The following is a 105,801-nucleotide window of genomic DNA, read 5'->3' on the forward strand; positions in this document are numbered from 1 at the left end:
CCCGCAGGGGTCTGCGGGCGGGCGGCGGCCCGAGGGGGTGCGGCGTCCGGCGTCAGCCGGTGGCCGTGCAGGTCAGGGTGGGCAGGGCGTTGGCGCCGGTGTAGTTGGCGCCGAAGCCGAAGCTCGTGCTGGCACCGGCTCCGACCGTGCCGTTGTAGGACAGGTTGGTGACGGTCACGGCCTGGCCGGACTGGCTGAGCTGGCCGTTCCACAGGTTGGTGATCTGCTGGTTGCCGCCGAAGTTCCAGGTGACCTTCCAGGTCTTGATCGCCGCGTTGCCGGCGGTCACCGTGACGTCGGCGTTGAAGCCGGCGCCCCAGTCGTTGCTGACCTTGTAGGTGGCGGTGCAGCCCGCTCCGGTGCCGCCGGACGCCTGGGTGGTGGCCACCAGGGCCGCGGAGGCCGCGGAGACGTTGCCCGCCGCGTCGCGCGCCTTGACGGTGTACGAGTACGCGGTGGACGCCTGCAGCCCGGTGTCGGTGTACGAGGTGCCGGAGGTGGAGCCGACCAGGGTGCCGCCGCGGTACACGTCGTAGCCGGTGACGCCGACGTTGTCGGTGGACGCGGTCCAGGTCAGGGCGACGCTGCCGGCGGTGGTGGTCGCCGAGAGGCCGGTGGGCGCGGACGGCGGGGTGGTGTCGCCGGTGCCGCCGCCGGTGGAGGTGGTGACGCTCAGCGCCGCGGAGGCCGCGGAGACGTTGCCCGCCGCGTCGCGCGCCTTGACGGTGTACGAGTACGCGGTGTTGGCGGTCAGGCCGGTGTCGGTGTACGAGAGGTTGCTGGTGGAGCCGACCAGGGTGCCGCCGCGGTACACGTCGTAGCCGGTGACGCCGACGTTGTCGGTGGACGCGGTCCACGACAGCGTGACGCTGCTGGCGGTCTTGGTCGCCGAGAGGCCGGTGGGCGCGGTCGGCGCGGTGGCGTCGCCGGTGGACGATCCGAGCGCCGGGTAGGCGTTCTTCAGCAGCTCCTGGAACTGCGCGGAGAACCAGTGGCCGGCCAGCGGGGCGTTGGGCAGCGCGCCCGACATGTTGTTGTTGTTGCGCGCGTTGCCGGTGTACGTCGGGTCGCACATCCGGTCGAAGCCCTTGCCCTCGTTGTTGTCGACGGCCTGGCTCGCGCCGTCGGACTCGCCCGGGGGCTTCACCCACACGTACGCGGCGATGCCGTCCTCGGGGGCGGCCTTCGGGCGCTCGCCGAGGCCCGCACCGGACTGGTTGCACCAGTTGCCGGTCTGGAAGCGCCGGTCGATGCGGCCGCCGTCCACGTACGCGTCCACCGAGGTCTTCGGGCCCGGGCCGGTCGGACGGTTGGCGCCGCCCCAGCCGTTGCGGGAGGTGTCGATCAGCATGCCGATGTTGGAGTTGAACCCGGACGCGATCGCCTTGGTCCGCCACGCCTTGGCGAAGGACGCCTCGTCGACGTAGTTGTTCCAGTCCACCCACTTGCTCTGGCGGACCGTGGTGCCGTTCACCGAGTCGCCGACGGTGAAGTTCGGCTCGTGCAGCGCGCCGTAGTTGGCGGTGTTGACGACGAAGCCCTGGACGTTGGCGAGCGTCGAGCCGGACGCCGTGGCGGCCTGCTTGATGGTGTCGATGGTCGGCTGCAGGTTGGAGTCCCAGCCGAGCCAGCCGTGGTGACCGGCGTCCACGTAGTTGTAGACGTTGGGGATCGCGCCCAGCTTGGCCAGCGCGTAGCCCACGCCGTTGATGTAGTTGCCGTTGGCCTTCATGACGTCGCACGCGGGGGTGGCGGTGGCGGTGCCGCCCGCGTTGGTCACCAGGTTCGGCAGCGAGTCGAGCTCGATCGTGGTGACGATCCGCAGGTTCGCGTAGGCCGGGTCGGCCAGGATCGCCGCGATCGGGTCGATGAACTCGCTCTTGTAGCGCGGCAGGTCGGTGGGGCCGAGCTCGCCGTTCGAGGCCAGGGCGGCGCAGTCGCGGCCCGGCAGGTCGTAGATGACGACCTGGAACACGTACGGCTTGCCGGCGGCCTGCTGCACCGCGGCGTTCAGGTGGTCGCGCAGTCCCATGCCGCCGTTGACGCCGTTGATGGCGGCGATCCGGTCCAGCCAGAGGAAGGTGGGCTGGTTGGAGACCGCCGAACCGCCCGGCTCGGCGGCGGCGTTCGCGGACCACTCGGGGTTCACGTAGACCCCGGCGCCGACAAAGGGGTTGTCCACGCGGGTGGCCGCCTGGGCGGCGGTCGTCGACATGGCAATGGGAAGCACGGTCGCGGCGCTGAGCACCGCGGCCGCCGCTGCCGTCCGGAGACGACGCGTCAGATTTGCCGACACGGTAAGGGAGTCCTTTCGGGTGGGGGACGGACTCGATGGAAGCAACTCCCAACTAATGGGAGCGCTCCCATACTTGGCCCCGGCAGAGGCGAACTCGGCCTGGGAACAACCGATATGAAGCCATGACCTCGCAGTGCCGTCAAGAAGTTGCGCAGAAACCGTGGGAGCGCTCCCGCCGAAGTGGTGGAACCTCCGTGCCCGGCACGGCCGTTCACCCCTGCTGGCACCCGGCACGACACCGCACCGGCCCCACCCCGCCCGTCGCCCGGGAGCGGACCGGGCGCCCCCGCGAAACTTTCACGGCGCCACCGGGGCGGCGGCGCGGAGCGCGTCCGGGCCCGCGGGGCGGGCGGTGCCGCACGCGTCGCGGACCTGGCGTGACGGGGCGCCGTGGCACGCTGGGAGCGACCCGGATTCCGAGGAGGAACGCGTGCCCGCCCGACCGAAGTTCGACGACGACCAGCGCCGCGCCCGCCTGGCCCTGCGGCACCGCCTCGCCCCCGGCGCCCGGGCCGACCGGGCCGAGCAGGTGGTGGACGACCTGGTGGCCGTGCACGCCACCGACCCGGCCACGGTGTTCCTCGCCGTCTCGGCCCGGCTCGCCACCCCCGGCACCGCCGACACCGAGCGGGCCCTGTACCGGGACTGCTCGATCCTGCGCCGGCACGGCATGCGCAGCACCCTGTTCGCGATCCCGGCCGCACTCGCCCCCGCCCTGTACGCCTCCACCACCGCCAAGGCCGTGGCCCGCGAACGCGCCCGCCTGCTCAAGGACTTCGCCGCCTCCGGCCGCGACGCCGGATGGACCGCGCGGGTGGAGGCCGCCGTCCGCGCCGCGCTCGCCGACTCACCCGTCGAACTGACGGGCAGTCAACTGGGCGAGCTGGTACCGCAACTGCGCGAGACGATCGTCTACGGGGCGGGCACCTCGTACCAGACGGAGCAGTCGATCAGCATGCGCCTGCTGCGCCTGCTCGGCATGGAGGGCAGCATCGTCCGCCGCCGTCCGGTGGGCGGCTGGACCAGCAGCCAGCACCGCTGGGCCCTCGGCCCGGCCGCCCCCGAGCAGCCCTCCGCTGCCGAACGGGCCGACGCGCAGCGCGAGTTGGCCCAGCGCTGGCTGGCCCGCTACGGCCCCGCCACCGAGGACGACCTGGTGTGGTGGACCGGCTGGGGCCTGCGCGAGGTCCGGGCGGCACTGGCCGGCTGCGCCGCCGTCGAGGTCGAACTCGCGGACGGCGGAACGGGATTCGTGCTCCCCGACGATCTCGAACCGGTCGCCGCGCCGGCCCCGTGGGCCGCGCTGCTGCCGGCCCTGGACCCGAGCGCGATGGGCGGCAGGCACCGCGACTGGTACCTCTCCCCCGACCACCGCCCGCAACTCCTCGACCGCTCCGGCAACCTCGGTCCGACCGTCTGGTGGAGCGGCCGCATCATCGGCGCCTGGGCGCAACGCCCCGACGGCGACGTCGTCTTCCAGCTCCTGGAGGACGCCGGCCGCGAGGCCCACGACGCCGTCGCCGCCGAGGCCGCCGCCCTTCGCAGCACCCTCGGCGACGCCCGCGTCACCCCCCGGTTCCGCACGCCGCTGGAGCGCCGCCTCACCGCCTGAGCGCGCCTTCGCGCCGTCGCCTCCCGGTGCTTGACCGTCAGCGGACGGCGAGCTTCTCGATCGCCCGCAGGACCGTGGCGGGCGAGCGCAGCGGCGGCAGGTGGTCGACGCCGGTGAGCCGGACCAGTTCGCAGCCGAGACGGGCGGCGGTCCGCTCGGCGCAGTCGATCGCCGGGCGGCGGTCGAGGTCGCCGATCAGGACCGTGGCGGGGATGCCGGCCAGCTCGCCGAGGCGGTCGAAGACCGGCGGGTCGGGCTGCTGGTGGATGTCCTCGTCGGGCCAGGCCCGGGCGGCGGACCGCAGTTGGGCGACGGCCGCCGCGTCCGAACCGGCTGCCGCCCACTCGCGCAGGCCGAAGGCGGTCAGCCCGTCCAGGTCTCCGCCCGCCACCAGCCGGTCGTACTCGGCGTCGGCCTCCGGCTCGGCCGGCCACGGGTAGCCGGGCACCCCCGGGCACAGCAGCACCAGCGACGCCGCCCGCTCGGGCTGCCGGCGCGCGAGCCCGAGCGCCGTCCCGCCGCCCATGCTGCAGCCGACCAGGTGGACCCGGTCGAGCCCGAAGCGGTCCAGCACCGCGTACAGGTCGGCGAGGTTCGAGTAGGCCGCGGTCGGCCGGGGCGAGCGCCCGTAGCCGCGCACGTCGTAACGGATCACCCGGTAGCGCCCGGTGAGTTCGGGCAGCAGCCCGTCCCAGATCCGCGAGTCGCCCACCCCCGGGTGCAGCAGCACCAGCGGCGGCCCGTCACCGCCGCTGTCGGCCGCCCACACGTCCCCGTCGCCCACCCGGATCAACCCGTCCCATGTCATGCCAGTCATTCTCCGAGGCGCCCCGCCCGCCCGCTCGGAATTTCGGCCCGACGGACCCGTCCTGAGCGGCCACCGCCCTGCCGCACGGCTCCCCGCTCCCGTCCCCCGCGCACGCTGCAGCGGCTGCCGCTACGTCACCTGCTCGGCCTCGCGTGCCGCCACCGCGTCACGATGGCGGACCGGCTACTGCGGCGGCTGCTCCTCCCCGGCGCGGGCGGCAGCGATCAACTCCTCGCCGCTCCAGGCAAGTCGGCCGGAGCGGAGATCGGCGAGGACGGACTCCAGCCAGTCGCCCTCGGCTGCGGCGACGGCGCGGGTGTACTCGGTCTCCAGCATGGCGACCCGGGGGACGCCGAGCGCCGCCGTGTCGGCGAGCGCGCGCTCCTGGGCGGCCTGGCCGGCGCGGACCGCGGCGAGGCGGGCGGTGAGGGCCTGCTCGATCTCGTCCGGCGCGAGCAGCATCAGGTTGGAGAGGGCGACCGGGAACTCGGGGAACTCGAGCTTGGGCTCGCGCAGCATCTCCAGCAGCCAGGTCCGCGCGGTCGCACGGCCGGCGTCGGTGACCTCGTAGACGGTGCGCTCCGGGTACTGCTGGTCGCGCCCGGTCTCGCGCACGGCGATCAGCCCGGCCCCGAGCAGCCGGTCGATCGCGCGGTAGAGGCCGGTGCGCTGCCCGACGTTGACCACCTGGTCCTTGCCCCACTCCTTGAGCAGCCGCTGCATCCCGTACGGGTGCAGCGGCTTGAAGTGCAGCAGCGACAGCACGGTGAGCTGGATCGGCGAGCTCTTGGGGGCGCTACTCATGATCCGGATACTACTCCCAGCGGAACTAGTTGCAGTGGAACTAGTTCCGATGCAACTATGGAAGGGCCGGCAGGGAGTCGGCACCGACGGACGGCGCTTCCCGTCCGAACCCGAAGGAGCGCGAGGACATGGCAAGGAAGATCACCACCGCCCTGGTCGTCGGCGGCGGCGTGGCCGGCCCGGTCACCGCGATGGCCCTCCAGCAGGCGGGCATCGAGGCCACCGTGTACGAGGCCTACGACGGCACCGCCGAGGGCGTCGGCGCCGCACTCGGCCTCGCGCCCAACGGGCTCGCCGCACTGGACGCGATCGGCCTCGGCGACCGGATCCGACGGCTCGGCGACCCGATGACGGCGATCCTGCTGCAGAGCTGGAACGGCCGGCGACTCGCCGAGATCGGCAGCCCGGACACCCTGGAGCCGACCCGGCTGGTCCTGCGCAGCGACCTCTACCGGGCGCTCTACGACGAGGCCCGCCACCGGGGCATCCGGATCGAGCACGCCAAGCGGCTGACCGGAGTCGAGGAGGGCGAGGACGCCGTCACCGCGGAGTTCGCCGACGGCACCACCGCCACCGGCGAGTTGCTGGTCGGCGCGGACGGGATCCGCTCCACCGTGCGCACGCTGATCGACCCGGCCGCCCCGCGCCCGCGCTACGCCGGGCTCCAGGGCTTCGGCGCCGTCAGCACCGAGGCCGGCCTGGTGCCGGACACCGGCGGGAAGATGGTCATGACCTTCGGCAAGCGGGCCTTCTTCGGACTGCAGGTGATCGGCGGCAAGGCCGTCTGGTTCGTCAACCTGCCGCACCCGGAGCCGTTGACGCAGGCCGAGGCGGTCTCCCGCGGCCCCGAGCGGTGGCTCGACGTGCTGGCCGAGGCCTGCGCCGACGACCGCACCCCCGCGCCGGACCTGATCCGGCGCACCGATCCGGCCGAACTGCTGGTGACCGGTCCGATGGAGAGCATGCCCCGGGTGCCGCACTGGAGCCGCGGCCGGATGGTCCTGACCGGGGACGCGGCCCACGCCCCGTCCTCCAGCTCCGGCCAGGGCGCTGCACTGGCGATCGAGAGCTCGGTGGAACTCGCCCGCTGCCTACGGGACTTGCCCCTCCCCCGGGCACTCGCCCGGTACGAGGAGCTGCGCCGCCCGCGGGTGGAACAGATCATCAAGCAGACCGAGCGCACCAACAGCACCAAGGCGGCCGGTCCGGTCGGGCGGGTGCTGCGCGACGCGCTGATGCCGCTCGGCATGAGGCTGGTGAACCAGGAGAAGCTCTCCCGCCCGCTCCGGCACCGGATCGACTGGGCCGCGCCGGCCGCCTGACGGCCCGTCATGGCTCGCCGGCCGCCTGACGGTCCGTCATGACGCTCCGGCCCGCCGACGGTCCATCACTGACCCGGATCGGCCACTGCCGGTCGCGGCGATCAGCGAACGGCCGCTCCGCGACCGGGGTCAGAAACGGAAGCCGATGACGCCGTGGCCGGGGCGTTCCGCAGCCGCCTTCATCCAGCCGAGGGCCTGGAACACCGCATCGACGAGGGACTGGTCCCCGAGCGGGGGAAGCGGGATCCGGCCGGCTTCCACGGCTTCCATCGTGTCGCCGAACTGGCGCAGGCCGAGGGCGACTTGATCAGGGGTCCAGCTGCCGCAGCCGGGCGTGCAGCTGGGCGGAACGGGGGCCGGGGCCGCGCCGTGGGCGAAGTCGGTGACGCTCACGGCGGTGACGCCGAGGTCGGTGAGGCCGCGGTCGACGACGGAGAGCCAGTCGCCCCGGTGCGGGGTGAAGGAGTCGTTCGGAAGGAAGCGCCCGGTGAACTCGCACAGCCGCTCGTACGCGTAGCCGTACTGGAAGACGTACTGCTCGGGGGCGGTGAACGGCCCGCCGTGGACCACGGCGCGCAGAGCCTCGTAGGCGCTGGGAGCGCCGTCCGCGATCTCGTCCTCGAAGTACTCGTCCGCCTCCGCGAGCCGGTCGGCGAACTCGGCGCGAAGGGTCTCCAGGAACCGGTCGTCGCCGGAGCCGACCAGGGCCCGGGTGGCCGCGACGTCGAGCAGGTAGACGTGCAGGGAGGAACTCATGGCCATGAAACCTACCGGCGGGCCCATTGCGCCGGGGAGCCGGGGCGCCGCCATTCTGGCGGCCGGTCACCGCTGCACCGTCGGGGGCCCCACGGTCCGGACACCGGCGACCTCCGGTGGGAGGTCCGCACCGACGAACGGCCTTGAATCGCAGACTGCGTGCGACCCGCGCACCGTCAAGTCGGCCGTGCCGCTCCCTTTCTGACGGCTCGTCGGCTGGCTCGGTTCTCCTTCGCGCTTGTGGTCGGCGCTCGCAGCCCTTCGGGCGTTGACGCCGAGGGAGCTCCCGCATCGGCTGTTCAATCCCTTGCCCTCCTAGGATCCCTAGGCTATATCTTAGGACTCCTAGGAGGGCATGTGGCGCAGGGCGTTCTGACGGCGGAGCGGGTGACGATCGCAGGTGCCGAACCGGCGGACGAGGTCGGGTTCGACCGGGTGACCGTGGCGCGGGCGGCGCGCCGCCTCGGCGTGACGGATGCGAGCCGCTACCCGCACGTCCGCAGCCTGGAGGACCTGCGCGGACTGATCGCGCTCCTGGCGGCGGACGAGAAGACCGTCCGCCTCGCGGAGCAGACCGCCGGGCAGGCGGGCAGAGACGCGCTGGCTGCGTCTGCGAACGCCTGGCGGGAAGCGGTTCGTCGCCCTGGAAGCCGCGGAGGGTTCGCCCAGCCGTGCTTGCCGGAGCTGTCCCGGACCCGCGCCCTCGACGCCCTGCGCTCCCTCCTGGAGCACTGGCCCCCGTCCCGAGAAGGAGAACCCGCATGACCACCCCGAGCACCGGCAGGCTGCGCGTGAACGGCGCGACCCTGCACTACGAAGTGCGCGGCCGGGGCCCGCTCCTGCTGCTGATCCCCGGCGGGACGGGCGGCGCGGCCGCCTTCGACGACATCGCCGACGACCTGGCCGCCGAATACACCGTCGCGACCTACGACCCGCGCGGCATGTCCAGAAGTACACTGGACGACCCCGAGGCCGAGCAGCTGGTGGCCGAACACGCCGACGACGCTTTCCGGTTGCTGGAGCTGCTGTCGCCCGGTGAGCCCGCCCGGGTCTTCGGCGCCAGTTCGGGCGCGATCGCCGCCGTGCACCTGCTCACCGCCCACCCCGGCCACGTCGAGCGCGTCGTCGCGCACGAGCCGCCGATGGTGGGGGTCCTTCCGGATGCCGCCGAACACCGCGCGGTGATCGCCCGCGTGCAGGACACGTTCCGCACCCAGGGGCTCATGCCGGCGATGGCGGTGTTCGCGGCGGCGCTGAAGAGGGAGGGCGAAACCACCGAGCCGGCGGTCGAGTTGAAGCTTCCGCCGCAGGCAGCGGCGCGGGCCGAGCGGACGATGGCCGACCTTCCGTACTTCGTCGGCCGCATCGTGCCCAGCTTCATGGCCTACACCCCGGACCTTCACCGGCTGGAGGCGCTGTCGGACCGGCTCGTGCTCGCCTGCGGCCGGGACTCGCGGGGCGAGCTGCCCTACCGTCCGGCCGCCTTCCTGGCCGAGCGTCTCGGCACGGAACTCGTGCACTTCCCCGGCGGCCACATCGGCCTGACCACGCACCCCGCCGAGTTCGGCGAACTTCTTCGGAAGACCCTCCGGACCCGGCCCTGAAGCCCCACTCCTCCCGGCCGGCCCATACCCACCGACCGTCAGGCCAACGGGCCGTCGACGTGCCGATCACCACCGCTCCTCCGCCCGCCTCCCGGAACACCCGACGAGGCGGTAGGAGGAGCAGTGGGCAGGGGCCGGGACACGCTCGTGGCCGTACGCGCCGCCGTGGCGGGGGTCCTGACCGCCGCCGACACCCGCCGGCGCGCGGCAACGGCCCCTGGCCGACCGCGAGTCCTCCGGCCCCCGCCCGAGTCAGCTCCGGACAGGTCGCCGAGGCCAGGGCCGTGTTCTGCCGACCGCCCGCCTCTGTCGTGCGTGGTCCATCCAGCAGAGCAGCGAGAGAGAGCGCCGTCCAGACGCGCTGCGGCAGTCACCCGGCCGCGGCCCCGGATCGGTCCCCGGCGTTGCACGTCAGCCACGGGCCCGGCCGCGACTGCGTGTTGGCCCGCCGGCCGCCTACGACCTCCACCCCGCCCGGCGTTTCCGCCGCTGCGGGCCGAGCCCCGGCGCCGTCCCCTCCACCGGGGAAGAACCCGTCGTCCGACCGGGGCGCAGAGCTTCCGCTTAGCGTGGGGGGCAGGCGGCTGCGGAGGGAGTGTGGAGGGTGATGGGCGAGGGGTTCACCCGCGCAGGCACGGGGAGTGAGAAATGGGCGCGGGCGGGGGTGGGCCGGATCGCGCTCGGGATCGCGGACATGGACCTTCCGGGGCCCGCCGCGGTCGGGGCGGCGCTGCGGGTGCGGGCGGGGCATCCGGCGTTCGGGTACCCGGTGGCGGAGGCCGCCGACCGGGCGTTGGTGGCCCGCTGGTACCGGCGGCGGCACGGGGTGGAGGTGCCGCCGGAGTGGGTGATGCTGTTGCCGTTCGCACCGGGGACGGCCGTGCGGCTGCTGCTGGAGGCGGCGCGCCCACTGTCCGGTCCGGCGGTCTGCGTGACACCGGAGTGGGACGGGTTCGCCCGCTACTGCCGGGCCGCGGGTGTGCCCCTGCGCGAGGTGCCACTGCGGCACGTGCCCGCCGGAGCACCCGCCCCCGCCACCGGTCGAACCCGGGGGGAAAGCGCTTTCCCGTCCTCCCCGGGCCACCCCGCCAGCCCGGCCCACACCCCACCGGAAAGCCCTTTCCCACCGCCCGCGCGGCAGACCGCTCGCCGCCGGGAGCTGGACCGGGAGCACGCCCGGACCTGGCCCCGCTCCCACCCGGAGGGCGCTTTCCGCCTCCCCGTGGAGGAGATCGCCGCCGCCCGCCCCGGAATGGTGCTGCTGAGCAGTCCGAACAATCCCACGGGCCGGATCTGGCCGGCCGCGGACATTCGGGCGCTGGCCGCTGCGGCGGCGCCGGGGCTGCTGGTCTCGGACGAGGTGCACGGCGATCTGCGGCACCCGGACGCGGGGGTGCCGCACCCGGTCGCGGTGGCGGTGACGGACGGCGCGCCGAACGTGGTGACGCTGAACTCGGTCGGCAAGACGTTCAACGTGTCGGGGGTGCCGAGCTGCCTCGCGCTGGTGCCGGATCCGGCGCTGCGGGCGAGGTTGGCGGAGGTGATGGCGGGGTTCGGGCTGTGGGAGGGCGGCCTGCTGGGCGCCCTGGTGCAGCGGGCGGCGCTGGCGGAGGGCGAGGCCTGGCTGGCCGGGCTGCTGGAGCACCTGGTGGCGGCGCGGGAGTTGGCGACGGCGGCGCTGGGCGGTGCGGTGCTGGCCCGCCCGCAGGCGTCGTTCCTGCTCTGGCTGGACGGGTCGGGTCTGGGCACCCGCGAGGAGGTGCTCACGCAGCGTCAGGTGGAGCTGGCGGACGGGGCGGGTTTCGGTCCGGCCGGATCCGGCTGCCTGCGGCTGAATTTCGCCCTGCCGCTGGACCGGCTGCGACTCGCGCTCACCCGCTTGACCTGCGGGTCGGTGGGTTGAGCGGCGTCGAGGTTTGCCCGGGGGCAGACTGAGCAGGAACAACCGGGCCCTTATCGCGCACCGAGGGATGGTGAGTCCGGTGACATCCGTACGCCCACCGCAGGCCGGCCTGCCGGCCGATTCGACACAGAGCGTGACCCCGCCGACGGAGTTGACCGAGGCTTCGGCCGAACGACACCTGGGCGCCATCTGCTTCAAGATCGGGCCCCCCGCTCTGGTCGGGGTGGAGGCGGAGTGGTTCGTCCATGACGGCCGATGTCCCGCCGACCCGGTGGATCCCGCCCGGGTGGCGGCCGCGCTGGCGGTGCTGCCCGTGTCGGCCGACGGCCCGGTGTTCCCGGCGGGCTCGCGGCTGACGTACGAACCCGGCGGGCAGGTCGAGCTGAGCTCCCCGCCCGCCGCCGATCCGGCCGCCTGCGCGGCTGGGCTGAGCGCCGACCAGGCGGTGCTGCGGGCGGCGCTGGCCGCCGAAGGGCTGCGGCTGACCGGCAGCGGCACCGATCCGCTGGACCGCGAGCGCCGGATGCAGGCCACCCATCCGCGGTACCGGGCGATGGAACGTTACTTCGGCCGCGGCGGCCCGTGGGGCCGGATCATGATGACGGGAACCGCCTCCGTGCAGGTGTGCGTGGACGCGGGCACCGAGCAGAGCTACGTGGACCGCTGGCGGCTGGCCCACCTGCTCGGGCCGGTGCTGGTCGGCGCGTTCGCCAACTCGCCGCTGCTGGAGGGCCGTCCGACGGGCTGGAAGTCGACGAGGCAGCTGGTCTGGTCGCGGATGGACCCGTCCCGCACGCTGGCTCCGCCGCCGCTGGCCGATCCGCGCGAGGCGTGGACCCGGTACGTGCTGGACGCCACGGTGCTGTGCGTGCGCCGCCCGGAGGGTCTGCCGTGGGACGCGCCGGCGGGGCTGTCGTTCCGCGACTGGCTGCGCGGCGGCGGTGAGCGGGGCGCCGTACTGGCCGACCTGGACTACCACCGCACCACGCTGTTCCCGCCGGTCCGCCCGCGCGGCCACCTGGAGCTGCGGATGATCGACGCCCAGCCGGGCGAGGGGTGGCGGGTGCCGCTGGCGCTGGTCTCCGCGCTGATGGACGACCCGTCGGCCGCCGAGGAGGCCCGGGCCGCGCTGGAGCGCCTCGGCCATGCCGGTTCCCGCGCGCCCCGGTCGGGCCTGTGGCGGCGCGCGGCCGCGCTCGGCATGGCGGACCCGGAGCTGCGCAGGGCCGCGCTGGCCTGTTTCTCGGCCGCCGAGCGGGCGCTCGCCCGCCGGGACGGCGTGCTGCGGCCGGCGCTGGTGGAGTTCGCCGAACGCTACCCGGCCCGGGGCCGCTGCCCCGCCGACGACCAGTTGGCCGCGCTGCGCACCGGCGCGGGCCCGGCCCTGCAGGAGGACGCACCGTGCTGATCACCGAGGACGACGCCCGCACCGCCCCGTTCGACGACCGCGGCGGCCTCCTGCCGGCCGAGCCGCCCGCCGATCCGCTCGGCCGCCCGACGACCCGCCCGGAGGAGGACGTCCCGTGCTGAACGCCGACCGCACCGATCCCGCGGTGCTGCGGGAGCTGATCGCGACCGAGCTGCTGGCCGCCCGGGAGCGCACGGGGCAGCTCACTGGGGCCGTGGACGACGCCGATCTGGTCGCGCAGCATTCGCCGTTGATGTCGCCGCTGGTCTGGGACCTGGCGCACATCGGCAACCAGGAGGAGCTGTGGCTGCTGCGCAACGTCGGCGGCCGCGACCCGATGCATCCGGAGATCGACCCGCTGTACGACGCGTTCGAGCACCCGCGGGCGGAGCGCCCGAGGCTCCCGCTGCTGCCGCCGGACGAGGCCCGGGCGTACGCGTACGAGGTGCGCGGGCGGGTGCTGGACCTGTTGGCCGCCTCGCCGCTGGAGGGGGCGCCGCTGCTGGACGCCGGGTTCGCGTTCGGGATGATCGCGCAGCACGAGCAGCAGCACGACGAGACGATGCTGATCACCCATCAGCTGCGGCAGGGCCCGGCCGTGCTGGACGCGCCGCCGCCGCCCGCGGCGGGCGGCCCGGTGGCGCCCGAAGTGCTGGTTCCCGCCGGGCCGTTCACCATGGGCACGGACACCGAGCCGTGGGCGCTGGACAACGAGCGGCCCGCCCACTCGGTGGATCTGCCGGCGTTCTGGCTGGACACGGTGCCGGTCTCCAACGCCGCGTACCAGGAGTTCATCGCCGACGGCGGCTACCGCGACCCGCGCTGGTGGACGCCGGCCGGCTGGGAGCACCGGACGGCCGCGGGCCTGACCGCGCCGCTGTTCTGGACCCGGGAGGGCGGCCAGTGGCTGCGCCGCCGGTTCGGGCAGGTGGAGCCGGTGCCGCCGGACGAGCCCGTGCTGCACGTCAGTTGGTACGAGGCGGACGCGTACGCCCGGTGGGCGGGCCGGCGGCTGCCGACCGAGGCGGAGTGGGAGAAGGCGGCCCGGCACGACCCGGTCTCGGGCCGCTCCCGGCGCTTCCCGTGGGGCGACGAGCCGCCCGGCCCGGAGCACGCCAACCTCGGCCAGCGGCACCTGCGCCCGGCCCCGGTCGGCGCCTACCCGGCGGGCGAGTCGCCGTGCGGGGCACGGCAGTTGATCGGTGACGTGTGGGAGTGGACGAGCAGCGACTTCACCGGCTACCCGGGGTTCCGGGCGTGGCCGTACCGGGAGTACTCGGAGGTGTTCTTCGGGCCCGAGTACAAGGTGCTGCGGGGCGGCTCGTTCGCGGTCGCGCCGGTCGCCTGCCGGGGCACGTTCCGCAACTGGGACTATCCGGTCCGGCGGCAGATCTTCTCCGGCTTCCGGACCGCGAGGGATGTCGGGGTCGATGCCTGATGTGTCGTCACTTCGCTTATCTGGGGCGGCCGGTGGCGCTGCGGTCGGTGCTGCTCGATCCGCCGTTCGGGCCGCTGCGGCAGTCCTGGGCACCCCGACTGCAGCGCCACGGCACCGTCAACGTGGACGGCTACGGGGTGGGTTGGTACGCGGAGGGCGACGAGCGGCCGGCCCGCTACCGGCGGGAGGGGCCGATCTGGGCGGACGGCGACCTGGTGGACCTGGCCCGGGTGGTGCGGTCGCACGCGGTGCTGGGCGCGGTCCGCTCGGCGACTCCGGGCTGTGCGCCCGGTTCGCAGGCGGTCGCGCCGTTCGGCGCCGGGCGCTGGCTGTTCAGCCACAACGGGGCGCTGCCGGGCTGGCCGCGCGCCTTCGAGCCGCTGGCCGAACTGCTGCCGGTGTCGGAACTGTTGGAGATCGAGTCGCGCACCGATTCGGCGCTGCTGTGGGCGGTGGTGCTGAACCGGCTGCGGGCGGGCGTCGAGCTGGGCGCGGCGCTGTCCGAAGTGTGCCTGCTGGCCGCCGGCCTGGCCGATGCCCGGTTGAACCTGCTGGTGACCGACGGCAGTTCGCTGGCGGCGACGGCCTGGGGCGACACGCTGTTCCAGCGGCGGGACGCGGACGGTTCGCTGCTGGTGGCGTCCGAGCCGTTCGACGACGGGCCGGACTGGTCCGAAGTCCCCGACCGCACCCTGCTGGTGGCCGACGCGGCCGGCAGCACGCTGACCCCGCTGGCCCCGATCGGGCCGCGCACCCGAGAGGACGCAAAGCAGTGACCGGATACCGGCTGACCCGCCTGCTGCCCGCCGACCACCTGCACCACGCGCTGCGCGCCGATGCGCGCTCGGGTCTGGGCGGCCAGCCGAAACGGCTGCCGCCGAAGTGGTTCTACGACGCCCGGGGCTCCGAGCTGTTCGAGGAGATCACCCGGCTGCCCGAGTACTACCCGACCCGGGCGGAGCGGGAGATCCTGACGGCGCGGGCCGGGGAGATCGCGGCCGCGACCGGGGCGCGCACGCTCGTCGAGCTCGGCTCGGGCTCCTCGGAGAAGACCCGGCTGCTGCTGGACGCGCTGCGCGATCAGGGCACCCTGGAGCGGTACGTGCCGGTGGACGTCAGCGAGAGCGCGCTGGAGTCGGCGGGGCGGGCGCTGATCGCCGAGTACCCGGGGCTGGAGGTCTCGGCGGTGCTGTCGGACTTCACCGCCGGGCTGGGGCTGCCGGAGGGCGGCGGGCCGCGGCTGGTGGCGTTCCTCGGCGGCACGCTGGGCAACCTGCTGCCGGCCGAGCGGGCCGCGTTCCTGTCCGGGCTGCGCGCCCAACTGCTGCCGGGGGACGCGCTGTTGCTGGGCACGGACCTGGTGAAGGACCCGGAGGTGCTGGTCGCGGCGTACGACGACGCGGCGGGGGTGACGGCCGCGTTCAACCGGAACGTGCTGTCGGTGCTGAACCGGGAGTTGGACGCGGACTTCGACCCGGGGCAGTTCGCGCACGTCGCGCTCTGGGACGCGGAGCAGGAGTGGATCGAGATGCGGCTGCGTTCGCTGCGGCCGCAGAGCGTGAAGGTCGCCGAGCTGGGTCTCGCGGTGCACTTCGAGGAGGGCGAGGAGCTGTACACGGAGGTGTCGGCGAAGTTCCGGCGGGAGCGGGTGGAGCGTGAACTGTTCGCCGCGGGGCTGCGGTTGACCGACTGGTGGACGGACGAGGAGGGCCGGTTCGGGCTGTCGCTGTCCCGGCCGATGGCGGACGCGTCGGACTGACCGGGAGCGACGGAGCCGCCCGCCGGCGGTAATTCGCTGGCGGGCGGCCCTTCGGGTCCGGACAATGCCCGGGTGCAGAACACTGAACAGCGGACGGCGACCGTCCTGATCGCTCGGCAGGGTGAACTCCTCGGCGCGGTGGGGCCTTTCACGGCCTCCTCGCCGTACTGGGCGCAGGTCGGGGAGGTGGTGCGGGCGGCGTCCGAGGCGGCCGGGGTGCCGGTGGCGCTGTTGCGGATGCTGTCCGTGACCGGCGGGGAGACCGGCAGTTGCGGGGACGTGGTGTACCTGGCGGAGGCGCTGGAGCGTCCCGCCGAACTGCCGGCCGCCGTGCCGGGCGCGCCGGCCGTGCCGCGGGACGGGCACCCGCTGCGGCTGCCGTGGGCGTCGGCCGACGGGCTGCGGGCGGAATGGGCCTGGGCGGACGGCGAGTTGGCGGCGCTCGGGCGGCCGCGGAGCGGTCCGGTGGAGCAGGTGCGCAGTTGGAACCTGTCGGCGCTGTCCCGGTTCCCGACCGCTTCGGGCCCCGTCTGGTTGAAGAGCACCCCGCCGTTCGCGGTGGCGGAGGCCGAGGTGATCGCCCGGGTCGGGGAGGCCGATCCGGGGCTGGTGCCGCGGGTGCTGGCGGCGGACGGGCGACGGATGCTGCTGGACGACGTGCCGGGCGTGGACTGCTGGGGCCTGCCGGAGGACGGGATGCTGGGCGTCCTCGACCGGTGGGCGGCGGTGCAGGCGGCGACCGCCGCGGACGGGCCGGGCGGGTTGACGGACCGTTCGCCGGCGGCGCTGGCCTCGCTGTTCCCGGAGCTGGTGGAGCGGCTGCGGCCGGAGCTGACCGCCGAGGAGTACGGGCGGGCGCTGTCGCTGGCCGGCCGGCTGCCCGAGCTGGCCGGCGAACTCGCCGACTGCGGGCTGCCGTTGACGCTGGTGCACGGCGACTTCCACCCGGGCAACTGGCGCTGGGACGGGGAGCGCGCCGTGGTGCTGGACTTCTCCGACGCGGTGTGGAGCCACCCGGCCCTGGACGGTCTGCGTCCGGCCCCGTTCCTCTCGCCCGAGCGCGGTGCCGAGGTCCGCGCCCGCTGGGCCGCGGCCTGGCAGGCGCTCGTCCCGGGCTGCGACCCGCTGCGGGCGCTGCAGCCCGCCGCGCCGCTGATGCACGTTCACTTCGCGGTGCGCTACCAGGAGTTCCTGGACGGCATCGAGCCCAGCGAGCGGCCGTACCACGCGGGCGATCCGGTGGCCGAGCTGCGGCGGGCGCTGCGGAAGGCCGACCCGGAGTCGTGAGCGGCCCCGGAACGGGCCGGGAGCTGTACCACGCGCTGATGGCGGCGGGCGCGGCCGGGCGGGAGCTGGAGGCGTGGGCGGCGCGGGAGCTGCCCGCCTACCCGGTCCAGCTGGCCCCGGCGTCCTCGTACCGCGCGTTCACGGGCCTCTCGGCGGTCGAGCAGGACGCGCTGGAGACCGAGTTGTACGCGCTGAGCCGGGTGGCGGACGTGCTGTGCCTGGAGTTCCAGCCACCGTACGGCGGCGGGCCGGTGCGGGACGGGACGCGGATGGGGGTGGGGCGGGAGGAGTACCTCGGGTTCTTCGCCCGGCTGGGGATGGCGGAGGTCGGCGCGGGCGGGGGTTTCGACCCGTTCCTGCACGAGATCGCCGAGCTGGTTCCTGCGGAGGATCCCGACGCGCCGATCGAGCTGCTGGACGTCCTGTGGCCGGGACTGCTCCTCGGTGAGCTGCTGTTCACTCGCGCGGGTGTGCGGGTGCGGGCGGGCGCCCGGGTGGCGGAGCCGGGCTGGGCGGACCGTTCGCCGATGTACTGGGCGTTCCGGCGGCGCGGCCGCCGGCCGGTCGACCTGTCCCACGGCTGGGGCTCCAACTCGCAGTGGCGCACCGGCCACCGGATGGACTTCCGGACCGCTGACGGCGACCGGTGGAACGTGGTCCGGCACGCCGAGCGGGTGTCGGACCACTGTGCCGGTCACCACCGGCTGACGCCCGCGGAGGCCGATGAGCTCGTGCGGCACCGCTGCCTGCTGCGCCGCCCGGTGGGTCGACCGGAGCTGATCGCGGATTCCCGGGTCGCGGCGGACCTGTGGCCGTACCGGTGGTCGCTGCCGGAGCCCGCGGCGTGCGCACCGGGGTGCGGCGGCCACGGCGCGCCCGCGGACGGCTGACGCCCGGGCAGGTCTCGGGCGCTCCCTGGATGACGTCGGGTCAGGGAGCGTCCGGCAGGTCGTGGGAGAAGACGGCGATGCCGACGCCGACGACCGCGAAGAGCAGGCCGACGACGGCGAAGACCGCGAGGACCCCGATCACCAGCGCGAGGACGATGCGGCGGGCCGGGCCCTCGGGCACGACGGGGAGCGCCCCGCCGGGGTTCTCGGGGAGGTAGCGGACGGTGACGCGGTCGCCGACGACCCGTGGCACTCCGCTGGGGTCGCCGACGCGGACGTCCTCGCCGTCGGCGGTGCGGAAGCCGAGGACGACGTGGCGTCGGCTGCCGACGGTGACCGAGTGGGCGCGGTCCTCGTGGTGGTGATGGTGGGTCACGTGGGCTTCCAGCACCTCCGCCTCGGCGAGCAGGCCGGTGGTGCGGACGCGGTTGCGGCGCGAGTTCCAGCGGAGCAGCAGCACGATCGGCGTGGTGCCCAGTGCCGCGACCAGCAGGCCGACGAGCGCGAAGACGATGCCGAAGGCCGTGCCGAAAGTCTGTCCTGCGTTCATCCGTCCCCCGGTGGTGTTGCAGTGCGCCGCATTGCAGGGCCTGCCGCTCGCAGTGTGTGACGGTCGGTCAGAACCAGGCTTCCGGGTCGGTCGGTCCGGTCGGCAGTCTCGGCCGTCTCGGCCGGCCGGGCAGTCTCGGCGGGTCGGCGCGCAGGGCCAGCAGGCCGACGACGGTGGCCGCGCAGCCGGCTCCGGCGAAGAGGACCGGGAGGACGAGCGAGGACCGGCGGAGCTGCTCCGGGAGCAGGGCGTGGCCGGGGCGGACCAGCGCGGTGACGGTGTCGCCGGGCGCCAGCCCGTCGGGGGCGGTGCGGAGGTCGTCCAGTGGGACGGCGTCCGGGGCGGCGAGGGTGATGACGGTGGCCGTCTCCCTCGCGTCGTACTCGGCGGTCAGGACGGTGGCCCGGACGCGGGGGGCGTCCGCGAAGTCGCGGCGGGCCTGGATGTTCGGCAGGACGACGAGGATCGCGGCGAGCACGAGCAGCGGCCCGATCAGGGCGAGGAGCTTCTCGCTCAAGGCCGTCATGGCGTCTTCCCTCCCGGGCGTTGCGTCTCCCCGTCGGATGTCGATCATGGCAGAGGGGGCGCGGGCGGTGAAGGGCGGCCCGTCCGGGGCTCTCCAGGAACGCCCGCGCCGGTGCTGCGCTTCGGGCGGGTGCGCAGCGCGGTCAGGCGGCGCGGGCGTTGCGGAGTCTCTGCCAGCGGGACTTGTGGAAGATCGGGTCGACGGCGAGGACGAGGAGGGCGTGCATGGGGTGTTCGGTGTGGCGCGGGCGGAAGAGGCCGACCAGGTCGTCGAGGTAGGACTCGCCGCGGCGGTGGATCTCCCGGTCGGCGACGACCGCCTCCCCGGCGGCGGTGAGCAGGTCGCCGCACCAGAAGAGGAGTTCGGGGCGGGCGGTGACGACGGCCGTGCCGGCGTGTTCGGTGAAGCGCGCGGGGTGGTGTTCGGCGAGGCGGTGGACCGCGTCGGGGCGGTGGCGGGGGCGGGGTGCGGGGGCGGTGACGGTGAGGGGGGTGGCGGTGCGGCGCATCCGGCGGCGGAGGGCGGGCCAGTCGGAGGGGCGCAGGCCGGTGTCCTCGCGGGCGATCAGCAGCGGGAGGGACGGGCTGTCGAACCGGCGGGAGGAGCGCTCCGGATCGTCCGGCGGGGACGGCACGTGCACGGCGGTGTGCGGGCCGGCCGCGGCGATCCGGAACAGTGCGCCGAGGCGGAGCAGGTCCGCGCGGGGCCCGGTGAGGAAGCCGACCTGGGGCGCGGGCGGGTGGAGGTGGGTGTTGCGGAGCATGGCGCCGCTGCTCAGCACCCGGCGGAGCCGCAGCCCGTGGTCGGCGACCCGGTGGTTCGTCAGCCGCAGTCGCATCCGTCCGTCGTTCTCCCCCATCCGGCAAGTACAGCACGCACGGAGCGGGACGCGAACCGGTTTTCGCGGCCGCCCGCGGGGCCTGACGGCGGGTCAGTCGGCCGGCCGGAGGCGCTGGTGGCGGAGGTCGAGGCCGTCGAGGAGGGCTTCGAGGCCGGTTTCGAAGGCGCCTTCGTCGACGGTGCGGCGGTGTTCGGCGAGGCGGTGGGCGTCGGCGAGGCGGGGGTAGTCGGCGGTGTAGAGGGCCGCGTCCTCGGGGAAGCCGGCGGCGAAGGAGCCGAGGGCGGAGCCCGTGATGAAGTAGCGCATCAGGGCGCCGATGCGGGTGGCCTGGCCGCGGGGCCAGCCGGCGTCGACCAGGCAGCCGAAGACGGCGTCGGCCAGGCGCAGGGCGTTGGGGCGGCGGCCGGGGCCCTGGGCGAGGACGGGGACGACGTGGGGGTGGGCGGCGAGGGCGGCGCGGTAGGAGCGGGCCCAGTCGCGCAGGGCGGTGCGCCAGTCGTCCGGCGCGTCGAACATGGTGAGGTCGACCTCGCCCATCACACTGTCGACCACGGCGTCCAGGAGTTCGTCCTTGGTGGCGAAGTGGTTGTAGAGGGACGGGCCGCTGACGGAGAGTTCGGCGGCCAGGCGGCGGGTGGAGAGGGCGGGCAGGCCCTCGGCGTCGACCAGGGCGAGTGCGGCGGCGACGATCCGGTCCCGGCTGAGCAGGGGGGTGCGCGGTCGGGCGATCTCCGCCTCCTCGGGTCGCGGCCGGTGGAACGGCCCATTGTCGCAGGTGCCCCCTTCCGTGCGGGGCGGGGGCGGGCTACAGTCGCCGTAAAACTTGCACCGCTAGTTTAACCGGTATCGCCGAGTCGAGGGGTCGCCGCGTGGACCTGGAGCTGACCGAGGAGCAGGCCGCCGTCCGGGAGTTGGCGGCGGAGTTCACCGACCGGGAGATCGTGCCGTTCGCCGCCGACTGGGACCGTGCGGAGTCGATCGACCTGGGCATCGTCAAGAAGCTCGGCGACCTGGGCTTCCTCGGCCTGACGCTGCCGGAGGAGTACGGCGGCAGCGGCGGCGACCACCTGGCGTACTGCCTGGTGCTGGAGGAGCTGGGACGCGGCGACTCCTCGGTGCGCGGGGTGGTGTCGGTCTCGCTCGGCCTGGTCGGGAAGTCGATCAACGCCTTCGGCACCGAGGAGCAGAAGCGCCGGTGGCTGCCGCGGCTGTGCTCGGGCGAGGCGCTGGCGTGCTTCGCGCTCACCGAGCCCGGCACCGGCTCGGACGCGGCGAACCTGACCACCCGGGCCGTCCGGGACGGCGACGACTGGCTGATCTCCGGCGCGAAGATGTTCATCACCAACGGGACGTGGGCCGACGTGGCGCTGGTGTTCGCCCGCACCGGCGGGCCCGGGCACCGGGGGGTGAGCGCATTCCTGGTGCCCACGGACGCCCCCGGATTCACCCGCACCCTCGTGCACGGCAAGCTCGGCCTGCGCGGCCAGGCGACGGCCGAGATGTCCCTCGACGCCGTGCGGGTGCCGGACAGCGCCCTGCTCGGCGAGGAGGGCAGGGGCTTCACGGTGGCGATGGCCGCGCTCGCCAAGGGCCGGATGTCGGTGGCGGCGGGCTGCGTCGGCATCGCCCGGGCCTGCCTGGAGGCGGCGGTGCGCTACGCCGGGGAGCGCGAGCAGTTCGGCAAGCCGATCGCGCACCACCAGCTGGTGCAGGAGCTGCTGGCCGACATCGCGGTGGACGTGGACGCGGCCCGGCTGCTGACCTGGCGGGTGGCCGACCTGATCGACCGTCGGCTGCCGTTCGCCACGGAGTCGTCGGTGGCGAAGCTGTTCGCCTCCGAGGCCGCGGTGCGCTCCGCGAACAACGCGCTGCAGGTGTTCGGCGGGTACGGCTTCATCGACGAGTACCCGGTCGGCAAGTACCTGCGCGACGCCCGCGTGATGACGCTGTACGAGGGCACCAGCCAGATCCACAAGCTGCTCATCGGGCGTTCCCTCACCGGGGTCAACGCCTTCTGATCGCGGGCCCGGTGCGTCACGAGCGCCCGGGCCGACCGACCGTCACGAACAGGAGCTCGACGAAGTGCTTCCGGTCTACATCGCCGCCGCCCGCCGCACCCCGATCGGCAGGCTGCGCGGCGCGCTGTCCGCCGTCCGGCCCGACGACCTGTCGGCGGCCGTGCTGCGCGGCCTGCTCGACGGGGTGCCGGGCCTGGACCCGGCGCGGATCGACGACGTGTACTGGGGCGCCGCCAACCAGGCCGGCGAGGACAACCGCAACCTGGCCCGGATGGCGGTGCTGCTGGCCGGGCTGCCCGACTCGGTGCCGGGCGCGACCCTCAACCGGCTGTGCGCGTCCGGAATGGAGGCCGTCACCACGGCGGCGCGGGCGATCGGCTCCGGCGAGGCGGACGTGGTGGTGGCGGGCGGCTGCGAGTCGATGAGCCGCGCCCCGTTCGTGCTGCCCCGCCCGGACGAGGCGCTGCCGCACCGGATGGAGACCTTCGACACCCGGCTGGGCTGGCGCCTGACCAACCCGCGGATGCGCGAGCTGCACGGGGTGCTGTCGATGGGCGAGACCGCCGAGGAGGTCGCGGCCCGCTACGGCGTCTCCCGCGAGGCGCAGGACGCGTTCGCGCTGCGCAGCCACCGGCTGGCCGCGCGGGCCCGCGAGGAGGGCCACTTCGACGCCGAGCTGCTGGCCGTCGAGCGCCCGGACGGAGTGCTGGTGGAGCGCGACGAGTCGATCCGCCCCGACACCACCGCGGAGAAGCTGGCCGCGCTGAAGCCGGTGTTCCGGGCGGGCGGCACCGTCACCGCGGGCAACGCCTCGCCGATGAACGACGGTGCGGCGGCGCTGCTGCTGGTCAGCGAACGGGCGCTGGCGGGGCTGGGGTTGGAGCCGCTGGGCCGGTACGTGGCGGGCGCGTCGATGGGCGTGCACCCGGACGTGATGGGCATCGGCCCGGTGCCGGCCACCCGGCGGGTGCTGGAGCGCGGCGGCTGGAAGCTGCAGGACGTGGAGACCGCCGAGTTCAACGAGGCGTTCGCGGCCCAGGCGCTGGCGTCCGTCGGCGAGTTGGGCATCGACCCGGAGCTGGTGAACCCGTCCGGCGGGGCGATCGCGCTGGGCCACCCGCTGGGCTGCTCGGGCGCCCGGATCCTCACCACGCTGCTGCACCGGATGCGCCGCACCGGCGCCCGGCGCGGCCTGGCGACGATGTGCGTGGGCGTCGGCCAGGGCTCCGCGGTGCTGGTCGAGCGGGACTGATCGAGTCATGACGGAACGTCAGGAGGGAACGGCTGTGGGACGGTTCGACGGCAAGGTGGCGGTGGTGACCGGCGCCGCGCAGGGCATCGGTGCGGCGACGGCGCGGCGGCTGGCCGAGGAGGGCGCGGCGGTGGCCGTGGTCGACCTGACGGCGGAGCGCGCCGAGGGGACGGTCAAGGAGATCGCGGCGGCGGGCGGCACCGCCCGCGCGTACGGCTGCGACGTGGCCGACTACGAGGCGGTGGAGGCGGTGTTCGCCGCCGTGGCCGAGGAGTTGGGCGGGGTGCACATCCTGGTGAACAACGCCGGGATCACCCGCGACAACCTGTTCTTCAAGATGCCGAAGAGCGACTGGGACGCGGTGCTGACGGTCAACCTGACCAGCGCCTACAACTGCTCGCACGTGGCGCAGCGGTACTTCGTGCAGCAGAAGTACGGCAAGATCGTGTCGCTCAGCTCGCGGTCCGCGCTGGGCAACCGCGGGCAGGCGAACTACGCGGCGGCGAAGGCCGGCATCCAGGGCCTGACGGCGACGCTGGCGATCGAGCTGGGCCCGTTCAACGTGAACGTGAACGCGGTGGCGCCGGGGTACATCGCGACGTCGATGACGGCGGCGACGGCCGAGCGGGTCGGGTCGACGCCGGAGGAGCACCAGGCGGAGGTGGCGCAGCGCACCCCGCTTCGCCGGGTGGGTCTGCCGGAGGAGGTCGCCTCGGTGGTGGCGTTCCTGGCGAGCGAGGACGCGTCGTACGTGAGCGGTCAGACGCTGTACGTCAACGGCGGCGCGCGGTAGGTGCGTTGCCGCAGGCCGGCGCGGGCTCCTCGGGAGTCCGGGCCGGCCTGCGGCGCGTCACGGGTCGTTTGCGTTCGCGGGTCGTCTGCGTCCACGGGTGCAGGGCGGGTTCACGGGTGCAGGGCGAGTTCGCGGCCCTGCCAGCGGCGGCGCAGCCAGCGGTCGTGGCCGGCGACCACGATCGCGCCGGGGCCGTTGCCGCCGATCGCCTCCTCGAGTTCGTCGCAGAGCACCGGGGAGAGGTGGTTGGTGGGTTCGTCGAGCAGCAGGAGCTGCGGCGGCCGGGCCACCAGCAGGGCGAGGGCGAGGCGGCGGCGCTGGCCGACGGACAGCGCGCCGACGGGCCGGTCGAGGTCGGCGACGGCCAGCAGGCCGAGGTCGGCCAGCGGGACGCGTTCGGCCCGGTCGGGGCCGAGGGCCTGCCGGTAGGTGTCGCGGGCGGTGCGTCCGGGGTGGGCGAAGGCGGTGTCCTGGGTGAGCAGACCGACCGTCAGGCCGGGCCGCCGGTGAACCTGCCCGGTGGCGTCGAGGCGGCCGGCCAGGACGGCGAGCAGGGTGGACTTGCCGGCGCCGTTGCCGCCGGTGATCAGCAGGCGGTCGTCCGCCGCCACCTCCAGTTCGTCCAGGGCGAGCCGGCCCGGCACGCGGAGCCGGCGCAGCGTCACCAGCGGGTCGGGGCAGGGCTCCCCCGGTGCGGTGGCGAGGCCCGCCGGCGGGGCGAAGCGCAACGGGGCGGGCGGCCGCGGGACCTGGCGGCGCTCCAGTTCGGCGAGGCGGCCGGCGGCGTCCCGGACGCGGCGGGAGATCTGCTGCTGCACCCGGCCGGCCCGGTGCCCGTAGCCCATCTTCTCGTTGTCGGTGGGCCCGCGGTCCGGGGCGACCCGGTGCGCGGTCACCTCCACGGAGCGCCGCAGCTCGGCCAACTCCCGCTGCTCCTCGGCGTACTGGCGCTCCCACTGGCGGCGTCGGGCCTGCTTGGCGGACAGGTGGGCGCGGTAGCCGCCGCCGAACCGGACCGGGCCGTCGGCCCCCGGGTCGAGGTCCAGCAGGTCGGTGCAGACGGCGTCGAGGAACGCCCGGTCGTGGCTGGCGACGACCACCGTGCCGGGCAGGGCGCGGAGTTGCTCCTCCAGGAACGCGGCGGCGTCGTCGTCGAGGTGGTTGGTGGGCTCGTCGAGCAGGACCGCGGCGGGCCGCCGGACGAGCAGCGCGGCGAGTGCGAGGCGGCCGCGCTGGCCGCCGGAGAGCGAGTCGAGGGTGCGGCCGGGGCCGGCGGCGGCGAGGCCGAGGCCGTCGAGCAGCAGGGCGGCGCGGCGGTCGGCGTCCCAGGCTTCGCGGTGCCGGGCCTGTTCGAGGCGGGTGCCGTAGGCGGCGAGCAGCGCGGCCTGGCGCGGGTCGCCGTCCGGGAGGGCCGCCAGCTCCGCTCCGAGGCGGTCGAGTTCGGCGAGGTCGGCGCGGGCTTCGCGGAGCGCCTCGGCCATCACGGCGGCGACGGTGGCGGCGGCGTCGAACGGCATCTCCTGGTGCAGGAAGCCGAGGTCGGCGGGCCGGGTGACGTGGCCGGCGTCGGGCTCGTCGGCACCGGCCAGCACCCGCAGCAGGGTGGACTTGCCGCAGCCGTTCTCGCCGATCAGGCCGAGGCGGCGGCCGGGGGCGGCGGTCAGGGACAGGCCGTCGAGGATCCGGCGGCCGCCGAGGATGCGGACCAGGTCGTGGGCGAGCAGGGCGGGTTGGGGCATGGCGGGACTCCGGTGCGGTCGGGGGCGCGGGCCGGGCGGGCGTGCGGGCGCGGACGGGGGCGGTCACCGTACGGACGCCGACGCCCCGGCGGCGGGCCCTGGTCGGGAACGGCGGGCGGCCCGCCCCGGGCGCGGGGCGGGCCGGGCGAGGTCACACCTCGGCGGCGGCCGTCTCGGTGAGGGTGCCGTCGCTCAGCAGCAGGCGGCGCTCGACGCCGATCGCGGCGAGGAACCGCTCGTCGTGGCTGACCACCAGGAACGCGCCCCTGTAGGCGTTCAGGGCGCTCTCCAACTGGCCGACGCCGACCAGGTCCAGGTTGTTGGTGGGCTCGTCGAGCAGCAGGAGTTGCGGGGCGGGTTCGGCGCACAGCACGCAGGCCAGGGTGGCGCGCAGCCGCTCGCCGCCGGACAGCACCCGGACCGGGAGGTGGGCGCGGGCGCCGCGGAACAGGAACCGGGCGAGCAGGTTCATCCGCTCGGCCTCCGGGCGCTCCGGTGCGAACCGGGCGAAGTTCTCGGCGACGGTGCGGTCGCCGTCCAGCAGGTCGAGGCGCTGCGACAGGTAGGCGATCCGGCCGTCGCCGCGCCGCAGTTCGCCGCTGTGCGGGGCGAGCGCGCCGGTGATCAACCGCATCAGGGTGGTCTTCCCGGCGCCGTTGGAGCCGGTCAGGGCGATCCGCTCGGGGCCGCGGACCGTCAGGTCGACGCCGCCGGGGGCGAACACGTCGGCGCCGTCGAGCCGCGCCTGCAGGCCCTGGCCGAGGAACAGGGTGCGGCCGGCCGGGACCCGGGTGTCGGGCAGTTCCACGCTGAGGCGCTGCTCCTCGCGGACGGCGCGGCCGGCCTCGTCGAGGCGGGCCCTGGCCTCGTCGACGCGGGCGGCGTGCACCTGCCCGGAGCGGCCGGCGGACTCCTGCGCGCCGCGCTTCATGGTGCCGGCGAAGATCTTCGGCAGGCCGGCGTTCTTCAGGTTCTTCTGGGCGTTGCTGGCCCGCCGGTCGGCGCGCTCGCGGGCCTGCTGGAGTTCCCGCTTCTCCCGCTTGAGGTTCTGCTCGGCGTTGCGGACGTTGCGCTCGGCGACTTCCCGCTCGGCCCGGACGGCCTCCTCGTAGGCGGTGAAGTCGCCGCCGTACAGCCGGAGTTCGCCGTTGCCGAGTTCGGCGATGCGGTCCATCCGGTCGAGCAGGGCGCGGTCGTGGCTGACCAGCAGCAGACAGCCGTTGAACTCCGACAGCACGTCGTAGAGCCGGTGCCGGGCCGCCAGGTCGAGGTTGTTGGTGGGCTCGTCGAGCAGCAGCACGTCGGGGCGGCGCAGCAGTTGGGCGGCGAGGCCGAGCGAGATCACCTGGCCGCCGCTGAGCGTGTGCAGGTGGCGGTCGAGGGCGAGGTGGCCGAGGCCGAGGCGGTCGAGCTGGGCGCGGGTGCGCTCCTCGACGTCCCAGTCGTCGCCGATGGTGGCGAAGTGCTCCTCGGCGACGTCGCCGGACTCGACGGCGTCCAGCGCGCGGATCACCTCGGCGATGCCGAGCACCTCGGCGACCGTGAGGTCTCCGGTGAGCGGCAGGGTCTGCGGGAGGTGGCCGAGGGTGCCGGAGACCGTCACGGAGCCCGCGGTGGGCTTGAGTTCGCCGGCGATCAGCCGGAGCAGGGTGGACTTGCCGGAGCCGTTCGGGGCGACCAGGCCGGTGCGGCCGGGCGGCACGCTGAACGACAGGTCGCGGAAGACCGGGGTGTCGTCCGGCCAGGAGAAGGACAGGTTGGAGCAGACGACGGAGGCGTCGGACATCGTGATGGGACCTCGAGAACGCGGTCGGGGCAGGACAGGGCCACTGCCCCGAGGGAACGGACGGAAAAGGGGTCGACGAAACGGACCACTCCGCGCGGCGCCTGTGCGCCGGCCCGGTGGCCGTCAGCTCCGGATCTCACCCGGAGATGTCGTCGTCACCCGCCACGTTTCGTCCCTCTTCTCGCCGCGCGTGCTGCTCGCACGCCACGCGTACCACTGGTGTCGCCGCGAGTATAGCTCCTCCCCGCACCGGAAGTCGCACCGTTTTTCGGGGTGTCGCGCGGGGCGGCCGCGGCCGCTGCGCCGCCCGGGGGGCGCGCCGGGGCGGCCCGGCGGTGCGGGGGCGCCGGGCGGGCGCGGGTGGCTACCGTGGCCCCGGGCCATCGGACCGCGACCGCAGGGAGCACGGCATGGGCGCAGACGACCGCCGGGAGCGGTTCGACCGGGGCATGGAGGTGCTCGCCCGGATCGACGGCGAGGCGGGCGAGCGGGTGGTGGCGGCGCTGTCGGACGTCTCGCCCGAGCTGGCGCACCAGATCGCCGCCTGGGGGTTCGCCGAGATCTACTCCCGTCCGCAACTGGCGCCGCGGGACCGGCAGCTGGTCACGCTGGGCATGCTCACCGCGCTCGGCGACTGCGAGCCCGAGCTGGAGGTGCACGTGAACGCGGCGCTGAACGTCGGCCTGACGCCGCAGCAGATCGTCGAGGCCCTGCTGCACGCCGCCGCGTACTGCGGGTTCCCGCGGGCGATCAACGCCACGCTCGCCGCGAAGCGGGTGTTCGCCGAGCGCGGCCTGCTGCCCGTCCGCGACGAGTGAACGCGCCGGCCTGCGGGTAGCCTGGGCGGCCCGACCGCGTCGCCGCCACCCGAGGGGAGTCGCCTGATGTCCGAACAGGACGCGGAGCGCTGGGAGTTCACCGACCGTCCGGCCGGCTCCGGAGTGCCGGCCGGGCCGGACGGCGATGCCGTCGCCGAGTTGCGGCGGCGGATCGCCGGTGGCCGGGGCGAGACCTGGCTGCGCAGTTCGCGCGGGCGGGAGCTGGCGGTGGTGTCCAACGGCGAGCGGGCGATGGTGATGCTGCTGGACGGGCCGGGCGATCCGGGCGGGCACGCCGTCGATCCGGGCGAGGACGGCTGGAGCGAGGGCTTCCTGCTCGCGGGCGGGCAGGAGGACGCGTACCCGGACGCGGACACCGTCCCGCTCGGCCGGGCGCTGGAGCTGGTCCGCTGCCTGCTGGAGACCGGCGCCCCGCCGCCGGACGCGCCGTGGTCGGTGGACCGCTGACACCGGTGCCACTGCCGACACCGGTGCACGGCCCGACGCCGTTTCGGCCCGTGCACCGTCGAGGGCCCGTCAGCCGGCCGCCGCCTGCGCCTTTCTGGTGGCGAGTTGCTGCAGGTAGCGCTCGGAGGCGCGGAGCTTGCGGTTGTCGGGGCCGGGCAGGTGGGCCCGGAGTTCGATGATGTCGGGGGCGATCCTTATCGCCTCGGCCGGGTCCTTGACGGCGCGCCAGCAGGCCTCGGCGTTGGTGGCGGCGCGCTGGGTCTCGGGGTGGTCGGGGCCCTCGGTCTGCAGCAGCGCGGTGGCCACCTGCCGGTACAACTCGGCGGCCAGCACCGGCAGTCCGGCGACCCGGGAGACGTGCGCGCGGACCTGCCGGACCTGGAGCACCACGGGGGCGAGGGTGCCGTGCGCGGCGACGGCCTTGTCCTCCAGCGCGAGGGCGAGCCGGGCGGCGGTGCCGTGGTCGCCCGCCTCGGCGCTGCGGACGATCTCGCCGATCGCCTCCAGGTAGTCCGTCGGCGGCGCCTGCTCGGCGGTGGGCGGCGCCGACGGCCCGCCGGCCGTCCTCGCCAGGGGGACGGTCGCGGCCGACGGGTCGGGGTGGGCGGCGGGCCGCGGCGGGTCGAGCGGCACGGTCGCCGCCAGCGGGTCGTGCTGCGGCGCGGCCTTGTCGAGCGGCACGGTCGGGGCCGTCGCGCCCGGGTCCGGCAGCGGCAGGGTGGTGGCCGGTGCGTCCGGGCCGGGCAGCGGAACGGTGGCGGCCAGCGGGTCGAACCAGGGCCGCTGGGCGGCCGGTTCGGACCCCGGGTCACCCGTCGTCGGGGAGCCCTTCGCCATCGCGCCCTTCGCCATGTCGACCGTCGCCGTGCCGACCGCCGCCGTGCCGGTCCCGCCGGCTTCCGCCGCCGCGAAGTCCACGGCGGGCGGAGAGGCCGGTGCGGGCGCGGACTTGGCGAGTTCGACGGCCGGTGCGGCGGCCGCGGCGGGGAGGTCCTTGCCGAGTCGGACGGTGGGTGCGGCGGGGAGGTCCTTGCCGAGCTCGACCGGCGCGAGGTCCGCCGGGACCATCGGCACGCCGCGCACCAGGGAGACGATCATCGGGCGGCGGGCGGGCGTGGCGGGGACGCCGGCCTTGCGCAGGGAGACCAGCACGCGCGGCGTCCAGCCGGGGGCGAGCCGGGGCCGGGCCGGTTCTGCGGGGCGCGAAGCGGGCGGGGCGGGCGGCGCGGCGGGGCGGGCGGCGGGCTCGGCGGGGCCCGCGGGGCCGATCTGCCGGGCGGTGTTGCGGAACCACGGCCGGTCGCCGGGGTGCGAGGTGATCACCACCGTGTCGGAGCGCAGCACCGAGTTGACCTGCTGGCGCACCAGTTCGGGGCTGAGCAGCTGGTCCGCGCCGGGGCGGCCGCGGTGCAGGGTCTCGATCAGCGCGCGGGTGAAGGTGCCGAGCTGGTCGGGGTCGTGGTTGACCACGGCCCACAGCGGGATGCCTTCGGACAGCTGCTGGCCCGAGGTGGCGGCGAGTTGCGGCCACAGCACCTGGTCGGCGCTCAGGTCGGCGATCACCAGGGTGTCGAGTTCGGTGCCGCGGTGCCGCAGTTCGGTGGCCACGGCGGACCACGGCAGGCTCTCGGCGGCCTTGTTCTCCCGCAGCGACAGGTACATCTGGTCGCCGCGCCGGTCGGTGACCAGGTGGCCGCCGAGGTGGATCAGCAGGGGCCCGGGGTGGCGGGCGGCGGCGCGCAGGTGGGCGAGCACGGTCTGCGGGTCGTTGGCGCCGGGCAGGTGGACGGCGTCGACCTGGTCGGCGGAGAGCAGGATCTGCGGGGCGACGCCGGCCAGGGCGGCGGACAGCACGGAGGCGTGCGCGGTGCCGCCGCGGCCCCAGCGGCGGCCGCCGCCGTAGCCGCCCTCGACGACCAGGATGCGGCCGCGCAGGCCGCCGCCGATGCCGCGGGCGGGCGCGGGGGCCGGTGCGGGCGCGGGTGCGGGCGCGGGAGTTGACGACCCGCCGGCCGCCGGGGCGTTCGCGGGCGGGCCGGCCGGGGGGCCGCCCGCCGCCATCTCGGGGGTGATCACCGGGATGACGCCGGTCCAGCCGGTGCTGGGCGCCGTCGGGGGCATCGCGGGCGGCGGCGGGACGGGCGTGCCGCCGGCCGGGGTGGTGGTCGGGGGCGCGACGTTCCGGGTGCCGCCGGGGGTGGCGTCCGCGGGCGCGGGGTTGACGCGCAGGTTGACGGAGGTGGCGAACGGGTCGGCGGTGGGCGGCAGTTCGGCGCCGTGCGAGGGGCCTTGCGGCTGGGTCGGGAGCGGGTACGTCTCGTCCTGGTCCGCCGCCGCCGGCCCGTCCCCGGTCGTCGATGCCACGTCAGCCACCGTCAGGTCACCGCCCCCGTCCGTCGCCCGTGCGACGTCGTGCCCGTTCGCCGTGGTGTCCGGCGCCACATTCCGATCCCGGCCACGATACGTGGTCGGCGGGCGGCCGGGCCAGGCCGGGTGGCGCGCCCGGCGGCGGCACGCGCTGGTCGGCGCGGGTGCCGGGGGGCGTGCCGCCGGGCCGGTGCGGGTGGTTCAGTAGGTGACGGTGATGCGGCGGGCCGGGCCGTCGACCTTGATCAGGCCGCCGTACGGGATCACCTGCTGCGGCTCGGTGTGGCCGAGGTCGACGTCGAACACGGCCATCGCGTCGGGGGCGTAGGCGTCCAGGGCGCGCAGCACGGCGGCGCGCTGTTCGGCGCGGTACTCGGCGCGCTGCGCGGCGTCGTTGGGCTGCTCGAACGACCAGGCCATGGCCCGTCCGACCAGGACGGCCGGGAAGCGGCGGAGCAGTCCGCGCTCGCCGAGGTTGCGCAGCATCCGGAACACCTCGGTGCCGGAGGGCATCTCCTCGGAGGTCTCCAGGACCAGCACGCCGCCTTCGTAACGCTCGGCGGGCAGCAGCCGGTCGGCGGCGGCCATCCAGTGCAGGATCTCCAGGTTGCCGCCCCAGCTGACGCCTTCGACCACCCGGTCGGCCCGGTGCCAGTGGGCGGGGGTGGCGGGCTCGCTCGGGGGCGGGCCCTCGAAGGTGGCCGGGTCGCCCCAGTGGCCGATCTCGGTGCTGACGTCCTCGGCCTCGCGCAGTTCGAACTCGCCGCCGTCGAACAGGGCGGCGCGCAGCGAGGCTTCGGTGAGCGGGTGCATCGCGCCGGGGCGGCCGAACTCGGTCATCACCGCGCCGCCCTGGTAGGAGACGACGCCGTGCCGCCACAGGAAGTCCAGCAGGTTGGTGTTGTCGCTGAACCCGAAGAACGGCTTGGCGTGGGCCCGGATCAGTTCGCCGTCCAGGTGCGGGACGACGGTGATCTGGTCGTCGCCGCCGATCGTGGCCAGGATCGCCGTGACGGTCGGGTCGGTGAACGCGGCGTGCACGTCGGCGGCCCGCTCCTGCGGGCTCGCGTCGGGCTTCCGGGTGGTCGGGTACTCGACCGGCTCCAGGCCGAACCGCTCGCGCAGGCGGCGCAGTCCGAGCTCGTACGGCACCGGGAACATCGCGGGGCCGCCGAACGACGGCGAGAGGACGGCGACCCGGTCGCCGGGCTTGGCCCTGGGCGGGTACGTGGGCTGATCTGACATGGCGTGATGCTAGCGACGGCGTTCGCCTGCGCACGACCGCATTTCGGGCGCGGTCGCGGCTACCGTCCTGCCCCTGCCGGGTGCGGCTGCGCGGGATCGACGTCCAGCAGGGTCTTGCCGAGGGTGGCGCGGGACTCGATGGCGCGGTGGGCGCCGGCGGCCCCGGCGAGCGGGAAGCGGCGGCCGATGACGGGGCGGAGCCGGTGCGCGGCGGCCTCGGCGAGCACGTGGGCGGTGGCGGCGCGGACGGCGTCCGGGGTGGGCCGCAGGGCGAGGACGGTGAGGTCGCGGGCGCGGATCTCGGCGTCCGGGAGGCTGGTCCAACTGCCGCCTGCGAGGCCGTAGCTGAGGAGGCGTCCGCCGTTCCGGAGGAGGGTGGTGGCGGCGTGGCCGAGGGCGCCGCCGACGCCGTCGAGGACCAGGTCGACGGGGGTGGCGCCGGCCGTCCAGTCGGGGCGCCGGTAGTCGAGGGTCTCGGCGGCGCCGAGGTCGGCGGCGAGGGAGAGCTTGTCCGGTCCGCCGGCGGCGGCGACCACGTGCAGTCCGGCGGCGGCGGCGAGTTGCACCAGCAGGGTGCCGACGCCGCCGGCCGCCGCGAGGATCAGGACGCGCTCGCCGGGCGCGGGTGCGGCGGCCTCCAGCAGCAGGCGGGCGGTGCGGCCGTCGGCGAGCAGCGCGGTGGCGGCGTCCAGGGCCAGCCCGTCGGGGACGAGGTGCAGGCCGTCGGCGGGGACGGCGGCGAGTTCGGCGTAGCCGCCGCTGCCGCCGGTGGAGGAGATGACGCGCCGTCCGATCAGCGACGGGTCGACGCCGGGGCCGACGGCGGCGACGGTGCCGCCGACGCCGTTGCCGGGGATCATCGGCAGGGTGCCGGTGAACGGCCCCAGGCCGGTGGCGCGGAACTGGGTCTCGACGAACGTCAGGTTGGCGTGCGCGACGGCGATCAGCACCTGCCCCTCCCCCGCCGCCGGGTCCGGCGCCTCTCCCGGCACCAGCACCTCCGGCCCGCCGAACTCCCGCAGCCACACCGCTCGCATCACGCCTCCGCCCCGTGCAGGAACCGGACGTCCCGGCCCGGTGGCCCATCCTGCAACTTCAAGCGCCCTTGAGGTCAACCGCCCTGCTCCGAACCGCCCGACTGTTGATGATGGTGCGTCAATTGTGTTCGGGGGGACCTTGGTTCGAGCACGTACGCGCACCGTGCGAGGATGCGGGCCATGAACCTGAACGGATTCTGGGAGTTGGTGGAGTCCACCGACCCCGCCGCCTCCGCCGCCGAACGCGCGGACGCTCTGGTCGAGCGCCTGGCGCAACTGCCACTGGACGAGGTGCTGGAGTTCCAGCTCCGCCTGGACGAGGTCCGTGCCCCGCTGGACACCATGGCCACCCTGGAGATCGCCGCGCTCGTACTGCGCGGCCGGGTCAGCGACGACGGCCTGTGGTACTTCCACGCCTGGCTGATCGGCCTCGGCCGGGCCGCCCACGAGCTGGCGGTGCACGACCCGGACGCGCTCGCCGACCACCCCGCCTTCCGACGGCTGGCGGCCCTGCCGTACCGCGAGTGGACCGACGCCGACTTCCCGGACTGGGAGGACGTCGACTACTGCGCCGAGCGCGCCTGGGAGGCGCAGACCGGCGAGGAGGAGGGCCTGGAGGAGGCGCTGCTCGCCTTGGACCACGACAGCCCGGTCAACGCCGAACCCGAGGGCCCGAACTGGACGCGCGCCGAGGTCGCCGCCCGCCTCCCGAGGCTCACCGCCCTGTTCGCCGACGCCGCCTGACCGCCCGCCACCCCTCACCGAGGCCCGCTTGCCGGGGGCGGGGCGGGCCTTGCCCGTGCACACGCGCCGGACGACCCGCGAACCGGGACTGCGAACCGGGACCGCGACCCGCGAACCGGGACCGCGAACCGGGACCGCGACCGGCGGCCGCCCGGCGCCCGGCGCCCGGCGCCCGCGGCGATGCTTCCCGGCCATCCGGGACCGGGTCGCCCGGCCGGGAGAACTTCTTCGAACCGGTGGCCCCGGCGCAGCCGGCGGAGGCCCCGTCCGGCCTTCCCGGGGCACCGCGGCGGGGCGCGGCCGGTGCTTCCGGCGCCTGCGGGCGGCCGGGCCCCGTCCGGCGCGCAGCGGCCCGTCGCGGGGCTGGCCGGAAAGCGTCCGACCTGGTCGTTCGTGTCCGGCGTGCCTAGGATCTGACGGGTCGGAAGGAGGGCCGGATGGACCGGACCGTGCGTACTGTCGAGGACGTTCTGACGCTGCTGGACGGCCTGTTCACCAGCGCGGCGGAGAGCGAGAGGCTGGCGACCGGCGACGGCCGGGACTACTGGGAGCGGTTCTACACGGACCGGGACCGGAACGTCCCGTTCTTCGCGGCGAAGCCGGACGAGAGCCTGGCCGCACAGGTCGACGCGGGCCTGATCGGGCCGGGCCGGGCGCTGGACCTGGGATGCGGGCCGGGCCGCAACGCGGTGTTCCTGGCCGAGCGGGGCTTCGAGGTGGACGCCGTCGACCTCTCCCCCGCCGCCGTCGCCTGGACGCGCGAGCGGGCCGCCGAGGCCGGGGTCGACATACGCCTCACCTGCGGGGACGCCTTCGCGGCGGGCCCGGGCGAGTTGCGCGGCCCGTACGACCTGGTCGTCGACTCGGGCTGCTTCCACCATCTCGCGCCGCACCGCCGGATCAGCTACCTGGCGCTGCTGGACCGCGTGCTGGCCCCCGGCGGGCACCTCGCACTGACCTGCTTCGCGGCCGGCGAGAACGGCATGGGCACGGAGCTCTCCGACGCGGACCTCTACCGCGAGCGCTCGCTGTACGGCGGCCTCGCCTACACCCCGGAGGCACTGCGCCGGATCTTCGCCGACCTGACGGAGGTCGAACTGCGCCGGATGCGCGAACAGCCCGCCGGTTCGGCCCTGTTCGGCGTGCCGTTCCTGTGGACGGCACTGTTCCGCCGGCCCCTCGGCTGACCGTGCGTCAACTGTCCGTGCCGACCCCTATCCTCGGCGGTCATGACCTCCATCGACGATCCGATCTGGCGCGACAACCCCCGGCTGAACGGCTGGCTGGAGGCCGCCCACGCCGGCTTCCCTGCGTGGGCCGAACTGGTGGGCGGCGACTGGGACTTCGACCCGGCGTCGCTGCCCCGGCTGGAACAGGCGATCCGGGACAGGTACCCCGACCGGGACCGGGCGTACGAGGCGCGCGACGACGCCTTCCTGACCGTGGCGGCGTGGTACCTCGGCGAGGTGCACGTCCGCAACTACGGTGCGCTCTGGCACTGTTCGCCCGAGCCGACGCCGCACGCCGGCGACCGGGTGGAGCCGATGCTGGTCCTGCCGCGCGAGGTGCTGACCGACGAGGAGGAAGAGGAGCTCGCCGCGGCCGAGGAGCTGTGCGAGGACGACTTCCCGTTCTGCGTCCCGGGCAGCGCGGTGGTGGGGGCCGCCGACCGGGAGCAGGCGGGCTGGCTCGCCGAGAGCGTGGAGAGCTACGCGTACTGGGAGTCGGCGGTGGAACGGGCACTGGAGCTGGCCCGCAGCCGGCCGGGGCAGAGCCCGGGCAGCCGGATCCGGCCCGACGCGCCCGGCCCGCTCGATCCCGGCCGGCCCGGGCAGGACCTCGCGCACTGGCTGGCGGTCCGCGAGGACGCCTTCCCGCTGTGGCTGCGGGCCGTCGGACACGAGGCCGAACTCGACTTCACCGAGCGGTCGTTGGAGGTCCTGGAGGAGCTGATGCGGCAGCGCCTGAGGACCATCGGCCTGGACGACCGGCTGGACGTGCTGGAGGCGGTGGAGGCCCACGGCCTGGGGGTGCTGCCGAACGCGCTCCGACTGTTCGACGACCCGGTCTTCGACTGCGCGCTCTGGTACCTCGGCGAGACCGTCTGCCGCACCAGGGGCGCCCGCTGGCTCCCGCTGCGCGCCAACCTGGACGTCACCCCCACCACGCTCCCGCAGCTGGCCGTGGCCCGGATCGGCCACCGGATCGGACCGCGGCTGGAGCTCACCGCCGCCGTGTACCGCTGCCTGCGCGACCGCGCCCCGCGCACCCGCGTCCACCCGGACGACGCCTACCGTCCGCTGTCCGAGGCCGTCTCCGTCGTCGGCCGAACGCCCGACCTCGACCGAATTCCCGACGTCGGCCGAATTCCCGACGTCGGCTGAACTCCCCTCACCGCAGCGCCCGTTCGATCGCGGTGCGGGTGAACAGCCGGGCCTGCTCGGCGCGCCGGTCGCGCTGCCCGACGGTGAGCGGCGCGGGGGTGCCGTAGCGGCGGGCGGCGATGTCCGCGACCAGCGCCGGCGGGGCGCCCAGGGCCGGGAGCCCGGCGATCGCCTCGCGCTTGGTGATCAGGCGGTTCTCGCGCAGGGCCACGGTGGCGCGGGCGGCGGTGATCGGGCCGAGGTCGACCCAGATGTCGCGCCGCCAGGGGCCGGGGCGGTCGGTAACGGGGTACCAGAAGGTGCGCAGGTCGGCTCGCAGGTGGGCGTGCAGGTCCCTGTCACCGACCGGGGGCAGCAGGCCGGCGGGGGCGCCGCCGGCCAACCGCAGTCCGCCGTCGAGGAGTTCACGCCGGGTGACGGGGGTGACGGGCCGGTCCATCGGCTCGCCCTGGGCGAAGGTGAAGTGGTCGGCGGCCGGGTCGGCGAGGTCGCCCTGCGGCAGGTACGTGCAGTGCAGCTTCTCGCCGCCGGGCTGCTCGGCGATCAACCGGCGGTGCAGCTCCGTCAGTTCGCCGCGCAGCCGGGCGTCCGGCGCGGTCGGCAGGACGGCGATCAGGTCGAGGTCGCTGCGGCCGTGCCGGTAGTCGCCGAGCGCCAGCGAGCCGTGCACCCACAGCGCGGTGACCGGGGCGGCGGCCTTCAGGCGGGCGGTGAAGTCGGTCAGCAGCGGGGCGGCGAGCGCACGTTGGGCCGGGTCGACGGCGGCCTGTTCGGCGGCGGTGGGCAGGACGGCGGGCAGAACGGCGGGCTGAACGGCGGCGGCGGGCGGGGCGGCGGCGGGCTCCGGGAGCGGCATGGCCCGACTCTGCCACGGCCGCGCCGTGCTGTCGCCCTCCCGTTCACCCCGGCCGGCGGACCGTCGCACGCCGTCGGAGCGCCGTCCGGTGCGCCGGGGCCGCCGCGGCTAGGGTCGGTGACGGCATCGCTCCGGACCGCGGCGAAAGGCATTCCCCGATGGCGCAGAAGATCACCACCTTCCTCTGGTTCGACGACCAGGCCGAGCAGGCGGCCGAGTTCTACGTGTCGGTGTTCCGGAACGGCCGGATCACCGGGCTGCAGCGGTACGGGGAGGCCGGGCCGGGCGAGGCGGGCAGCGTGATGCTGGTGTCGTTCGAGCTGTTCGGGCAGGAGTTCCGGGCACTGAACGGCGGTCCGGAGTTCCGCTTCAACGAGGCGGTCTCGCTCCAGGTGGACTGCGACGACCAGGCCGAGGTGGACCGGTACTGGGAGCTGCTGACGGCGGACGGCGGAGCACCCGGGCCGTGCGGCTGGCTGAAGGACCGCTACGGCCTGTCCTGGCAGATCGTGCCGAAGCGGATGATCGAACTGCTCGCCGATCCCGACCCGGAGCGGGCCGCCCGCGCGACGAAGGCGATGCTCACGATGGGCAAGCTCGACGTCGCCGCACTGGAGGCCGCCGCGGACGGGCGGTAGCGGTCCCCGGGCGGCAGTGGCATCGGGTCGCGGGCAGCGGACGACGGGGCGGCCGAGCGGCAGGCCGCCCGGTCAACGATCGCCCGGGTCCCGGTAGGAGCGGCGCCGAGGACTGCCGGAAGCCGACCCCGTTCGTGCTGGACGCGTGACTACCAACGCCTCCTGACGCCCCCTCGGCACCGGGTCTCCCAGTCGCCGTCCAGCGGCCGGCGGGCGCCGTCTGCGCGCACCACGACAGGCCGGGGGCCGGTCAGCTCGACGCGATCCCCGACGGCCAGGAACAGCGGGCGAACGGGCACGAACGCGAAGCCGTCGTCGGTCTCCAACCCGTCGGCCAGCACGAGCCGCGAGGCCGCGACGGTTCCGTTGTCGGTCAGGCGCATGCCCAGCATGGTGGCACGACTACGGGCGTTGACGGGCGGTCAGGGCGCGGGTGAACCAGGTGAGGGCCGGGGCGAGGGGCTGCGGGGCCGGCCAGCCGTTGACGACGGCGACCAGGCGCAGGTACTGCTCGCGGCGCGGGTCGTTCGCGATCTCCAGCCGGGTGCGCAACTCCCGGCGCAGGTCGGCGTCGTCGGGCCGGCCGAGGAGCTCGGCGCACTCGGCGGTGACGGCGTCGACCACGGGGGCGGCCTGCGCGGCGGCGGGGTCGACTCCGGCGGCGAGGGCCGGGGCGGTGCGGTCGCGGACCAGGGCGACCGGATCGGGGCGCAGACCGGGTCGGTGCTCGGCGACCAGGCGGCGCAGGCGCTCGCGGAAGTCCGCGTCCTGGATGAGTTCCGCCAACTCGACCCAGGCGTCGACCTGTTCGCCGGTCGGGTCGTCGGGCAGTTCCGGGGTGAGGGAGCGTCGGGCGCCCGCGAAGGCGGGGGTGTCGCCGAGGGCCGCGTCGAGGAACTCCTCGACCAGTCGGCGGCGTTCGGCCTCGGACAGGCTGGCCAGTCGGTGCACGAGTGCGGTCTCCTCGGTGGTGGCTCCGCGCCTGGCGACCGCGGCCAGCACGGCTCGTCGCAGGCGCAGGGTGCGGATCAGTACGTCGAGTGCGGCGGCGTGTGCCGCGGCGACGTCGGGGAGCGGGAGTTCCCGGTCCACGACCTGGCGGACGGCGGGCAGGCCGAGTCCGAGCTCGCGCAGTGTCCGCACCAGTTCCAGGCGTGCGACGGCCTCGGGGCCGTAGCGGCGGTGGCCGGCCGGGGTGCGGCCGGCCGGCGGCACCAGGCCACGGTCGGAGTAGAACCGGACGGCCTTGACCGTGAGGCCGGTGTGCCGGGCCAGGTCGCCGATCGAGTGGTGCGGGTCGCCGTCCATGCCGCCATCCTCGGTCCTCCCCCGGTGGGAGGTTCAAGTCCCGCCCGCGCGCCGGGCGGTGGCGGACGCCCGGTCGACAGTTCTGCTTGATACGCACCGTGGACATCGTGACTTCTGCTGGGGGCGGCGGGGTTCCAGGATGGGGGCATGCAACGGATCTGCGTCATCGGCGGAAGCCGGTACTTCGGAAGGCTCCTGGTGGAGCGGCTGGTGGCGGCAGGCCACCGGGTCACGGTGGTCAACCGCGGGTCCGCGCCGCCGCCGGCCGGTGTCGACCACGTGGTGGCGGACCGGGACGACGAGGCCGCGTTGACGGCCGCGCTCGGTGGCCGCTCCTTCGACGCGGTGGTGGACCAGGTCTGCTACACCCCGGTGCAGGCCGCCGTCGCCGCCCGGGTCCTCGCGGGGCGGACGGGGCGTTACGTGATGACCTCCACGATCGAGGTGTACGACCCGGCGACCGCCGAGCTGCCGCCCGTCCCGGTGGGCACGCCGGTGCCGGAAGAGGTCGTGGACCCGGCCCGCCGGCCGGTGGACCCGGCTCTTCCGTGGCAGGAGGGCGCGTTCCGGGAGTCGCACTACGCCGAGGGCAAGCGGCAGGCGGAGGCCGTGCTCGCCCGCGCGGGCGGCTTCGCCTTCGCGGCGGTCCGCAGCGCGCATGTCCTGGGCGGCGGTGCACGGGAGTTCACGGGCCGGCTGGCGCACTACACGGAGCGCGTCGCCGCGGGCCGGCCGATCGCCGTGCACGCGCAGCCGCTGCCCACCGTCTTCATCCACCACGAGGAGTTGGCGGACCTGCTGCGGTGGGCGGCCGAGGCGGACTTCACCGGCCCGCTCAACGCCTGCTCGGACGGCCTGCTGGACGTGTACGGGCTGACCGCGGTCGTCGCGGCGCAGGTGGGGCGGGAGCCCGTCCACCGGACCGTGCCGACGGGCGGGCCGGCGTCGCCGTTCTCCTTCGACCGTCACTACGCGATGAGCAACGCCCGCGCGCGGGAGCTGGGCTTCGCCTTCTCCCGCACCGCGGACTGGCTGCCGGGCGCCGTGGCCGAAACCCTCGGCGCCCGGTCCGCGGTGGTCTGAGCATCAGCCTCCGGTCAGCAGGTCGCGGAGCAGCGCGACGGTGTCGGGGTCGAGGTCGCGGCCGGTGCGGCGGCTCAGGGCGTCCAGGCGGTTGACGGCGCGGACGAGCTGGTCGCGGGCGCCGGCCGAGGCGTAGGCGTAGAACAGGTCGCGGTGCAGGAGTTCGACGTCCGGCGCGACGGCGAGGGCGCGGAAGATCGCGGCCTCGGCGGTGCGGTGGTCGCCGTACTGGAGGCGGCGGGCGGCGAGTTCGTGCGCGGTGTCGACGATCGCGGCCAGCATGTCCTGGCGTTCGGTCTCCGCCCAGGCGAACGTCCCGGCGGGGGCCTCGGCGAACGGGGCGCCGCGGACCAGGGCGAGGGCGTGGGCGAGGGCGGCGTCGGCGGTGGTGGAGGTGGAGCGCATGCCGCGCCGGTACAGGCTGCGGAACTCGTCCCAGTCGCAGCCGACCGTCGGCGCGAGCGTGTACGTCTCGGCGGGTGCCGGGTCCAGGTAGTCCCGGCCCTCCGGGGAGGTGCCCAGCCAGGCGGCCAGGGCGGCGAGTTTGACGGGCAGCGGCTCGGCGAGCCGCTCGACGGTGGCCTTCGGGTCGAGGTGCGCGGCGCCCGGGTGGATGTCCCGGTCGATCACCGCGTGCTCGGAGCCGGGGCGCAGCGCGAGGTAGGCGGCGAGTTCGGTGAGCCGGAGGCGGCCGGCCGGGTCGGTGCTGCCGGCCACGCCGAGGACGTCGGCGGGGCCGAGCAGGCGGATCCGCGGCGCGGAGCGCAGGTGGTGCGCCTCCGGGGAGCGCAGGATCGCCAACAGGTCGTCGCTGTCGGTCCGGGCGGTGGTGCTGCCGGGCCGGGCGGACGGCCGGGCGGCGACCGTCGCGGCGTGCGGGTCGGGGGCCTGTGCCTGGTCGTGGGTCGGCAGGGGCTCGGGCACCGCCGGTGCGACGGGCGGGAGCCGGTCGGGTGCGACGGCGGGCGGGGCTTCGACGTGGTGCGCGTCCTCGGCCTGCTCCACGGCGGCGGCGACCGGTTCGGCATACCGCGTGCCGTCGGCGGCCGGCTCCGGCTGCGCAGGCGGCGCGACCGGCTCGGGCGCGGGCTCCACGGGCGGGAGTTCGGCGGTGTCGGTGTCGTCGGGGGCCGGCCCGGCCGGTGCGGGGTAGCCGCCGAGGCGCGGGTCGACGGGGGTGCCGTGCGGCGGGGTGGTGGCCTTGCGGGCCCGGCCGTTGGCGGCGTGCCGGGGCTCGGCGGGCGCGGCCGGTTCCGTGGGCGCGACCGGCGCCGCGGGCGCGGCGGGGGCGGCCGGCGGGACGGGCGTGACCGGGGTGACGGCGTACGGGTTGGTGGGCGCGGTCGGGACCAGCCCGGCGAACGGGCTGCTGCCGGTGGGCACCACCCGGGCGAGCAGGCGCGGCCCGGCCTCGTCGCCCTCCCCGGCGGCGGCGGCGGGCTTGGCCAGCGAGAGCGGTGACGGAGCGTCGGCGGCGTCCTGCTGCGCGCCGCCGGGGCCGCCGAGCAGGGCGATCAGGCGGGCGTCGAGCGCGGTGTCGGCGCGTCCGGCGGGGGCCGGGTCGGGTTCGTGGCCGAAGGGGGCGGGGTGGGCGCCGATCGCGGCGCCGACGGTGGCGAGGGCGGGGACGGCGGGCAGCGGGATCTCGGCCTCGTCCTCGGGGCCGTTGTGCGGGCCGTCGAGCGTCCAGTCGGGGGCCGGGTGCTGGGTGAAGTCGCCGGAGACGCGGACGAGTTCGCCGAGCTGGTCGTACTGTTCCCGGCTCAGTCGCTGGAGTTCGACGCTCAGGTGCAGGCCGGGCAGGGCGGCCTGGCCGGTGGCGGGCAGCGTCCAGCGGGCGACCGGGCCGGCGCCGCGTTCGGGCGCGCGGGTGAGGACGGCCAGGCAGGTGCGGGGGCGGCCGTCGAGCAGGCGGCCGAGTTCGGCGGGGATGCCCCCGGCGGGCGGCTGCGCGGACAGCACGATCTCCGGCACCCACGCCTCGTCGGCGCTGCCCCGGCTGCGGGCCTCCCGCGGGCTGCCGGCCTCGGCGGCGACCAGGGTGGCGCGGGCCTTGGCGGTGCGCGGGCCGAGTGCGGCCAACGCGGCTTCCAGCGTGGGGTGGTGGTGGACCCGGTCGGCGGCCGGCCCGGCGGCGGGCAGGTCGGCGGCGACGCCGACCAGGTGCAGGTGGAGGCGGTCGGCGAGCGGGCTGTGGGCGAGTTCGACGGCGAGGGTGCGCAGCACGTCGTCGGCGTCGTCCGGGTGCCCGGAGAGGTGGACCAGGCGGACGGTCTCCAGGTCGGCGAGGACGGTGGAGCCGTCGGGGCTGTTGCCGAGGGTGACCAGCGCCGGGTAGGGGGCGCTGTACTTGGCGGCCTGCCCGGCGGACAGCAGTTCGTTCGAGTCGTCGGGGCACCACCACACGTTGGGGGCGTGCGCGGCCCGGAACGGGGCGATCGGCACGGCCGGTGCGGCCAGGTGGAGTTCGACGGTGCCGGCGGTGGTGATCCGGGCGGCGACCAGGGCGGGCAGCCGCTTCTCGCCGCGGACGGTGTTGCGGCCGAGGGTGCGCAGCGCGCGGTTGAGCAGTTCCAGGCCGCTGTCGTTCTGACGGGCCTTCAGCTCGGCCTCGAAGCGTCCGGCGTCGCCGGACGGCAGGGCGATCCGGTGCCGGGGGCGGCGGGCCCGCTGCTGGTCGGTGCGGCGGCGGGAGACCAGGGTGATCAGGGTGGCGGCCATCAGCACGCCGACGGTGGAGACGGCCAGCGGCACGGTGTAGTCGTCGCCGTGGTGGGCCTGCTGGTCGCGGACGGCGGGCAGGTCGGCGGCGGGCGCGCCGGTCTGCGGCGCGGGCGTCTCGGCGCCCGGCGACTGCGCGGGGGGCTGGGCCGCCGGGGTCTGCGCGGCGGGCGTCTCGGCGGCCGGTGTCTGCACCGGCTGCTGGGTGGGCTGCTGACTGGGCGTCGGCTCCGGCGCGGGGGTCTGCGCGGTGGGCGTCTCGGCGGCGGGCGGCTGCGGGGCCGGGGTCTGCGCGGCGGGCGGCTGGGGGGCGGGGGCGGGCTGGTCGCCGACCTCCGGCGGCTCGGGCGCGTGGCTGCGCGGGACGGCCGGCGGCGGGAAGCCGGTCTGCTGCGGGGCGGGCGGCTGGGCGGCGGGCGGCTGGGCGCCCGGGACGGTGAGCACCATGCCGGGGGCGAGTACGTCCGGGTCGGTGAGCCGTTCGCCGTCGGGGGCGGTGGCGCCCTTGTTGGCGTCGAAGAGTTCGGGCCAGCGGTCGCCGTCGCCCAGCTCCCGCTGGGCGATGCCGGACAGCGAGTCGCCGGCCCGGACGGTGACGGAGGCGTGGGCGGCTGCGGGCAGTCCGGGCGGGGTGACGGACGCCTGGGCGCCGGTGGCGGCCGGGGCGGCGGCGTCGGGCTTGGCGTCGGCGGGCATCAGCAGCCGCCAGCCGGGCTGGATCGGCCGGTCGGCGTCGAAGCGGGTGCCGGAGTCGTCCATCGGGCGGCCCGCGTTGAGCTTGGCGATCTCGGTCCAGCGTTCGCCGGAGCCGAGTTGGCGTTCGGCGATGGACCACAGGCTGTCGGCGGGGCGGGAGTCGCGGACCGTGTAGGTGGGCTGCTGCGGGTCGGCGGCGGGGGCGGCGGCCGGGGCGGCGGCGGGCAGCGCGGCGAGGGCCGGGGCGGCCGTCAGCTGGGCGACGGCGGCGGGGCGGGACGGCAGTTCGGGGGTGGCGGCGAAGGCCGAGCCGGCCACCGGGAGCAGGGCGAGGACGGAGCCGACCAGGCCGGCCGCGATCCGCTGGCTCCAGCCGAAGGCGGGGATCCGGCGGGCGACCCGGCCGCGCAGCTGGGCGGGGATCTCGATCAGCACGGAGATCAGGAAGCACAGCCAGCCGAGCCAGCCGACGGCGACCAGCAGCCACAGGAACAGGCTGCCGTCGTCGGGGCTGGTGAGGGCCTCCAGCAGGCCGCGGCCGAACGGGTTGCCCATGGCGGCGACGGTGGCGGTGCCGTGGGCGAGCAGGGCGGGCACGCCGATCAGCAGCAGGGCGAGGGCCAGCAGCGAGCCGAGGGCGGCGAGCACCGAGCCGCCGGCGCCGCGTCGTCGGGCCCCGACGAGATGGGCGGGCGGGTTGCCGCCGGGGTGCGGTCGCCGCCCCTGGCGGCCCTTGCGGTGCTGGTCGTCGGCTCCGCGCGCGGCCATCAGCCGGTCTTCCCTTCCGTGATGCCGTGCACCAGGGTGGCCTTGCCGTGGCCCTGCACGGGGAGTGTGGTGATGCCGACCAGGCCGAGCAGCGCGGTCGGGTAGTCCGTTTCGACGGTGACGCTGAAGGTCTGCAGGTCGTCCGGCCGGGGGAAGCCGATGGCGCCCTTGATGCCGTGGCCGCGCAGGTAGGCGGTGGCGGTGCGTTCGGCGGCGGCCCGGTCGAAGCGGTAGCCCTGGCCGGCCCTCAGCGCGTCGATGTCGAGCTGCTGGCCGCCGGCCCGGGCGGCTTCCTGGGCGAGTGCGTCGGCGCGCTCGACGGCGCGGAGCCGGCCGCCGCAGTCGAGGACCAGTCCGACCACGGCCACCAGGCTGACGGCGGTGACGGCGACCATGACCGAAATGCTGCCCCGGTCGCGGCGGTTCACGCGTTGTTCGTGCACGTTCCCTCCCCCCACGCGGTGGTGACGTCGGGTCAGTTTCCCCGGTAGCGGTCCACCACGGAGGTGAATGTACCGGTCAGCGTCTTGTGGCCGGGCAGTCCGTCCAGTTCCATCAGGTCGCCGAACGCGACGGTGCAGGACACCCGGACGGTGATCGTGGTGAGCTGTCCGTCGCCGGTGTTCAGGATGCCGTATTCGGGCTCTCCGACGGGCTCGGTCGCGCATTGCACGCCGCGGTCTTCGAGGGCTTGGCTCACGGCGTCCGCCGCCGCCTGCCGGGCGCCCTCCGGGGTGCGCGCCAGCGAGGCGGCGCGCGCGCCGGAGCGGGCGGCGGCGTCGACGATCGCGCCGGTGCTCTGGACGCGCCCGGCGGCGACCGCCAGCAGCGCGAAGGCCAGCACCACGGGCACCAGGATGGCGGCCTCGACGGCGAACGACCCGCGGTCCTCGTGGAGGTTCACGGCTGCCCCTGGGGGACGAACTTCTCCCGGGGCGCGCTGGCGGTCTTGGTGAGCGTCAGCCGGTCGAAGAACGGCAGTACGGACGCCGGGTGGACGGTGACGGACAGCCGGTACAGCTCCGGGTCGCCGCCGTCGGCGTCGATCCGTTCCAGCCGGGCCAGGTTGCCGAGCCGGTCGGTGAAGTCCCGGGCCCGCCTCGGCCCGTCGTCCGCGCGCGCCCCGTTGACCCGTCCGGCGTCCACGCCCTCCCGTGCGGCGGTCAGGGCGGCCTGGTCGGCGTACCACCAGAGGCCGGCCTGGACGACCAGGAGGACGGCGAACAGCACGGCGGGGAAGACGATGGCGAGGCTGATCGCCATCGCTCCCGCGTCGAGCGTGCGTCCGCGGAACTGTCGGGGTGTCAGGAGCGGCCGGGCGAGGGGCCGGGGCGGGCGTCGGGTCACGGCGCCTGGCCCCCGTCCGGGACGTTCTGCGGGATCTTGTTCTTGACGTTGGTGCCGAGCTGGGTGATCGCGTAGACCACGGCGCCGGCGATGGCCACCAGCACGATGACGGCGAGCGCCAGTTCGATGCTGATCGCGCCGCGGTCGCCGGAGGCGCGGGCGGCGCGCAGCTTGACCAGGCGGAACTCGAGGACGGGGCGCAGCAGGTGGACGGGGAACAGGAGCGGCAGCAGAACTGCCGTCGCCAGGGCGCGGATTCGGGTCATGGTGTGCTCTCCGGTGCGTGTTGTGCGGGGGGACGGGGTGCCTGCGGTGGGGTCATTGGACGGTCAGCATCTGGTAGAGCGCGGGGAAGACGATCAGGACCGTCATCAGCAGGGTGAGGGCGGAGCCGGGGGCGACCATCCGTTCGCTGTCGGTGTTGGCCTTGGCGAGTTCCTCGGAGAGCAGTTCGCCGCGCAGGCTCTTCGCGCGGGCCCGCAGCGTGTCGTACACGGCGGCGCCGTCGACGCCGGAGATCCGCATGATGTCGGCGACGTCCTGGAGCGGGGTGAGGCCCAGCTCCTGGGCGAGGGTGTCGAGTCCGTCCCAGGGCGGGAGCCGGTCGGTGGCGGCGCGCTCCAAGGCGTCGCGGATCCGCCGGAAGACGGTGCCGCGGCCGGCCGAGGCGGCGCGCCGGAGCGCTTCGGCGGGTCCGCAGTCGGCGACGCGCTCCAGGGCGACGAGTTCCAGGTAGGCGGCGATGCCGTGCAGGTACTCGGTGCGGGCCTCCTTGGCCTCGCCGCTGACGATGCCGTCGGGGACGAACCAGAGCAGCGCGCCGAGCAGCGGCCCGACCAGGACGGGGACGGCGAGCGGCAGTCCGTCGCCGAACAGGGCGGCGAGCGCGGCGAAGTAGCCGGGCAGGGCGAGGCCGAGGACGGCGAACAGCACCTTGTGCGCCATGAACCGGGCGGGGCTGCGCCCGATCAGGGCGAGTTCCTGGTGCGGGACGCGCACGCCGGGCAGGCTCAGCGAGCGCGTCCCGACCCGGTCGTACCAGGGGTGGGCGGGGTCGTCGCCGCCGCCGCGGTGCGGTTCGGGGGTGCGGTGCAGCCGGTCCAGGGCCTGCCCCAGGTCCGGTGGGGCGGGGCGGAGTTCGGCGAGCAGCAGGGCGAGGCCGCCGGCGGCGGCGGCGCCCGCGAGCACGGCCCAGGGGGAGATCATCGGGCCTCCTTGACCAGCGGGTCGGTGTCGTCGCCGGCGGTCTCGGCGCCGTCGTCGCCGGTGCGCTGTCCGGGCATCCGGCCGGCCTTGGAGCGCCGGTCCTGTTCGAGGATCCGGGGCAGCGGGGTGTACGAGGCCAGCGAGCGCATCCAGGCGATCACCAGGACGAACGCCACCGCGACGACGCCGAGCACGAGTTGGCCGACGCCGGTGGTGTAGGGCTCGGTGTAGCGGGAGTTGAACGCGCCGGCCACGACGACCAGCAGGATGATGCCGACCATCCAGCGGATCGTGGTGCGGTGCTTGGCGCGGTCGGCCTCGATGGTGCGGCGCTGGCGGACCTCCTCGCGGACCGACTCCGCCATGTCGGCCAGCGCCCGGGCCAGGCCGGGGCCGCTGTCGCCGGCCCGCAGCAGCAGGGCGGCGAGGACCTTGTCGGCGGTGGAGTCGGCGAGTTGGTCGGCGAAGGCGCGCAGCGCGTCCTCGGGCCGCCAGCGGGCCTGGAGGCGGGCGGCGAGGTCGGCGATCTCGGTCTCCAGGGCGGCGGGGGCGGTGCGGCGGCTGGTGACGATGGCCTGGTTGAGGCCGACGCCGAGCAGCAGCACGTCGGCGAGGCGCTGGGTCCACTCGGCGAGCGCCTCCAGGCGTTCGATCCGGCGGGTGTCGGAGCGGGTCGCGTCGAACAGCCAGGGCAGGCCGAACACGGCGGCGGGCACCAGCAGGGCGACCAGCGGGATGCCGGTGAACAGCCAGCCGGCCGGGCCGCCGAGCAGCGCCAGGGCGAGCTGGACGCGGCGCAGCCGGGCGATGCCGGGCGAGGCGGTGCCGGGCGCGCCGTACCAGAGGGTGTGCAGCCGCCCTTCGAGCGGGTTGGTCCGCCCGTCGGGGTCGGCGGGCCGGCCGCGCAGGCCGGCGGCCAGGGCCACCAGTCCGGCGGCGGTGGCGAGTCCGCACAGGACGTAAAGGAGCATCAGCGCATCCCCCCGATCCGCAGGTTCAGCGGCGCGCCCCAGGTCCCGTACGGGGAGGCGAGCAGGCCCGCGTCGAAGCCGGCCCGGCGCAGGTCGTCCAGGCAGTGGGGCGGGGTGACGGGGACGGCCCGCACCTCGCCGAGTTCCGGGCGGGGCCCGAAGACGGTGTTCATGGCGGGGCGGCCGGATTCGCCGAGGCCGGCCACTTCGAGCACGTGCGAGACGAACCGGTGTCGGCGGCCGCCGACGGCGGTCTCGTCGACCATGGTGACGTGGACGACGAAGTCGATGGCGTTGGCGGTGAGCCGGTACGCCAGCGAGTCGGTCATGTGGGAGCCGTACTCCAGGCAGAGTTCGGCGATCCGGTCGACCACCATGTGCGGTCCGCGCGCGTGCAGGGTGCACATGGAGCCGCCCTCGCCGTTGGTCATGACGCGCAGCATCGGAACGACCTCGCCGGAGCGGACTTCGCCGACGATGATCCGGGACAGCGTCATCCGCAGGGCGGCGGGGATGAGTTCACCGATCGTCAGTTCGCCCGCGGGCCGGCCGTCGACGCGTTCGCCGTTGCCCTCGCGGGCCTCCATCGGGACCACCTGGCGCAGGTGGCCGAGGGTGTGCAGCCACAGTTCGAACTCGGTCTCCAGGGTGCCGATCCGCTCGTCCGGGGGGATCTCGGCGGCCATCGCGCGCAGCAGGCTGGTCTTGCCGACGCCCTGGGTGCCGGTGATCATCACGTTCTTGCGGGCCCGGATCGCGGCGGCCAGGAACGCGGCCAGGGTGGTGTCCACGGTGCCGAGCCGGACCAGGTCGTGGAGGGTCGCGCTGGCCACCCGGTGGCGGCGGATCGCCACGTACGGCCGGGGGGTGACCTCGGTCATCGCCTGCAGGCGCATGCCGCCCTCCAGGCGCAGCGCGAGCATCGGGCTGGCGGTGGACAGGCTGCGTTCGCCGCCGCCGTGCTGGCGGGCCAGGTCCTGGAGGAGCTCGATCAGTTCCTCGTCGGTGTCGGCGACCGGCGGGACCTGGCGCAGCGGCTGGTGCACGCGGGAGATCCACACGTCGTCGCAGCCGTTGATCAGGATGTTCTCGATCTCCGGGTCGTCCAGGTAGGGCTGGAGCCGGCCGGCCCGGAACAGCAGGTCGTAGACGGCTTCGGAGAGCGCCCGGTCCTGGTCGCGGGTGGGCGGGATGCCGTGGGTCTGTGCGTAGGCGTCGGACCAGCGGGCCACCGCCTCCTCGATCAGCGCCCGGCCGCGCTGGCGGCGGGTGGCCCGGTCGGCCTCGGTGCCGGACGCCTCGTTCAGCCGGGAGAGTTGCTGGTGCAGTTCGGCGGCGACCTGGCGCTTCAGCTCGCGGGCGACCTGCGGGTCGACGGCGGGCACCGCCCCGGCGGCGGCGAGCGCGGGCACGCCGGCCACCGGCCCGGTCGGCGGGACGGGCCCGGCGGGCGTCGGCGCCGGCACCGCGGGCCGGGCCCAGGGCAGACCGGCGGCGTCCGGCGAACCGCCGTACACCACCTGTCCGCCGACGGGCTGTCCGGTCTGGTGGGGCGGCGGCCCCTGGTAGGGGTTAGCGCGCACGGTGGACCTCCGTCCGGCCGTCGTCGGGCCCGCCGTCCTGGCCGGGGAACGGCGCGGGTGCGGGCTGCTGGGGCACGACGGGCGGCGCGATGTACGGCGCGGTGTAGGAGATCTGCGGCGGCTCCACCCGGATCGGCCACTCGCCGGTGAACTGCCCGGCCGGCTGCGGCGGCTGGTGGCTCTGCTGCGGCTGGGCCGGCCGGCCGCCGTGCACCGGTCCGGCGGCGAATGGGGGCTGCCCGTACGGGGGCGGCGCGAACGGGGCGGCGGGCGGCGCGGCCTGCGGGTGCGTCATCTGCGGGTGCGTCATCTGCTGCGGGGGAACGGGCTGCTGGGCGGTCGGCTGCGGCGGCTGCGCGGCCGGCCGCGGCTGGACGGGCGGCTGCGGGGCGGGCGGCCGGTAGGACAGCGGCTGGGGCTGGGGGTGCTGCGGCTGCTGGGGCTGCGGGCCGAGGCGTCGGCGGCGGGCCTCGGCGACGTGCTGGATGCGGTCGGCGGTGGTGCGGGCGGTGCGCATCAGTTCGGAGCGGATGAACCGCCGGTCGGTGGTGTCGCCGCCGTCGGAGAGCACCCGGGCGGTGCGCGGCGCGTGCGCGAGGGTGCCGACGAGGGGCAGCTGGAACTGCCGGGACACCTCGTGGTCGGGGTAGGGGCCTTCGGCGACCAGCAGCAGGTGCAGGCTGTCGGAGCCGGTGCCGTGGGTGTCGAGGTCCTCGCGCAGCGCGGCCAGCCGGGGCCGGGCGGCGGAGAGTCCGCGCAGGGTGGTGCGGACGGTCGCGGCGACCACGTCGGCGCGCCGGGCGAGCACGGCCATCGGGCCGTTGGCGCCGGAGCGGCCGAGGTCGAGGATCACGTCGTAGCCCTCGGGTTCGAGTGCGCGCAGCGCCTCCACCAGGGGCTCCCAGGTGTAGGCGAGGCCGGGGGCCTGGGCGGGGTCGGTGAGTCCGGGCAGCAGCAGGCGGTCGCCGGTGCCCTGCGGGGAGACGTCGAGGAGCTGCTCCCAGAGGGTCTGGGCGAGCAGTCCGCGCCGGTCGGCGACGGCCAGGTTGCGCAGTCCGTACACCGCGTCGACGCGGCCTTCGAGGGCGCCGGCCAGGATCGCGCCGCCGTCCGGGTCGCATTCGGCGAGCAGCACGCGGCGGCCCGGGCGCAGCGGCCAGGACAGCAGCAGTGCGAGGGCACTGCTGGTGGCCCCGGGCGCCCCCGGCCCGCCGAGCACGGCCACCACGGTCATCAGGAGCCCCCGGCGTTTCGGGGTGCGAGGATCACCTGGAACTTGCCGCCGGCCACCCAGGCCGCCAGCCGGGGGCCGTCGTTGGGGCCGACGGCGACGTCGATGACGGTGGTGCCGTCGGTGTCGGCGCGGCCGACGCCGGAGACGGTGGCGGCCATCGTGTCGGGGGTGCGGGTGGCGCCGTCGGTCTTGGTGCTGTCGGGGGTGTAGACGATCAGCACCTGGAGTCCGGGCTGGAGCCGGGTGGCGGGCAGTTGGGAGCGCTTGGCCGCGACGCCGACGATCTGCTGGCCGGGCTGGGTGGCCGGGTCGCTGGTCAGGTCGGACTTGACCAGCAGCGCGCCGCGCTTGAGGTCGGTGGTGGCGCGCAGCCCGACGGTGTGTTCGAGGTCGCGGGCGTCCAGCGGGTGCAGGGCGGGGTCGCCGGCGATGTGCGCCACCACCAGGTCGTCGGAGCTGAGCACCTGGCCCATCGGCACGTCCCGGGCCAGCGCCAGGACGGCGATCCGCTGGCCGCTGCTGTTGTACAGCACCGCGCCGCCCAGGCCGCCGGCCGCGATCAGGGCGGCCGCCATCGCCAGCACGGCGGGCCTGCGCCGGCGGACGCCGAGGCGGCGCGGCGGGGTCGGCATGCTTCGGTTCTCCACCGCTTCGCGGCCTCTCACTCGTGATGGAACGTCAATGCTGCTTCGGCTTCGGGTGGCCGGTCAGTTCAGCACCTGGACCTCGTTGACCGGGATGCGCAGCACCGGGTCGGCGAGGTCGGTGCGCCAGGTGAAGTCCGCCATGTCGATGTCGACGTTCTTCGAGGTCCTGGCGGTGACCCGCCACAGCAGGCTGACCCGCACGGTGAAGGCGTGGTCGGCCATCTGCGCGGAGGTGGCGGTGAAGGTGTGGCTGCAGCTGGGCGTGCCGCCGGGGGTGAAGGGGGTGCCGGCGTCGTTGCAGACGATGTCGCGGGTCCGGTTCGGGCCGGCCGGGCCGTCGTCGACGTGCCAGACGACCTGCTTCAGCGTCACGGTGGTGGTGACGTCGTAGTCGGGGGCCTTGACCTGGCCGCTGAGCGGGCCGGTGAAGTCGTTGGGGTCGAACCAGAGCCACACCGGGGAGCCGACCACGGCGTCGGTGCGCGGGGCGACGTGCAGTTCGCGCAGGCCGATCCTGATCCTTCCGAGCGCGTCGTACGCCCGCTGCCGGGGGGTCTTCGGCGGCGGGCTGCCGGGGGCCCGGGCGAGGAAGACCGAGCCGGGTGCCTCGTTGCCGAGGCAGGCCCGGTCGTAGATCGCGCCGTCCTGGGCGGTCTTCCCGTCCCAGACGTCCTCGGACTCCAGCGGCTGGGGGTCGGCGAGGCGGTAGTAGCAGCCCTCGGAGAACCAGCCCAGGTCGTCGCGCCAGCACGGCACCGTCTCGCCGTTCCAGCTGCAGGTGTCGGAGCCCGGGTCGGAGCCGCCGGAGCCGCCGCCGGTCGGGGCGCCGGTGCTGCCGGGCTGGTGGACGCCCGTGCAGATGGTGTGGTCGGCGCACTCCGTCACGTCGTCGGCGCTCGCCGCGGGAACGGCCGCGACCGTCAATCCGATTCCGGTCAGTACACAGAGGGCAGCGCGCCAGGCGGAGTTCAGCATGTCTTGGCCACCTCGGGGGTGAAGTCGGCGATCAGCCAGCGGTTTCCGTATTTCTTCAGCAGGGCGGTCGCCGGATAGCGCGACAGCCGCGGTTTCGGATCCTTGATCTGCCGGGTGGCGGCGTCCGCCTGGTGCCAGTCGGTGACGTCGAGGCAGTCCTCGACCGTCGCGGTGGGCGGGTTCGCCTTCAGATCGAGGTTTCTGACGACCGGTGAGGTCTTCGCCCGGCCGGTCATGACGAGCTTGGCGTCGTGCAGCTGGGCCAGCGAGAGCAGCGCCTCGCTGAGGGCCGGCCCGGTGGCGTACTGGCCGAGCGCCGTTCCGTCCGAATTCGATCGCTCGAACACCTCGGTGCGGACGTCCCACCAGGACTGATAGGCCGTCACCGCGTTGTGCGCCTCGATGCCCTGGACGCCCTGGTCGGGGACCGGCGAGCGGTCGGCGCCGGTGCTCGGACCGCCGGAGGCGGTGGCCCGGGGCAGACCGGAGGCGGGGGTGCCGAGGCGGTCGGCGGAGCCCTTTTCGGCGCTGCCGCAGGCCGTCAGAACCGTGAGCAGGAAAGGCAGGAGCAGCCCGCTGATCCCAACCGCCCCAGGGCGCACCAGAATTCCGCGCTGCCGCATAGCCCCACCTTGTCGCGGCCGAACCTGTGGCGGGTCCGGACCGCGGATCTCGTCTGCCGTCCCCTGTGGTGATTCCGGGTCGTTCGAAGGTCGATTCTTCGCCAGCCCGCCCCGGCACGGCAACACCCGGGACGTCCTGACCTTACGCGGAAGGCGGATCCGTTGGGGCGCTTTCTCGCCACAGAACAGCCAAAAGTTCATCGGAAAGCGGCAGTCCGGCGAGCGCTCCGCGCACGGCCGCCCGATTGCGCATCAGGAGTCGTCCTCCGTCACGCGGCACCATCAGCCGGGCCTCGCCGGCCGACGCCGGTTCGCCCCAGCCGAGTTGGCCCTCGACGGCGGGCTGGAGGTCGAGCGGGCCGACCGCGGCGGGCGCGCCGGGCACGCCGTGCTCCAGCACCCGGCCGAGCGCCCAGCTGAACGAGCCCTCCGCGCCCGGCAGGACGCCGTCGCGCCCCCGCCGGCCGGCGCTCCACCGGCCGATCCGGCCCCACAGCGGCACCCGGGAGTGGCCGAGCAGTTCGCCCGCGCCGTCCTCGCGCAGCAGCGCCGCCCAGGTGTCGCGGTCGGCGACCGCGTCGACGATCAGCAGGGTCTCCTCCTGCTCGCCGTGCACCATGGCGCTGGTGATCCAGTCCCAGGCGAGGCCGCGCCGGTAGGCGTTGTCGGGGGTGGAGCCGGCGGTGACCAGCGCGACCCGCCGGCCGCGCGGGTCGGCGACCAGCTGTCCGAGCAGGCACACCACCAGCCAGCGGGCCGGGCGCTGGGCGGCCTGGCGCAGCGCGGTGAGCAGGGTGTTGGCGTCGCCGTCGGCGGGCGGCACGGAGACGTTGCTGCCGCGGGTGCCGGCGTCGAAGGTGCGGCCGGGGAGGGCGGCGGCCAGCGTGCGGGCGCCGTCGGCGGCACGGGCCGAGCCGCCGTGGCCGCGTTCGGGGCCGCCGTCCGCGCCGATCACCACCAGTTCGATGCCACCGCTCACCTGTACCGCCCCCTCACCTGCCGTGCCGCGACCGGCCTCCCGTGGGGCGGCCGAGGCCAAGGTATCGCCGAGCGGTGTCGGCGCGGGCCGAATTGGGTCCGATGAGCCCCAGCTCAGGGACCATGGGCCCTGTTCCCGGGCGGTGCGGGCGGGGCACCATCGACCCCATGGACCGTGACGACCGGGTGGAGACCCTCAGCGAGGCCGAGTGCCTGCGCCTGCTCGGCGCCGTGCCGTTGGGGCGCGTGGTGTACACCGAGCACGCGCTGCCGGCGGTGCTGCCGGTGGCCTTCCGACTGGCCGCGGACGGCCGGCTGATCCTGGCGCTGCGCACCGGCACCCGGGTGGCGCGGGCCCTGGACGGGACGGTGGCGGCGTTCCAGGTGGACGACTTCGACCCGGCGGGCCGCTCCGGCTGGAGCGTGCTGGTGCACGGGCGCGCCGAGGTGGTGCGGGACGCCGAGGAACGCGCCTCGCTGGAGTCGGACGGCCTGCGCCCGTGGATCCCGGAGCCGGGCCCGGAGTACGTGGCGATCACCCCGGAGCTGGTCTCCGGCCGCCGGCTGCTGCCCGACCCGGCGTCCTGACCGCGCGCCTCGCGCCGTCGGGCGGCGCCGCCCGACCCCACTGACATGTGACCGGCGAGTAGGCATACTCTGCGAGGCGGCCCGCCCGGGCCGTCCCAGCCCCGTCGCACCTGTGGAGCGCACCGTGACGACCTTCGCCTCGCTCGCCGACCTGACCGCCGCCGTCGGCACCGAACTCGGCACCAGCGAGTGGCACACCGTCGACCAGGAGCGGGTCAACCTGTTCGCGGAGGCGACCGGCGACCACCAGTGGATCCACGTCGACCCGGTCCGCGCCAAGGAGTCGCCGTTCGGCGGGACGATCGCGCACGGCTACCTGACGCTGTCGCTGCTGCCGGTGCTGGCGAAGGAGTGCTACGGCGTCGAGGGCATCAAGATGGCCCTCAACTACGGCTCGGACAAGGTCCGCTTCCCGGCCCCGCTGCCGGTGGGCACGGCGGTCCGGGCGACGGCGGTGCTGGTCTCGGCGGACGAGGTGCCGGGCGGCGTGCAGGCCGTGGTGCGGTTCACCATCTCCAGCGAGGCCTCCCCCAAGCCGCACTGCGTCGCAGAGACCATCACCCGCTTCTACCCGGCGTGACCTGCGCCGTTCCGCCGCACCTCCGACGGACCGCCCCGCCACCCGGGGCGGTCCGTTCGCGTTGCTCCGAACGGCGCGCCGAAGGTCCGATCGGCTGGTTTCGGACATTTGGAAAGGTAATGTCCTGATTCGAGAAGCGCCGTCCGCTCCGGGGTCCCCCGGCCGCCCGGGCGGCGCCGTCCGGCCTGCCGTCCGACCGTGCGGGGCGCCACCGCGTCCCGCCGTCCCGGCACGCCGCCGTTCGGGTGTTCAACCGTGGAGGTGCCTTGTCCCGCCCCGTCTCCTGGCTGTTCCGCGCCGGTGAACTGGCCGCCGAGGCCGGGCTCGCGCTGCGCGACGCGAAGCGCTCGTACCGGACGCTGCCGCGGGAGAGCTGGCACCGGATGCGCACCGACGCGTTCGGCGCCGACCCGCGCGGCGGCCGCCTGCACCGGGTCCGCAACTCGCCGCACTTCGTGGACGGCTCCTTCCGCAACCCGGTGCCGACCCGCCGCCTGGCGTACGGGCTCACCCCGCTGGCGCTGATGCGCACCAGGCTGACGTCCGACCAGGGCCGCCGCTCCCCCGCCGCCGCGGTGCCGGTGCACCGGCTGCTGCCGGCCGACCTGGCCGAGCCGCCCGCGTCCGGGCTGCGCCTGACCTGGCTCGGCCACGCCACCGTACTGGCCGAACTGGACGGCAGGCGGGTGCTGTTCGACCCGGTGTGGAGCGAGCGCGTCTCGCCGTTCGACTGGATCGGCCCGAAGCGGCTGCACCCGGTGCCGCTGCCGCTGGCCGAACTCGGGCCGGTGGACGTGGTGGTGATCTCGCACGACCACTACGACCACCTGGACATGGCGACCGTCCGCGCGCTGGCCGCCGGCGACGCGGTGTTCGCGGTGCCGCTGGGCATCGGCGCGCACCTGGAGCACTGGGGCGTCTCGCCCCGCCGCATCGTCGACGTGGACTGGTGGGAGTCGGTCGAGCTGGACGGCCTGCGGCTGACCGCCACGCCCGCCCGCCACTACTGCTCGCGCGGCCCGCGCCCCAGCGGCACGTTCCTCTGGGCGTCGTGGGTGGTGGAGGGCAAGCGGCACCGGCTGTTCCACAGCGGCGACACCGGCTGGTTCCCGGGCTTCGCCGACATCGGCGAACGCTTCGGGCCCTTCGACGCCACCCTGGTGCAGGTCGGCGCGTACTCGGAGCACTGGCCGGAGGTCCACCTGACGCCCGAGGAGGCGGTGCAGGCGCACCGCGACCTCGGCGGGAAGCTGATGGTGCCGATCCACTGGGGCACCTTCGACCTCGCCCCGCACCCGTGGGAGGAGCCCGCCGAACGCACCGTGGCCGCCGCACAGGCCGCCGGCGTCGCCGTGGCCGTGCCCCGCCCCGGCAAGCCGTTCGAGCCCGCCGACCCGCCGCCCGTCAAGCTCTGGTGGCGCGCGGTCGCCGCCACCCCGTCCGGCGCCGACCTGCTCGTCCCCGACGGCCTCGCGCCCGGCGTTCCCGACACCCCGGCCGCCCTCACCGCGCCCCCGCGCCCGGACGCCCCACTCGCCGCCGCGAAGCCCGCCCCCGCCGCGAAGCCCGCCCCCGCCGCCGGGCCGGCCCCCGAACCGGCGGCCGGGACGCCCTCCGCGACCAAGTCCCCCGCCGGCAGGGCCGCCGGCAGGCCCGGCACCGCCAAACCCCGCGCCACCGAACCGGACCAACCTCCCGGCCAGGACGGCGACCTCCCCCTGCTCTAGACCGACGGCCCTGCCCCGGCGCCCCCTCACCCACCCGCCGAGGGGGCGTCCGCGCCCACGGGCGGACTCGGCCCCGACGTCCCCCGCCGAGGGAACGCCCCGCCGCCCACCCGACCGGCCTCACGGTCCGGCCGACCACGAAACCACGGCGACCCCCGGGCCGGAACCTCCACCGTTCCCGGCCAGGGCCCGTCCTGACGCCACCTCAGCCACCTGCCGACCGGGCGTCCCGCCGCCCACCCGACCAGCACGCTCGCCTCCGCCACCAGTCGGCCGTGCCCACCGGGCGCCTGGCCGCGGCAGCCTCCGGCCAGGATCGCGACCTCCCACCGTTCCCGACCGGGGCCCGTCCTGACGCCCCCTCAGCCACCTGCCGAGCGGGCCTCCCGCCGGGGGCCCGGTCGCGGCAGCCTCCGGCCCGGGCCGAAACCTCCACCGTTCCCGGCCAGAGCCCGCCCCGACGCACCTCAGCCACCTGCCGAGCGGGCGTCCCGCCGCCCACCCGACCAGCCTCACAGTCCGGCCGACCAGAACCCCCACCACGAAACCGCGGGGACCCGACCTCGTCGCTGAGCAGGTCCGGTTCTGCCGCCCCCTCAGCCACCTGCCGAGCGGGCGTCCCGCCGGGGGCCCGGTCTCGGCAGCCTCCGGCCCGGGACACGGGCCTCCCACCGTCTCCGACCCGGGAGCCCGCCTCCACGCCCCCCTCAGTCGGCTGCCGAAGGGCACGTCCCGCCGGTCAGCCGGCCAGTAGTGCGGCCAGTGCGGTCGCCTCGGCGACGAGGCGGCTGCGGCCGCCGGCCTCGGCTGCGGCGGTCACCTCGGGGATCGCCCCGCGGGCGCCGGTGCGGCGGGCGCAGTCCACGGCGGCGGTGAGCAGTGCGGCCGCGCCGGCCGGGGGCCGGCCGGCGAGCAGGGCCGGCAGCGCCCGGGACAGCACCGCCCAGGCGAGCCCGGGTGCGCCCGCTTCGGTGAGTTCGCCGGCCGTCGCCGCGAGGCGGTTCGGCTTGACCGCGCCGGTCCGCAGCAGCTCGCCGGTCTCGCGCCCGAGCAGCTCCGCGTCGATCGCGTCCTGCGCGGCGAACGCGAGCAGCGCGTCGACCACGGCGGTGCGGTCCTCGGCGTCGGCCGCGCCGAGGCCGTAGGCGAGCGCCTGGTGCACGGCGAGGCCGCACGGGCCGGCGGCCTCGGCGAGCAGGGGCAGCAGCAGCGGGTGGCCCCGGACCGGTGTCGGGTCGGCGGACTCGGCGAGTTGCCCGATCAGCCGGGCGGCGGTCTCCTCCCGGTGGTGCGGCAGCACGGCGGGCCACCGCCCGTCCGGGATGCCGTCCTCCACCGCGGCGCGGCGCAGGAACGGGGCCGACCGGCCGAGCAGCGTCCGTACCGCGGTCGGCACGCCGTCGTCCGGGTGGGCCCCGGGCGCGCCCGCTCCGGGGACGCCGAGCAGTGTCAACGGCTCCTCCGCGATGCCCGGTTGCTCGCAGTACCGGCGGTGCTCGGACTTCCACAGCCCGCTCCGGCCGGTCCCGGCGGGGACCGGGACGGTGGCCTGCCGGGGCAGTCCGCCGGCCCGCAGCCAGGCGGCGAGCCGCGCGCCCGCCGGGGAGGTGAGGTGGTCGGCCACCGCCGTCGACGTGCCGTCAGGGGCGGTGCGCAGCAGGGCCTGGGCGAGGTCCACGGGGCCGGGTCGGAGGCCGAGCTCCTCGTAGCGGTGGATCCGGGCGGCCAGTGCGGCGGGGTCGAGGGCGCCGCTGCGGTCGGTGGGGGTGGCCAGCAGCAGCGGGACGGGCGCGTCGGTCAGCTGCCAGGCGGCCTCCTCCAGCCGGGCGGAGATCAGCTCTCCGACGCCGCCGCGCAGGTCCCAGGTCCGGAACGGGCTGGCGCGGACGTCGGTCAGGGCGCGCCGGGCCCGCTGCCGGTGCAGGGCGCCGGTGACGGCGCCGGCCAGCACGCCGAGCGTGCGCCACTCGCCGTCGTCGAGCACGGGGGCGAGTGCGGCGGCGAGTGCGTCCCGGTCGTGCCACGCGTGCCGGACCAGCCCGTCGAGGACGCGTTCGAAGACGACGCCGTCGGGGTCGCCGGCCAGCGCGGCGGCGAGTTCCTCGGCGACTTCGGCGGGGGTGCCGAGCGGCGCGGGCATGCTGACCGGCCGGGGTGGCTCGGGCAGCCGGTCGTGCTCCTGCGGGGTGCTGTCCGGCCGGGCGGGGAGGCCGAGCAGGCGGGCGGCGTCCTCGGCGTGCACCGGGTCGAGCGAGCGGGCCGCCGCGCGCAGTTCCGCCGCGAGCTCCTCGGGGACCCGCCCGACGTGACGGCCGGTCAGCTTCAGTGCCTGGCCCTGGAGCTGCCGGTCGGGGTGCGCGTAGCAGCGGGCCGCCGCCCGCAGCGCGAGCTCGGGGGCCCGCTTCGCCACCCGGTCCAGCCAGGCCAGCTGGGTGCGGACGAGTTTCTTCTCGGGCCGGGCGAGCAGCGCCTCGGCGGCCTCCGCGACCGTCGGGTCGTCGAGCCGGCCGGCCCGGTCGAGGGCGATCAGGCAGTCCTGGGCGTGGCCGGCGAGCGGCGAGGCGGCGTCCAGCAGTGCCGTCAGCGCCCGCACGTTCGCGGCGAGTTCGTCCTCGGTCGGGTCGAGCCTGCGGACCGCCGCGAGGTAGCTGCGCAGCTCGCCGGCCCCGCCGCCGCGCACCAGTCGGGCGTACCCGCGGGCGATCAGCGCGCCGCGGTCGACGGTGCCCTCCTCGGCGAGCCGGGCGAGGACGGCGGGCCAGCGCTGCTCGTCGTCCTTGGCCGCCCACGGGCCGGAGAGCTGCCGGGCGGTGTCGGCGTCGAAGACGTGCGGGGCGAGGACGGGGGTGAAGCTGTCCTGCGCGAGCCGCCGGTACAGGTCGGTGCCGGGCGGCAGTGCGGGTTCGCCGTGCCGGGGGCGGGGGTCGCCGCGGTCGGTCATCCAGTCGGCGACGAAGCCGGGCTCGGCGGGCGGCGGGGATCCGCAGGCGCGCAGCAGGTGTTCGGCGACCCGGTAGGCGGTGGCGGGTCCCCAGGGGTCGCGGTCGGCGGGGCGCCGGGCCAGCCGCAGGGCCACTTCCCGCTGCCAGTCGGCGTCCTGCGCGTCGAGCAGGGCGCGCAGCGGCGGCCGGTGCCACTGCTGGACGTCCTCGAAGTCGGGCGAGGCGATCCAGGCGGCGGCCCCGGACGGGGCGGTGTGGCAGACCGCCCCGGCGACCAGCAGGGCGGTCCAGGCTCCGCCGCGGGAGTGGGTGCCCTCGCGCAGGTCGCGCCGCAGTGCTTTCAGCCCGGGCAGTTCGGCGCGCCGCTGCTGCGGCGTCAACCCGCCGATCAGGCGGGCGACTTCGTCGAATCCGGCGCGGCGCACCGCCGCCGCCGTCGCGCTGTCCGTCACTTCGTCTCCTCGTCGCTCTCCGGCAGCATCGCGCGGGCCCGGCGGCTTCACCGGTTGTCCTGCGTCGCCGTCCGCACCGCCAGCACGTGGCTGCACGGTCCCCGGCCGCCCCGGTGGCGGGCCCACCAGCGGCAGGTGCAGCCGACCGGTCCGTCGGGGCCGATCCGGACGTGGTGGGCGTGGTCGCCGACCGTCACCACCCGGACGTCTCCGAGCAGCGGCCCGATCGCCCCTGCGGCGAGCAGCTCGCGGGCGGCCCGCAGCCGCGGGTTGGCGTCCTCGGGCCGGCCGGCGGCGTACGGGAGGCGGCGGTGGAAGTGGGCGGCGTCGGCGAGGTCGTAGCCGATCTGTCCCGCGGTGGCGAGCCGGGCGAGGGCCGCGCGGACCCGGTCGGGGTTCAGGCCGGAGTCGGCGGCGAGGTCGGCGGCGTCGATGCGCGGCTCCCAGGCGAGCAGGGCGTCCAGGGTGTCGGCGTCCGCGGTGGCGGTGGGCTGGGCGAGCAGGTCGAGCAGGCCGCCTTCGCCGGAGAAGCCGCGGGCGGCGTCGGGCGACAGGGTGAGGGTGATCCGGGCGCCGGGCAGGGCGAGTTCCCAGGCAGAGGCGGTGGGACCGGTGGGGGTGCCGGGCGGGGCGTAGACGCGCAGCCCGGTGGCGTGGCGCAGCAGCGGGCGCAGGGCGACCAGCCGTTCGGGGCCGGGCAGGCAGACGGCGCCGGGGCCGGGACGGGAGGTGGGGCGGAGCGCGGAGCGGGCGGGGAGCACCCAGCGGACGGTGCTGCGGCCGCCGGTGGGCAGGGTGCGCAGGAAGCGGGCGGCCTCGGCGGCGGGCAGGTCGGCGCGCAGGTCGAACCGGGCGGTGAGCAGCTGGGTCTCGGCGAAGCCCTTGAGCCAGCGCTGCGGCAGCGGGACCTTCCGTTCGACGAGGGTGTCGGCGCCGACGCCGACCTCGATGTGCTCGGCGCCGACGGCGAGGGTGAGGTGTTCGCCGGGGGTGCGCAGCCGCAGGGCCTCGCGGAGCGGGGCTCCGACGTCGACGTTGGTGGTGCCGTGGCCGGAGGGGGCGCCGTCGAGTCCTTCCGGGAGGACGTCGAGGCGGGCGTGCACGCCGCCGCAGCCGGAGAAGGACTCGAAGCGCAGCCGGTCGCCGTCGGCGGTGACCACGGGGTCGAGCGAGGCGGCGGCGCGCGGGCGGTGGTAGCGGGCGGCGGCGACGTCGGCGACGGCGAGCAGGGCGGCGGCGGCCGGGTCGGGGTGCCGCAGGGCGCCGTCGAAGAACCGGGGGTGGTCGGCGGCGCCGTGCGGGGTGGCGCCGCCGCCGGTGGCGAGGTCCAGCCGGTGCGGGCGCAGCGCGGAGGGCCTGGGGTAGCGGAGCGCGTGGACTGCCGTGGTCATGGGCGGAACGCTAGCCAGCAGCGCCGACAGTTCCTGACGGGACGTGACCGGTTCCACATCCGGGCCGTGCTGGAACCTGTTCTAGCATGTGCCGGGTGACCGATTCCGCGCTCTCCCTCGCCTCGTCGTCCACGCCCGGAGTGCCGTCCTTCGCCGAGCTGCTCGGCATCGAGGAGCTGGACGAGAACCTGTTCCGGGGACGCTGTCACGCGGGTGCGCCGCTGCGCGCGTTCGGCGGGCAGGTGGCGGCGCAGGCGCTGACCTCGGCGGGGCGGACGGTGGAGCCGGCCCGGCGGGTGCACAGCCTGCACGGGTACTTCCTGCGGCCGGGCGATCCGCGCCGGCCGATCGTCTACCAGGTGGACCGGGCCCGGGACGGGGCCTCGTACGCGACGCGGCGGGTGACGGCCGTTCAGCGCGGCGAGGTGATCTTCACGATGTCGGCGTCGTTCAAGCGCCCGGAGACCTCGGGCGACCGCCAGCGCACCATGCCGCCGGTGCCGGGCCCGGAGGAGCTGCCGGACCCGTACCGGGCCTGGCAGCGGGACGCGCCGGAGGAGTACGAGCGGTCGGCGATCTTCCGTGCCCTGGAGATGCGGTTCGTGCCCGCCGAGGCCCCCGGCCTGCCGCCCGAACTGCCGGGTGTGCCGCAGCAGTTCGTGTGGCTGCGGACGGCCGCCGCGCTGCCGGGGGACGATCCGCTGATGCAGGTGTGCGCGCTGACGTACCTGTCGGACCTGACGCTGGCCTCGACGACGGCGCTGCACCTGCAGCCGCACCGGGTGCACCGGGTCGCGGAGCCGCGGGTGGCGCTGGCCTCGCTGGACCACGCGATGTGGTTCCACCGGCCGTTCCGCGCCGACGAGTGGCTGCTGTTCGCGCAGCGCAGCCCGTCGGCGTCGGACGGGCGGGGCCTGGCGATGGGCGAGTTCTACGACCGGGACGGGGTGCTGGTGGCGTCCGCGGTGCAGGAGACGCTGCTGCGCGAGCTGCGCCCGAAGGCCCCGAACTCGCCCTGAGGGCACCGGCCGGCGGGCACCGTCACTGAGCGGTGACCTGTCGCGTCATACCGCGGCGAGGGGCCGCCCCGTATCATGGTTCGGGTGACCAAGGTTGACCTGTCACCTCGTCCGGTGGAGGCGATGTCCCCCCGTCAGCTCGAACGCCGCGGCTCCCTCCTGTCCGCCGCCCTGGCCCTGGTGACCGAGATCGGCGTGGAACGCCTCCAGATGAAGCAGGTGTCGGAGCGTTCGGGCGTGGCGCTCGGCACCGCCTACCGGTACTTCTCCTCCAAGGACCACCTGCTGGCCGCCGCGATGGCGGACTGGCACCGGCTGCTGCTCGCCGACCTGGTCGGCGAGGTGGGGGCGGGGCGCAGCGCCTCGCCGACCGAGCGGGCGGTGCGGTTCGTGCGGCGCGGGATGCGGGCGTACCAGCGGCAGCCCGAACTGGCCCGGTTGCGGGTGGCGGTGGCGACGTCCACCGACCCGTTCGCCAGTGAGGCGCTGCAGGGGCTGGCCCGGGCGGACCGGGCGGCGCTGGGCGCGGTGCTGCCGGAGGTCGCGCCGGCCTCCGGGGAGCTGGTGCGGCACATGGTGGGGCACGCCTGGCAGGGCGAGTTGACGGCCTGGGTGACCGGCCGGTCCACGCTGGACGACGCCCGCACCCGGCTGGAGGAGATGGTCCGGCTGGTGCTGGCCCCGTACGAGCCGCCGCCGGTGCCGGCTGTCTGAGCAGCGGTCCCGGGGTGCGGCGCTCTCGGCGTGCCGCGGCCCCCGGGTGGCCGTTTGTGGACATAGTGCCTGATATGTCCACACCTACGGAGCCTTTGTCGGATCGTCAGCCCTCGCCGCCGGACGCCTTCCCGCTGGACCGGGTGGTGTTCGGGGTCGGCGCGGCCGCCGTGCTGGCGGTGGTCGCCTGGGGCGTGTTCGCCCAGGACTCGCTCAGCCGCACCTCGGACACCGCGCTGTCCTGGGTGCTGCACTCGTTCGGCTGGCTGTTCGTGGTCGCGGCGGACGTGTTCCTGGTGCTGGCCGTGGTGATCGCGGTGAGCCGCTTCGGCCGGGTTCCGCTGGGGCGGGACGGCGAGCAGCCGGAGTTCTCCACGCTGGCCTGGGTGGCGATGATGTTCAGCGCCGGCATGGGCATCGGCCTGCTGTTCTACGGCGTCGGCGAGCCGCTGCAGCTGTACGCGCAGCCGCAGCCGGGTTCGGACCTGGCGCCGCAGACGCCGGCGGCGGCGCGGCGGGCGCTGGAGTTCTCGCTGTTCCACTGGACGCTGCACCCGTGGGCGATCTACGCGGTCGGCGGGCTGGCGCTGGCGTACACCACCTTCCGCAAGGGCCGGGGCAACCGGATGTCGGAGGCGTTCGTGCCGCTGCTCGGCGAGCGCCGGGCGCACGGCTGGGCGGGCCGGCTGATCGACCTGCTGGCGGTGTTCGCCACCGTGTTCGGCTCGGCGACCAGTCTCGGGCTGGGCGCGATCCAGGTGGCGGGCGGTCTCGGGTACGTGACGGACGTCCGGGCCACCCAGGGCGTCGAACTGGTGGTGATCGCCGCGCTCGGCGGCGCGTTCGTGCTGTCCGCGATGTCCGGCGTGCACCGGGGCGTGAAGTGGCTGTCCACCACCAGCGTGGTGCTGGCTGCGGCGCTGATGGTGTTCGTCTTCGTGGTCGGCCCGACGGTGTTCGTGCTGGACGCGCTGCCGTCCACGGTCGGCGGCTACCTGTCGGACCTGGCCGTGCTGGCCACCCAGACCGGGGCGTTCACCGACGAGGACTGGCTCGGCTCCTGGACGATCTTCTACTGGGCGTGGTGGCTGTCCTGGGCGCCGTTCGTCGGCACGTTCATCGCCCGGATCTCGCGCGGCCGGACGGTGCGCCAGTTCCTGGTCGGGGTGCTGCTGGTGCCGAGCGGGGCGACGACGGTGTGGTTCGTCGTGATGGGCGCCTCGGCGATCCGGCTGCAGTCCACCGGCGCGGCCGACCTGGTGGCGACCATCCCGCAGGGCGCGGACGCCGGGCTGTTCGAAATGCTCAAGGCGCTGCCGCTGGGCTCGGTGACCAGCGTGGTCGCCGTGCTGCTGGTGATGCTGTACTTCATCACCTCCGCCGACTCGGCCTCGCTGGTGCTCGGCTCGCTCTCCTCGGGCGGCGCCCTGCACCCGCGCACCTGGCTGGTGGTGCTGTGGGGCGCGCTGATGGCGGCGGTGGCGGCGGCCCTGCTGCTCGCGGGCGGGCTGACGGCCCTTCAGAACGCGACCATCCTGGTGGCGCTGCCGTTCGTGCTGGTGATGCTCGCGCTCTGCCTGTCCCTGCTCCGCGAACTGCGCGCCGACCCGGCGGCCGGCCCGCCGCGCGCGCACCCCGCCCACGGCCTGCGCGAGGCGGTCGTCACCAGCGTCGGCGAGGAATACCCCGGCCGGTCTCGCCCGCAGGAGTGAACCCGGCCCGCCGCCGACCCCGGTCCACCCGGCCGACGCCCCGTGCGGCGTCTGGGCGGGCGGCAACTCGCTGCCTTTACCAAGAGTTCGTCATGGTCCGGGCGGGCCCCGGACGGTGGCAGGCTGACCCCCGTCGGACGCCACGCCGAACGGCGGCCGGGCGGCCGTCATCCGCCCGCGCCCGCCGGAAGCCCCGCCGCCGCCAGGCCCGTCGGGGCCGCGGCCGGTCCGACGCCCCGTCACCTCCAACCACCCCGCCCGAAGGCCCGCCCCGCATGCGTCCGCTGTGCACCGCCGTCGACCGCGTCCTGCGGCGTCGTCTGGCCGCCGCCACCCTGGCCGCCTGCCTGCTGGGCGCGGTGTCGCCGGACCTGGCGGGGGTGGTCCGGCACTGCCGGGCGGGCGGGGTGACGGCACCGGGGGCGATGCTGCTGGCGGCGATGTTCATCGGCGGGTTCGAGACCCGGGCGGCGGACGTCGGGCGGGCGCTGCTGCGGCCCGGGCTGCTGCTGGCCGGGCTCGGCATCGCGCTGGTGCTGCGGGCGGTGGTGCTGCTGGGTGCCGAGCGGGCGGCCGCCGGGTGCTGGCCGGACGGCCGGGAGGCGCCCTGGCTGGTGGTGGGGCTGGCGCTGACCGCCGCGATGCCGGTCGCGGGCGCCGCCCAGACCTGGGGGGCCAGGGCGGGCGGCGACGCACCGCTCGGCCTGGGCCTGGTGCTCACCACGACGCTGCTCAGCCCGCTCACCACCCCGCTCGGCCTGGCCCTGGCGGAGGAGCCGGAGAGCGGCGGCCCGCGCCGGGTGCTGGACGCGCTGGCCCGGTCGGACGGCACCTGCCGGTTCATGGCGGTGTGGGTGGCGCTGCCCTGCCTGGCCGGCCTGCTGGCCCGCCGCGCCACCCGCCGCCCGTTCGACGGCCGGCTGCGGGCCGCGCTGCTGCCCCGGCTGCGCCTGGCGGGCCTGCTGAACGCGCTCGCGCTGACCTGGCTGAACGCGGCGGGGGTGGCCCGGGAGGTCGAGCTGCGGCCCGAGCCGCGGCTGGTCGCGGTCGCCGCCGCCTGCGGGGCGCTGGTCTGCGCGGGGCCGTTCCTGGCGGGCTGGCTGGCCGTCCGCCGCTCTCCGGCCCCGCCGGCGGCCCGCACCACGCTGACCCTCGCGTCCGGGCTGAACAACACCAGTGCGGCGGCGGCGCTGGCCGGCAGTCAGTTCGGCGGTCACCCCGCCGTGCTGCTGCCGATCTTCTTCTACGGCGCGGCCCAGCAGGTGCTGGCGTCCTTCCTCCCCGGTCTGCTCCGCTCGGCCACGACCGCCCCGGCCTGCGGCGATGCAGCTGTGGAGGTTCCGACGCCGAGATCCCGGCGGGATTTCACCCGGGTGTCGTGACCGCGTAACGCCGCCCTGGCAGGCTGCCTGCCATGAACGCCCGCACCGCCGCCGCCGTCGTCCCGGACCTGCGCTTCCCCCTGCCGAAGCGCCACCGCCGGCTGCTCGCCTGCGCCGCCGTCGCGGCGTCCGTCGCCCTGGGGTCCTTCGGCGTCGGCGCCACCGTGGAGACCGTCCGCCACCAGGGCCCGGCGGTGAGCGCCGCACAGCGCTGACGCTGCGCCGAACGAGTGGTGGGGCCCCGGACGCCGTCCGATACTGGGGGTGGCCGGAAGGGAGTCCCGCCATGGAGACCGGCACCGTGCGGTGGTTCGACATCCACCACGCCTACGGCTACATCGCCCCCGACTCGGGCGGCCCCGACGTCGCCGTCTACTACGACTCCGTCCTCGCCCCGGCGGACGACCGCTTCCTGCACCGCGGCCAGCGCGTCCAGTACGACGCCACCGTCCAGGAGTTCCGCCCGGTCGCCGAGCGGGTCCGCCCGCTCACCCCGTGAGCCGTCACACCGCCTGCCGGTCGCGGCCCCGGGGCTGGGCCGGGCCGGCCGCGGGGCGGGAGTGCCGGCCGGAGCCCGGGGCGGGCTGGAGTTCGGCGCGGGGGGCGTAGCGCGCGGCGGGGGCGCGGAGCAGCCAGTTGCGGCCGGCGGGGGCGGCGAGGCCCATCCGGTGGAGCAGGTCGAGCGCGTCGCGGCGGAACGCGGCCAGGTCGGCGAGGTAGCCGGCGTCCCATCCGGCGCTCATGCCGTAGTCGTCGGTGATGTCGCCGAGGGTGCCGTCGATCAGGGCGTCGGGGATGAGGACGGCGGGCGGGGCGGTGTCGGTGTCGACCGGGCGGAGGTCCTCGACCAGGCGTTCGGCGAGGAGCAGCGCGGCCTGGGCGAGGGTGCCGGGGCCGGGCAGGGCGAGGTCGGTGAGCTCGTCGGCGGGGTCGAGGAGGGCGATGCCCTCGGCGCGGATCTCGGCGGTCAGGCCGAGCACGTCGGCGAATCGTTCCGTCTCGGCGGGGGCGGCGGCGAGCAGGTGGGCGCGTTCGGCGGGGGCGAGGTCGTCGAGCAGGACGACGGGCGTCTCGGCGAGCAGCCGGCGGACCGTCAGCTCGGGTCCGGCGGGCGGCAGCGCGGGGGCGGTGAGCAGGTCGGCGGCGAGTTCGGCGGGCGGTCGCCACTGGTCGAGCAGGGCCCGCACCCGGTCGTCGGACGTGCCGGGCTGCGCGCCGCGGGCGAGCGCGGCGAGCGCGCGGACGAGTTCGGCGTACCCGGCGGGGTCGAGGCCGGGCAGGCCGCGGCCGGGCAGCGGGGACTTGTGCAGCCGGGCGTGGTCGGGGCCGAGGGTGAGGCGGTAGCCGAGCAGGGTGTGGAAGCGCTCGGCGAGGGTGGTGGCGTGACGGCGGATCAGGGCGAGCGCCGCGCCGTGCGGGCCCTCGGCGGTGACCAGCGGGTGGGCGAGCAGCAGCCGGGCGGCGATGCGCAGTTCGGTGGTGGGGCGTTCGGGTTTGCGGTGCCGGCCGCCGCCGGTGGGGCGGGGTGCGGGCAGTGCGGGGGCTTCGCGCCGGGTCCGCCGGTAGCCGACCGGGCGGAACAGCGGCGAGGTGGTGTGGTGGACGGTCGGGCCGTGCCACCAGCTGGTGCCGGGCGCGGGTTCGGCCTGCCGGGGTGCGCCGCCCAGGTGCCGGGCGCCGTGCACGCCGAACACGGTGGACGCCAGCAGGTCGGCCTCGGCGGGTGCGGCGGCGGCGAACCGCTCGGCCAACTGCCGGGCGGAATCGGCGAGTTCGCTTCCGGTACCGGCGTATCCCGGGTACGGCCGCGGTGGGGCCGCCAGTTGTGTCGCCCCGCCCGCGCGCCCGATCCCCGTTCCGCCGGTGGCCGTTCGGACCCCGGCGGCTGCTTCGTGCCGCTCCATGTCACCCCCAAGCCTAGACGCCGCACCGAGCACTACGCGCCGGTAACAACCTCTTCCGCACGCCGCCGCGGTCCCCTATGGTTCCGGCATGCCTCACCTGCCCGATGTCGTGCTCTGGTCGATACCGGCCTTCGTGCTGCTCACCGTCCTGGAGATCGTCTCCTACCGGTTCCACCCCGACGACGACGAGCAGGGCTACGCCGCGAAGGACACCGCGGCCAGCCTGTCGATGGGCCTGGGATCGCTGCTGTTCGACGCCGGGTGGAAGATCCCGATCGTGGCGATCTACTCGTTCCTGTACGAGTTGACGCCGCTTCGGGTCCCGGTGCTGTGGTGGACGGTGCCGCTGATGCTGCTCGCCTACGACTTCTTCTACTACTGGTCGCACCGCGGCCACCACGTGATCCGCCTGCTGTGGGCCTGCCACGTGGTGCACCACTCCAGCCGGCACTACAACCTGTCGACGGCGCTGCGCCAGCCCTGGACGTCCGTCACCGGCTGGGTGTTCTACGTGCCGATGATCCTGGCGGGCGTGCACCCGGCGGCGGTGGCGTTCTGCAGCTCGGTGAACCTGGTGTACCAGTTCTGGATCCACACCGAGCGGATCGGCACGCTGCCCCGGCCGGTCGAGTACCTGTTCAACACCCCGTCGCACCACCGGGTCCACCACGCCTCGCAGGGCGGCTACCTGGACCGCAACTTCGGCGGCGTCCTGATCGTCTTCGACCGCTGGTTCGGCTCCTTCGCGGCCGAGGCCGAGCAGCCGGTGTACGGACTGACCAAGAACATCTCGACCTACAATCCGTTGAAGGTCGCCACCCACGAGTACGCGGCGATCGCCCGGGACGTGGCCCGCGCCACCACCTGGGGGGACCGGCTGCGCCACCTGGCGAAGGGTCCGGGCTGGCAGCCCGCAACGCGTACCGAGTCCCCCGCCGCCAACCCGGAGAGTGCCCCCGCATGAGCCCCGCCCGAGACCCGCGCACCGCGCGGGCCCTGCTGATCGCCTTCGCCGTCGTCTCGGTGGCGCACCTGCTGGCGATCGCCGTCCACCTGCCGGTCCTGCGGTACTCGACGAAGCCGCTGCTGATGCCGCTGCTGGCCGCCTGGGTGTGGGCGTCGGCGCGGCCCGGCACGCCGAAGCTGCTGATCCCGGCGCTGCTGTTCGGCGCGGGCGGCGACATCCTGCTGCAGGTCGGCGGCACCGGCGGCTTCCTGGCCGGCATGGGCTCGTTCGCGCTCGGCCACGCCTGCTACGTGACGATGTTCGTGAAGCTCGGCGCGCTCGCCGACCGCCGCCGGGCGGTGCTCACCGCGGCCGTCTACGCGGTGGCCTGGGCGACGCTGATCACCCTGCTGCTGCCCGACCTGGACGCCGGGATGCGGATCCCGATGGCGTTCTACAGCCTGCTGCTGGCCTCCACCGCGGTCACCTCGGCGCGGATCGACTGGCGGGCGGGCGTCGGCGGCGCGCTGTTCCTGCTGTCCGACACCCTGATCGCCACCGACCTGGCGGACTGGAAGCACCTGCCGGCGCACGGCTTCCTGATCATGCTGACCTACATCGTCGGCCAGTACCTGCTGACCATCGGCACCCTGGGCCGCACCGACGGCGCTCCCGCCCCGACGGCGGCTCCGGCGCCGGCGTCCTGACGGCCCGTCGACGCACGACCGAGGGCGGACCCACCATCGCGGTGGGTCCGCCCTCGGTCGTTCTCCGCTCCGGGCCGCGGGGGACGCGCGTACCGGACGGCCGCTCAGGACGCCCGGCCGGCGGCCGCGGCGCGCCGGCGCAGCAGCCACAGCCCGGCGACGCCGGCCGCCACCAGCCCGGCCCCGGCGCCCAGCTGCCCGGTGTCCGCGCCGACCGAGCCGCCGAGGCCGGTCTCCACCCCGCCGTGCGGGAGCCGCGCGCCCTCGAACTCGCCGCCGGTGCCGCTGCCGGCCGAGGCGACCGCGATGGCGACGGCCCCGACGAAGCTGTCGCCGTTCGGGCACTTGCCGTCGATGCCCCAGGACGAGTCGTTGGTGGTGGTGCGCTTGGCGGCCGCGCCGGCCATCTCCTGCTCGGAGATGACGGTGGCGGTGCCGGAGTAGGTGCCGTCGGGCCCGACGCTGAGCGTGGTCGAGCCGCCGGCGAACGCCAGCGAGGTCGCGGTGACGGTCTTCGCCGAGCTGCTGGCGCAGGTCACACTGACCGAGACGGACTGGCCGGGCTTCGCCTGCGCCGGGCTGACCCAGGCGGGTTCGCTGCCCTTCGCGGACGCGGGGGCGGTGCCGGCCAGGCCGAGCAGGACGGTGGTGCCGAGCAGAGCGGCGGCGGCGGTGCGCGTGCGGCGCATGCCGTACCTCCAGGGGGTTCGGGATGGGGGCAGCGGTGCGTGTCCACTCCGCTACGTCCGGTTGCCGCCCAGGCTAGGCAGTGCTGCCGGGCCCGGCGACACCGCAAGGCCGTTCGGGGCCGGAGGATCCTCCGACCCCGAACGGTCCTCCTCCGGGCGGCTACTCGTTGCGGGCGGTCTCCGGTCCGGTGATCCGCCGCAGCAGCGGCAGGGTCGCCCCGATGATCGCCAGGGCGGCGGCCAGGCCGGCCGCGACCGTCAGGTAGTAGCCGGTGCCGAGCGCGTGCAGCGTGTACTTCAGCTGCGAGCGGAGGAACAGGTCGGCGGCGAGCAGTCCCACGCCGACCGCCACCGCCGCCATCACCAGCAGCGGCACCACCGACTCCATCGCCACCACCCGGCGCAGGGTGCCCAGCGACACCCCGGTCAGGCGGAGCAGGCTGAACGGCCGCTTGCGTTCGCCGATCGAGCCGGCCAGGCTCACCGCCAGGCTGCAGCCCGCGATCGGGAAGGTCGCCAGGATCACCGCGTCGGCGAGCTGCTGGTAGGCGTGCGTCTGAGCGCCGGACAGCTTCCACGACTCGGCGAGCGTCATGGCCTGGCGGCGCCCCGGGTAGGCGGTGTCCACCATGGTGCGGGCCTGTTCGACGGCGGCGGTCGAGCCGTCGCTGTCGACCACCACGTTCAGCACCCCGAGCCCGGCCAGCTGCTCGGCCGTGTAGGGCGCGGTCGGCCACCGGGTGGCGCTCTCGTCGGCCCAGCCGAACCAGCGGGACGGCACGTAGGCGCTCTGCGCGCCGGGCGCGCAGTGGCCGTACAGCACGACGGCGTCCAACTGCCGGCAGTCCACGGCCTGCCGGGCGGTCTCGTCGCCCTCGGCGGTGTGCACCGGCACGGCCTCCGCGACCGGGTGCGACAGCAGGACGGCCCGCACGCCCGGCACGGCGAGCAGCCGCTCCATCAGCTCGGGCGAGGCGGGGTGGCCCTGGCTGACCGGACGGTGGTCCCGGTCGTAGCCCTCGCTGAGCTCGTTGACCAGCAGGTGGTTGAACTGCGGGCCGCCGTGCGGGTGGTCGCGCTCCTCGCTGATCGTGGTGATGACGCCCAGCGTCGCGGTCATCACCAGCAGCGCCAGCACCAGTCCGCTGACGGCCCGGAATCCGGCGGTCGGGTTGTCGGCCAGCCGCCGGACGGCGATCAGGGTGGCGGGGCGCTGGGTGCGCGAGGCCAGCAGGGCGGCGCCCCACCTGGTCAGCCACGGGCCGGACAGCACCAGGCCGAGCGCGATCAGCAGGAATGCGGAAAGGTACGCCCTGACCTGCCCGGGCACCGACTCCGGGTGCCAGATCAGGAACACGGCCAGCTCCACCAGCCCCGCCACCAGCGGCACCACCCGCCACGCCCGGGGCGGCCGGGGCGTCACCCGCCGGGTCACCCCGAGCGGCGAGATCTGCACCCGGCGCAGCGCGATCCGGGCGGCGACGGCGGCGGCCAGCGGCACGCCCAGGACGACGGCCAGGATCTGGACGGGCGTCAGGGAGAGGTCGGACCGGAAGAACCGGGCGCCGGTCAGGCCCGCGTTCGCGACCGTGCCGCGCAGCGCGAGGAACGGCAGGAACCCGACGGCCACGCCGGCCGCGGCCGCGACCGTCGCCTCCGCGGCAGCCACCACGGAGACCTGCCGGGGCGTCGCGCCGACCAGCCGCATCGCGGCGAAGCGCTGCTCGCGGCGGGCCGCGTTCAGGCGGGTGGCGGTGCCGATCAGGATCAGCACCGGGAAGACCAGTGCGCCGCTCACCACCGTGAGGATCAGGTCGACGCCGCTGGACCTGATGCCCACCACGCAGCCCGCGCACTTGTCGGGCGAGGTGGTGGCGACCCGGTCCACCAGCGTGGCGTCGGGCAGTCCGGTCATCTCCTGCGGGGTCCGCCCGACCAGGGCCACCAGGGTGTCCGGCGCGGGCAGCGCCTCCGGTCCGAGGATCCCGATCCGGTGCCCCGGGAACCGGTCCCCGAGCTGCGCGGGCGGCGTCTCGTCGACCATCCGCGCCAACGCGGGCGACAGGTAGTACTCCCCCGGGCCGGGCATCCGCGGCACCCCGGGCGCGAGATCCGCCCGCGGCCCGGTGAGCGCGACGTCGACCCGCCCGAGCTCCTTCCCCTGCACGGTGTCCCGCCGGGTCAGCCACCACATCGGATCGAACCCGCCCGCTCCCGCAGCCTCCCGATCGGCGGAAGCAGCACCACTCCCCGCACCCGCCGCCCCGGAGGCGCTTGCCGCGACGCTGTGCACGAAGGGCGTGTTGAACCAGGCGTTGCGGGCGTTCTGGGCGTGCACGCCGTTGATCGCGGCGAGCGTGGTGAGCAGCAGGCCGACGCCGATGGCGACGGCCCCGGCGGTGACGGCGAGGCGGACGAGCGCTTCGCGGCCGCCGCTGACGGCCAGTCGGAGTCCGAGCCGGATCATCGTCACGTCAGCCGTCCGCTCAGCGAGGTGGCGCGGCCGTCGCGGACGATCGCCTCGCGGTCGGCGTAGGCGGCGATCCGGGCCTCGTGGGTGACCAGGACGACGGTGGTGCCCTGTTCGCGGGCGCAGCCGACGAGGAGGTCCATGACCTGTTCTCCCGTCAGGGAGTCGAGCGCGCCGGTGGGTTCGTCGGCGAACAGGACGCGCGGTTCGGCGACGAGGCCGCGGGCCAGGGCGACGCGCTGGGCCTGACCTCCCGACAGTTCGCCGGAGCGGCGGGCCTCCAGGCCGTCCAGGCCGAGCCTGGGGAACCAGCTGCGGGCGCGCCCGAGGGCGGCGGCCCGCTTGGCGCCGCCGAGCAGCAGCGGCAGGGCGACGTTCTCCTCGGCGGTCAACTCGGGGACGAGCTGTCCGAATTGGAAGACGAAGCCGAAGCTGTCCCGGCGCAGGGTGCTGCGTTCCTGTTCGCCGAGGTTGTCGATCCGGCGGCCGTCGAAGTGGATCTCGCCGCCGTCGGGGGTCAGGATGCCGGCGAGGCAGTGCAGCAGGGTGGACTTGCCGGAGCCGCTGGGGCCCATGATGGCGAGGATCTCGCCCTCGCCGACGGCGAGGTCGGCGCCGCGCAGGGCGGGCGTCTCGCCGAAGGCGAGGGTGACGTCGTGGGCGTGGAGCAGGGGGTCGGTCATCGTCGGGCCACCTCTGCGGCGAGGGCGTCGAGTCGGGCGGTGGTCAGGTCGATCCAGCGCAGGTCGGATTCCAGGTGGAACAGGCCGTGGTCGGCGAGGAGGGCGTCGACCAGGCTGCCGGAGCGCTTGATCTCGGTGAGTTCGCGCATCCGCCCGAGGTGGGCGGCGCGCTGGGTGTCGAGGTACTGCTCGGCGTCGCGGCCGAGCATCAGGGCGAGCACGACCTTGCTGAACAGGACGGTCTGCAGGTGGGGTTCGGCGGCGACGGGTTCGCGCAGCCAGTCCTCGAACTCGGTGGCCCCGGTCTCGGTGATCACGTAGCGCTTGCGGTCGGGCCCGTCGCCGGCCTCGGGTTCCCCGACGACGACCTTCCCGTCCCGGGCGAGCCGTCCGAGGGTGGCGTACACCTGGCCGAAGGGCAGCGGTTTGCCGCGTCCGAAGAAGGCGTCGTAGTCGCGTTTGAGGTCGTAGCCGTGGCTGGGCTCGCGTTCGAGCAGCCCGAGCAGGGTGAGTGGAACGCTCATGATCCAGAGGGTACGCCGGGGGTGTACTCCACGTCTATACACTCGGAGAATACTGACCGACGGGCCTTCAACCCCTAGCCTTGTCACGGGATTTCACGGACGGGGCGCGTACGGTGAAGTTCAGGAAGAGCCGGCCCGACGGGACGACGGCCGCCATCACACCGCCCGGCGAGCTGACGCTGCATCGTGCCCGCTCGGACGCCGAGTTCGACGTGCTGAGGGGCCACCCGGAGATCTGGCGGCTGGAACTCGATGGCCGCCCGCTCGCCGAGCTGCCGGACTTCGGCGAGCCGGCGTACGGAGTCTCCTTCGCGCGGCGCGGCGCGGTCGGCACTTTCGACGGCGCCGAGCTGCGCGTCTCCGCCCGCGACCACCTGCTGCGTTCCCGCCGCCACGTGGAGTTCCGCTCCGGCGGACGCACCCTGCGCATCGTCCGCCGCGGGCTGGCCGGCTCCCGACTCCTGGAGGACGGACGGCCGGTGGCCCGGACCCGCTCCCGCGCGTGGGACTCGGCGGAGCCCGACCCGCTGCGGGTGGTCGCCATGGCCGTGTACACCTGGGCGAAGCTGAACTTCGCCAACACCGATCCGGTGCTGCGCTTCGTCCACTGCACGATCGGTACGGTGCTCAACGGCTTCTGAAGGAGCACCGCGAAGCCCGGCCCCACGACAGGTGCGGTGGGAGGCCGGGCCGACGGCCTGACGGAGGCTCAGAGGTCGAGGTCGACCACCACGGGTGCGTGGTCGGAGGTGCCCTTGCCCTTGCGGGCCTCGCGGTCGACGTAGGTGTCGGTGACCGCGTCCGCGAACGCCTTGTTGGCGTAGGTGAGGTCGATCCGCATGCCGCGGTTCTTCGGGAAGGCCAGCTGGCGGTAGTCCCAGTAGGTGTAGGGGCGGTCGTACTTGAGCGGGCGGGGGACGACGTCCTGCAGGCCGATCTCCTGGAGGGCCGTCAGGGCGGCGCGCTCGGGGGCGGTGACGTGGGTGAGGCCCTCGAAGGCGGCGATGTCGAAGACGTCGGCGTCGGTGGGGGCGATGTTGTAGTCGCCGAGGACGGCGAACGGGCGCGGGCCGGCGGCGTCCTCGCGGACGGCGTCGCGCAGGGCGGTCAGCCACTCCAGCTTGTAGCGGTAGTGGGCGTGGTCGACCTCGCGGCCGTTGGGCACGTACACCGACCAGACCCGGACGGGGCCGCAGGTCGCGCCGACGGCGCGCGGCTCGACGACCGGGAGCATGGCGTCCTCGGCGAGGTAGCCGGGCTGGCCGGGCAGGTCGCGGACCACGTCCGCCAGGCCGATCTTGGACAGCACGGCGACGCCGTTCCACCGGCCGGTGCCGTGCGCGGCGCTCTCGTACCCGAGTTCGCCGATCGCCTCGGCGGGGTACGCCTCGGTGCTGCACTTGAGTTCTTGCAGGCAGAGCACGTCCGGCTTGGCGGACTCCAGCCACTCCAGCAGCTTGGGGAGCCGGGCGGTGACGGAGTTGATGTTCCAGGTGGCGATGCGGACGGTCACGGCGGCCTTCCCTCGGCGGTACGGACGGACGGGGCACCCGGCACCGGGCCGGACACCCCGTCCGAACATACCGCCCGGCGCCGACAGCACCGGGGCGGACGGGCCTGCCAGGGCAGTCCGGGAGTGGGCAGGAGCCTGAGCCGGTCGGTGAACCGGAGCACCGCGGTCTTCGAGGGTGCTGACGGCCACGCCGGTGGACAGGTTGCCCGGGCCGCTGAAGGCGGCCTCGGGTGAGCGCTCTTCAGGTCCCGGGCGAGCCGGCCTACGTGTCGGCCTTCGCCTCCGGCCCCGCCGCCGTGACGCCGCGTACGGGGCGCCCGGCGGGCCGCCCGGCCGACGACGCGTCAACTGCTCGCCCGCCTCGGCGGCGGAGACGGTCGCGGACGGGGGGACCGGGCCGCCGCTGCGGCGGTCACGGGGGTCAGGCCCGCGCGTCGGTGGCCAGGGCCTGGGCCACCGGGAGGTTGGGCTGGGGGTGCGTCAGCAGGTGGATGCCTGCCGCGAGTGCGCCGCCGACCAGCGGGGCGAGCAGGAACAGCCAGAGCTGGGAGAGCGCGTCGCCGCCGGCGAACAGCGCCGGGCCGAGGCTGCGCGCCGGGTTGACCGAGGTGCCGGTGAGCGGGATGCCGACCAGGTGGACGACCGCCAGGGCGATGCCGATCGGGAGCCCGTCGAAGCCGACCGCGGCCAGTCGGTGGGTGACCGCCAGCACCACGTACACCAGCAGGAAGGTGAGGACGACCTCGGTCAGGAACGCGCCGCCGGCGTTGATGTGCATCTGGGAGCGGTCGCCCCAGCCGTTGGTGCCGAGCTTGCCGTGGGTCTCCAGGCCCGGTATCTGCTTGGCCAGCAGCAGGACGAGCGCCGCGCCGGCGATTCCGCCGAACACCTGCGCGATCCAGTACGACACCGCGGTGCGCCCGTCGATCCGGCGGGCCAGCAGGAAGCCGAGCGTCACCGCCGGGTTCACGTGGCAGCCCGAGATCGGTCCGAGCGCGTAGGCCAGCGCAAGCAGCACGAAGCCGAAGGCCAGCGCGATGCCGACCGGACCGATCGCCTCCCCCGCGAGCACTGCGGCGCCCACCGCCAGGAGCACCAGCAGCAGAGTCCCGAGGAACTCGCCGATCACCGCCCGCCTCTTCGTTCCACCCATGCGCCTGGTCCTCCTGGCCGTCTGGGCAGGCGGTCCGGTGCCGCCCGCGTCCGGCCAACCCTGGTCGACCGTTCGGGGGACCGCATGTCGGCCGAACGGCGGAGGGCCGTGTTCACGGCGCGTCCGCCTGCCGAATTACTCCGAACGCATGAAACGGTACGAAACCGGCGCGCTCAATGCAAAACGCAGGCAAAGCGGACCGAAACGGTCAGGACGGACCGAACACCCCGAAGCGGTCCGCCGCACCGGCGCCGGGGCCCCGACCCGGGGGGCCGGGGCCCCGGCGCGGTGAGCGGCGTCGCCGTCCTAGCGGGACGGGTGCACCACCCCGGCCGCGGCGCCGCCCCGGCGGACGGGTTCGGCGGCGGCCAGCCAGCGGCCGTCCGGAAGTCGTTCGACTCCGGTGGCCGCGCCGATCTCCGGTGTGGAGCTGAACACGTGGCCCAGGGCCTGGAGTCGGGCCGTCTCGGGCGAGGCGAGGAAGGCCGGCTCGGCCTGGCTGGCGGCGGTGTTGCGCTGGCTGGCGCGGGGCGCGGCGATGGCCTGTTCCAGCGTCAGGCCGCGGTCGATCCGCCCGGTCAGCACCTGCAGCACGGTGGTGATGATGGTGGCGCCGCCGGGCGAGCCGACGGCCAGGTACGGCTGTCCGTCGCGGAGCACGATGGTCGGCGAGATCGAGGAGCGCGGGCGCTTGCCCGGGCCGGGCAGGTTGGGGTCGGGGACGCCCGGGGTGAGCGGGGTGAAGTTGAAGTCGGTCAGCTCGTTGTTGAGCAGGAAGCCCCGGCCGGGCACGGTGATGCCGCTGCCGCCGGTCTGCTCGATGGTCAGCGTGTAGGAGACCACGTTGCCCCACCGGTCGGCGACCGTCAGGTGCGTGGTGCTCTGCCCCTCGTACGGTTCGGCCGCCGGCTGCCCGCTGCTCGCGCACGGCGCCGGGTGGTACGGGTCGCCCGGGGCGAGCGGGCTGGTCAGCGCGTGCTTCGGGTCGATCAGGCAGGCCCGGGACGCGGCGTAGTCGGGGTCGAGGAGCTGACGGGTCGGCACCTGCACGGCGCTCGGGTCGCCGACCCAGCGGTTGCGGTCGGCGAAGGAGATCCGGCTGGCCTCCAGGAACCGGTGGTCGTACTGGACCGGGTCGGCGAGGTCGGCGCGGCTGCTGCGGGCCAGGATGTTCAGCGCCTCGCCGACGGTCGTCCCGCCGGACGAGGACGGCGCGATGCCGTACACGTCCAGGCCCCGGTAGCTGACGTGCGTCGGGTCCTGCCGGCGGACCTGGTAGGCGGCCAGGTCGGCGGCGTCGATCTTTCCGGGGCGGGCGTTGCGGCCGGACGCCGGGTCGACGGGCGGGTGCTGGACGGTCCGCACGACGTCGGCGCCGATCGGGCCGCGGTACAGCGCGGCGGTGCCCGACCGGCCCAACTCCCGGTAGGTGGCGGCGAGGTCGTGGTTGCGCAGGGTGGACCCGACGGCGGGCGGCTTGCCGTTCGGCAGGAACAGCGCGCGACTGGCCGGGAAGTCCTGGAACCGGGCCTGGTTCGCGGCCGTCTGGTCCTGGAACGTCTGGTCGACGGTGAACCCGCGGTCGGCGATCCGCTCGGCCGGCCTCAGCACCTCGGCCAGATCGCGGCTCCCCCACCGCCGCAGCGCCTGCTCCCAGGTCGCGGCGGTGCCGGGAACGCCGACGGACAGGCCGCTGGTGACGGCGTCGGCGAACGCCAGCGGCTTCCCGTCCTCCAGGAACAGCGAACTGTCGGACGTCCGGGACGCGGTCTCCCGCCCGTCCAGGGTGGAGACCTTGCCGGTCCGGGCGTCGTAGTACACGAAGTACCCGCCGCCGCCGATGCCCGCCGAGTACGGCTCGGTCACCCCGAGCGCGGCGGCCGTGGCGACGGCGGCGTCCACCGCGTTGCCCCCGTGCCGCAGCACCTCCAGCCCGGCGGCGGTGGCGTCGGCGTCGACACTGGCCACCGCGCCGCCCCACCCCACCGCCTCCGGCTGCTTCCCGGCGGCGGCCGCCGGATCGGCCTGGGCAGGGGCAGCGGTGCAGAGCAGTCCGGTGACGAGAGCGAGTGCAGGGACGAGACGGGCAAGGGGTCTCATACGGCCTCCTGGGACGGCGTCGGTCTCCCGTTCTCCCACACGCCGCCCGCCCCCGACAACGCCCCGTTCGGCCAACTGCCGCACACCCGGCCCGAATTGTCATCCCGTCAGCGCTCCCGACCGGGCCGGCCCCCGCGTCCCGGCCGGTCGCGGTGGCCGCAGGCCCGGGCTCAGTGGGCGGCGGCGCGTTCGACGCGGCGGCGCTTGACGGTGCGGAACCGGCGGGCGACCTGGCGGGCCAGGTCGGCGGCGCCGACGAGGCCGGCCTCGTTGCCGAGGGCGGCGTGGACGATGTCGGCCTCGGGGCGGAAGCCGCGGCCGGTGAGGGTGCGGCGGAAGGCGTCCTGCGCGGGGCCGAGGAGGAGGTCGCCGGCTTCGCTGACGCCGCCGCCGACGACGAACCGGCCGGGGTCGAGCGCGGCGGCCAGGTTGGCGATGCCGACGCCGAGCCAGCGGCCGACCTCGTAGAGGAGTTCGACGGCGACCGGGTCGCCGTCGCGCGCGGCTTCGGTGACCAGCGGGCCGGTGATGCCGAGCGGGGTGCCGCCGGCCCGGGCGAGCAGGGGCTGGACCACGGGGGACTCCTCGGCGGCGAGTTCGCGGGCTTCGCGGACCAGGGCGTTGCCGGAGGAGTACTGCTCCCAGCAGCCGCGGTTGCCGCACGGGCAGCGGTGCCCGCCGGGCACCACCTGCATGTGGCCGAACTCACCGGCCAGGCCGTGCTTGCCGCGGTCGACGTACCCGTCGCGGACGACCGCGCCGCCGATCCCGGTGCCGAGGGTGATCATCACCATCTGGTCCTCGCCGCGGCCGGCGCCGAAGCGCCATTCGGCCCAGGCGGCGGCGTTGGCGTCGTTCTCGACCACGACGGGGAAGCGGAGCCGGGAGCTGAGCGCCTGCTGGAGGGGTTCGCCGCGCCAGTTGAGGTGGGGGGCGAACAGGACGGTGGAGCGGTCGGCGTCGACCCAGCCGGCCGCGCCGACGCCGACCGCGTGCACGTCGTGCTTGTCGGCGAGCTGCAGGACGAGGTCGACGATGACGTCCTCGACGACCTTGGGGCTCTTGCTCTTGTCGGGGGTCTCGGTGCGCAGCCGGTCCAGTACGCGTCCTTCGCCGTCGACCACGCCGGCGACGACCTTGGTGCCGCCGATGTCCACCCCGATGGTGGGCAGGCGCAGCACCCCGGCGGGCAGGGTGCGGCGGCGGCGTTCGGCGCGCGGGCCGAGGCCCAGCAGGCTGGGCAGGGCGGGGCGGGAGGGGCCGTTGGCACTGGTCACGGAATGAATGCTCCTGGTTTCGGTAAAAGCTGTGGGCGGGTGGTGGAGGGCTCTTGGCGAACTGGCAGACTAGGCCCCGAACGCACAGCGGATTCTCACGAAAACGTGATGTTCCTCTCAGGTTTCTGCGGGTGTCGCCAGCAACTGATCGTGTGTTTGACGCAGTCTGACAAGTGTGATGTGCGAACCGGGGGACCTTGCCCCGGACGGCCGGACGACCCGATGCGAGAGACCCGATGCAGCTGACAGGCACCCCGTTCCTTATTCTGACGATCATCCTGGTGCCGATCTCGATCGCCGTGGCCCTGCTGCTCTGGAGCCGGGTGCGCGGCCCCAAGCCGGTCCAGGTGCTGTCAAGGATCGTGATGCTGCTGTTCTGTCAGATCACGGCCGTCACCACGGTGTTCGTGATGGTGAACAACGCCAACCTGATCTACGGCAGCTGGGACGACCTGCTGGGCACCGGCAACCACGTCCGGGCGGTCCCGAACGTGCAGGCCGAGACCGGGGCGAGCGGCGGTCCGACGCCGGGCAACGACGGCAAGCAGCACACCAAGGTCGTCCAGCACTTCAAGCCGGTGGGTGACCCGAAGGTCCCGAACGACGTGCAGACCACCGACCTGAAGGGCGCGGTCTCCGGCGTCGACGGCGAGGTGCTGGTGTGGCTGCCGCCGCAGTACAACGACCCGGCGTACAAGGACAAGAACTTCCCGGTGGTCGAGCTGCTGCCGGGCTGGCCGGGCTCCTCGAAGACCTGGTTCGGCACGCTGCGGGTCTCCGAGCAGCTGAAGCCGATGATGCAGAGCGGCCAGGTCACCCCGTTCATCCTGGTCTCGCCGCGCACCAACCTGCTGGGCGACAGCACCGACACCGGCTGCGCGGACGTCCCGGGCAAGGTCAACGCCGACACCTGGCTGTCGAAGGACGTCCGCCAGATGGTGCTGGACAACTTCCGGGTGGACGCCTCGGCCGACCGCTGGGCGGTGGCCGGCTACTCGGCGGGCGCGCACTGCGCGGCCAAGCTGGCGCTGGAGCACCCGGACCTGTACCGCGCGGGCGTCAGCCTGTCCGGCTACAACGACCCGGCCGCCGAGGCGCAGTCGCTGACCGCGAAGGACCCGCACCTGCGGGAGATCTCCAACCCGCTGAACATCCTCAAGTCCGCGAAGACCCCGCCGAAGACCGCGCTGTACGTGAGCGGCAACAAGGGCGACGGCCTGGAGGGCGGCGAGGCGCTGAAGGCCGCCGCCAAGGCCCCGACCACGGTGACCGTCCAGGAGACCACCGGCGCGCACAGCAGCGACGTCTGGAAGCCGATGGTGCCGGGCGTCTTCACCTGGCTGACCGGGATCATCCCCGCCCAGCACTGACGCCCGCACGACGAAGGGCCCGGCCTGCGGCGGCCGGGCCCTTCTGGCGTGTCGGTGCGTCAGTTCTTCGGCAGGGTGTTGACGTAGGCGGTGCCCTCGCCGTAGAAGCCGTCCACCGTCTTCTGGACGTCCGCCGCGGACACCGCCGCGTCGGCCTTGTAGTAGACCCAGTTGACCTTCATGTCCCAGCTGCGCGGGCCGGCGACGGACGGCATCAGGTCGATGAACCAGTTGCTGAAGTGGATGTCCATCTTCTCGCGCGGGACGTACTTGCCGGAGCTGGTGAACAGCTCCTTGCCGTCCAGCGCGTAGGTGGCCTTGCCGTCCACGGCGGTGACCATCAGCGTGTGCCAGCCCTCCAGGCGCTGCTTGACGGCGTGGGTGACCCGGTCCGGCGGGTCGGCCTTGTACCAGCTGGTGGTGTCGAGCTTGGGGCCGGGCGCGCCCCAGCCGCCGTTCGGCAGGTACTCGTAGTCGAGTTCGCTGTAGTTCTCCGAGGAGTCCGACGGGGAGATCGGGAAGAAGGTCTGCACGACGTGGTCGCCGGTGCGGCCGCTGGAGGGCTTGTCGCTGAAGTGGACCCGGGCGGCGAAGGTCCCGTTGAACAGGTTGCCGCCGGTGGTCTGCACCTCGACCTGCTTGGTGCCCTGCTTGGTGCCGTCGGTGGTGGAGCGCAGTTGCAGCGCGCGGCCGCCCTGGGCGGTCGGGTCGTCGGGGAAGCTCGCGCCCGCGGTGGTCCAGGTGTCCTTGATCCCGGGGCCGCCGGCGCCGGCCCGGACCTCCCAGCCGTGGGCGGCGAACGCGGGGTCGTCGGGGCCGGTGTAGTGGAAGGTGTCGAACAGCGTCCCGGGCGGCCCGCTGGGCGTCGGGGAGGCACTGGCGGCGGCCGCGCCCTTGCCGCCCTTCGGGGCGGCGCCGTCGCCGCTCGCGGGGTCGCCCGTGCAGGCGGCCAGCGTGCACAGCAGGACCGGCAGGCTGAGCACGCTCCACGCGCGGTGACGGGGGATGCGGCGGGGCTGACTCACGCGGGCTCCTCGGGGCGGGGCGGCGGCACCTGGACACGCCCCTGCACGGGTTCGACGACCGGTCGGGCGGAGCGGTCATCCTAACGGGGCCTCACCGGGCCGCCGAGCCCGGGCCGGTCGGCGTCTGGGCAGGTACCGGGCCGGATCCACGGTCCGTGCACAGGTCCATACCGGTACGTGCTGGTAGGGGTCTCGATCCGGTTACAACCCTCACCGAGAACGCGCCGAAACTGGACAAGGGGACCAATTCGGTCCAGGTCGGTGCACTAGCGTTCGAGCTACGCCCCCGCGGTCTTCACCCCCTGCACTGAGAGGCCTCGTACGGTGCGCCCTGTCATGACTTCCCCCGACCGCGGACCGGCCCACCCGGTCGGTGCCGGCCTTCCCGGTCCGGATGTCGAAGAGCCGCTCGCCGAACCGGTGTTCGTCGACCAGTCCGGCCTGCGCGGCCGGCTGCTGCGGGGCCTCGGCTGGCCGGTCTCGGTGGTGGGCGCCGTGCTGGCCGTCGCCATGGGCGGCAGCCTGATCGGTGTTCAGGCGGACGCCCCCGCGATGGAGATACCCGCGCAGCCCGCGCAGTCGCCGCCGGCCTCGGCGCCGGTCGCGCCCTCCGCCTCGCCCTCGCCCTCGCCCTCGCCGTCCGCGTCCCGGAACGCCTCCCACTCGCCCTCGCCCGGCGCGAAGACCTCGTCGAAGCCGTCCACCGGGGCGCGCGGGGCGACGCCTTCGGGCGGGTCGGCCAAGCACCCCTGATCGTCCCTCGCACCGCCCATTCCAGGAGCACCATTTGTCCCGCCACCAGCGCCGCCGGCAGTCCCTGCTGAGGCCGCGCCGACTGGCCGCGCCGCCGCTGCGCTTCGTCATGCCGCTGTCCCTGCTGGCCTGTCTGCTGGTGCTCCTCGTCCTGCGCGGCCTCGCCACCAACGAGGTCTTCCACGACACCCGGATCGCGCAGTCGGTCGACAAGACGACCGTGCCGGAGAACCTGCTCAAGGGCGGCCCGGTCATCGACGCGCGCGGCGACAAGAAGGCGAACCCGGTCAGCTACCGCATCCCGGACCGGACCGTGGTGCTGAGCTTCGACGACGGCCCGTCACCGGAGTGGACGCCGAAGGTGCTGGACGTGCTGAAGGCCCACGACGTCCGCGCGGACTTCTTCGTCACCGGCGCGATGACCACCCGCAACCCGGAGCTGATCCGGAAGATCGTCGCGGGCGGCCACGAGATCGGCCTGCACACCTTCACCCACCCCGACCTGGCGTTCCAGTCGCACGCCCGGATCGGCTGGGAGCTGGCGCAGACCCAGCTGGCGCTGGCCGGCGTGGCAGGCGTCCACAGTTCGCTGTTCCGGCCGCCGTACTCCTCGGACGCCTCGGCGATGGACGACTGGAACTACCCGGTCATCAAGTACGTGGGCGCGCACGGCTACCTGACGGCGTTCATCGACAAGGACACCGACGACTGGAAGCGCCCGGGCGTCGAGGAGATCGTCAAGGCGGCGATGCCGTCCAGGCCCGGCGCGGGCGAGCTGATCCTGCTGCACGACGCGGGCGGCGACCGCGCCGAGACGGTGGCCGCGCTGGAGCAGATCATCGTCAAGCTGCAGGCCGAGGGCTACCGGTTCACCACCATCTCGGACGCGCTCGGCGCCACCCCGGCGATGGTGCCGGTGCACGGCTTCCAGCTGTGGGCGGGCAAGGGCTTCATCTGGGCCACCCAGGTCGCCGTGTACACCCTGCCGGTGCTGGTCGGCCTGCTGGCGCTGGTCGGCTTCCTCAACTTCGGCCGGTTCGCTCTGATGCTGGTCCTGGCGCCGGTGCACGCCCGCCGGGCCAAGCGGCAGGGCGCGTGGGGGCCGCCGGTCACCGAGCCGGTGACCGTCCTGGTGCCGGCGTACAACGAGCGCGAGTGCATCGCCAACACGCTCAACTCGCTGGCGGCCAGCGACTACCCGATCGAAGTGATCGTGATCGACGACGGCTCCACGGACGGCACCGCGGACATCGTCGAGGAGATGAACCTGCCGTTCGTCCGGCTGATCCGCAAGGTCAACGGCGGCAAGCCGAGCGCCCTGAACGCCGGTGTGGCGGCCGCCTCGTACGACATCGTGGTGATGATGGACGGCGACACCGTGTTCGAGCCGTCCACGGTGCGGGAGCTGGTGCAGCCGTTCGCCGACCCGGGGATCGGGGCGGTCGCGGGCAACGCCAAGGTCGGCAACCGGGAGACGCTGATCGGCGCCTGGCAGCACATCGAGTACGTCCTCGGCCACAACCTGGACCGCCGGATGTACGACGTGCTCAACGTCATCCCGACCATTCCGGGCGCGGTCGGCGCGTTCCGCAAGGAGGCGCTGCGGCGGGTCGGCGGGATGAGCGACGACACCCTCGCCGAGGACACCGACATCACCATGGCGGTGCTGTGCGCCGGCTGGCGGATCGTCTACGCGGAGCGGGCCCGGGCCTGGACCGAGGCGCCCGCCAGCCTCCAGCAGCTGTGGTCGCAGCGGTACCGGTGGAGCTACGGCTCCATGCAGGCGATGTGGAAGCACCGCCGCGCCGTGGTCTCCCGCGGCCCGGCCGGCCGCTTCGGCCGGATCGGCCTGCCGCTGGTGGTGCTGTTCGGCGTGGTCGCCCCGCTGCTGGCGCCGCTGGTCGACCTGTTCCTGCTGTACGGCATCCTGTTCACCGACGCCCCGATCACGCTGGCCAGCTGGGGCGGGTTCATCGCGCTCCAGGCGCTGCTGTCCTGGTACGCGTTCCGGCTCGACCACGAGAAGCCCTGGCACCTGATCAGCCTGCCGTTGCAGCAGGTGGTCTACCGGCAGCTGATGTACATCGTCCTGCTGCAGTCCACGATCACCGCGCTGACCGGTGGCCGGCTGCGCTGGCAGAAGCTCCGGCGCACCGGCGAGGTCGCCGCGCCCGTGGAGGCCTGACCATGAGCGACACCATCCGGCTGCGGATCCCCGAGCAGCTGCGCCGCGAGTACCCGCCGGCCGGGCCGGAGCCGGCGGTCCGCAAGGGCGGCCGGGACCGCTACCTGGACCTGCTGCGCGCGCTGGCGCTGGTCCGCGTGGTGCTGTACCACAACTTCGGCTGGTTCTGGCTGCCGCTGGTGTTCCCGTCGATGGGCGTGATGTTCGCGCTGGCGGGCTCGCTGATGGCCCGTTCGCTGAGCCGCCCGGCGCTCGGCGTGATCCGCGGCCGGCTGCGCCGCCTGCTGCCGCCGATGTGGCTGTTCGGCGCGATCGTGGTGACCCTCCAGGTGCTGGACGGCGGCGGCCCGGGCTCCGACGGCCACCCGACCTGGTGGTGGGCGAAGCTGGCGTTCTGGGTGCTGCCGCTGAGCACGCCGCCGTACGCGACGGACGGGCTGCACGGCCTCGGCGGGCACCTGGAGCCCGGCTGGGCCACCCAGCTGGTGGTGCCGCTGTGGTACCTGCGGGCCTACCTCTGGTACGTGCTGCTGTCGCCGCTGATGCTCAAGGCGCTGCGCCGGTTCCCGCTGGTGACGCTGTTCGCCCCGCTGGCGCTGGTGATCGCGATGAACGGGTTCTTCCCGGAGCACGACTTCGTGTGGGGCCGGGCCTGGGAGACCGTCAACGACTTCGCGATGTTCGGGTCCTGCTGGATCCTCGGCATGGCCCACCAGGAGGGGATGCTCAAGCGGATCCCGCAGTACGTGCTGCCGTCGATCGCGCCGCTGATCATGGTGGCGGGCTTCTGGTACCTGCAGACCCGGCCGTTCGACCCGACCGAGCCGACCGACATCGAGGCCTGGCCGATCGCCCAGGCGGTGTGGTCGTTCGGCTTCGTCGCGCTGCTGCTGCACATCAGCCCGTCCTGGGAGCAGTGGCCGCCGCGGCTGGAGCGCTGGAACGGCCTGGTGAGCCTGCTGAACTCGCGGGCCGTCAGCGTCTACCTGTGGCACGTGACCGCCCTGGTGGCGGCCGTGCCGCTGATCGACCTGCTGTGGGACGTCGACTTCTTCCGCCTGCACCTGCGGTGGCTGCTGACCAGCCGGTGGTTCACCCTGCTGATCGGAATCCCGCTGCTGGCCCTGCTGGTGCTGGTGTTCGGCTGGGTGGAGGACGTGGCGGCGAAGCGCAGGCCGCGGCTGTTCCCGTACCCGCGCCGCCCGCGCGGCCGGCGGCGGAGCGCCGCCTGACGGTCGGTCAGCCGGCCTGGAGGGCCAGGTAGAAGTCGACCCGGTCCTCCAGCCGGGACAGGTCGCGGCCGGTGAGCTCCTCGATCCGGCCGATCCGGTAGCGCAGCGTGTTGACGTGCACGTGCAGGCCGGCGGCGCAGCGCGTCCAGGAGCCGTCGGCGCGCAGGAACGCCTCCAGGGTGTGGACCAGGTCGGCCTGGTGCTCCCGGTCGTAGGCGGTGACGGGGTCGAGCAGCCGGGCGCGGAAGGCGCGCCGCACCTCGTCGGGGACGGCGGCCAGCAGCAGGACGTGCGAGGCGAGCTCGTCCGGTCCGGCGACGCCGACCCGGCCGGTGCGGGCGGCGGCGATCCGGTGGGCGTGCCGGGCCTCCTCCAGGGCGCCGCGCAGGCCGCCGGGCCCGGCGGGGGCGCAGACCCCGACGGTGATCCGCTGCTCCTCGCCGAGGCCGGCCTCCAGCGGGGCGAGCAGGTCGCGGACGGCGTCGGCGGGGACGGCGGTGTCGGGTGCGGGCAGCACGGCGACGGCGCCGGTCGGGCCGGCGGCGGCGACCAGGGCCCGATCGGTGTCCGCGCCGAGGGCCTCTTCGAGGATCGGGCGCAGCGCGCCGTCGGGCAGGGCGGTGCTGTCGGCGGACAGCACCAGCCAGCGCGGGTGGTCCTCCCGGGTGGCGGCGTGCAGGGCGCGGGCGAGGTCGGCGGGGTCGGCGTCGCGCCGCAGCAGCGTCAGGACCTCGTCGGCGATCCGGCGGCGCAGTCGGCGGCCCTCGTCGCGGCGGGTGCGTTCGGCGGCGACCAGGCGGGCCAGGTTCTCGGCGAGCTGGCGGCGTTTGGCGGGCCATTCGGCGAGGTCGCCGGCGACGGCGAGGATCCAGTCGGCGAGCGGGGCGCGGTCGGCGGGGTCGGCGGCGGGCAGCAGCGAGTAGGGGCCGGTGTCGAGGCGGACCCGGTGCGGGGGCCGGTGGTCGCGCTGCTGGGCGGCGAGGTGGGCGCGGGCGAGGCGGTCGCGGTCGGCGGGGGTGAGGCGGTCGGCGGGTCCGGCGACGACGCGGCCGGTGGGGGTGAGGACCCAGCAGTCCAGGTCGAGGTCGCCGCCGAGCAGGTCGAGGACGGCGTCGAGGCCGCCGGCGCCGGCCGCGGAGACCAGCAGTCGGTGCCGGTCGACGAGGGCGGCGAGGTCGGCGGCCCGGCCGGCGGAGACGTGCCGGCCGACGTATTCGGTGACGGTGCCGAAGGCGACGTCGTCGGGGACGGCGAGCAGCGGCAGCCGGTGGCGCCGGCAGGCTTCGGCGAGGTCGTCGGGGACGGGGCCGACCTCGACCTCGCCGGCGCCGAGGGCGGCGGCGCCGCCGGCGACCAGGGTGCGGACGAAGCGGTCGGAGTCGGCGGGTGCGGTGCGCCACAGCATGCCGGTGAGGACGAGTTCGCCGCCGTGCAGGAACCGGCCGGGGTCCTGGAGGTCGGTGGTCATCACGCCGGTGAGCGGGCGGTCGAGTTCGTCCTCGCCGGCGAGCAGGCGCAGCCGGGGGGCGCCGGGGGCGAGCAGGTCGCGGACGCGCATGGACGGGCCCTTCTTCGTCGGTGGGGGCGGCGGGGCGGGTGCTGCGGGTGATTCGTGGGGGTGATTCCGGTGCGGGAACGGCCCTGGGTGACCCGGGTGGGCTGGAGGATCGTCCACATTGGACGAACGTACAGGACAGTGCCGCAGGTCATCGTCGGCCCTCATGCCATCGGTGACTGCCGGCGGCCCGGGTCGCGGCGGTTCACTGGCCTGCACGCCGCCGGGCGTTCCCGGTCGGGCGCAGGGCCCGCGTCCGTCGGCGAGGAGAGGAGTCACCGCATGGAGTTCCTTCGGCCCGCGACCTGGGACGAGGCCCTCGCGGCGAAGGCGCGGCAGCCGGACGCGCTGCCGATCCAGGGCGGCACGGACGTCATGGTGGAGCTGAACTTCGACGTGCGCCGGCCGCCCGCGCTCCTCGACCTGAACCGGATCGCGGAGTTGGCGCAGTGGGAGGTCGACGGCGGGTGGGTGCGGCTGGGCGCGGCGGTGCCGTACAGCCGGATCGTCGACGAGCTGTCGGGGCCGCTGCCCGGGCTGGCGCTGGCCGCGCGGACGGTGGGGTCGCCGCAGATCCGCAACCGGGGCGGTGTCGGCGGCAACCTGGGGTCGGCCTCGCCGGCGGGGGACGCGCATCCGGCGCTGCTGGCCGCGGGCCGGGGGGTGCGGGTGGAGGCGCATTCGGTGCGCGGCGTGCGGCTGCTCCCGATCGACGAGTTCTTCGTCGGGGTGAAGCGCAACTGCCTGGCCCCGGACGAGCTGATCCGGGCGGTGCGGATCCCGGTGGCGGACGGCCCGCAGCAGTTCTCGAAGATCGGCACCCGCAACGCGATGGTGATCGCGGTCTGCGCGTTCGCCCTCGCGCTGCACCCTCGGGAGGGCGCGGTCGGCACCGGGATCGGTTCGGCCGCGCCGACGCCGCGCCGGGCGGAGCGGGCCGAGGAGTTCCTGCGGGAGGTGCTGGTGTGGGAGTCGCCGGCGCCGCTGGCGGAGGGCGTGGTGCGGCGGTTCGGCGAGCTGGTCGCGGCCGCCGCCGACCCGATCGACGACGTGCGGGGCACGGCCGCGTACCGGCGGCACGCGCTGGCCGTGCTGGCCCGGCGGTCGTTGACGTGGTGTTGGAGCGAGTACTGCGAGCGGCTCGGGAGGGCGGCGTGAGGGTGGTGTTCACCGCGAACGGCAGGCGGGTGGAGGCCGACGACGTGTGGGAGGGCGAGTCGCTGCTGTACGTGCTGCGCGAGCGGCTCGGCCTGCCGGGGTCGAAGAACGCCTGCGAGCAGGGCGAGTGCGGTTCCTGCACGGTCTACCTGGACGGGGTGCCGGTCTGCGCCTGCCTGGTGGCGGCGGGTCAGGTGCAGGGCCGTCAGGTGCGCACCGTGGAGGGCCTGAACGGCCCGGACGGCGCGCTGGCCCCGGTGCAGCAGGCGTTCCTGGACGCGGGCGCGGTGCAGTGCGGTTTCTGCACGCCGGGGCTGCTGGTGCAGACCGACGCGCTGCTGGCCCGGGATCCGCGGCCGTCGGACGCCGACATCCGGGAGGCGCTGTCGGGCAACCTGTGCCGCTGCACCGGCTACGAGAAGATCATGGACGCGGTGCGGCTGGCCTCGTCCCGCGTCTCCGGGGCGGAGGGGGCGAGGTGACGGCGCGCACGGTCCGGGGCGGGAAGAACCTGCAGAAGATCCACCAGGCGTCCGGGGACGGCATCGGCCGTTCGCCGCAGCGTCCTGACGGCGCGTTGAAGGTGCGCGGCGAGTTCGCGTACTCCTCGGACCTGTGGCACGAGGACATGCTGTGGGGCACGGCGCTGCGCTCCCCGCACCCGCGGGCCGACATCCTCTCGGTGGACGTGTCGGCGGCGCTGGCCCTGCCCGGGGTGTACGCGGTGCTCACCCACGAGGACGTCCCGGGCGCCAAGTTCTACGGGCTGGAGATCGCCGACCAGCCGGCCCTGGCGATCGACCGGGTCCGCTACCAGGGCGAGCCGGTGGCGCTGGTGGCCGCGGACCATCCGGAGACGGCCCGCCGGGCGGCGGAGCGGATCCGGGTGGAGTACCGGGTGCTGGAGCCGATCACCACCGAGGAGCAGTGCCTGGACCCGGAGCGGTACGGCTACGTGCACGAGCCGCACGAGTACAAGGCGCGGGCGCGGGGCAACGTCTGCCACGAGCAGCGGGTGGTCTCGGGCCGCGGCGTCACCGACGAGGTGCGGGCGCTGGCGGACGTGGTGGTCTCCGGCGAGTACCAGGTCGGCATGCAGGACCAGGCGTTCCTCGGCCCGGAGTCGGGCCTGGCGGTGCCGGCCGAGGACGGCGGGGTGGACCTGTACGTCGCCACCCAGTGGCTGCACGTGGACCGGCAGCAGATCGCCCCGGTGCTGGGCCTGCCGGAGGAGAAGGTCCGGCTGACGCTGGCCGGGGTGGGCGGCGCGTTCGGCGGCCGCGAGGACCTGTCGATGCAGATCCACGCCTGCCTGCTGGCGCTGCGCACCGGAAGGCCCGTCAAGATCGTGTACTCCCGGGACGAGTCGTTCTTCGGGCACGTGCACCGCCACCCGGCGCGGATGCGCTACGAGCACGGCGCGACCCGGGACGGCCGGCTGGTCTTCGCGGACTGCCGGATCGTGCTGGACGGCGGCGCGTACGCGTCCACCTCGCCGGCGGTGGCGGGCAACGCGGCCTCGCTCGGGCACGGCCCGTACGTCATTCCGAACGTCCGGATGCACGCGGTCGCGCTGTACTCCAACAACCCGCCGTGCGGGGCGATGCGGGGCTTCGGCGCGGTGCAGGCCGCGTTCGGCTACGAGTCGCAGATGGACCGGCTGGCCGCGGCGCTCGGCATGGACCCGGTGGAGCTGCGGCAGCTGAACGCCCTCGCGCAGGGCGACTTCATGCCGACCGGGCAGCAGATCGACGCACCGGCGCCGGTCGCCGAGCTGCTGCGGCGGGCCAAGGACCGGCCGCTGCCGCCGCCGCTGGACCCGTCGGACCCGCGCAACCTGCCGGGCGCGCTGTCGAACTCCACGCACGGCGAGGGCGTGGTGCGGGGCGTCGGCTACTCGGTGGGCATCAAGAACGTCGGCTTCTCCGAGGGCTTCGACGACTACTCGACGGCCCGGGTCCGGCTGGAGGTGATCGGCGGCGAGCCGGTGGCGATGGTGCACACGGCGGCGGCCGAGGTCGGCCAGGGCGGCGTCACGGTGCACGCGCAGATCGCCCGCACCGAGCTGGGCGTGCAGCGGGTCACCATCCACCCGGCCAACACCGAGATCGGCTCGGCCGGTTCGACGTCCGCGTCCCGGCAGACGTACATGACGGGCGGGGCGGTGAAGCTGGCGGCCGAGGCGGTCCGCGAGGTGCTGTTCGACCGGGGGCGGCGCCGGTACGGCTGGACGCACCGCGACCTGGTGCTGGCCGACGGACAGGTGGCGTCGGCGTCGGCGGGGGTGCTGGTGCCGCTGGCGGACCTGCTGGGCGACGAGCCGGTCGAGCAGACCCGGGTGCACCGCCACCGGCCGACCTCGGCGCTGGACCGGGAGACCGGCCAGGGCTTCGGCCACGTCCAGTACAGCTTCTGCGCGAACCGGGCCGTGGTCGACGTCGACGTGGAGCTCGGCCTGGTGAAGCTGGTGGAGCTGACGGCCGTTCAGGACGTCGGCCGGGCGCTCAATCCGCAGGCGGTGGTGGGCCAGATCCACGGCGGCTGCACGCAGGCGATCGGGCTGGCCGTGATGGAGGAGATCGTGCTCGCCGACGGCAAGGTCCGCAACGCCTCGTTCACCGACTACCTGATCCCGACCGTCCTGGACACCCCGCCGATGCCGGTGGAGCTCCTCGAACTCCCCGACCCGAACGCCCCGTACGGGCTGCGCGGTGTGGGCGAGGCCCCCACCGTCTCCGCCACCCCGTCCATCGTGGCGGCGATCCGGCAGGCCACCGGGAAGGCGCTGAACCGCATCCCGGTCCGGCCCGAGCACCTGACCGACACGTCCTGACGACCCGTCACCCTCCCTGACCCCTGGGAACGCACATGGCACAGATCCCGGCGCAGCCCGGCCCCACCCGACGCGGCGCGCTGGACGCGTACTTCCGGATCTCGGCGCGCGGGTCCACCGTGGGCACCGAGGTGCGCGGCGGCCTCACCACGTTCATGGCGATGGCCTACATCATCCTGCTCAACCCGATCATCCTGAGCGGTCCGGACGTCACCGGCCACCGGCTCGACCACGCCCAGGTGACCACGGCCACGGCGCTCGCCGCGGCCGTCACCACGGTCGTGATGGGCGTGGTCGGCAACGTGCCGCTCGCGCTCGCCTCCGGCCTGTCGGTCTCCGGCGTGATCTCCGCGCTGGTGGCGCCGCACACGACCTGGCCGCAGGCGATGGGCCTGTGCGTGATCTACGGTCTGCTGATCGTGCTGCTGGTGGTCTCCGGCCTGCGCGAGAAGATCATGAACGGCATTCCGCTGCCGCTGAAGTACGCGATCACCATCGGCATCGGCCTGTTCATCTCGATCGTCGGCTTCTACAAGGCCGGGTTCGTGCACACCGGCGGCCCGACGCCGCTGTCCCTCGGACCGTTCGGCGAACTGGAGGGCTGGCCGGTCCTGCTGTTCACGCTCACCCTGCTGTTCGTGTTCGTCCTGCTGGCGCGGGGCGTGCGCGGCGCGATCCTGATCGGCCTGGCGGCGGGCACGGTGGTCGCCATGGTGGTCCACAAGGCCGCCGGGCTGACCGCCGAGGACTGGGGCGGCTCCGCCCCGGTGTGGCCCGGATCGCCGGTCGCCGCACCGGACTTCGGGCTGTTCGGGCAGGTCGACGTGTTCGGCGCGTTCGGCCGGCAGGGCATGGGGGCGATCAGTGCCACCGTCGCCGTGTTCACCCTGGTGCTGGCCGGGTTCTTCGACGCGATGGCCACCATCATCGGCGTCGGCACCGAGGCCGGGCTCGCCGACGCGCGGGGCCGGATGCCCGGCCTGTCGAAGGCGCTGTTCATCGACGGCGCGGGCGGCGCGATCGGCGGCGTGGCCGGGGCGTCCGGGCAGACGGTGTTCCTGGAGTCCGCGACCGGCGTCGGCGACGGCGCCCGCACCGGACTGGCCTCCACCGTCACCGGCGCCGTGTTCGCCCTGATGCTGTTCTTCTCGCCGCTCGCCGCGATCGTGCCGGTGCAGGTCGCCTCGGCCGCGCTGGTGGTGATCGGTTCGCTGATGATGAGTCAGGCCCGGCTGATCGACTGGTCGGACCGCGAGGTCGCCGTCCCCGCGTTCCTCACCAGCGTCGTGATGCCGTTCACCTACAGCATCACGGCGGGCGTCGCGGCCGGCATCGTCTCCTACACGGTGGTGAAGGCCGGGACCGGCAAGTGGCGCGAGCCGGGCGTGCTGATGTGGATCCTCACCTTCGTGTTCGTCGTCTACTTCGCGCTCGCCCCGATCAAGTCCTGGCTGGGCGTCCACTGACTCTCGTCCCCGAGGAGCAGCCCGTGCGGGACATCGCCGCGCACCTCCGCGCCTGGCAGGCCGCCGGGCGTCCCTTCGCCGTGGCGAGCGTGGTCGCCGCCTCGGGCAGCGCCCCGCGCGAGCCGGGCGCGGCGCTGGCCGTCGACGCGGACGGCGAGGCGGTCGGCTCGATCTCCGGCGGCTGCGTGGAGGGCGCGGTGTACGAGCTCTGCGGGCAGGCGCTGGCCTCCGGCACGCCGGTCCTGGAGCACTTCGGCTACAGCGACGACGACGCCTTCGCCGTCGGCCTGGCCTGCGGCGGCTCGCTGGACGTCTTCGTCCACCCGGTCGTTCCGGGCGCTGTCCCCGGCCTGGCCGCCGCGGTCGACCGGGTGTGCGCGGGCAGCCCGGTGGCGCTGGCGCGGGTGGTCGACGGCCCGCCGGCCCAGCTGGGCGCCGCGCTCGCGGTGGCCCCGGACGCGGAGGCCGGCGCGCTCCCGGTCGACGCGGTGGCCGAGGTCCGGGCGATGCTCGCCGCCGGGCGCACCGGGCTGCTGCGGGTCGGCGGCGCCGCGCTGTTCGTCGAGTCGTACGTTCCGCCGCCGCGGATGCTGGTCTTCGGGGCGATCGACTTCGCGGCCGCGCTGGTCCGGCTCGGCGCGTTCCTCGGCTACCGGGTGACGGTCTGCGACGCCCGGCCGGTGTTCGCCACCGCGCGCCGCTTCCCGGACGCGGACGAGGTGGTCGTGGACTGGCCGCACCGCTACCTCGACGCGCAGGCGGCCGGGCTCGACCCGCGCACCGTGGTGTGCGTCCTCACCCACGACGCCAAGTTCGACCTGCCGCTGCTGGAACGGGCCCTGCGGCTCCCGGTCGCCTACGTGGGCGCGATGGGTTCGCGCCGCACCCACCGGGACCGCGTCGCAGCCCTCCGCCGGGCCGGCCTGACCGCCGCCGAGCTGGCCCGGCTGCACTCCCCCATCGGCCTGGACCTCGGCGCCCGCACCCCCGAGGAGACCGCCGTCTCCATCGCCGCCGAGATCGTCGCCCGCACCCGCGGCGGCACCCACCTGCCGCTCACCGGCACGACGGGGCCGATCCACCACGACCCCGGGCCTGAGGGGCAGTCATGAACGTCGGCATCTCGCACCTCAGGGCGTTCGTCGCGGTCCTGGAGCAGGGGGGTTTCGGTCTCGCCGCCGCCGAGCTGGGCGTCAGCCAGTCCGCGGTGTCGCACGCGGTGGCGGCGCTGGAGCGGTCGCTGGGCGCGCCGGTGCTGGTCCGCGGCGGGCAGCCGCGGCCGACCGCGTTCGGGGAGCGGATCCTCCCCGAGGCGCGGCGGGTGGTCGACTCCTTCCGGGCGATCCGCGAACTGGCGGACCGTCACGGGGCCCGGCCCGCCGGGACGGTGCGCGTCGCCGCCCCGGCCGCGCCGCAGGGTCGTTGACGGGGGTTCAGCAGTCGAACGCCCGCGTCGCGCCGTGCTTTCCGGCGTCCTCCAGGACGACGGGGCTCACCGGCCGGGGCGCCCCCGGCCACTCGCGCCCGACGGGCAGGCCGGTCGGGAGCATCGGCGCCACCGCCTGGAACACGGCCCACACCGCAGAGCCGCGGTAGTCGGCGAACTCCTCGGTGGCGCGCAGCCACAGCGCGCCCGACGGGAGCTCGACGGCGTCGTACAGTCCCGAGCCGGCGTACCGGGCGGCGCCGCCGTGCTCGGCGGCCAACTGCCGTGGTACGACGGTGATCCAGTCGTACCCGCGGAGGATGCGCCGGGCGTCGTCGTAGGTGTCGCCCAGGTCGCGGAGGCCCAGCGCGTGCTCCAGTTCGGTGCAGGTCACCTCTCCGCCGTGACCGACGGAGCCGAACACCGGGTCGGTCTCGGCCGCCGCGCCGCGGATGGTCCCCACGACGGCGTCGACCAGCTCGGCGGAGACCGGGGTCGTGATCCTCAGGACCGCCCAGCGGTCGTCCGCGTCGTCCCGCCACGCCCAGAGGTGGCACAGCACCTCGACGCGGAGCCCGCCCTGCCCGACGACGCAGGCCGCCGCGGACACCGTCCGGCCCTCCGCCGCCCGGTCGGCGAGCCACTGGAGGTTCTCCGGGCTGTACGGGCGGTGCTGGTGCATGCCGCCGAGCTCCGGCGAGGCCGCCGACAGTTGGATCAGGCCGGCCAGTGCCGCGCCGTGGACCTGGCCGGCGGGCCCGGCCGCGAGTTCCTCGACCCGGGCCTTCAACGGTCCCTCGACCCGCTCCAGTGCGTCGCGGAGGAAGCGCAGGACGACGCCGCGGTACTCCTCCGGGCTCCCGACGTCGACGAGCAGGTCCCCGGCCACCCGGTCCGAGGCGTCCCCGGGCGGCCTCACAGCGTCGCGCCCAGCGGGCGGTCCGGCCGGGAGCCGGGGAGGACCCAGGCGACGGCGGAGCCGTTGTGGGTGAGGAACGGGGTGAGGGCGTCCTTCTCGGCGAGCCGGTTCTGCACGCGGGTGAAGAGGGCGGGGTCGCGCATGAAGGCGCAGAACAGCAGGCCGCGGTCGTCGGGGCCGTCGTCGTAGGAGTAGCCGCGGCGGAGCATCCGCGCGCCGCCGTCCAGCCGGGGGCTGCTGAGGCGGACGTGCGAGGTGGCGGGGATGATGTACGAGCCGTCCGGGTGCTTGGCGTAGATGTCCGGGTCGTCGCGTTCGGCGGTGCCGGTGAGCGGGGCGCCGGTCGTCAGGCGTCGGCCCATGGCGAGTTCCTGACCGCCCGTCGGGAGGGCGGTGAACGCGGCGGTGTCCATCCGGATCCGGCGGTAGACCAGGATCGTGCCGTCGGCGTGCCACAGGCCGGGGTCGGCGGCGTCCGGGTTGGCGGTGCCGTCCTTGAAGCCGAACAGGTTGCGCGGGGTCTCGCCGTCGGGGACGGGCGGCAGGAAGCCGGCCTGGCTCCAGCGCACGGCCGCGCCGGCCGACCTGGCCGCCGTGAGCAGATGCTCCGTCAGCACGCCGACGGTCCACGGCTGTTCGGCGGAGACCTGGAGGATCAGGTCGCCGCCGCTGCGCGCCGGGTCGAGCCGGTCGCCGGGGAAGGCGGGGAGGTCGGCGAGTTCGGCGGGGAGGTCGAGCTTCAGCCGGGCGGCCAGCGCGGTGCCGACGGCGGCCAGCGAGGACACCGGGGCGGTGCCGGACAGCCGCGGATCGGCGAGGGCGCCGGCGGACGCGGCGGCCAGCACCTTGTCGATCCCGGCGAGCAGGCCGCGCAGCGTGTCACGGGAGGCGTCGGCGGGCAGGTCGAGCGCCAGCAGCCTGGTGGCGGGGAGTTGACGGTACGCCAGGCCGGACTGCCGCGCCCCGTGGTGCGGGACGGCGGCCGCCGGGGCGGCGGGCGGTGCGGCGGGGTCGCGGCCGAACGCGGTGGCGGTCGCCGCCCCCGCCCCGGCGGCCAGCACGGCGCCGGCGGACAGCAGGGCCCGGCGGCCGATCCGCGGCCGGGCCGGGGCGTCGCCGTCCTGCGGATTCCCCCGTTCGATGTGCATGGCCGCTATTGCAGACGATAGAACACGCTTCATGCAACTCCTCCACGATTTCCACCCGTTGGTACGCCGACGTTCCGGTCCGGGCCGGTTCCGGACCGGCGCCTTACTGCTGGCCCTGCTGCTTCCCGCCCTGGGCGCGTGCTCCTCGCCGGCGTCGCCGTCCGCCGACCGCCACCCGCCGGGCACGGTGCTCCGGGTGCCCGAGGACTTCCCGACCGTGCAGCGGGCGGTGGACACCGCCGTCCCGGGTGACCTCGTCCTGGTGCACCCGGGCGTGTACAAGGAGAGCGTCCGGATCACCAAGCCCCGGATCGTGCTGCGCGGTTCGGACCGCAACACGGTGGTGTTCGACGGCGACCTGAAGCTGATCAACGGGATCACCGTGACCGGCGCGGGCAGCGTGGTCGAGAACCTGACGGTGCACGGCTACCTGGCCAACGGCGTGCTGTTCACCGGCGTCACCGACGAGAAGCTGCAGCGGCACGGCGCGGGCGGCTCCGCGTACGACCCGCTGGACACCACCCGCTTCCCCGCCGTGCAGGGCTTCCGGGCCAGCCGGGTGACCTCGTACGGGAACGCCCTGTACGGCATCTACGCGTTCGACGCGCGCGGCGGGATCATCGAGGAGTCGTACGCCTCGGGGCAGGCCGACTCCGGCATCTACGTCGGCCAGTGCAAGCCGTGCGACACCCTGGTGCGCGGGAACACGGTGGAGCGCAACGCGGTCGGCATCGAGATCACCAACGCCTCGGAGAACCTCACCGTGGTCGGCAACCGGGTGGTGAACAACCGGGTCGGCGTGACCGTCAACTCCAACGACCTGGAGTCGCTGGCCCCGCAGCACGCCGCGGTGATCGCGGGCAACGTGGTCGCGGACAACAACTCGGCGGACTCGCCGCAGCAGGCCGACGGCGGTTTCGGCATCGGGATCGGCATCGGCGGCGGCACCGACAACCGGGTCGAACGCAACCTGGTCCGGGGCAACCGGTCCGCGGGCATCGTCGTCACCGACCCGCCCGGGCACCCCGCCTCCGGCAACCGGGTGACCGGGAACACGGCCACCGGCAACGGGGTGGACCTGGTCAGTTCGGCCGCCGACCCGAGCAACTGCTTCACCGGAAACGGCCCGGCCGTACAGAGCCCCGCCGACCTGGAGCGGCTGGCCGCCTGCGGCGCGAGCGGCGGCGGCAAGGTCCCGGCCGGGCGGGCCGCCGGCGTGCAGCCCCCGCCCGGCATGGCGTTCAACGCCGTACCGGTGCCGCCCGCGCAGCCGTCCATGGCCGACCCGAACGCGCCGGCGGTGCCCGCCGTGGACCTGCCGGGCAAGGTCGACCCGGACGGCTACCCGCTGCCGACCGGCGTCTGACGGCACCTCAGCCCGCCGTCGCCCAGGGCGCTTCGGGCAGCTTGGCCCCGGCGTCCCGGCCACCGACCTCCAGGGTGACCGGGGTGCCGAGGCCCGCCATCCGCATGGTGACGCGGCGCAGGCCGCCGTCGGCGTCGATCCAGTAGGTGATCGGCGAGGTGCCGGTGTCCTTGTCCGCGGCGTCGCGCGGGCGCGGGCCGGCGATCCGGTCGTAGTCCCGGCCGTCGATCCGGTCCCGGCCGAGCCAGCGCGGGCCGGACTGGACCAGCAGCAGCGGGTTGTCGGGACGGTCCGCGCCGAGCTGGACCAGCATGTTCAGCCCGGCGTCGAGCGGGTCGGTGCCGTAGCTGCGCGACGCCCAGCCGCTGCGCGGCACGTGCTCGGCCTGCTCCCAGGCCGGGCCGGTCGCGCCCGCGGCCTGCTTGGCCAGGCCCAGGCCGCCGGCGTCCCACACCGCGAGGCCCTGGTCGACGGTGGCGCCGTCCTTGCCGGTGACGGTGTAGCTGCCCGCCGCGTGCTTGCTGCGGTAGTCGACCACCCCCTGCACCTCGACCACCATGCCGTCGCCCTCCTGCGCCCTCAACGTCACCCGCACCGGGCTGGCCTGATAGAGGTTCAGCCGGGACAGTGCCAGCCGGGACGCCTCGTCGGTGCTCAGCGGCCGGCTCTCCTCCTGGCTCCCCGCCAACTGCCAGGCCGTCACCCCGCCGCCCGCGAGCACGGCCGCCACCACGGCGGTGACGATCACGCGGCGGCGGGCCGGTCGCTTCTTGTCGGATGCCATCGGGCTGTCTCGCTCCTCGGTGCGGGTGGGTGGTGCGCGGTGCGGAACTCGGGACGGGGCCCCGGGAGAGTATCCCGGGGCCCCGTGATCGCTGACGTCGCGTCAGCCGATCCTCCGCCGCTCGTGCGTCAGTTGCTGCGGCGCTTGCGGACGGCGATCAGGATCCCTGCGCCGACCACCAGCAGGGCGGTGCCGCCGATCAGGGCGTACCTGAGGGTGGTGTCGTCCGTGCCGGTGTACGCCAGGCCGCCCGACGGCTGCGACGGCGTGGGGGTCGGGGTGGGGGTGGGGGTGGGCGGCGGGGGCGGGAGGAGCTCGTTGACGGCGGTGGTGGTGATGCCGGCGTCGAGGTGTTCGTCGTCGAGGACGACCGGTCCGAGGACGGGCTGTTCGGGCGTCCGGTAGCCCTTGGGCGGGGTGACCTCCTGCCAGTAGTAGCGGCCCTGGTCGGTGACGGTGCGGCAGGTGCCGTCGTCGCCGGTGGTGCACGGGTCGCCGACCTTGGCGTCGGCCCGGTCGCCGTCGGTCTGGAGGCCGTCGGCCTTGTCGGTCTCGCGCCACAGCTGGAAGACGGCGCCGGGCAGCGGCTTGCCGTCCTGGTCGTTCTTGACCAGGCGCAGTTCGCCCTGCTGCCGGCTGAAGCCGAAGTCGAAGGTGTGGTCGTTCTGGCCGGGGCCGCCGGTGGTCAGGGCGCGTTCGACGTACTTTCCGCCCTGGGGGACGGTGCCGTCGGAGTCGACGGCGCGGTCGGCGCCGACGTCGGCCCTGGTCGGGACCCAGTGGTGGAGCGGGCCGCCCTCGGCGTAGTCGGCCGGGTTGTCGAGGCGGATCGTGTACGCGGTCCTGGGCTTCAGGCCGCCGGTGACGTCGGTGTCGTCGAAGTAGTACTCGCCGCGCGCGGTGGTCTTCGTGGTGCCGACCTTCTTGCCGTTCGCGTCGTACAGGTTGACGGTCGCGCCGGGGACGGGCTTCTGCTGCGGCAGTTGGAGGCCGGAGCGCTCCGGGTCGTACCAGACCCGGTTGCCGATCTGCAGCGGCGCCCGGTCGCAGAGCACCTCCAGGTCGGCCATCGCCGCGCCCTTGCCGAACCGGGAGCGGCCGTCGGACAGCTCGTTGCCGAAGCCCGGGTCGGGGCCGCCGGCGCGGAGGGTGAACATGGTGCCGGCGGTGACGATGTTGTTGGAGACGTCGTAGCCGGAGGTGGCGATGGAGTTCTCCACCTTGGACAGCGCCATGCCCGCGAAGGTCGGGTACGGGTGGCCGTTCGGGTAGGGGCGGTCCAGGTCGAAGAAGCCCTTGTTGCGGGTGGTGCTCCCGCAGCCGAGGTTGACGTCCAGCACGTACTGGTCGCCGGACCTGCACGCCTTGTTGAGGTCCGCCGAGGCGAGCACGTAGACGAAGCCGTTCGGCAGCGGCTGGCCGGCCGGCGGGGCGGCGGCGGCCTGGTCGGCGTACCGGTCGCGGAAGGACAGCAGCATGGAGCCGTCGGCCTCGAAGCCGATCTCGCCGAGCTCGGGCTCCGGGTTGAGGCCGCAGGTGGTGCCGTTCGGTCCGGGCTCGCCGTCCTGCCACGGGTACCAGTAGTAGCCGGCGCAGGCCGTCGCGGGCGTGCCGCGGTGGTCGAGCGGCTGGTTCAGCACGGCCGCGCCGAACTCGCCGGTGGCCGGGTCGAAGGGCAGCACGACCGCCCGCAGGTCCGCGATCTTCTGGGTGGACTCGCCGGAGCAGACGCCGCCGACGTAGCCGGTGCCGTCCTGCATGCCGAGGCCGAACGGCCGCCAGTCCGCCGCCGACGGGCAGTCGGGGGCGGGGATGGCGTACACGGCCTTCGGCTTCTCGGCCGTGGCCGTCGTGGCGTCGTACCGGTACAGCTTCCGGTCGTGGAGGTTGACCACGTACAGGTCGCGGTTGTCCTCGGTGAGCTTCAGGCCGCCGAGGCTCTCCTTGCCGACCGCCGCCATGAAGCCCGCGTCGTTGGCGTCGGTGTGCGCGGTGGCGCCGGCGTTCGGGACTGTGGTGAACAGCCTGGTGGCCTTCGTCGCCGGGTCGGTGACGTAGATCGCGCCCGGACCGCCGGGGCCGTAGACAGTGGCGCGCTTGGCCTGGGCGGAGCTGAACAGCCGCCGGTCGTCCCGGTTCCAGGCGATGCCGAACACGTTGCCGGTGCCGGCGACCGTGCCGATGTCGGTGACGTCCTTGTTCACGCCGCGCGACTGGTACGGGAAGGTCAGCAGGGTCCGCTGGGCCGCCGGGTCGCCGGTGGCCGGCTGGCAGGCGGTGGCCAGCGGGGCGTTCTGCTGGCAGTAGTCGGACGGGTTCCACAGGCCGGTGATCAGCTTGGCCTGCTTGCCCGCCGAGAGGTCGACGAACTCCTCGTTGCTGCTGAGCCGGTTGGGCGCGGTCAGGCCCTCCCGGGCGGCGAACGCCGGGAACAGCACGCCCGGCTTCGGATTGACCACCTCCACGCGGTACTTGCCGCTGGCCGTCGACTTGGCGGGCTTCAGCGTCACCGTGCCGTCGGCGGCGGTGACGGCGGTGCGCACCGCGCCGTCCTCGCCGGTCAGGGCGACCGTCACCCCGGCCAGGCCCGGCTCCAGCGCCGGGCTCCACGTCCCGCTCTCGTCCACCGCGCGCACCACCTGGACCGTCACCGAACCGTCGGCGGCCAGCGGCGAGGCGGACGGGGCGGTGACCGCGGCGGTGGCGGCGAGGGCCGCCGCCACGGCGGCGGCCCGGGCGGCCGTCCGCCGGCCCGCGCGTGGCGCGGGCGCTCGGGTTTCCTGTTCTGTCTGGGTCATGCCCTGCTCTCGTCGTCAGGAAGGCACGCCGAACCCCCGCAGTACGTTCACCGATTCGGTCCCGCGCGCTCCTCGTTTGGCCGAATAGTAAGCGGAATAGGCACATCCGGCTTACCAAACAGCCGAATTGACGCCGCATCAGGAAGCATGAACGATCAGTTTCGTGCGCCCCCGCACCCCGGCGCGCCCCCGTGCCACGATCCTTCGGCCCCTCCCGCGGCCCCGCCCCACATGCACATTCCGGCCACCGGCCCGCGCCCGGGCGGCACTCCCCCACCAGGGCGCACAGGGCCCGAGCCATGCTCCTCCCCCGCTCACGCCCCGGGCGCACGGCCGAAATCCGCCCGCCCCCGGACCGGTCGGCGGTCCCGGTCGCCGATCAGCACGGTGCCTCCTTTCCCTCGGCCCAAACCTGCCTTTACCGCCAAGTCGACTTCGAGCCAACCGCGCTGACGCCGCGGCCGCCGGCCGCCTTCCCCCCGACTCCGGCCCCCGCATGCCTGAGCGCGCACAGCTTCGCGCACTCCGTGCCGGGTGGCGGCCGCCGTGGCCCGTCCGCGAATCCGCCGGGAGAGGCTGGGAACGGAAGAGCACCGCACCCCGCGGCCGCGGGTGTGCGGTCCGGCGACGACGGAAGTGGGGATCCGCATGACTCTCGTCCTGGACACCGGCGACGTTCCCGAGGACGCCCGCCACGACGCCTGGACCGACGCACTGTCGCAGGCGCTCGTCCCGGTCAAGGTGACACCGACCGGCCCGGGTGAGCGGCCCGGCCGGATCCGCTCCGTGCCGCTCGGGCACCTGCGCACGGTGTCGCTGGACGGCGGCCCGCAGCGGATCAGCCGCCCGCCGAGCCTGTGCCGGCCCGAACCCGGCGGGCGCTTCGCCCTCGGCCGCTGCCTCGAAGGGGAGGCGGTCTTCACCCAGGCCGGACACACCGGCTGGCCCGGACCGGACGAGATCGTGGTGATCGACCTGGCCCGGCCCTTCGCACTGCACTTCCCGCAGCCCTTCCGGGCCGGCCTGGTCCACCTCCCGCAGCGCACCCTCAGCAGCCCGCGGACCCTGCAACGGCTCGCCGGATCGACGCTCCGGCCGGACGACGGCACGGTGACGATGCTGGGCCTGCTGCTGACCCATGTCCTCGACGGCGCGGCGCAGTTCGGGCCGACGGCGGCCGGCCGGCTGGGCGGACACGTGGCCGACCTGGTGGACGCGATCGCCTTCGACCTGGACCGGGAACCGGCCTCCGCCCGCGAGCACCTGCTGTCCCGGGCCCGCGACTACGTCGACGCCCACCTGGGCCGCCCCGACCTCGGCCCCGAGTCGGTGGCCCGGGCGCTGCGGATCTCCGTCCGCTACCTGCACCGGCTGTTCGAGGGCGAGGAGTTGACGATCACCCGGCTGATCCAGCAGCGGCGCGTCGAAGCCTGCGCGCAGGCCCTGGAACGCCACGGCCCGTTCGGCCCGACCCTGGCCGAACTCGCCCGCCGGCACGGATTCAGCAGCGCCTCGCACTTCAGCCGTGCCTTCCGCGCCGCGTACGGCGTCACCCCCAGCGAGTGGCGCGGCCGCCGCGCCGGCACACCCGGGACGCCCGGCAGCGACGCCGCCTGAGCGCACCGCCCGCACCGGCCCGGCCCGGCTGCCGTTAAGCTCGGCTGCCCCGTGACCTCGCGGGGCCGGGAGCAGGACGGACGGCGGGCTGGAGCGGAATGGAACTGCGGCAGATGGAGGTCGTCGTCGCGGTGGCCGAGGCGGGCGGCTTCACCGCGGCGGCCCGGCGGTTGCACGTGGTGCAGTCGGCGGTGTCCGGCACCGTCCGGGCCCTGGAGAAGGAACTCGGCGTCCAACTCTTCGAACGCACCACGCACCGGGTCACCCTGACGCCGGCCGGCGAGGCGTTCGTACCGGCCGCCCGCGGTGCGCTCCGCGCGGCGGAGCTGGCGCGGGCCGCGGCGGACGAGGCACGCGGGGTGCTGCGCGGGGTGCTCACCATCGGCACCATGCAAGGCGTCTGGCTCGGCCTGGACCGGGTGCTCGCCGAACTCCGCGCCGAGCACCCCGGGCTGACGATACGGCTCCGGCAGGCCGCGGCGGCCGACATCCGCACCGCGCTGCGCGACGGCACCGTGGACGCGGCGATCGTCGCGTTCGACCGGCAGCAGCAACGCGGTCTGACGGTCCGTTCGCTGGCCTGCGAGGCGATGGTGCTGGCCGCGTCGCCCGCCCGCGCCTTCGCCCACCGCGACCGGGTCCGGTTCGACGAACTCGCCGGCCTGCCGTTCGTCGACTTCGCCCCCGGCTGGGCGGTCCGCTCCGCGGTGGACCGGGCGTTCCGCGCCGCGGCCGTCGAGCGGACGGCGGTCTTCGAGGTGAACGACATCGTGGCCGCCGCCGAACTGGTCCGCCACGACCTGGGGATCTGCGTACTGCCGGAGTCGATCGCCGCCCGCTTCCCCGACCTCGCACTCCGCCGCTTCACCACCGGCCAACCCCGCTGGGACGTCGCCGCCGTCTGCCCCGCCGGCGACCCGACACCGGCCGTGGCAGCCCTCCTCCGCCACCTCGCCTGACGGCCCCCGCAGCGGAAGGCATCCCGTGCCGGACCACCGCTGGTCGAGCAAGTGTCACTGACGGGGACCGCCGGGCTCGGGGCGGCTGTCGAGCGCTCTCGCCCGCTGCGCGGGCCGGCCAGCCGGTTCAGGAGGGTCCGTGCCGGGGGTTGGTGAGCTGGCGTTCGTGCCGCTGCGCGGAACACGATGCTGGTCGATGGCGCGTCAGTGACCCGGGCCGCCGGCTATCGCGGGCACGCCGATCGCCCGTCAGCCACCCGCGCGGTGGGGGCCACGGCATCCGCACCGGGTCAGCCCCCCATCGCGCGCATCAACTCGCGGAGCCCATGCGGCCCGTGGCCCAATGCGCCAGCGGGAGCAGCTGCGCAGCGAAGGCGGCCACCGCCCACCAGCCGCCCCGTGGGTGGGTAAGCGTGCCGAGTTCGGAGCCCAGCACGCCGCCACTCCCTCAACCAACCCGCGCAGCGGACACCACCCACCACCGACGCCTCAACTCCTGGCGCCAGCGCGGGCCACCGCCCACCAACCGCCCGCACGGCAGGCGAGAGTACCGAGTTCGGAGCCCAGCACGCCGCCACTCCCTCAACCAACCCGCGCAGCGGACACCACCCACCACCGACGCCTCAACTCCTGGCGCCAGCGCGG

93 protein-coding genes are annotated in these 105,801 nt (G+C 75.1%); 47 read left to right on the forward strand and 46 right to left on the reverse strand.

Annotated features, from left to right (window positions below; genetic code table 11):
• Positions 1 to 52: 52 nt before the first annotated feature.
• Positions 53 to 2,215 (reverse strand): glycoside hydrolase family 6 protein, encoded by a 2,163-nt coding sequence (locus ACFV1L_RS10720; RefSeq protein WP_380364878.1) that lies wholly within the window; start codon positions 2,213 to 2,215, stop codon positions 53 to 55.
• Positions 2,216 to 2,726: 511 nt separating this feature from the next.
• On the opposite strand from ACFV1L_RS10720, the gene ACFV1L_RS10725 reads away from it, so the two are divergent.
• Complete coding sequence (locus ACFV1L_RS10725) at positions 2,727 to 3,908, forward strand: DNA glycosylase AlkZ-like family protein (protein WP_380364879.1); 1,182 nt, start codon at positions 2,727 to 2,729, stop codon at positions 3,906 to 3,908.
• A gap of 37 nt (positions 3,909 to 3,945) precedes the next feature.
• Here the strand turns inward: ACFV1L_RS10725 and ACFV1L_RS10730 are convergent, their stop codons facing one another.
• Together ACFV1L_RS10730 and ACFV1L_RS10735 are read right to left on the reverse strand one after the other, a co-directional pair.
• Positions 3,946 to 4,716, reverse strand: a complete 771-nt coding sequence (locus ACFV1L_RS10730; RefSeq protein ID WP_380364880.1) for an alpha/beta fold hydrolase — start codon at positions 4,714 to 4,716, stop codon at positions 3,946 to 3,948.
• A 183-nt stretch (positions 4,717 to 4,899) separates the two neighbouring features.
• Positions 4,900 to 5,520, reverse strand: coding sequence for a PadR family transcriptional regulator (locus tag ACFV1L_RS10735; RefSeq protein WP_380364881.1), 621 nt, complete (start codon positions 5,518 to 5,520; stop codon positions 4,900 to 4,902).
• Positions 5,521 to 5,648: 128 nt separating this feature from the next.
• Between ACFV1L_RS10735 and ACFV1L_RS10740 the strand changes: the two genes are divergently transcribed.
• Entirely contained in the window at positions 5,649 to 6,842 is a 1,194-nt protein-coding gene (locus ACFV1L_RS10740; protein WP_380364882.1) for an FAD-dependent oxidoreductase, read from the forward strand.
• A gap of 129 nt (positions 6,843 to 6,971) precedes the next feature.
• On the opposite strand, the gene ACFV1L_RS10745 is transcribed toward ACFV1L_RS10740, so the two are convergent.
• Entirely contained in the window at positions 6,972 to 7,598 is a 627-nt protein-coding gene (locus ACFV1L_RS10745) for a hypothetical protein (protein ID WP_380364883.1), read from the reverse strand.
• 357 nt (positions 7,599 to 7,955) lie between these two features.
• On the opposite strand from ACFV1L_RS10745, the gene ACFV1L_RS10750 reads away from it, so the two are divergent.
• The 10 genes from ACFV1L_RS10750 (at position 7,956) to ACFV1L_RS10795 (ending at position 17,887) form a co-directional block, all read left to right on the forward strand.
• Positions 7,956 to 8,363, forward strand: a complete 408-nt coding sequence (locus tag ACFV1L_RS10750) for a hypothetical protein (RefSeq protein WP_380364884.1) — start codon at positions 7,956 to 7,958, stop codon at positions 8,361 to 8,363.
• Positions 8,360 to 9,202 carry an alpha/beta fold hydrolase gene (locus ACFV1L_RS10755; protein WP_380364885.1) on the forward strand — a complete coding sequence of 281 codons (843 nt, stop codon included), beginning with the start codon at positions 8,360 to 8,362 and terminating at the stop codon, positions 9,200 to 9,202. The genes ACFV1L_RS10750 and ACFV1L_RS10755 overlap by 4 nt, the downstream gene beginning before the upstream one ends.
• 694 nt (positions 9,203 to 9,896) lie before the next feature.
• The gene (locus ACFV1L_RS10760) at positions 9,897 to 11,105 is read left to right on the forward strand and encodes an aminotransferase class I/II-fold pyridoxal phosphate-dependent enzyme (protein ID WP_380364886.1); all 1,209 of its coding nucleotides are present in this window, start codon (positions 9,897 to 9,899) and stop codon (positions 11,103 to 11,105) included.
• A gap of 67 nt (positions 11,106 to 11,172) precedes the next feature.
• Entirely contained in the window at positions 11,173 to 12,513 is a 1,341-nt protein-coding gene (gene egtA, locus ACFV1L_RS10765) for an ergothioneine biosynthesis glutamate--cysteine ligase EgtA (protein ID WP_380364887.1), read from the forward strand.
• Entirely contained in the window at positions 12,507 to 12,635 is a 129-nt protein-coding gene (locus ACFV1L_RS10770) for a hypothetical protein (protein WP_380364888.1), read from the forward strand. The genes egtA and ACFV1L_RS10770 overlap by 7 nt, the downstream gene beginning before the upstream one ends.
• Positions 12,629 to 13,951 carry an ergothioneine biosynthesis protein EgtB gene (gene egtB, locus ACFV1L_RS10775; RefSeq protein WP_380364889.1) on the forward strand — a complete coding sequence of 441 codons (1,323 nt, stop codon included), beginning with the start codon at positions 12,629 to 12,631 and terminating at the stop codon, positions 13,949 to 13,951. Before ACFV1L_RS10770 ends, egtB begins: the two co-directional genes overlap by 7 nt.
• The gene (gene egtC, locus ACFV1L_RS10780; RefSeq protein WP_380364890.1) at positions 13,951 to 14,727 is read left to right on the forward strand and encodes an ergothioneine biosynthesis protein EgtC; all 777 of its coding nucleotides are present in this window, start codon (positions 13,951 to 13,953) and stop codon (positions 14,725 to 14,727) included. The genes egtB and egtC overlap by 1 nt, the downstream gene beginning before the upstream one ends.
• Positions 14,724 to 15,710: an L-histidine N(alpha)-methyltransferase gene (gene egtD, locus ACFV1L_RS10785; RefSeq protein WP_380364891.1), complete on the forward strand. Its 987-nt coding sequence runs from the start codon at positions 14,724 to 14,726 to the stop codon at positions 15,708 to 15,710. Before egtC ends, egtD begins: the two co-directional genes overlap by 4 nt.
• A gap of 72 nt (positions 15,711 to 15,782) precedes the next feature.
• The gene (locus tag ACFV1L_RS10790; RefSeq protein WP_380364892.1) at positions 15,783 to 16,997 is read left to right on the forward strand and encodes a phosphotransferase; all 1,215 of its coding nucleotides are present in this window, start codon (positions 15,783 to 15,785) and stop codon (positions 16,995 to 16,997) included.
• Positions 16,994 to 17,887 (forward strand): hypothetical protein, encoded by an 894-nt coding sequence (locus ACFV1L_RS10795; protein WP_380364893.1) that lies wholly within the window; start codon positions 16,994 to 16,996, stop codon positions 17,885 to 17,887. Before ACFV1L_RS10790 ends, ACFV1L_RS10795 begins: the two co-directional genes overlap by 4 nt.
• Before the next feature lie 40 nt (positions 17,888 to 17,927).
• On the opposite strand, the gene ACFV1L_RS10800 is transcribed toward ACFV1L_RS10795, so the two are convergent.
• From ACFV1L_RS10800 to ACFV1L_RS10815, 4 genes are all read right to left on the reverse strand, one after another.
• On the reverse strand, positions 17,928 to 18,437 hold the full coding sequence (locus tag ACFV1L_RS10800; RefSeq protein WP_380364894.1) for a DUF3592 domain-containing protein: 510 nt from the start codon (positions 18,435 to 18,437) through the stop codon (positions 17,928 to 17,930).
• Between the two features lie 67 nt (positions 18,438 to 18,504).
• Positions 18,505 to 18,963, reverse strand: coding sequence for a hypothetical protein (locus tag ACFV1L_RS10805; RefSeq protein WP_380364895.1), 459 nt, complete (start codon positions 18,961 to 18,963; stop codon positions 18,505 to 18,507).
• A gap of 142 nt (positions 18,964 to 19,105) precedes the next feature.
• Positions 19,106 to 19,822, reverse strand: a complete 717-nt coding sequence (locus tag ACFV1L_RS10810) for a hypothetical protein (protein WP_380364896.1) — start codon at positions 19,820 to 19,822, stop codon at positions 19,106 to 19,108.
• 72 nt (positions 19,823 to 19,894) lie between these two features.
• On the reverse strand, positions 19,895 to 20,533 hold the full coding sequence (locus ACFV1L_RS10815) for a TetR/AcrR family transcriptional regulator (RefSeq protein ID WP_380365024.1): 639 nt from the start codon (positions 20,531 to 20,533) through the stop codon (positions 19,895 to 19,897).
• 140 nt (positions 20,534 to 20,673) lie between these two features.
• On the opposite strand from ACFV1L_RS10815, the gene ACFV1L_RS10820 reads away from it, so the two are divergent.
• The 3 genes from ACFV1L_RS10820 to fabG all read left to right on the forward strand — a co-directional run bounded on the left by ACFV1L_RS10820 (position 20,674) and on the right by fabG (position 23,867).
• Positions 20,674 to 21,822 carry an acyl-CoA dehydrogenase family protein gene (locus tag ACFV1L_RS10820; RefSeq protein ID WP_380364897.1) on the forward strand — a complete coding sequence of 383 codons (1,149 nt, stop codon included), beginning with the start codon at positions 20,674 to 20,676 and terminating at the stop codon, positions 21,820 to 21,822.
• A 64-nt stretch (positions 21,823 to 21,886) separates the two neighbouring features.
• Complete coding sequence (locus ACFV1L_RS10825) at positions 21,887 to 23,074, forward strand: thiolase family protein (protein ID WP_380364898.1); 1,188 nt, start codon at positions 21,887 to 21,889, stop codon at positions 23,072 to 23,074.
• Positions 23,075 to 23,108: 34 nt separating this feature from the next.
• A complete protein-coding gene (fabG, locus tag ACFV1L_RS10830) occupies positions 23,109 to 23,867 on the forward strand; it encodes a 3-oxoacyl-ACP reductase FabG (protein ID WP_380365025.1) in 759 nt (252 codons plus the stop codon).
• A 110-nt stretch (positions 23,868 to 23,977) separates the two neighbouring features.
• On the opposite strand, the gene ACFV1L_RS10835 is transcribed toward fabG, so the two are convergent.
• Both ACFV1L_RS10835 and ACFV1L_RS10840 read right to left on the reverse strand, forming a co-directional pair.
• The gene (locus ACFV1L_RS10835; protein ID WP_380364899.1) at positions 23,978 to 25,606 is read right to left on the reverse strand and encodes an ABC-F family ATP-binding cassette domain-containing protein; all 1,629 of its coding nucleotides are present in this window, start codon (positions 25,604 to 25,606) and stop codon (positions 23,978 to 23,980) included.
• 151 nt (positions 25,607 to 25,757) lie between these two features.
• Entirely contained in the window at positions 25,758 to 27,392 is a 1,635-nt protein-coding gene (locus ACFV1L_RS10840; RefSeq protein WP_380364900.1) for an ABC-F family ATP-binding cassette domain-containing protein, read from the reverse strand.
• Positions 27,393 to 27,802: 410 nt separating this feature from the next.
• On the opposite strand from ACFV1L_RS10840, the gene ACFV1L_RS10845 reads away from it, so the two are divergent.
• Both ACFV1L_RS10845 and ACFV1L_RS10850 read left to right on the forward strand, forming a co-directional pair.
• Positions 27,803 to 28,210 (forward strand): carboxymuconolactone decarboxylase family protein, encoded by a 408-nt coding sequence (locus ACFV1L_RS10845; RefSeq protein WP_380364901.1) that lies wholly within the window; start codon positions 27,803 to 27,805, stop codon positions 28,208 to 28,210.
• A 66-nt stretch (positions 28,211 to 28,276) separates the two neighbouring features.
• Positions 28,277 to 28,678: a hypothetical protein gene (locus ACFV1L_RS10850; protein WP_380364902.1), complete on the forward strand. Its 402-nt coding sequence runs from the start codon at positions 28,277 to 28,279 to the stop codon at positions 28,676 to 28,678.
• A 69-nt stretch (positions 28,679 to 28,747) separates the two neighbouring features.
• Here the strand turns inward: ACFV1L_RS10850 and ACFV1L_RS10855 are convergent, their stop codons facing one another.
• The 3 genes from ACFV1L_RS10855 to ACFV1L_RS10865 form a co-directional block, all read right to left on the reverse strand.
• Positions 28,748 to 31,042 carry a hypothetical protein gene (locus ACFV1L_RS10855; RefSeq protein ID WP_380364903.1) on the reverse strand — a complete coding sequence of 765 codons (2,295 nt, stop codon included), beginning with the start codon at positions 31,040 to 31,042 and terminating at the stop codon, positions 28,748 to 28,750.
• 204 nt (positions 31,043 to 31,246) lie between these two features.
• On the reverse strand, positions 31,247 to 32,290 hold the full coding sequence (locus ACFV1L_RS10860; RefSeq protein ID WP_380364904.1) for a S66 peptidase family protein: 1,044 nt from the start codon (positions 32,288 to 32,290) through the stop codon (positions 31,247 to 31,249).
• Between the two features lie 59 nt (positions 32,291 to 32,349).
• Positions 32,350 to 33,327: a zinc-binding dehydrogenase gene (locus ACFV1L_RS10865; protein WP_380364905.1), complete on the reverse strand. Its 978-nt coding sequence runs from the start codon at positions 33,325 to 33,327 to the stop codon at positions 32,350 to 32,352.
• Positions 33,328 to 33,507: 180 nt separating this feature from the next.
• Between ACFV1L_RS10865 and ACFV1L_RS10870 the strand changes: the two genes are divergently transcribed.
• From ACFV1L_RS10870 to ACFV1L_RS10880, 3 genes are all read left to right on the forward strand, one after another.
• Entirely contained in the window at positions 33,508 to 34,071 is a 564-nt protein-coding gene (locus tag ACFV1L_RS10870) for a DUF4240 domain-containing protein (RefSeq protein ID WP_380364906.1), read from the forward strand.
• A 437-nt stretch (positions 34,072 to 34,508) separates the two neighbouring features.
• Positions 34,509 to 35,258 carry a class I SAM-dependent methyltransferase gene (locus ACFV1L_RS10875; RefSeq protein ID WP_380364907.1) on the forward strand — a complete coding sequence of 250 codons (750 nt, stop codon included), beginning with the start codon at positions 34,509 to 34,511 and terminating at the stop codon, positions 35,256 to 35,258.
• Between the two features lie 42 nt (positions 35,259 to 35,300).
• Positions 35,301 to 36,455, forward strand: a complete 1,155-nt coding sequence (locus ACFV1L_RS10880) for a hypothetical protein (RefSeq protein WP_380364908.1) — start codon at positions 35,301 to 35,303, stop codon at positions 36,453 to 36,455.
• 7 nt (positions 36,456 to 36,462) lie between these two features.
• On the opposite strand, the gene ACFV1L_RS10885 is transcribed toward ACFV1L_RS10880, so the two are convergent.
• Positions 36,463 to 37,311 carry a nucleotidyltransferase domain-containing protein gene (locus ACFV1L_RS10885; RefSeq protein WP_380364909.1) on the reverse strand — a complete coding sequence of 283 codons (849 nt, stop codon included), beginning with the start codon at positions 37,309 to 37,311 and terminating at the stop codon, positions 36,463 to 36,465.
• A gap of 158 nt (positions 37,312 to 37,469) precedes the next feature.
• Between ACFV1L_RS10885 and ACFV1L_RS10890 the strand changes: the two genes are divergently transcribed.
• Complete coding sequence (locus ACFV1L_RS10890) at positions 37,470 to 37,949, forward strand: VOC family protein (protein ID WP_380364910.1); 480 nt, start codon at positions 37,470 to 37,472, stop codon at positions 37,947 to 37,949.
• 149 nt (positions 37,950 to 38,098) lie between these two features.
• Here ACFV1L_RS10890 and ACFV1L_RS10895 read toward each other — a convergent pair whose 3' ends face one another.
• The gene (locus ACFV1L_RS10895) at positions 38,099 to 38,332 is read right to left on the reverse strand and encodes a hypothetical protein (protein ID WP_380364911.1); all 234 of its coding nucleotides are present in this window, start codon (positions 38,330 to 38,332) and stop codon (positions 38,099 to 38,101) included.
• A 19-nt stretch (positions 38,333 to 38,351) separates the two neighbouring features.
• Complete coding sequence (locus ACFV1L_RS10900) at positions 38,352 to 39,257, reverse strand: MerR family transcriptional regulator (protein WP_380364912.1); 906 nt, start codon at positions 39,255 to 39,257, stop codon at positions 38,352 to 38,354.
• 147 nt (positions 39,258 to 39,404) lie between these two features.
• Here ACFV1L_RS10900 and ACFV1L_RS10905 point away from each other — a divergent pair, with 147 nt between their 5' ends.
• Entirely contained in the window at positions 39,405 to 40,340 is a 936-nt protein-coding gene (locus tag ACFV1L_RS10905) for an NAD-dependent epimerase/dehydratase family protein (RefSeq protein WP_380364913.1), read from the forward strand.
• Between the two features lie 3 nt (positions 40,341 to 40,343).
• On the opposite strand, the gene ACFV1L_RS10910 is transcribed toward ACFV1L_RS10905, so the two are convergent.
• The 13 genes from ACFV1L_RS10910 to ACFV1L_RS10970 all read right to left on the reverse strand — a co-directional run bounded on the left by ACFV1L_RS10910 (position 40,344) and on the right by ACFV1L_RS10970 (position 54,090).
• Positions 40,344 to 44,525 (reverse strand): LysM peptidoglycan-binding domain-containing protein, encoded by a 4,182-nt coding sequence (locus tag ACFV1L_RS10910; RefSeq protein WP_380364914.1) that lies wholly within the window; start codon positions 44,523 to 44,525, stop codon positions 40,344 to 40,346.
• On the reverse strand, positions 44,525 to 44,968 hold the full coding sequence (locus ACFV1L_RS10915; RefSeq protein ID WP_380364915.1) for a TadE/TadG family type IV pilus assembly protein: 444 nt from the start codon (positions 44,966 to 44,968) through the stop codon (positions 44,525 to 44,527). Before ACFV1L_RS10915 ends, ACFV1L_RS10910 begins: the two co-directional genes overlap by 1 nt.
• Positions 44,969 to 45,000: 32 nt before the next feature.
• Complete coding sequence (locus ACFV1L_RS10920; RefSeq protein ID WP_380364916.1) at positions 45,001 to 45,429, reverse strand: TadE/TadG family type IV pilus assembly protein; 429 nt, start codon at positions 45,427 to 45,429, stop codon at positions 45,001 to 45,003.
• The gene (locus ACFV1L_RS10925; RefSeq protein ID WP_380364917.1) at positions 45,426 to 45,788 is read right to left on the reverse strand and encodes a TadE family protein; all 363 of its coding nucleotides are present in this window, start codon (positions 45,786 to 45,788) and stop codon (positions 45,426 to 45,428) included. The genes ACFV1L_RS10920 and ACFV1L_RS10925 overlap by 4 nt, the downstream gene beginning before the upstream one ends.
• Positions 45,789 to 45,868: 80 nt before the next feature.
• Positions 45,869 to 46,138 (reverse strand): hypothetical protein, encoded by a 270-nt coding sequence (locus ACFV1L_RS10930; RefSeq protein WP_035868447.1) that lies wholly within the window; start codon positions 46,136 to 46,138, stop codon positions 45,869 to 45,871.
• Between the two features lie 52 nt (positions 46,139 to 46,190).
• Positions 46,191 to 47,078, reverse strand: a complete 888-nt coding sequence (locus tag ACFV1L_RS10935) for a hypothetical protein (RefSeq protein ID WP_380364918.1) — start codon at positions 47,076 to 47,078, stop codon at positions 46,191 to 46,193.
• Positions 47,075 to 48,049 (reverse strand): type II secretion system F family protein, encoded by a 975-nt coding sequence (locus ACFV1L_RS10940; RefSeq protein ID WP_380364919.1) that lies wholly within the window; start codon positions 48,047 to 48,049, stop codon positions 47,075 to 47,077. The genes ACFV1L_RS10935 and ACFV1L_RS10940 overlap by 4 nt, the downstream gene beginning before the upstream one ends.
• Positions 48,049 to 49,632: a CpaF family protein gene (locus ACFV1L_RS10945; RefSeq protein WP_380364920.1), complete on the reverse strand. Its 1,584-nt coding sequence runs from the start codon at positions 49,630 to 49,632 to the stop codon at positions 48,049 to 48,051. The genes ACFV1L_RS10940 and ACFV1L_RS10945 overlap by 1 nt, the downstream gene beginning before the upstream one ends.
• A complete protein-coding gene (locus tag ACFV1L_RS10950) occupies positions 49,622 to 50,866 on the reverse strand; it encodes a hypothetical protein (protein ID WP_380364921.1) in 1,245 nt (414 codons plus the stop codon). Before ACFV1L_RS10950 ends, ACFV1L_RS10945 begins: the two co-directional genes overlap by 11 nt.
• Positions 50,866 to 51,498, reverse strand: a complete 633-nt coding sequence (locus ACFV1L_RS10955; protein WP_380364922.1) for an SAF domain-containing protein — start codon at positions 51,496 to 51,498, stop codon at positions 50,866 to 50,868. Before ACFV1L_RS10955 ends, ACFV1L_RS10950 begins: the two co-directional genes overlap by 1 nt.
• A 75-nt stretch (positions 51,499 to 51,573) precedes the next feature.
• Entirely contained in the window at positions 51,574 to 52,488 is a 915-nt protein-coding gene (locus tag ACFV1L_RS10960) for a hypothetical protein (protein ID WP_380364923.1), read from the reverse strand.
• Positions 52,482 to 53,111 carry a hypothetical protein gene (locus tag ACFV1L_RS10965; RefSeq protein WP_380364924.1) on the reverse strand — a complete coding sequence of 210 codons (630 nt, stop codon included), beginning with the start codon at positions 53,109 to 53,111 and terminating at the stop codon, positions 52,482 to 52,484. Before ACFV1L_RS10965 ends, ACFV1L_RS10960 begins: the two co-directional genes overlap by 7 nt.
• Before the next feature lie 142 nt (positions 53,112 to 53,253).
• Positions 53,254 to 54,090: a hypothetical protein gene (locus tag ACFV1L_RS10970; RefSeq protein ID WP_380364925.1), complete on the reverse strand. Its 837-nt coding sequence runs from the start codon at positions 54,088 to 54,090 to the stop codon at positions 53,254 to 53,256.
• A 167-nt stretch (positions 54,091 to 54,257) separates the two neighbouring features.
• Between ACFV1L_RS10970 and ACFV1L_RS10975 the strand changes: the two genes are divergently transcribed.
• The 3 genes from ACFV1L_RS10975 (at position 54,258) to ACFV1L_RS10985 (ending at position 56,984) form a co-directional block, all read left to right on the forward strand.
• The gene (locus tag ACFV1L_RS10975) at positions 54,258 to 54,677 is read left to right on the forward strand and encodes a pyridoxamine 5'-phosphate oxidase family protein (RefSeq protein WP_380364926.1); all 420 of its coding nucleotides are present in this window, start codon (positions 54,258 to 54,260) and stop codon (positions 54,675 to 54,677) included.
• Between the two features lie 124 nt (positions 54,678 to 54,801).
• Positions 54,802 to 55,257, forward strand: coding sequence for a MaoC family dehydratase (locus ACFV1L_RS10980; protein ID WP_380364927.1), 456 nt, complete (start codon positions 54,802 to 54,804; stop codon positions 55,255 to 55,257).
• A 266-nt stretch (positions 55,258 to 55,523) separates the two neighbouring features.
• On the forward strand, positions 55,524 to 56,984 hold the full coding sequence (locus tag ACFV1L_RS10985; protein ID WP_380364928.1) for an MBL fold metallo-hydrolase: 1,461 nt from the start codon (positions 55,524 to 55,526) through the stop codon (positions 56,982 to 56,984).
• Positions 56,985 to 57,723: 739 nt separating this feature from the next.
• Here the strand turns inward: ACFV1L_RS10985 and ACFV1L_RS10990 are convergent.
• Together ACFV1L_RS10990 and ACFV1L_RS10995 are read right to left on the reverse strand one after the other, a co-directional pair.
• On the reverse strand, positions 57,724 to 60,378 hold the full coding sequence (locus ACFV1L_RS10990; RefSeq protein ID WP_380364929.1) for a DUF6493 family protein: 2,655 nt from the start codon (positions 60,376 to 60,378) through the stop codon (positions 57,724 to 57,726).
• A gap of 47 nt (positions 60,379 to 60,425) precedes the next feature.
• Entirely contained in the window at positions 60,426 to 61,769 is a 1,344-nt protein-coding gene (locus ACFV1L_RS10995; RefSeq protein WP_380364930.1) for an SWIM zinc finger family protein, read from the reverse strand.
• Positions 61,770 to 61,855: 86 nt separating this feature from the next.
• Here ACFV1L_RS10995 and ACFV1L_RS11000 point away from each other — a divergent pair, with 86 nt between their 5' ends.
• The 6 genes from ACFV1L_RS11000 to ACFV1L_RS11025 all read left to right on the forward strand — a co-directional run bounded on the left by ACFV1L_RS11000 (position 61,856) and on the right by ACFV1L_RS11025 (position 67,095).
• Entirely contained in the window at positions 61,856 to 62,788 is a 933-nt protein-coding gene (locus tag ACFV1L_RS11000) for an acyl-CoA thioesterase (RefSeq protein WP_380364931.1), read from the forward strand.
• 84 nt (positions 62,789 to 62,872) lie between these two features.
• Complete coding sequence (locus ACFV1L_RS11005) at positions 62,873 to 63,502, forward strand: TetR/AcrR family transcriptional regulator (protein WP_380364932.1); 630 nt, start codon at positions 62,873 to 62,875, stop codon at positions 63,500 to 63,502.
• A gap of 74 nt (positions 63,503 to 63,576) precedes the next feature.
• The gene (locus ACFV1L_RS11010; RefSeq protein ID WP_380364933.1) at positions 63,577 to 65,214 is read left to right on the forward strand and encodes a BCCT family transporter; all 1,638 of its coding nucleotides are present in this window, start codon (positions 63,577 to 63,579) and stop codon (positions 65,212 to 65,214) included.
• Positions 65,215 to 65,489: 275 nt separating this feature from the next.
• Positions 65,490 to 66,596 carry a hypothetical protein gene (locus tag ACFV1L_RS11015; protein WP_380364934.1) on the forward strand — a complete coding sequence of 369 codons (1,107 nt, stop codon included), beginning with the start codon at positions 65,490 to 65,492 and terminating at the stop codon, positions 66,594 to 66,596.
• A 32-nt stretch (positions 66,597 to 66,628) separates the two neighbouring features.
• Entirely contained in the window at positions 66,629 to 66,811 is a 183-nt protein-coding gene (locus tag ACFV1L_RS11020; protein ID WP_380364935.1) for a hypothetical protein, read from the forward strand.
• A 71-nt stretch (positions 66,812 to 66,882) separates the two neighbouring features.
• Positions 66,883 to 67,095 (forward strand): cold-shock protein, encoded by a 213-nt coding sequence (locus ACFV1L_RS11025; RefSeq protein WP_380364936.1) that lies wholly within the window; start codon positions 66,883 to 66,885, stop codon positions 67,093 to 67,095.
• A gap of 4 nt (positions 67,096 to 67,099) precedes the next feature.
• Here the strand turns inward: ACFV1L_RS11025 and ACFV1L_RS11030 are convergent, their stop codons facing one another.
• The gene (locus ACFV1L_RS11030) at positions 67,100 to 68,347 is read right to left on the reverse strand and encodes a DUF2398 family protein (RefSeq protein ID WP_380364937.1); all 1,248 of its coding nucleotides are present in this window, start codon (positions 68,345 to 68,347) and stop codon (positions 67,100 to 67,102) included.
• A gap of 241 nt (positions 68,348 to 68,588) precedes the next feature.
• On the opposite strand from ACFV1L_RS11030, the gene ACFV1L_RS11035 reads away from it, so the two are divergent.
• Positions 68,589 to 69,464, forward strand: a complete 876-nt coding sequence (locus ACFV1L_RS11035; RefSeq protein ID WP_380364938.1) for a sterol desaturase family protein — start codon at positions 68,589 to 68,591, stop codon at positions 69,462 to 69,464.
• Positions 69,461 to 70,153 (forward strand): lysoplasmalogenase, encoded by a 693-nt coding sequence (locus ACFV1L_RS11040; RefSeq protein ID WP_380364939.1) that lies wholly within the window; start codon positions 69,461 to 69,463, stop codon positions 70,151 to 70,153. The genes ACFV1L_RS11035 and ACFV1L_RS11040 overlap by 4 nt, the downstream gene beginning before the upstream one ends.
• Positions 70,154 to 70,257: 104 nt before the next feature.
• Here ACFV1L_RS11040 and ACFV1L_RS11045 read toward each other — a convergent pair whose 3' ends face one another.
• The 4 genes from ACFV1L_RS11045 to ACFV1L_RS11060 all read right to left on the reverse strand — a co-directional run bounded on the left by ACFV1L_RS11045 (position 70,258) and on the right by ACFV1L_RS11060 (position 74,519).
• Positions 70,258 to 70,842 (reverse strand): hypothetical protein, encoded by a 585-nt coding sequence (locus ACFV1L_RS11045; RefSeq protein WP_380364940.1) that lies wholly within the window; start codon positions 70,840 to 70,842, stop codon positions 70,258 to 70,260.
• 160 nt (positions 70,843 to 71,002) lie between these two features.
• Positions 71,003 to 73,309, reverse strand: a complete 2,307-nt coding sequence (locus ACFV1L_RS11050) for an FtsX-like permease family protein (protein ID WP_380365026.1) — start codon at positions 73,307 to 73,309, stop codon at positions 71,003 to 71,005.
• Between the two features lie 2 nt (positions 73,310 to 73,311).
• Positions 73,312 to 73,995: an ABC transporter ATP-binding protein gene (locus ACFV1L_RS11055; protein WP_380364941.1), complete on the reverse strand. Its 684-nt coding sequence runs from the start codon at positions 73,993 to 73,995 to the stop codon at positions 73,312 to 73,314.
• Positions 73,992 to 74,519, reverse strand: coding sequence for a PadR family transcriptional regulator (locus ACFV1L_RS11060; protein ID WP_380364942.1), 528 nt, complete (start codon positions 74,517 to 74,519; stop codon positions 73,992 to 73,994). The genes ACFV1L_RS11055 and ACFV1L_RS11060 overlap by 4 nt, the downstream gene beginning before the upstream one ends.
• A 113-nt stretch (positions 74,520 to 74,632) precedes the next feature.
• On the opposite strand from ACFV1L_RS11060, the gene ACFV1L_RS11065 reads away from it, so the two are divergent.
• A complete protein-coding gene (locus ACFV1L_RS11065; protein WP_380364943.1) occupies positions 74,633 to 75,160 on the forward strand; it encodes a hypothetical protein in 528 nt (175 codons plus the stop codon).
• 68 nt (positions 75,161 to 75,228) lie between these two features.
• Here ACFV1L_RS11065 and ACFV1L_RS11070 read toward each other — a convergent pair whose 3' ends face one another.
• The 4 genes from ACFV1L_RS11070 to ACFV1L_RS11085 all read right to left on the reverse strand — a co-directional run bounded on the left by ACFV1L_RS11070 (position 75,229) and on the right by ACFV1L_RS11085 (position 80,520).
• Positions 75,229 to 76,032 (reverse strand): exodeoxyribonuclease III, encoded by an 804-nt coding sequence (locus tag ACFV1L_RS11070; RefSeq protein WP_380364944.1) that lies wholly within the window; start codon positions 76,030 to 76,032, stop codon positions 75,229 to 75,231.
• A gap of 421 nt (positions 76,033 to 76,453) precedes the next feature.
• Positions 76,454 to 77,185, reverse strand: a complete 732-nt coding sequence (locus ACFV1L_RS11075; RefSeq protein ID WP_380364945.1) for an MIP family channel protein — start codon at positions 77,183 to 77,185, stop codon at positions 76,454 to 76,456.
• A 306-nt stretch (positions 77,186 to 77,491) separates the two neighbouring features.
• A complete protein-coding gene (gene ggt, locus ACFV1L_RS11080) occupies positions 77,492 to 79,285 on the reverse strand; it encodes a gamma-glutamyltransferase (protein ID WP_380364946.1) in 1,794 nt (597 codons plus the stop codon).
• Between the two features lie 170 nt (positions 79,286 to 79,455).
• On the reverse strand, positions 79,456 to 80,520 hold the full coding sequence (locus ACFV1L_RS11085; RefSeq protein WP_380365027.1) for an ROK family glucokinase: 1,065 nt from the start codon (positions 80,518 to 80,520) through the stop codon (positions 79,456 to 79,458).
• A gap of 278 nt (positions 80,521 to 80,798) precedes the next feature.
• On the opposite strand from ACFV1L_RS11085, the gene ACFV1L_RS11090 reads away from it, so the two are divergent.
• A complete protein-coding gene (locus ACFV1L_RS11090; RefSeq protein ID WP_380364947.1) occupies positions 80,799 to 81,932 on the forward strand; it encodes an alpha/beta hydrolase in 1,134 nt (377 codons plus the stop codon).
• Positions 81,933 to 81,991: 59 nt separating this feature from the next.
• Here ACFV1L_RS11090 and ACFV1L_RS11095 read toward each other — a convergent pair whose 3' ends face one another.
• Positions 81,992 to 82,957: a glycoside hydrolase family 16 protein gene (locus ACFV1L_RS11095; protein ID WP_380364948.1), complete on the reverse strand. Its 966-nt coding sequence runs from the start codon at positions 82,955 to 82,957 to the stop codon at positions 81,992 to 81,994.
• Positions 82,958 to 83,293: 336 nt separating this feature from the next.
• Between ACFV1L_RS11095 and ACFV1L_RS11100 the strand changes: the two genes are divergently transcribed.
• The 3 genes from ACFV1L_RS11100 (at position 83,294) to ACFV1L_RS11110 (ending at position 87,127) form a co-directional block, all read left to right on the forward strand.
• Positions 83,294 to 83,710, forward strand: coding sequence for a hypothetical protein (locus ACFV1L_RS11100; RefSeq protein ID WP_380364949.1), 417 nt, complete (start codon positions 83,294 to 83,296; stop codon positions 83,708 to 83,710).
• 109 nt (positions 83,711 to 83,819) lie between these two features.
• The gene (locus tag ACFV1L_RS11105; protein ID WP_380365028.1) at positions 83,820 to 85,895 is read left to right on the forward strand and encodes a bifunctional polysaccharide deacetylase/glycosyltransferase family 2 protein; all 2,076 of its coding nucleotides are present in this window, start codon (positions 83,820 to 83,822) and stop codon (positions 85,893 to 85,895) included.
• Positions 85,896 to 85,897: 2 nt separating this feature from the next.
• A complete protein-coding gene (locus ACFV1L_RS11110) occupies positions 85,898 to 87,127 on the forward strand; it encodes an acyltransferase (protein WP_380364950.1) in 1,230 nt (409 codons plus the stop codon).
• A gap of 7 nt (positions 87,128 to 87,134) precedes the next feature.
• Here ACFV1L_RS11110 and ACFV1L_RS11115 read toward each other — a convergent pair whose 3' ends face one another.
• Entirely contained in the window at positions 87,135 to 88,685 is a 1,551-nt protein-coding gene (locus tag ACFV1L_RS11115; protein ID WP_380364951.1) for a PucR family transcriptional regulator, read from the reverse strand.
• Between the two features lie 279 nt (positions 88,686 to 88,964).
• Between ACFV1L_RS11115 and ACFV1L_RS11120 the strand changes: the two genes are divergently transcribed.
• From ACFV1L_RS11120 to ACFV1L_RS11145, 6 genes are read left to right on the forward strand one after another with little or no spacing between them, the layout of a single operon-like run.
• Positions 88,965 to 89,840 (forward strand): FAD binding domain-containing protein, encoded by an 876-nt coding sequence (locus ACFV1L_RS11120; protein ID WP_380364952.1) that lies wholly within the window; start codon positions 88,965 to 88,967, stop codon positions 89,838 to 89,840.
• Positions 89,837 to 90,322 (forward strand): (2Fe-2S)-binding protein, encoded by a 486-nt coding sequence (locus ACFV1L_RS11125; protein WP_380364953.1) that lies wholly within the window; start codon positions 89,837 to 89,839, stop codon positions 90,320 to 90,322. Before ACFV1L_RS11120 ends, ACFV1L_RS11125 begins: the two co-directional genes overlap by 4 nt.
• Before the next feature lie 29 nt (positions 90,323 to 90,351).
• The gene (gene pucD / locus ACFV1L_RS11130) at positions 90,352 to 92,673 is read left to right on the forward strand and encodes a xanthine dehydrogenase subunit D (RefSeq protein ID WP_380365029.1); all 2,322 of its coding nucleotides are present in this window, start codon (positions 90,352 to 90,354) and stop codon (positions 92,671 to 92,673) included.
• 35 nt (positions 92,674 to 92,708) lie between these two features.
• Entirely contained in the window at positions 92,709 to 94,139 is a 1,431-nt protein-coding gene (locus ACFV1L_RS11135) for an NCS2 family permease (protein WP_380364954.1), read from the forward strand.
• Positions 94,140 to 94,162: 23 nt separating this feature from the next.
• Entirely contained in the window at positions 94,163 to 95,251 is a 1,089-nt protein-coding gene (locus tag ACFV1L_RS11140) for an XdhC family protein (RefSeq protein WP_380364955.1), read from the forward strand.
• The gene (locus ACFV1L_RS11145) at positions 95,248 to 95,565 is read left to right on the forward strand and encodes a LysR family transcriptional regulator (RefSeq protein WP_380364956.1); all 318 of its coding nucleotides are present in this window, start codon (positions 95,248 to 95,250) and stop codon (positions 95,563 to 95,565) included. Before ACFV1L_RS11140 ends, ACFV1L_RS11145 begins: the two co-directional genes overlap by 4 nt.
• Positions 95,566 to 95,572: 7 nt before the next feature.
• On the opposite strand, the gene ACFV1L_RS11150 is transcribed toward ACFV1L_RS11145, so the two are convergent.
• Both ACFV1L_RS11150 and ACFV1L_RS11155 read right to left on the reverse strand, forming a co-directional pair.
• Complete coding sequence (locus ACFV1L_RS11150) at positions 95,573 to 96,484, reverse strand: hypothetical protein (protein ID WP_380364957.1); 912 nt, start codon at positions 96,482 to 96,484, stop codon at positions 95,573 to 95,575.
• Positions 96,481 to 97,632: a Dyp-type peroxidase gene (locus tag ACFV1L_RS11155; protein ID WP_380364958.1), complete on the reverse strand. Its 1,152-nt coding sequence runs from the start codon at positions 97,630 to 97,632 to the stop codon at positions 96,481 to 96,483. Before ACFV1L_RS11155 ends, ACFV1L_RS11150 begins: the two co-directional genes overlap by 4 nt.
• Positions 97,633 to 97,663: 31 nt before the next feature.
• Between ACFV1L_RS11155 and ACFV1L_RS11160 the strand changes: the two genes are divergently transcribed.
• Positions 97,664 to 98,998, forward strand: a complete 1,335-nt coding sequence (locus ACFV1L_RS11160) for a right-handed parallel beta-helix repeat-containing protein (protein WP_380364959.1) — start codon at positions 97,664 to 97,666, stop codon at positions 98,996 to 98,998.
• 7 nt (positions 98,999 to 99,005) lie between these two features.
• Here ACFV1L_RS11160 and ACFV1L_RS11165 read toward each other — a convergent pair whose 3' ends face one another.
• Together ACFV1L_RS11165 and ACFV1L_RS11170 are read right to left on the reverse strand one after the other, a co-directional pair.
• A complete protein-coding gene (locus tag ACFV1L_RS11165; protein WP_380364960.1) occupies positions 99,006 to 99,782 on the reverse strand; it encodes a hypothetical protein in 777 nt (258 codons plus the stop codon).
• A 128-nt stretch (positions 99,783 to 99,910) separates the two neighbouring features.
• Positions 99,911 to 102,580 carry an SdrD B-like domain-containing protein gene (locus ACFV1L_RS11170; protein ID WP_380364961.1) on the reverse strand — a complete coding sequence of 890 codons (2,670 nt, stop codon included), beginning with the start codon at positions 102,578 to 102,580 and terminating at the stop codon, positions 99,911 to 99,913.
• 648 nt (positions 102,581 to 103,228) lie between these two features.
• On the opposite strand from ACFV1L_RS11170, the gene ACFV1L_RS11175 reads away from it, so the two are divergent.
• Together ACFV1L_RS11175 and ACFV1L_RS11180 are read left to right on the forward strand one after the other, a co-directional pair.
• Complete coding sequence (locus tag ACFV1L_RS11175; RefSeq protein WP_380364962.1) at positions 103,229 to 104,197, forward strand: helix-turn-helix domain-containing protein; 969 nt, start codon at positions 103,229 to 103,231, stop codon at positions 104,195 to 104,197.
• 98 nt (positions 104,198 to 104,295) lie between these two features.
• Positions 104,296 to 105,156: a LysR family transcriptional regulator gene (locus ACFV1L_RS11180; protein ID WP_380364963.1), complete on the forward strand. Its 861-nt coding sequence runs from the start codon at positions 104,296 to 104,298 to the stop codon at positions 105,154 to 105,156.
• Positions 105,157 to 105,801: the final 645 nt, after the last annotated feature.

Origin of the sequence: Kitasatospora sp. NPDC059646 (assembly GCF_042734615.1) — a bacterium.
Classification (GTDB): Bacteria; Actinomycetota; Actinomycetes; order Streptomycetales; family Streptomycetaceae; genus Kitasatospora.

Coding starts and splice junctions, on each gene's coding strand:
- ACFV1L_RS11100 (WP_380364949.1), top strand. CDS start 83,294: ATGACTTCCCCCGACCGCGGACCGGCCCACCCGGTCGGTGCCGGCCTT.
- ACFV1L_RS10730 (WP_380364880.1), bottom strand. CDS start 4,716: ATGACATGGGACGGGTTGATCCGGGTGGGCGACGGGGACGTGTGGGCG.
- ACFV1L_RS10950 (WP_380364921.1), bottom strand. CDS start 50,866: ATGACCGTGGTGGCCGTGCTCGGCGGGCCGGGGGCGCCCGGGGCCACC.
- ACFV1L_RS10845 (WP_380364901.1), top strand. CDS start 27,803: ATGGGCGCAGACGACCGCCGGGAGCGGTTCGACCGGGGCATGGAGGTG.
- ACFV1L_RS11050 (WP_380365026.1), bottom strand. CDS start 73,309: ATGATCCGGCTCGGACTCCGACTGGCCGTCAGCGGCGGCCGCGAAGCG.
- ACFV1L_RS11170 (WP_380364961.1), bottom strand. CDS start 102,580: ATGACCCAGACAGAACAGGAAACCCGAGCGCCCGCGCCACGCGCGGGC.
- ACFV1L_RS11035 (WP_380364938.1), top strand. CDS start 68,589: ATGCCTCACCTGCCCGATGTCGTGCTCTGGTCGATACCGGCCTTCGTG.
- ACFV1L_RS10760 (WP_380364886.1), top strand. CDS start 9,897: ATGGACCTTCCGGGGCCCGCCGCGGTCGGGGCGGCGCTGCGGGTGCGG.
- ACFV1L_RS11045 (WP_380364940.1), bottom strand. CDS start 70,842: ATGCGCCGCACGCGCACCGCCGCCGCCGCTCTGCTCGGCACCACCGTC.
- ACFV1L_RS10740 (WP_380364882.1), top strand. CDS start 5,649: ATGGCAAGGAAGATCACCACCGCCCTGGTCGTCGGCGGCGGCGTGGCC.
- ACFV1L_RS10870 (WP_380364906.1), top strand. CDS start 33,508: ATGAACCTGAACGGATTCTGGGAGTTGGTGGAGTCCACCGACCCCGCC.
- ACFV1L_RS11090 (WP_380364947.1), top strand. CDS start 80,799: ATGCAGCTGACAGGCACCCCGTTCCTTATTCTGACGATCATCCTGGTG.
- ACFV1L_RS10890 (WP_380364910.1), top strand. CDS start 37,470: ATGGCGCAGAAGATCACCACCTTCCTCTGGTTCGACGACCAGGCCGAG.
- ACFV1L_RS11160 (WP_380364959.1), top strand. CDS start 97,664: ATGCAACTCCTCCACGATTTCCACCCGTTGGTACGCCGACGTTCCGGT.
- ACFV1L_RS10965 (WP_380364924.1), bottom strand. CDS start 53,111: ATGCGGCAGCGCGGAATTCTGGTGCGCCCTGGGGCGGTTGGGATCAGC.
- ACFV1L_RS10975 (WP_380364926.1), top strand. CDS start 54,258: ATGGACCGTGACGACCGGGTGGAGACCCTCAGCGAGGCCGAGTGCCTG.
- ACFV1L_RS11075 (WP_380364945.1), bottom strand. CDS start 77,185: ATGGGTGGAACGAAGAGGCGGGCGGTGATCGGCGAGTTCCTCGGGACT.
- ACFV1L_RS10935 (WP_380364918.1), bottom strand. CDS start 47,078: ATGATCTCCCCCTGGGCCGTGCTCGCGGGCGCCGCCGCCGCCGGCGGC.
- ACFV1L_RS11020 (WP_380364935.1), top strand. CDS start 66,629: ATGAACGCCCGCACCGCCGCCGCCGTCGTCCCGGACCTGCGCTTCCCC.
- ACFV1L_RS10835 (WP_380364899.1), bottom strand. CDS start 25,606: ATGCCCCAACCCGCCCTGCTCGCCCACGACCTGGTCCGCATCCTCGGC.
- ACFV1L_RS10925 (WP_380364917.1), bottom strand. CDS start 45,788: ATGGCGATCAGCCTCGCCATCGTCTTCCCCGCCGTGCTGTTCGCCGTC.
- ACFV1L_RS11155 (WP_380364958.1), bottom strand. CDS start 97,632: ATGCACATCGAACGGGGGAATCCGCAGGACGGCGACGCCCCGGCCCGG.
- ACFV1L_RS10810 (WP_380364896.1), bottom strand. CDS start 19,822: ATGGGGGAGAACGACGGACGGATGCGACTGCGGCTGACGAACCACCGG.
- egtC (WP_380364890.1), top strand. CDS start 13,951: ATGTGTCGTCACTTCGCTTATCTGGGGCGGCCGGTGGCGCTGCGGTCG.
- ACFV1L_RS10900 (WP_380364912.1), bottom strand. CDS start 39,257: ATGGACGGCGACCCGCACCACTCGATCGGCGACCTGGCCCGGCACACC.
- ACFV1L_RS11105 (WP_380365028.1), top strand. CDS start 83,820: ATGCCGCTGTCCCTGCTGGCCTGTCTGCTGGTGCTCCTCGTCCTGCGC.
- ACFV1L_RS10955 (WP_380364922.1), bottom strand. CDS start 51,498: ATGCCGACCCCGCCGCGCCGCCTCGGCGTCCGCCGGCGCAGGCCCGCC.
- ACFV1L_RS11000 (WP_380364931.1), top strand. CDS start 61,856: ATGTGCCGGGTGACCGATTCCGCGCTCTCCCTCGCCTCGTCGTCCACG.
- ACFV1L_RS10880 (WP_380364908.1), top strand. CDS start 35,301: ATGACCTCCATCGACGATCCGATCTGGCGCGACAACCCCCGGCTGAAC.
- ACFV1L_RS11040 (WP_380364939.1), top strand. CDS start 69,461: ATGAGCCCCGCCCGAGACCCGCGCACCGCGCGGGCCCTGCTGATCGCC.
- ACFV1L_RS10930 (WP_035868447.1), bottom strand. CDS start 46,138: ATGACCCGAATCCGCGCCCTGGCGACGGCAGTTCTGCTGCCGCTCCTG.
- ACFV1L_RS10805 (WP_380364895.1), bottom strand. CDS start 18,963: ATGACGGCCTTGAGCGAGAAGCTCCTCGCCCTGATCGGGCCGCTGCTC.
- ACFV1L_RS10885 (WP_380364909.1), bottom strand. CDS start 37,311: ATGCCGCTCCCGGAGCCCGCCGCCGCCCCGCCCGCCGCCGCCGTTCAG.
- ACFV1L_RS10905 (WP_380364913.1), top strand. CDS start 39,405: ATGCAACGGATCTGCGTCATCGGCGGAAGCCGGTACTTCGGAAGGCTC.
- ACFV1L_RS11180 (WP_380364963.1), top strand. CDS start 104,296: ATGGAACTGCGGCAGATGGAGGTCGTCGTCGCGGTGGCCGAGGCGGGC.
- ACFV1L_RS10995 (WP_380364930.1), bottom strand. CDS start 61,769: ATGACCACGGCAGTCCACGCGCTCCGCTACCCCAGGCCCTCCGCGCTG.
- ACFV1L_RS11165 (WP_380364960.1), bottom strand. CDS start 99,782: ATGGCATCCGACAAGAAGCGACCGGCCCGCCGCCGCGTGATCGTCACC.
- ACFV1L_RS10850 (WP_380364902.1), top strand. CDS start 28,277: ATGTCCGAACAGGACGCGGAGCGCTGGGAGTTCACCGACCGTCCGGCC.
- ACFV1L_RS10910 (WP_380364914.1), bottom strand. CDS start 44,525: ATGGCCGCGCGCGGAGCCGACGACCAGCACCGCAAGGGCCGCCAGGGG.
- ACFV1L_RS11010 (WP_380364933.1), top strand. CDS start 63,577: ATGTCCACACCTACGGAGCCTTTGTCGGATCGTCAGCCCTCGCCGCCG.
- ACFV1L_RS11110 (WP_380364950.1), top strand. CDS start 85,898: ATGAGCGACACCATCCGGCTGCGGATCCCCGAGCAGCTGCGCCGCGAG.
- egtA (WP_380364887.1), top strand. CDS start 11,173: ATGGTGAGTCCGGTGACATCCGTACGCCCACCGCAGGCCGGCCTGCCG.
- ACFV1L_RS11120 (WP_380364952.1), top strand. CDS start 88,965: ATGGAGTTCCTTCGGCCCGCGACCTGGGACGAGGCCCTCGCGGCGAAG.
- ACFV1L_RS11145 (WP_380364956.1), top strand. CDS start 95,248: ATGAACGTCGGCATCTCGCACCTCAGGGCGTTCGTCGCGGTCCTGGAG.
- ACFV1L_RS11175 (WP_380364962.1), top strand. CDS start 103,229: ATGACTCTCGTCCTGGACACCGGCGACGTTCCCGAGGACGCCCGCCAC.
- ACFV1L_RS11025 (WP_380364936.1), top strand. CDS start 66,883: ATGGAGACCGGCACCGTGCGGTGGTTCGACATCCACCACGCCTACGGC.
- ACFV1L_RS10960 (WP_380364923.1), bottom strand. CDS start 52,488: ATGCTGAACTCCGCCTGGCGCGCTGCCCTCTGTGTACTGACCGGAATC.
- ACFV1L_RS11135 (WP_380364954.1), top strand. CDS start 92,709: ATGGCACAGATCCCGGCGCAGCCCGGCCCCACCCGACGCGGCGCGCTG.
- ACFV1L_RS10840 (WP_380364900.1), bottom strand. CDS start 27,392: ATGTCCGACGCCTCCGTCGTCTGCTCCAACCTGTCCTTCTCCTGGCCG.
- ACFV1L_RS10745 (WP_380364883.1), bottom strand. CDS start 7,598: ATGAGTTCCTCCCTGCACGTCTACCTGCTCGACGTCGCGGCCACCCGG.
- ACFV1L_RS10860 (WP_380364904.1), bottom strand. CDS start 32,290: ATGTCAGATCAGCCCACGTACCCGCCCAGGGCCAAGCCCGGCGACCGG.
- ACFV1L_RS11015 (WP_380364934.1), top strand. CDS start 65,490: ATGCGTCCGCTGTGCACCGCCGTCGACCGCGTCCTGCGGCGTCGTCTG.
- ACFV1L_RS11060 (WP_380364942.1), bottom strand. CDS start 74,519: ATGAGCGTTCCACTCACCCTGCTCGGGCTGCTCGAACGCGAGCCCAGC.
- ACFV1L_RS11115 (WP_380364951.1), bottom strand. CDS start 88,685: ATGCGCGTCCGCGACCTGCTCGCCCCCGGCGCCCCCCGGCTGCGCCTG.
- ACFV1L_RS10875 (WP_380364907.1), top strand. CDS start 34,509: ATGGACCGGACCGTGCGTACTGTCGAGGACGTTCTGACGCTGCTGGAC.
- ACFV1L_RS10735 (WP_380364881.1), bottom strand. CDS start 5,520: ATGAGTAGCGCCCCCAAGAGCTCGCCGATCCAGCTCACCGTGCTGTCG.
- ACFV1L_RS10800 (WP_380364894.1), bottom strand. CDS start 18,437: ATGAACGCAGGACAGACTTTCGGCACGGCCTTCGGCATCGTCTTCGCG.
- ACFV1L_RS10865 (WP_380364905.1), bottom strand. CDS start 33,327: ATGCGAGCGGTGTGGCTGCGGGAGTTCGGCGGGCCGGAGGTGCTGGTG.
- ACFV1L_RS10940 (WP_380364919.1), bottom strand. CDS start 48,049: ATGCTCCTTTACGTCCTGTGCGGACTCGCCACCGCCGCCGGACTGGTG.
- ACFV1L_RS10720 (WP_380364878.1), bottom strand. CDS start 2,215: ATGTCGACGACCGCCGCCCAGGCGGCCACCCGCGTGGACAACCCCTTT.
- ggt (WP_380364946.1), bottom strand. CDS start 79,285: ATGAGACCCCTTGCCCGTCTCGTCCCTGCACTCGCTCTCGTCACCGGA.
- ACFV1L_RS10895 (WP_380364911.1), bottom strand. CDS start 38,332: ATGCGCCTGACCGACAACGGAACCGTCGCGGCCTCGCGGCTCGTGCTG.
- ACFV1L_RS10755 (WP_380364885.1), top strand. CDS start 8,360: ATGACCACCCCGAGCACCGGCAGGCTGCGCGTGAACGGCGCGACCCTG.
- ACFV1L_RS11055 (WP_380364941.1), bottom strand. CDS start 73,995: ATGACCGACCCCCTGCTCCACGCCCACGACGTCACCCTCGCCTTCGGC.